Below are 114,923 nucleotides of genomic sequence, written 5' to 3' on the forward strand. Positions count from 1 at the left end.
CGGACATCCTGCTGATGGACGAGCCGTTCGCCGCGCTCGACGAGATCACGCGCTTTCGATTGAACAACGATCTGCTGGCGCTGTGGCGCAGCCTCAACATGACCGTGCTGTTCGTGACGCATTCGGTGTTCGAGTCCGTCTACCTGTCGCAGCGCGTGCTGGTGATGACGGCCCGGCCCGGCCGGCTGAACGCCGAGATACCGATCGAGACTGATGCGCGCGATGACGCGTTCCGCGCTTCGGCCGACTATGCAGCGTATTGCCGCCGCGTCTCGGACGCTCTGGCGCCGGCCTACACCGGAGTGCATGCGTTGTGAGCGAGGTGCGGGAGCGCAACGCGTTCGTCTCCAGCGCGCGACTGGTCAGCTTGGCGTTTCCGGCCGTGGTCTTCATCGCCGCGATGACGGCGTGGGAGCTGGTGGTGCGCATCAACGGCATCCAGCCTTACGTGCTGCCGGGCCCGCTGCTGGTGCTGAAGACGCTGATCGCCGATTGGGACATTCTGGCGCAGTCGCTGCTGACGACGCTGATCACGACGCTCGAAGGCTTCATCGCGGCCGCGCTGGGCGGCATCGCGCTGGCGCTGTTGTTCAACCAGTCGCGCTGGCTGGAATGGGCGCTGTTTCCCTATGCCGTGGTGCTGCAGGTGACGCCCGTCATCGCGGTCGCGCCGCTGCTGCTGATCTACCTGCCGCAGCAGACCGCGGTGGTGACCTGCGCCTGGATCGTCGGCTTCTTCCCGGTGCTGTCGAACACCGCGCTCGGCCTCAACTCGGTCGATCGCAATCTTGCCGGCCTGTTCCAGCTCTATGGCGCCTCGCGCTGGCAGACGCTGCGTTATCTGAAGCTGCCGGCGGCGCTGCCCTACATTCTCGGCGGCCTGCGCATCGCCGGCGGCCTGTCGCTGATCGGCGCCGTCGTCGCCGAGATCGCGGCCGGCAGCGCCGGTGCGGGATCGGGGCTTGCTTATCGCATCGCGGAATCCGGCTATCGACTCAACATACCTCGCATGTTCGCAGCACTGGTGCTGCTGTCGGTCGCCGGGATTGTCATCTATGGCTTGCTGGCGCTAGTTTCGCACCTCGTTTTGCGGCGCTGGCACGAAAGTGCTCTTGGAAAGGATAACTGATGGCGGCCACTTCGTCTGAGAAGATCGATGTTCTGATCTATGGGCCGCTGCGGCCGATCCTGGAGAAGGGGTTCCCGGACAGCTTCAACGTGCACCATGCGACGACGCAGGCCGATCTCGAAGCGCTGCCGGCGGACGTGAGGGGCCGGATCCGCGGCGTCGCCGTGACCTTCCACACCGTGAAGACCGACGCCGCCGTCATGGCGATGCTGCCGAAGCTGGAGATGATCGCGAGCTTCGGCGTCGGCTATGATCACGTCGCAGCCGCGCATGCCGGCCAGCACGGTATCGTCGTCACCAATACGCCGGACGTGCTCACCGAGGAGGTGGCCGACGTTGCGCTCGGCCTGCTGATCGCGACCTGCCGCGAGTTCATCAAGGCCGACCGCTTCGTGCGCTCGGGCGAGTGGAGCGAGAAGCCGTATCCGCTCAGCGTCGGCTCGCTGCGCGACCGCACCGTCGGCATGGTCGGCATGGGCCGCATCGGCCAGGCGATCGCGCGCCGCCTCGAAGCCTCGCTGGTGCCGGTCGTCTACCACTCGCGCAATCCGGCCGCGGGTGTCGCCAACAAGCACTACCCCGACCTGCTGCAGATGGCGAAGGATGTCGACACGCTGGTCGTGATCGTGCCCGGCGGCGCCTCGACCAACAAAATCGTGAATGCCGAGGTGCTGAAGGCGCTCGGGCCGCGCGGCGTCGTCGTCAATGTCGCCCGCGGCTCGGTGATCGACGAGGCGGCGCTGGTCGACGCGCTGAAGTCCGGCACGATTCTCGCGGCCGGCCTCGACGTGTTCGAGAAGGAGCCGGCGGTGCCGGACGCGCTCAAGGCGATGGACAATGTCGTGCTGCTGCCACACATCGGCTCGGCTGCCATCGTAACCCGCAACGCGATGGATCAGCTGGTGGTCGACAACCTCAAGGTCTGGTTTGCCGGCAAGCCGCCGCTGACGCCCGTTCCGGAAACGCCGGTGAAAGGCCGCTGATGAAACGCTCGCTCCCCTTGCTGATCGCGCTGCTGTCCTCGGTCGCAAGCGTCGCTGCCGTTGCGCAGGACGCCGCCGACCTGAAGAAGTCGATGATCGGGCAGTGGGAGCTTGCGACCACCGAGCGCAGCAAGACCTGCGTCATGACGTTCAAGCCCGACGCGGCCTCGCGCGGAATGAAGCTCGAGATGGAGCCTGCCTGCGCCACCGCGCTGCCCTTCACCAAGGACATTAGCGGCTGGACCGTGAAGGGGCTCGGCGACATCGTCAGCCTGCAGTCGGCCAATGGCGAGGCGGTGATCGACTTCACCGAGGTCGAGGCCGGCATCTTCGAGGGGCTGCGCCAGGGCGAGGGCGTCTACATCCTGCAGAACCTGGCCGCGGCGCGCTCGCTCGCCAAGTCGATGGACCAGATGATCGGCGACTGGGCCATGGTGCGCGGCAATGGCGCCGTGGTCTGCAGCCTGGTGCTGACCAACACCGAGGCCGGCAACGACAATTTCCAGGTGTTCGTGAAGCCGAAATGCGATCCCGCCGTCGCAGCCTTCGCCCCGACGCAGTGGCGGCTCGAGCACGGCCAGATGATGCTGATGTCGGCCCGCGGCGAGACCTGGCGGTTCGAGGCCGATGACAACGCGCAATGGCGCCTCGTGCCCGACAGCGCCAATCCGCTGATCATGCTGCGGCAGTAAGGCTTCTGCAGCATCCAATTGGTTAATGATTGGTTGCGCGTCGGTTCCAAACACTGGAACTTGTTGTTTACGCATCTTGCGTCTGATGGTTGTACTCCAACGAGGGAGCGGGCCATGCGGGAGCTGGTGCGTAGGTTCGACAGGTCGCTGCCGTCGTTCAGCCTGAACGACAAGATTTCTGCAGCCTCGGCGGCATTCGCCGTCCTCGTGCTGCTGTCGACCCTGGGCGCGCTCTCCGCGATTCGGGAGCACCGGCTGTTCTACGAGCGGCTCGAACAGCTCGCTTCCGTCTCCCGCAATGTCGACCGCACCAATGCGCTGATCTACGCCGTCGTGATGGAGTCCCGCGGCATCTACATGTCGCTCGATCGCAACGTGGCGCGCCGCTACGCCGATTCGCAGCTCGTGAAGCTCACGCAGCTCGCCAAGGTGGTCGAGGAATGGCAGGCGCAGGTCACCGACGAGGACGCCGCGCTGTTCGCCCCGTTCCGCAAGCGGATCGACCAGTTCGTGGCGTTCCGCACCGAGATGGCGCGCCGCACGATCTCGGTCGGGTCGTCCGCGGCCCGCGAGCTCGGCGACAACGACGAAAACCGCGCCGTCCGCACCGCGCTGAATGAAGATCTCGAGAAGCTGTCGCTCCTGTACGACGGCCGCATGCGTGAGCTCGGCGAGACAGTGGAGACGCGCAGCCTGGTCATGTTCTATCTCGGTGCGCTCGGCGCGCTCATCGTGCTGCTGATTGCCGCTGCCGCGCTGTCCTTGCGCTGGGGCGTGCTGATGCCGCTGCTCGACATCGCCCGCGTCACCGACCGCATCGCCGCCGGCCGCATCAAGCTGAAGATCCCGCATGCGCGGCGTCCCGACGAGATCGGCCGCGTCGCGCAGGCCGTCGCGACCTATCAGGATGGCGCGTTCCGCCTGCAGGAGCTCGAGCAGCACGAGGTCGAGATCGAGCGGCAATACACCGACATCCTGCGCGAGCACGAGCGGCTCGAGCAGGGCGCGATCAGCAGCCAGCAGCGGCTCGACGCGGCGGTCGCCAGCATGGCGCAGGGCATGATCATGATGGACAGCTTCGGCTACGTGCTGATGGTCAATGATCAGTTCCGCAGGCTGTACAACATTCCGGCTTCGATCGCCAAACCGGGGACGCATGTGCGCGATATCCTCGCGCATCGCGCCAAGATCGGCCTGCTCAAGGAGAAGCCGTCGGAATTTCTTGCGGCGCTCCGCGAGCGCATGAAGGAGCGCCGGCCCGAGATCTTCGAGGTCGAGCTCGGGGACGGCCGCATCATCCGCATCTCGGAGCGCCCGGTGGATGGGGGCGGCTGGATCGCCACGCATGAGGACTTCACCGCCCAGCGCCGTGCCGAGCGCAAGCTCGCGCGCGCCGAATACTTCCTCGTCGCGCTGCTCGAGAACATCCCGCAGGCGGTGGTTGCGACGGAGGCGCAGTCGATACGCTACGTGTTCGTCAACCAGGCCGCAGAGAAGCTGTTCGGTGTTGCGCGTGGCGAGATCATCGGCCGTACGCCGCGCGAGCTGTTTTCCGAGCCGAGCGGCTCGCTGTTGGAGGAGGCTGCACGCGACCAGCTGGCGGGACGGGCCGATGACAAGCCGCGCGCTCACAGCATCGAGACGCCGGGCAACGGTCCGCGCGATGTCGTCGTGCGCCGGCTTCCGATCGCGATCGGAACCGGCGAGCCGAAATATCTTCTCAGCATCATCGAGGACCGCACGCAGGCGCAGCGCGCCGCCGCGTGAGGCCGGCGCCGGGATGCCGCCTAGCTTGGCCGTCCGACCGAAAGGCGAGTTTTTTCCAAGTTAATTGCGCTTCTTCTGGGATCGGGATCGATCCCATTCTCCATTTAGAGATTGCTGCTGCGATGAGCTCCCGAAATCGAGGAGCGAGCCATGATCAAGCCATGGCATGATCTGCAGGCGCGGTTCACCACGTTCAGTGTCAAGGATCGCATCTCCGGCGGTGCAGCCGTCTTCGCGGTGCTCATCGCGCTGCTGATGTCGGGGGCTCTGTATTCGTTTCACGAGCAGCGCCAGCTGACGCAGCTGTTGGGAAATGCCAACAGCGCCAACCGGCAGATCGAGCGCGCCAATGCACTGATCTACGCCGTCGTGATGGAGTCGCGCGGCATCTACATGTCGCCCGAGCGCAACGTTTCACGTCGCTACGCCGAATCCCTGCTGCAGAAATGCGACGAGCTGGTCAAGGCGGTGGATGAGTGGCAGGAGCTGGTCCGCGCCGAGGATGCCGAGCTGTTCGCGCAGTTCAAGCGCCGGATCGATCAGTTCGTCGTCTTCCGCCGGGAGATGGCGCGGCGCACGCTGGCGATCGGATCCACGGCGGCCCGCGAGCTCGGCGACAACGATGAGAACCGGGCAGTCCGTACCGCGCTCAACGAGGATCTCGAGCGGCTGGGGCGCATCTATGAGGGCCGGTCCCGTACCATTGCGGCGAAGGCGGATCAGAGCCGATGGGTCTCGCTGACCCTGTTCGCCTTCGGTGCGCTGCTGATGGTCTGCACCGGCATCGCCGCCTATCTGCTGCATGACACGATCGTCAATCCCCTGTTGGAGATCGCGCAAGCCACCGGCCGGATCGCCGGCGGACGGATCAAGCTCGTCATCCCGCATGCCAAACGGGACGACGAGATCGGGCAGGTGGCCAGGGCGGTCGAAGCCTATCAGGACGCCGCTTCGCGTGTGAGCGAACTCGAGCTGCAGGGCCAGGAGGTCGAGCGCGAGCATGCGGAGTTCACCAAAGAGCGCGAGCAGCTCGAGGAGCGCGCGCTGACCGGCAAGTGGCGCCTGGAAGCCGCGCTGAAGAACATGGCGCAGGGCCTGATCATGCTCGACAAGACCGGGACGGTGCTGGTCGTCAACGAGCAATATCGCAACATCTACGGCGTGCCGGCGTCCATCGCGAAGCCGGGCGCGACGATGCGCGACATTCTCAGCCACCGGGTCAAGAGCGGCGTGTTCACCGGCGACGTCGAGCAGTATCTCGCCGACCTGATGGCGCGGATGAAGGCGCGCAGGCCCTGCATCACCGAGACCGAGCTGGCCGACGACCACGTCATCCGCATCTCGGAGCGGCCGATGGATGGCGGCGGCTGGGTTGCCACCCATGAGGACTTCACCGTGCATCGTCGCAACGAGCGCATGCTGATGCGCGCCGAATACTTCCTCGCCGTGCTGCTGGAGAACATTCCCCAGGCCGTGCTCGCCACGGATGCGCGCAGCTTGCGCTACGTGTTCGTCAATCGCGCCACCGAGCAGCTGCTGGGCGTGAGGCGCGCGGCCATCCTGGGCCGCACGGCGAGCGAAGTGTTTCCGGAGCCGACGGGCGCGCAGCTCGAGAGCCTCGATCGCGAGATGCTGGCCGAGGCGGCCGATCCGGCGCCGCAGGCCCGGAGCATCGCGACGCCGGGCAACGGCATGCGTCAGATCGTCATGCGCCGGCTGCCGGTGGTGATCGGCGGTGATGAGCCGAAATTCCTGCTGAGCATTATCGAGGATCGCACGCTCGATCAGCGCGCCGCAGCGTGAGGCGAATCCGGAATTCTGCCGCCTTGACGTCGCCTTGATCTGCATCAAGAACGGGCAGGCCGGGCGGACTAGCGTGCCCGGAACGGAGGCCTGCTCATGACCCGACGTCTGGGGATTTCCTTTGCCACCCGCATCACGGCCGCAGCGCTGCTGACGCTTGCGACCATCGCGCCGCTGCATCAGGCTGCCGCGCAGGACGTGCTGGGTGGTGCGCTCCTCGGCGGCGCGGGCGGAGCGATCCTGGGCGGCGCGATCGGCGGCGGTCGCGGTGCTGCGATCGGCGCCGTGATCGGTGCAGGAACGGGCGCTGCGATCGCGGCTGACGGCGAACGCCGGCGTGGCGGCTACTATGCCTATCGGAACGGCTGCTATCTGCAGCGCGGCGACGGCTCCTGGGTCCGCGCGCATCCGCGCTACTGCTACTGAGCCTGTCCTGATTTCGTTGCGTTGAGCGCCGGTTGCGCCGCAGCCGAGCGCACGATCGCACGCTCGAGGGCTGCGAAGACCCGCGGGTCGTCGCAATGCGCGACGTTGAAGCGCATCATCGCATCGGCCGACTGGTTGGCACTGAAGACGTTTCCCGGGGCCATCACGACCTGGTCGGCGAGGCCGCCCTCGGCCACTGCGATCGCATTGCATCCCTCCGGCAGCCTGCACCACAAATGATAGCCGCCGCGCGGCATCAGCCAGGGCGTGATGCCGAGCCGCTGCAGGCGCGCGGCGATGCGCGGCCGCGCCCGCGCCAGACGCGCGCGCAGCTCCTCGACGTGCTTGCGGTAGCTGCCGCCGGTCAGCACCTGGGCCAAGGTCTCTGCGGCGAATTGTCCGGGACCGCCGAAGCCGGTCGCGATCTGCAGATCGATCAGCGGCTCGATCCAATCGGCGCGGGCCGCGACATAGCCGCAGCGGATCGACGCCGACAGCGTCTTGGAGAAGCTGCCGATCAGGATCACGCGCGCGAGGCCGTCGAGGGCGGCGAGACGCGGCGACGGCTCCGGCTCGAAGTCGCCGTAGATGTCGTCCTCGATGATGATCACCTCATGTGCGGCGGCGGCGTTGAGCAGCCGATGCGCCGTCTGCAGCGACAAGGTCGCGCCGGTCGGATTGTGAAGGCCGGAATTGGTGATGTAGAGCCGAGGCCGCTCGGCCGCGAGCACCGCCTCGAACCGCGCGATGTCAGGGCCGCTCGAGGTCATGGGCACGCTGACGATCCGCGCCTGATGCGCACGCAGCAGCGCCAGGAAGTTGAAGTAGCAGGGATCGTCGACCAGCACCGTGTCGCCGGGCCGCAGCAGCATTCGGCAGATCAGGTCGATCGCCTGCGTGCCCGACGACGTCAGCAGGATCTGCTCGCTGAACGCGTCGATGCCGAGGCCGGCGAGACGGCCCTGCAGCACGCGCCGCAACGCCGCCGAGCCGCGGGCGCTGCCGTAGTCGGTCAGCAGGCCGCCGTCGCTGCGCGCCACCGCGCGGACCGCCCGACGCAGCGCATCCTGCGGCATCCAGTCGGGCGGCAGCCAGCCGCAGCCTGGTATCAGCGTTGCAGGATCGGCATCGAGCGACTGGCGCGACACCCAGAACGGATCGACCGCGCGCGGGCGGCGCGGCTCGCTCTCGGTCAGCGCCAGCGGCGGCAAGGCGACATCGGCGACATAGAACCCGGATCCGCGGCGGGCGCGGATGACGCCCTGGGCCGCCAGTCGGTCATAGGCCTCGACCACGGTCGCCGGAGCGACGCCCATCAACGCGGCGAAGGCGCGGATCGACGGCAGTCTTTGACCAGGCGCGAGCGCGCGGGTCGCGAGCCGCTGCCGGATGGCTTCGACCACCGCCGTCGTTCTGAGTCCGGCCGGGCGAGGCTCTGAGGTCGAAGGGCGCAAGTGTATCACCAAAAATATCAGTACAGTTTTGCTGGATTGTATTGCTCTGAGGCTGTCCCGGCAAGCCGGGCGGAGCTAAGCAGGGGCTCGACGGAGGGTCACATGAAGGGATCGATTGACGGCTGGGGCAGCGGCGCCATCGGCATGACCATTTTCAGCGGCTCGTTGCCGGCAACGCGCGCCGCGCTCGATGGCTTCACACCGTTCTTCTTGACCGGCGCGCGGGCCACGCTCGCGGCGCTGCTTGCGGCCCTGTGCCTCGCGTCGCTGCGCCAGCCGCTTCCGGGGCGGCGCGAGCTGCCGTCGCTCTTGATCGTCGCGCTCGGCGTCGTCGTCGGCTTTCCGCTGCTGACCGCGCTCGCGCTCCAGCACGTCACTTCGGCGCATGCGATCGTCTTCATCGGGCTGCTGCCGCTCTCGACCGCGTTGTTCGGCGTACTGCGCGGAGGCGAGCGGCCACGACCGCTGTTCTGGCTGTTCGCGGGTCTCGGCGCGGCGGCGGTGTCGGGCTTCGCTTTGGCGCAGGACGGCGCGGCCTCACCCATCGGCGATCTCGCGATGATCGCGGCCATTGTCGTCTGCGGACTTGGCTATGCCGAAGGCGCCGTGCTGACCCGGAGGCTGGGCGGCTGGCAGGTGATCTCATGGGCGCTGCTGCTGTCGTCGCCGGTGATGCTGACGCTGTCATTGCTGACATGGCCTGTATCAGCGCAGCCGATCACCGCGCCGGCCTGGCTGGGCCTCGCTTATGTCTCCGTGTTCAGCATGTTCATCGGCTTCGCCTTCTGGTACCGCGGCCTGTCGCGCGGCGGCACGGCGAGCGTCGGCCAGCTGCAGCTGCTGCAGCCGTTTCTCGGCCTTGCTTTTGCGAGCCTGCTGCTGCACGAGCCGGTGTCCGCCACCATGCTCGGTGCCGCGGCGATCGTCGTGGTCAGCGTCGGGATGGCGCGACGCTGGGCGTGAGGCGCTATCTGCGGCGATAGAGGCCGGTGAAGGTAACGCCGGCGCCGCCGCAATCATTGTTGTCCTCGACCAGCAGCAAGGCGCCGACGCGCTGCAGGCGCACGCGGCATTCGTCGCCGCCGTTCGGCCGCTCGAACGGGATGCTGCCATCCTCGACGAAGGCGATGACGCCGGCCTTCGGCTGCACGGTGGCGGCGATGGAGCCGTTGTTGAGATCGCGTCCCGCCGGCACGACCTGGTCACCCTCGATTCTGAGCCGGCCGCCGCCTGCCGTCTTGATCGTGAGCTGGCCGCCGGGATGCACCCAGCTGCCGGTCCAGTCCGAAAGCTCCGGCACAGCCATCGGCGCAACAGGCGCGAGCGCCGTTCGTGGCAGCCAGCCGCGGGTCCAGGTCTGGCTCTTCGCGCCCGGCGGCTGGTAGGTGACGCAGGTGAAGTCGCCCCGGGTCCTGCCGACCAGCACCCAATCGCCGCTGACGAGATAGCTCTTCTTCCGGCAGGCATCGGTCGGCGCGGGACAGCTGGCGGCCTTGAAGTCGTCGTCATAGGGACTCTTGACGAAATTCACGCGCGGCTGCCCGATGACCTTGGCAATCGTCAGCGGCCGCGCGTCGTCCCAGCCGATGCCGGTACAATTGGCCTCGTCATAGGCGTCGTAGGCGGCCGCTGCGGTGACCGCGAGAAGGTTCAGGGCAAGTCCGAGCCAAGCCGCTCGCATGAGTGATCTCCGTGCAGGCCTCACCCGATTGGGTGACGCCCCACGGTCGATCGGTTCAAGCGGATATGGTGCAACTCACCCGCCCGCGATCCTGGCGGCCTCCGCCGCGGCGCGCTGCATGCTGTTCGACATCTCCGTCGTCACGGTGCTCTGCTCTTCGACCGCGGCAGCCGTCGAGGTGACGTATTCGCTGACATTGTGGATCGCCTGCTTGATCTCGCCGAGCGCCATCACCACGCCGCCGGAAATGCTGTTGAGGCCTTCGATCTCCTGGCCGATCTTGTCGGTGGCATGCTTGGCCTGATTGGCCAGGCTCTTCACTTCCGAGGCGACCACGGCGAAGCCGCGGCCGGCCTCGCCGGCGCGGGCCGATTCGATCGTCGCGTTCAGCGCCAGCAGGTTGATCTGCCCGGTGATGTTGTCGATGAGATCGACGATGCCGCTCATCGCTTGCGTGGCGTTGGACAGGTTCTGCGCCTGCGTATCGGCGGCGCCGACGCGCTCGACCGCGCCCATCGCGGTCTCGCGGGATTTGGTCATGGCCTCGGAGATCTCGCGCACGGAGGCGTTGAGCTCCTCGGCGCCGGCGGCGACCGACTCCATCATGCCGCGAACGCGCTCATTGCCCATGCGCACCAGCACCTGGCGCGTCACGTCGGTGGCGTATTTGACCACCTTGAAGGGCTTGCCGTTCAGATCCATGATCGGATTGTAGGAGGCCTGGATGTAGACCTCCCGGCCGCCCTTTCCGATGCGCTTATATTCGGCCGCCTGGTATTCGCCGCGATTGAGCTTGGCCCAGAACTCGCGATAGCCGGCGCCGTCGCGCTCGGAGGCGTCGACGAACATGCTGTGGTGCTTGCCGCGAATCTCGTCCATCGAATAGCCCAGCGCCTTCAGGAAATTGTCGTTCGCGGTGATGATGGTGCCGTCCATGTTGAACTCGATCACCGCCTGAGCCTTGTCGATCGAGGCGATCTGTCCGGCGAGATCGGCGTTCCGCAGCTTCTGCTTGGTGACGTCGGTCGCGAATTTGACCACCGCGATCGGCTTGCCATGGTCGTCGAGGATCGGATTGTAGGAGGCGAGAATCCAGACCTCCTTGCCGTTCTTGCCGATGCGCTTGTATTCGGCCGCCTGGTACTCGCCGCGATTGAGGCGTGCCCAGAACTCGCGATAGGCGGCGCTGTCGCGCTCGGCCGGCTCGACAAATATGCTGTGGTGCTTGCCGCGAATCTCGTCCAGCGAATAACCCATCACCTTCAGGAAGTTCTCGTTGGCGGTGACGACGGTGCCGTCCATCTTGAACTCGATGACCGCCTGCGAGCGTTCCAGGGCGGCGATCTTGCCGGCCTCCTTGAGGCTCGTCACCTTCTTCGCGGTGATGTCGGTCGCGATCTTGACGACGATGTGCGGCTTGCCGTTGCGGTCCAGAACGGGGTTGTAGGACGCTTCGATCCAGACCTCCCGGCCGTCCTTGGCGATCCGCTTGAATTCGGCCGCCTGGAATTCGCCGCGGTTCAGCTTCGCCCAGAACTCGCGATAGCCGGCGGTGTCGCGCTCCTCGGCGGGGACGAACATCGAGTGATGCTTGCCTTGTATTTCCTCGAGCCGGTAGCCCAATGCGTCGAGGAAATTCTTGTTCGCTGTCCGAATGGTGCCGTCCATGTCGAACTCGATCATCGCTGCGGAGCGGCTGATCGCGGCGAGCTTGGCGTCCGCGCCTTCAGTGGTCTTGCGTGCAAACATCAGAGGTGGTGGTCCTCGAGCTGAGCCGTGGTGATGAAGCGGTTGATGCTGGAAGCAGAGTCGCGGTGAAGACGATGCGTGTACCCCGTAAAACACCGGTGTGGTCTGACGACGCAGGTCTCGACTTGACGGCCGATCCTGGTTTGCGTCGCATATCCGCTGCGGTCTTGTGTGAGTAGAAACCAAAGATCTTAAGAATCGAGCGGGTGCTCTTAATTTATGTTATTGATGGAGGATAAGGACCAAGGGATCTTAGGGAACTAATAAGTTGCGGAAGAATATTCCGCGCGCCAGAATCACTTACGGAAAAGAGAGCAATGGCGCTCCCTGAGCAGGCTCGCAGGTGCCTGTCGTGCCCTGCTGAAGGGCTGTGCGATGCCATCATCAAGCCGCGCGAGGGTGAGGCTGATGCTGCGGCCTTGGATCAGCGGTTCTTGACGATCACAGCCGGTCAGCAGATACCGAAATACGAACGAGCGAATGCGAGGGCGCTGATCCTGTGCAGCGGATGGGCGTTTCGCTATCGCATTCTTCCCGACGGCCGTCGCTCGATCGTCCGGCTCGTTCTTCCCCGCCAATTCGTTTCGGCCGATGCGGCGTTCTCGCCGTCGGCCGCGTCGCAGGCCGATACGCCGGCGAAAGCGCTGACGGACATCCAGCTCTGCAGCTACTCGGCACAGAATCTCCGCGACAAATGTCTGGCGACGCCACCATTGATGTCGCTGGTGCTCGACCTGCTGATCGAGGAAATCCGCGACGCCTACGATCTCGCCGCCGCGCTCGGCCGGCGTTCGGCGCACGGGCGAATCGCCTTCCTCGTCGTGGCCGCGATGAAGAAGCTGGCGCCCGAAGGGCTCGTCCACGGCCGCCGCTATCCGTTCCCGCTGCGCCAGCAGCACATCGCCGATGCCGTCGGACTCACCACTGTTCATGTCAGCCGCGTGCTGGCGCAGTTGCGCGACAGCGGCCTGATGACGGTGGCGGACGGCGCGGTCACGTTCCACGATCTGCCGGGCTGCGATCGGGCCGCAGCGCGCGGCTGAGGTGGAGGCTTGGCCGTGCGGCGAAGGCTGAGCACAGCCGCAGCGTCGGCTCACATCACCCCGATGCTCTTCAGGCTGGTATGCCCGTTCTTGCCGACGATGATGTGGTCATGGACGGTGATGCCGAGCGGCTTGGCGATGTCGACGATGGTCTTGGTCATGCGGATGTCGGCCTGCGACGGCGTCGGGTCGCCGGACGGATGGTTGTGCATGAGCATCGCGATGCAGCTATCTAACTGAAGAATAACGGATTTGGCAGGCCGACCATCAATCGGGGGACGGAGAGTGGGGACGGTAGTGCACGCCAAATCGTGATGATCACGCCTGATCAGGCCCAGTCACCGGTGATCGTCCTGGCGCACGGCAGGACACCATGTTTCTCTTGTCCCAAGCATCGAGTTCACCAATCGGATATAGGACCGCTTTCCCGATTTTGACGAAGGCGGGTCCGACGCGCATCGCTCGCCAGTTGCGGAGGGTCCCCACGCTCACTGCGCCACGGTAGCGATCTGAGACCTCCTCTGGCGTCAGATATTTTCGACCGTCCATTGCTGCCGCACTCCCGATCACGCGACCATGAATGCAGTAATTTACGGTCCTGATCGGTCTCGGAAACCCGATGTATCGCAGGTCGTGGAAGAGAAAGCGAATGGCGGCGTAAAGGCGTATCGTCCAAGTCAGCCCAGCAGCAATGTTCGATGTGTTCAAGAAGTGACATCTCGTTTGACGAGTGAAATCGTCGGCCGTGGGCCAGTTTGAGACATCGAGCCGCGAGCCTCGGGCGCCAAAAGTGGCCATGATAAACCACCGTTTTCGGACCTGATCTTCGCTAGCTACTCCCAGGTGCCTGGCAAGACGGGTAGCATAGCGGCATGCCCGATTTTGAAGGCAGCTATTCAGCTTTGCAGCGGCGTGATCCATCCCTGGATGGGATCGTGTTCGCAGCCGTCAAAACGACGGGAGTTTATTGCCGTCCGGTCTGCCGAGTTCGAACACCGCTGGCGCGCAATGTTTGCTTCTACCCAAGTGCCGCTGCAGCGGAACGCGCCGGTTACCGTCCCTGCTTACGCTGCCGCCCCGAAACGGCCCCCTTCTGTCCGGCCTGGAAGGGAACGCGCACTACCGTCGAGCGTGCGTTGGCTTTGATTCAGGCAGGAGCTCTCGATATCGGCGGTGTCGACGCGTTGGCTACGCGGCTCGGCATTGGGCCGCGACATCTTGCGAGGCTCTTTGCAGAACACCTTGATGCATCACCTCTGCAAGTGGCCCAATCGCTTCGCATCCAGCGAGCAAAGCGGCTGCTTAACAGCTCGGACCTCTCCATTGCGGCAATCGCTCAACACGCAGGGTTCAAGAGCCCCCGAAGGATGGCGGCAGCTTTTGTATCCCTCTATGGAAAGCCGCCTTCAGCCATGATGAGGCCCTTCCCAAAGGAGGCCCGGCCGACACCCGATCTTACTCTAATCAATGACTTGGAGGTCAGTGGATGCAGGAACGTGGTCCGATTAAAACCTACGGGACAGTCAGTGCCGACCGGCAAATGGAGATGACCGGCCTCGAATTTGTTCGGGGACTTGCCAGCGGAACACTGCCGCTCAATTCGATTGCTCAAACGTTGGGCTATGACGTGACAGAGGCGGAGAGTGGTCGCGTGCTGGTCACCGCTATCCCGACAGCCGCCGTTCTCAATCCGGCGGGCACCGTTCATGGCGGCTTCACGGCCACACTACTCGATAGCTGTATGGGTTTAGCTATCCAATCAAACTTGGAAAAGGGATTTTGCAGCACCACGCTCGAGTTCAAAGTTTCTCTGGTGAGGCCGATCACGCCAGAGACGGGGTTGATTCGAGCGGAGGGAACGGTTCTCAACTGCGGTCGCCGTATTGGCACGGCAGAGGGACGCGTCATCGATAACAAGGGGCGCCTGCTCGCACATGGCACAACGACGTGCCTTGTCTTTAAAGGCTAGCATCCAGGAAAGGCCAACTTTCCGCGGAGGCTGCTTGCGACCGCCGCTTGGGGGCACAAGCAGCCTGCCGGCGGTCTGACGGCTTACTTCCGGTTAAACCCCGAAAGCGGACATTCCCGGTCCCAACCCGGGAGGTCCGGCATGGGCCATAAGCGGTCACGCGATATTCTGCTTTGCCCTTACAAGCTCGCGAAGTCATCAAGGGCGGCAAGATACCGACTTCGTTCGTCCGCCGTGATGAAAGCGGCCTCAAAGCCGTTTCGAACGAGGCGCACGATTTCCGCCTTGCTCAACCCAAGGGCTTTTTGACACTCAATCAAATTCTCACTTACGTATCCTCCAAAGTAAGGAGGATCGTCCGAATTTACCGTTGCCAGCAAATTGGCTCTTAACATGGTGCGAAGCGGATGCGCGTCGAGTTGCGGCACCACCTTCAGCCTTACATTCGAAAGAGGGCAGACTGTGAGGGCAATCCGACGATCAGCGATCTCTTTGGTCAATGCCGGATCGGACAGGCAAGCGTTGCCATGATCGATCCGATCGACCTGCAGAACCTCAATAGCTTCCCGCACGTACGATGCGGGCCCTTCCTCGCCTGCATGGATCGTGGTGCGAAAACCTCTGTTACGACATTCACGGAAGAAGCTCTTGAATTTCGAGGGCGGATGACCGACCTCAGGGCCGCCCATCCCAATCCCCAGAATCTGGTCGGCCCAGGGCATGATTTGATCAAGAAGTTCCATCGCGTCGGCTTCGCTTCTGTGTCGGTGGGCACTCACCATTAGTCCTGCGCTTATATCGACGTCTCGTTCAGCATCGGCGATAGCTCCAAATATGCCTTTCATAATGGAAGCCATTGGGACACCGCGCTCGGTAAAGCTTTGAGGACCCAGAAACAGTTCGGCACGAACAACGCCGTCCCGGACCGCGCGTCTGAGATAGGCCGTCGTGACGTCGTAGAAGTCGCGCTCGGAAACCAAAACGCGGCAGCCTTCGAAATATAGATCGAGAAATGACTTCAGGTCCGAAAACTCATAGGCCGCGCGAAGTGCTTCGGGGCTATCCCACTTGAGGTCAATGCCATTACGCTCCGCCAGCGCGAACATCATCTCTGGCTCGATACTGCCTTCGATGTGCATATGCAATTCGGTCTTCGGGAGGCTGCGGATGAATGGCTCCAAGTCTGGCATCAAGGATCACCTGTCTTTTCGAGGCTGCTTCGCTCAGGCCGTACCATGAACCCAAACGAAAGCTCAATGATTCACCTGGAGTCAGCTACGGGTCAAAAGCGGCCTTCCCATGCTTCGACGACTTACTGCCGGTTGAACCCTGAAGGCGGACATTCCCGAAGGCCGCCAGGAAGTCCGAGAGGGGCCAAATTCGGACCCGCACGGCGGTTCCCTTCGCCTGCCGAAGCCGGTATCCTATTGTGAGTTCGCAGTGGGAAGATGAAGATCGGCGGCTCGACCGCTTTGTCACATGCCCAAGAATACAATCGGCTGGCTCGTTCGAACGGAAACGGCGGGGCGCCATCGATATTGGAAAGCCGGAGTGGCTGACGCGGCCCAGGCTGCTGAAATGGCTCGTGACGCAGCACGCGCCGATACGGCCAAAGCAGTCACAAGATTCCCATCGCACGTTTCGCCAGCGTTCGGGCTCAGACCAGGTGTTGTGACCGAGGTCGTGTGGGAGAGCCGACCGGTGGCGCAAACGTTCGCGCCATCCGAATGTGAGGATCAGGTCGGGGCCAAGAAAAGCGCGTTAGCAGAAATTACATTCGATATCGTTGTGCCAGAAGAGGGAGTGGGGTTCGTCGAAGGGTGCTATCGGACAAACGACGAAAATTGGCAGGTTTATTTTCTCACAAATCGGGGCGACGAAGCTTCGTCGATCAGCGTCCCGATCATTAAGAGCAAGGCTATCTTTCAAAGTGGTATTCGCGGCGTCAGCGGCGTGGTTCCGGCCGGCTGGATCCTCAACAAGGAAACCGTCAAGAAGCTTCTCGCTGAGGCGGTCGGGGTTGATGGTTGGATCGAGGTGTACGGGCCGGATTCCTTGATGCTGAAGTGATCGCATCATCAGATTATGCGCCCCAGGTCCTCGTTCGACAGGCTTCGCCACGGGATCGGTCTGCGATCATATCGCGTGAGAAGAACTCCGGGGCTAAAGTCGCAAGGCAGCTCAGCCTCCGCTTCGGGTCAATCGCGTCGCCTCGGATCGGGTTGGATCGCTTCTGGCCTCCAGCGGAAAGCCGACCTGCCGTTTTGCTTTGCATTTCTGATCAGTACAGTTCCACTCACAAGAAGCCATAAGCGCGTCGAAGTCAAAGAGCCGAGCCACGCGAAGCCCGGTCAGGGCTGGTGAGCCGGCTTCGCCCGTCGCGCTTCGGCGCGAGCTCTAACTGGGGCTATGGTAGTCCGGCAGCGGTCCTCCATGCGCTCATGGCTAGGTCTGCCCAATTTTGCGAACCAGTTCGCTAGGCTGCGACTAGTGCCATTCGGGACGTTGATCTCTTAGGCCTTTCTTCTTCTAGCAACACTCTGAATGTTAGAGCAGTGCCATACTGCGATAAGTGAGCACAACAACTTACGACCGCCGATTCTACGCCGCGGAGAGGCGCTTTTATCTTGCCGTCGAACCCGCTCTACGCTCGCTCCTCTCAAATTCCAATCTGAACTGCGCCCAGACACCGCGCGGCGGCTACACGAGTAGTAAGTCTCAGCCAGCATCTTTGCTGCTGCTCCGGTCTGACCATTGGCATCCGGCCGCAGGGTCTTGGCGATCTATTGACAGAATTCAGAGCGATCGAACTGCAACGGCGATGCTATTCGTCCGCAAATCCGAGATGGAATGTCGGACGGCCCGCTAGCATTAATCCAACACGGATCGGTCCAGCATCGAGGAAAACTGGTGTTAAAGCCGCACGCAAATCGCCGATACGGATGACCAGACTTCGTGTCGAGCGGCGGCAGTTCGGCAGCAACGGCGCGCATCGTGGCCGTTAAGGGGAGGGCTGCAGCGTGCGGCGTCGCGCAATTCGGCCGTTCCGCTCTGGCTTCGGACGTGCCACCTTTGCGGGACACCTGCGCACAGGGTGGGGCTCGCGAGGCTTGATCCGCTTTCGCCAAGCGGCGGGCAGAATCTCCGCCATCCGGCACCACTACGCCCAGGCCTCTCCGTATTCTCCCCACGGGGCGAGCGGGAGAGATGACCGATCCCGGTCTGGGCAGGCGGCTCCCCGTTCCGGCCACTGAGGTCAGCGTCATCGTTTTGAATCAGCGGCCTTCGCGCGCCTCCGATCTCGCGTGGCCGAGACGCAAGGAGCAGCATCTGATCATGACCGAGTCCGTTCCGCCCCATCCATTCGATGACATGGAGGCGCTGGCCTGGCTGCGCTCACAGCCCGAGGGACGAGTGACGGTCAGTGCCGCTGAGCTCGGACGCCAATGGGGCTGGAATAGGATGCGGACCAATCGTCGCCTGAAAGCCTGGGAGCGCGCGGGCCTGATCAGTCGTAACGCTGAAGCGATCAATGTAACGGGGACAGTGACGTCGGTCGTTACAGATGGTACTGCCGTCGTTACGGACGCCGCCGGCGTCACGGGGATGCCCGGAGCGGTGGGAGCTCACGGTTCCCCGACACGCGTCAAGCTCGCCGCTTTGATTGTGGCTCTGGCGCTCGCTTGTGTATCGGCTGCCTTTTCCATCGACGGCCTGACCGCGATCTTTGCCGGCGCCTTCTGGCCTGTCATCATCATGGGAGCCGTATTGGAGGCCGGAAAGCTCGTGGCGGCGGCCTGGCTGACTGAGCATTGGACGTCTGCGCCCTCCCTCCTGAGGTTCGTCCTCGTCCTAATGATTGGCGTGTTGATGGGCCTAAACGCCGTTGGTGTATTCGGCTTTCTCACCCGCGCTCACCTCGACCATATGGCATCCATAGATCTTACGCTTGCCGACAGAACCGCAGACGTCGAGGCCCGCCTCGGGATGCAGAGCCGAGTGGTCACCGACATTGACCGGCGTATTGGCCAGATCGACGCGGCCATCGACGAGGCGACACACCTTGGCCGGCCGGTCGGAGCGATGACGATTGCTGACCAGAGGCGTCGCGAACGTGCCGATATCGCGGCCGAACGCCAGCGTGAGTCCCAGGCTCTCGCCAATCTACAGATCGAGAAAGCCAAGATTGATGCGCAACGCAGGCGTGCCGAGGCTGAGGTCGGACCGATACGATATCTCGCCGAGTTGATTGGTATACCTGCCACGGACTTTGAGCGAGCGGTCCGGCTGCTCACGCTGGCGCTCGTCGCCGTCCTTGATCCGATGGCAGTAGCGCTCCTGCTCGCTGCCGGAGTTCACGCCAGACGTGCGGCTTCATTCTGACCGTTGCCGCTTCGACTCGGATCAAGCTCATCGCGCGATACGGGTCTTGACCGAATCGGTGAGCAGCAGACCTGCTTCCGCGCAAACCTGCGGCCGAAGGCCGAGAAACGAAGTAAGGTTTTCTCACACCCTATGCACCTCCGGTGCTGACGCTTCGCGGGCCACGCGTGGCCATCTCGTTGGAGCGAAGCCAGCAATTCCGCTGAAGGCGTGTTTACATAGGACATCCTGAGTGAAACGGCAGTCTGCCGAACGCTCGAAAAGTCAATGCATGTCAACGACTTGCCGTTGTTTGGGTGTATACGACAAAATTTCTCGTTTCGCTCTCGCGAGAAGGTGAGTTTGCTTCGGTTTAGCTGCTGCCAAAGCTATCGGCTCTCGCGATCTGACGTCGCATTTGCGGACCGCCTTCGAGAGCTGCAGATTGAAGTAGCTGAGGCGGCAATAGCCGGAATGGACTGACTGTCGACTCCCGTTATTCTCTTACATCGAATTTAGCGATTCGGAGGGCAACATGATCGATTGGGCACTAGCGCTTTCCAGTGCGTCTCAAGCTTTGAAGTTTGCCAATGATTTGCGCTCGATAGACAAAGAAGTTGGTCAAGCTGATCTGAAATTGAAGATCGCTGATCTCACTGCAGCGCTTGCTGATTTGAAATCTACACTGGTTGAGGCAAAGGAGGATGCTTCTGAAAAGGAAAAAGAGATTGCACGGTTAAAGAAGCTCCATCGTCGTCTTGAAGAAGATACGATTGAGCTATTCGGTTACAGGTATCGAAAGCGCACGGACGGCAAGGAAGGAGGCGCTGGAAATCCCTTCTGTAATGTGTGTCTCTCGAAAGAAGGTCTGCTGATCGAAACGACAGACACCCAAGACTCGGGCCGACCAGTACAATGCCCAAGCTGCAAGGCCAAATACAGCAACGTCCGCACCTACCTGGACTGAGATTTCTCGGGAGCCTCAGGTAGGCACGTCATTAAATGCGAACTAAAGTTGCTTGCGCAGGAAAGCCCATGTGCTTGGGACGATCCGTAATGGTTTGAGAGGGACATTGCTGGAGTTCATTGAACTCGCGATCACCGGCCTGCCCAACAGCGCATCAAACAATGCGGACGACCTCGCCGGAGCCCGCGTCGCGATAGAGGTCCACCCTACTGCCGTCCCAATGATAGTCGAGGTGGCGTCCCTGGATCGGGCCGGATGCGAGATCGGGGTAGAACAAGCCGACGCATTCGCCACCGGAGCGAACGCTTGGATAGACGATTCCATCTGACCCTGAGCCGCGCAATTGAAAAGCCAACAGTTGGCTTTCTGCATAGCTATTCGCATCGAGCGCCGCGGCATGGGCTGGGTTCATGCCCCGCAGGTCGCGCAGCGATCCCTGCACAGTCATAACGATCTCGCGAAACTGCGATGCCCACCCCGGCGGCTCGTTGGTCCGGGACATAAAGCGGGCGTGATGGTGAGTCGTTTCCAGCAGTGCGACCTCAAATCGGTTTCCTACGTAGAGAACGCCGTAACTGCCGTCACTAAATCGGCTGGGGCGATCCGTGCTGACATGGGTGAATGGGGCCATGAGGTAGCTGGCACCCGGTCCGCCAACCCTTCGATCCGGCGGTACGAGATCAATGTTGCCGATGGTGTCCATCAGCCTTGGGTTGGTTTTCTGTTCCGCTGAAATGAGGAGCGGCCAGTCAGCTGGGTCCGCGATATCTTCGAATAGGTCGATAGGGGGGTAAACGCTGCGGATGATCCTGACAGCGCCCTGCCATTCAACCTTAGCAGTCGGGATGGTGGCGACGTCGATCACCAACCGCCACGCTCCGCATCGAGGTAGCGCCGAACTCGCATGAGGTCGGTGAGCTCACCCCCGAGCATAACGTCCAATGCCGACCTGTCTCCGAATGCGGTATTTCGAGCCTTCACCCATGCGTAAGCGCGCTGGGGTTCGCGGAAGAGGATGCGAAGCGCCTTATGAATGCCCATCAAATTGGACAGCCGGGCCTTGCCGTCGCGGTCTATCCGAGCCTGATGGCCAGCCTTCCAGCGGCCATAGGTGCGCACCGGCATGTCGAGCAAGACGGCTGCCTCATCGTCTGTAAGGCCCCATAGCCGGAACAGGTTGATGACAGCGCGAAACATCGCAGCCGCCTCGTCATCCGAGATCGGTTCGGGCTTAAAGTCGCGGGGCGTTGTATCAACTGGCAAAAACTGGGTCACGGTATCCCCCGGTGTCATATGGCAGCCTATAGCAAAACCTCTGCCATTTGGCAAGGTTCCATACCGTATTAAGATACCATAATTTAGGGGTTTCACAGCGCACCAAAGCGTGAAGGGCATCAAAGCGCCATGACTCGCAGGTGCTTTTTGCAGGCCGCCCCAAGCAACGATCCACGTCACACGATCAGGAAAGGCGGTGGCTCGTGTCCGACCGGCAGTCAACGACATAAGAGGCCAAGCTAGTACGTAGCGCGCGGTAAAGTGACGCGCCAACGATCTTTAAGGCTTTGGCTATCGCCGATGGACCCAAGCCCTCTGCCTTCAGAACCATACCCTTAACAACCGGTCCCGGCGGGATGAGGTGAACCCCGTCAACCTGCACTTGCGCACAGGACCTGCTGCCCGGAGCTATTGCACACGTTACCAACTTTTGGTCTGGTCAGGCTGCAAGGAGATGCGGATGGCCGCGAAGGAAATGGATCTGGACCTGGGTGAAACCGATGATGATGAGAGTTTCATCTTCCCACCGGCTGAACGGAAAGTAATTACCCAGCCGCTCGACCTGTCGGTCCAAACCCTCGTCGAGCAGTGGACGACCAAGCAACTCGTTTTGCCTGAAATCCAACGTGAGTATGTCTGGGACAACGCCAAGGCTAGCCGGCTGATCGAATCCCTTCTTTTGAACATACCCATACCCGTCCTGTATTTCGCGGAAACCGATGAGGCGAAGTACGAGATATTCGACGGTCATCAGCGCGTCCGGTCGATCGTGAACTATCTGGGCGGGGTGTATGCGCTGAGTGGACTCGCGGTGCTCAGGGAATACAGGGGGATGCGCTATCTCGAGCTTCCGGATCGAGAGCAACGGTTTCTGAGAATGCGCACGCTCAGGACGATCTTAATCTCGATTGAGTCCCATCCGAACATGAAGTTCGAGATTTATGAGCGTCTCAATACCGGCTCGATATCCCTCAATGCGCAAGAGCTTCGGAATTCGATCTATCGGGGTGCGTTCAACGACATGCTCCATGAGCTTGCGAAGGATACCGCATTTAGAAGTCTGATCGGAACGAAGGTGCCTCGGAAAAGGATGGTCGATGAGGAGGCGATACTCCGTTTTTTCGCCATGAGGGATCGGCTGAACGCCTATAAGACTCCTCTGAAGAAGTTTCTCAACGAGTATATGGCAAGTGTCCGAGCGGCCACTCCACAGCAGATTGAGCAATATCGCGCTACATTCACTCGAGCGGTCGGGAACGCCAGCGCGCTTCTAGGTGGCTCGGCATTCCGAGTCCTTGGTTCAAATGGCCAACCGTCAGAAGCGGCAGTTAACCGTGCCCTGCTCGAGTCGCAACTCCTTGCCTGTTCATGGATTGCAGGTGAAAACCTGCCGAGCGCATCTGACGTCAAACGCAAGATGGCATCGCTCTTCAAGGATGAAGGGTTCACTGATGCTGTTCAGCGAGCAACTGGCGACAGGTCACGTACCTTGAAACGGGCGCGGGACACCGTGGCCGTAATGCTTGATGCAGGCGCTGAGATGGAAGTGCCTCACAATCTGAACCAGTAGCCATGCCGTCACAGTCCTTGCAGGCTCTACAAATTGCGTTGGACGAAGTATCAGAATTAGGTAAAGCCTCGCATCCAACCCTTGGACCCAAAGCACCCGAATCATTGCGATTGGCGCGCGCGGTTGGGCGAGGTCAGGTTGTCCTACTATCCTCGCATTTCGAGCGCTACATCTACTCACTTAATGAAGAGCTCGTTGCGTTTATCAACGGCCAAAACCTGAGTGGAGAGAAGATTCCAGATCGGATCCGGCTGATTCACTCGATGGTCCCGATAGACGAATTAGGAAGAACCGGCTGGGAGAACCGAGGACCTAAGTTAACCCAGTTCGTTTCAAGTGAAGCGTGGATCTGGATGGAGCATCTTACCGGGGAGATCGTCCATGACCGGTTACTGACCTGGATGAAAGCTCCGCACCCAAAGGATTTAGTGCGGTTCTTTAAGCTCTGGGGCTCCGACGACATCTTCGCCGCAATAACTAGGACGGAAAGTGCGCGTAAAGCACTTTGGCTTGGAGTGCAGGGCCTTGTAGACCTTCGTAACAATATCGCCCATGGAGATTACGCTTCACAGGCGACACAGGCGGACGTTCGAGTGTACATGCGGCGCATACGTGATTTCTGCGATCGCGTGGACAGAAAAATTGCCGTTTGTGTTGCTCGGGAATTTAAGGTCCCGAGGCCCTGGTAGGATCACGATAGACAACCGAGCTTCGCGTGGCGGCCCTCCGGGCCGGCCTTGACCTCCTTGTGAGGGTCTGGAGCTGCCTCTTCGTCTCCGAGAAGCCACTAGTGAAGGCGAGGCTCCAACTCGGGACCACGCTGACCTTGCCCCTCGGGCTTAATCCAGTTTGAAGTTCGTTCTGGCCCCAACGAGGACCAGAGCATGAAGCGCAGCCGCTTTACGGAAGAGCAGATCATCGGGATTTTGAAGGAGCACGAGGCTGGCGTTCCGGTCGCCGATCTGTGCCGCAAGCATGGCGTGAGCGACGCCAGCATTTACAAGTGGAAGGCCAAGTTTGGTGGAATGGACGTCTCGGAGGCCAAGCGGCTGAGGACGCTGGAGGACGAGAACACGCGGCTGAAGCGGCTGCTGGCGGACGCCATGTTGGACAATGCGGCGCTGAAGGATCTCCTGGGAAAGAAGTGGTAACGCCCTCGGCGAAGCGGAAAGCTGTCGCGCATCTCGTGGACGTTCACGGGATGAGCGAACGGCGGGCGTGTAAAGCCATCGGCTGTTGCCGCATGACGGTCAGATATCAGATGAGCCGGACCGATGATGCCGGGCTGCGGCAGCGCATGAGGGCGATCGCCCATGAGCGCCGCCGCTTCGGCTATCGGCGCCTGCACGTCCTACTCAAGCGTGAGGGCTACCTGGTCAATCACAAGAAGCTGTTCCGGCTGTACCAGGAGGAACGGCTCACGGTGCGCCGCAGAGGTGGCCGTAAGCGGGCCCTCGGCACACGAGCGCCAATGACGGTGCCGCTGCTCCCGAATGATCGCTGGTCGCTCGACTTCGTGTCGGATCAGATGACCGATGGCCGGCGCTTCCGCATCCTGACCGTGGTCGACGACTGCACCCGCGAGTGCCTGGCGCTGGTGGCCGACACCTCACTCTCGGGCGCCCGGGTCGCTCGGGAGCTGGACCAGTTGGTCGTCGAGCGCGGCAAGCCCAAGATGGTGGTAAGCGACAACGGCAGCGAGTTCACGAGCAATGCCATCCTGACATGGACCGATCAGAGCCGTGTCGCTTGGCACTACATCGCGCCGGGCAAACCCATGCAGAACGCCTTCATCGAGAGCTTCAACGGCCGCCTGCGGGACGAACTGCTGAACGAGACGCTGTTCACCTCGCTCGCCCAGACCCGCGTCGCGCTCCGATGCTGGCGGGCCGACTACAATGATGAACGACCACACTCGCAGCTCGGGTGGAAAACGCCGTCCGAGTTCGCCGCCACCTGCAATCCGCGGCGGGATCTGGCGCTGCGCTATGTCGAAAGCTCCGCGCCAGCCCCCGCCGCTACCACCGCCCGGATGGGCACATCCAACCGCCCGAACGAACTGAGGCCTGGCTAAAACTTGGGGGCAAGGTCAACGCTCCCGCGCAGGTGGAGGATCTCAGTAAGGGACCTCAGTGACTGTGAGACGATCGCCCTCTCTTCCTCCGTCAGCTTGGGCACCGCCGGCGGCTGTCCCCTCACCGACCCCGCCACCAGTCTGTGGTGATGCATAGTGTCGGATAGGATGTGCGCGAGCAGACGCGGTCCGGCGCGTCCGCGCGAGATTGGATAGAACGGCGCAGGCGGCTGGCTGATCGCTCGCAGGCGCGGCAGGAGAACTTCTCACGACACATGCCTAAGCGCTGCTACTGCCCTGACGGCCAAATCCGACGGCTGGCCAACCTTAGGCTCGCGACAGAGTTAGGTTCCAGTTAGAGATGACCTCAGCGAGGGCTGACTATGCTCGACAGCGCAAGTTATACTAGCTGCCGGTACGGATCGCGGGGACCTGTCACGATTTGCTTCGAAAGACGCGGCCAGCGCGGGCGATACGGCTAATAAGGGGACGGGATGCTTGCAGCATTTGGCGTGAGTTCGGCTGCAGCTTCGTAGCCCGGCACAGGTGCCTCAGCAAGCCCGCAGACAGCTTCAATTAGAAGACGCATGGCTCGCGCGCCCCAATCGATCTGCTCGATAGGTTCTTCCCAATAGTGGGACATCACATAGGCCGCATGACGCGCCTTGACGCCCAATCCCTTGATTGTGCGCGCTGGGGTAGTCATAATTGCTCGCTCAATCGGGTGTAGACGAGCTAAGATAGCATCCGTCTTTTCCGTTTGTTCTTCGTGATCGGTGTAGGACTTGATTTCAACTAGAACATCGTGCCTGTCGCGCAGCTGGCCATCAGGATCAGTTGCTGTTTTGTCGCTTGCGTTCTGTGCAGCGAGCAGTTCTGCGACAAGGCTGTCGAATTGAGCCTCAAGGGCGAGGAGACCTGCATCGCCGTCCGTCGGAGGGAAAGAAGGTTCGGAGGCCGGCGAACTTAAGATATTGCCATCTTGGGAAAATTGCTCGTCCTGCATCTTGACCCTCCCAGTTCGATAACGCCTGCCAAGGACGTATCGGGATCGTGGTTCGGTCCGTTCACGTTTCGGACCATCCTTCCCGGCCATTTTTGTCTGTTTAAAGCGGTGGGTCAATAACAGACATCCATGTTGTCTGAGACATGGATTACCGCCATGTCTTCGCAACAAACCTCCGCCGCTTTCGGACTGAGAAGGGATACTCTCAGGAAGCGTTGGCGCATGAGGCGGGCGTCAACCGGACCTATATGAGCAAGTTGGAAAAGGGCGGTAGCTTCGTGGGTCTCGAACTTATGGTGAAGCTCGCCAAGGTGCTCGAAGTCGAGCCTGCGGACTTCCTACAAGTTCCTTCGCGGAGATCGCGCAGGAGTTAGTTCAGCGGAGCAAAAAATGCGCTCCGTCAGATGGACGTCGCCGGGCCCAGAAGTCGTTAAACGAATCAACAAGAGTTTTAGACGTGCCCCCGCCAGCCTAAGTGCAGGAGTGGTGGCGTAGGTGGCCTCCGTCAGCCGCGGCTCGCCCTGTTTGTCTCTCAACTTTTAGGCTGCCGGGCGGTGTGCTTTTCTCGCGAGCAGCGAACGGATGAAGCGGTCCCATTTGGCCATACCGGCACGCTTCTCCCGCATATAGTTCCAGCGGTCATAGCTCTTTGAGCTAACATCGTGAAGCGCATGATTCTGAATGCGATCGCGGATATCTTTGGGCACCCCGGCCTTGCCGGCTAGCGTCTTCCAGGTGCGCCTCAAGTCGCGATTAGTGACGATCGGGATTACCTCCCGCTCCCGCTGCCTCCACATGAACGAGTACAGTGTACCTGCGCTCACTGGCCTTGTTGGATCCATCGCGGACGGGAAAAACCACCCGTGTTCATTCGGTTTGATGCTCTCGATGAGATCAGCAGCCATCGAAGGAACGGGGATGGCGTGTGACTTTCCATTTTTCGTTCTGGACCAGTCGATGATGTGTTCCTGCGCGTCCCACTGATGGACGTGCAAGCGCGCTATCTCTTCTACGCGCTGTCCGGTAAGCATGATGATGCGGACTGCCTGCGTGTACGGCGGGTGTACTGGTGCGTCGGGACATTCGAGCCAGCGGTAGAGCCGCAAAAATTCATCTTCGTCGAGCCAGCGCGTTCCGGCGACCTTTCGCTCGGTCGGTATAGCGACGGCAGGATTTGACACGAGACTGAACCGGCGGGGCGACGAACTCCGATAGTCGTGCTCCGACTTGAGCGCCCAAGAGAACGAGGCCCGAATATAGCAGCGGACATGATCAGCCATCGATCGTTTGCCGCGCGCGTAAATCGGGCGGAGCACGGTGAGTACGTCGTCAGGCGTCACCTCGCGGGCCGGCACATGGCGCCCAATAACATCGGCCGCCTTATTGAGCTGCTGCTCCACATCGGACCACGACGGTTTGTTCTCGCTCTTGAGATACGAAACGTAGCCAGCGAAAAGATCGGCAACAGTACCGGGGCGCTTATCTCTCGCGACCTTGACGCTACGCCCATCAAGGATGAGTTGAGCATAGTCACGATCGAAGATGGCTCTTGCATCGGCGAGAGACGTCGCCGGGTACCGTCCAAGCGTCGTTTTGATCCTGCGGCCATCGCGCCACTGTTGTGCCATCCAGGTTGCTGTGACGCGGGTAGGCATTGGCTTGAGGATGAGAGCCAGGCGTCCAGTGCCGTGGCCCTCGCCATCGACTAGCAGCCGCTGCTTGCCCGTGCTCCGTACTTCCTTGAGCGCACGCCGAATGATGCTCTCGGTGATGTTCGCCATCTCGCCTCGCACGCTCCGACTGGGGACGGGAAGTGGGGACGGTTACGTTCCTGTTTTCGTCCCCAAAGGTACTTCGTCCCAGAACCCGCAATCAAGAAATATACAATGATCTTAGGTGATTAAGCGTGACCGAACATGCACGTGGAAACGTGAGTGGGATGGTTGTGCACCAGGATGATCGCCGTGGCCGACAGCTCCAATGCGCGCTTGATCACCTCGCGAGGATAGACCGGCGTGTGGTCGACGGTGCCGGTCTGCTGCACCTCGTCGGCGATCAGCTGGTTGCGCTTGTCGAGGAACAGCAGCCTGAACTGCTCCTTCTCGGCAAACGCCATGCTGGTGCGGCAATAGGTGATGACGTCCTGCCATGACGCCAGCGCGTGCTTCTGCCGGACCTCGCCCTTGGCGATGCGGTGCGCCGCGGCGCCGATCAGCTTGAGCTGCGTAATGACGGCATCGCCAACGAGGTCGATTTCACGCAGCCGCGGCTCCGGCGCATGGATCACCTCGGCGAACGATCCGAACGTCTTGATCAGCGCCTTCGCGAGCGGCTTGACGTCGCGGCGCGGCAGCGCCGGAAACAGCGCCATCTCGAGCAGCTCATAGTCGCTCAGCGCGTCCGGGCCGGCAGAGTGGAAGCGCTCGCGCAGCCGCTGGCGGTGGCCGAGATAATGCGGCGTCTCGGGCGGCGCGTCGTTCGGGGCAGGGGCTTTGTCGGGCATCGGCGACAGCATGCCGCGGCGTCGGCATTTTGCAACCTCGAAGTGTTCGATCCTTCCGCGTCTCAAGCGCGATGAGATCGGGATGATTCGTCATCGCGCTTTAGGTTGTTGTTTGCGCATGATCTTTTCGGAAAACCGCTGCGCACTTTTCCGGATCATGCTTTAGACGCTGCGGCCGGTCAGCACCAGGACGAGGCCGATGACGAGCGCGAACGCCGTCGGATAGAAGGTCAGCGCAAAGCCGAAGGCGCGGCCCGCTGCGCCCCTGGCATAGCCGAGCCAGAACAGCAGGCGGCCGCCGCCGAACAGTACGACGAGCGTGACCAGCAGCAGCCCGGGCTGCGGCAGCGCCGCCGCCAGGCCGAGATGCACGGGGATCGCGAGCACGACCTGCTCCAGCGTGTTCTGCAGGATTGCATTGCCGCGCCGGACGGCCTCGCTTGCCGTGGTGGTCGCGCTGCCGGCGATGTCCTGCGCCGAGAAGAAGCGCATCCGGGCGACGTTGCCGATCGCGGCGAGCAGCCAGACGATCACGAACAGATCGAGCCGCAGCGCTGTGGCCAGCCGCTCGGCGGCCGGCTGCGCGGCACCGCCGCCTTGCCACAGCGCCAGACCTATGGCGACGATCGCGGTCAGCGCCGCCGCGGCCATGCCGGCGGCAACCTGTCTCTGCTCACGCCGGAATGCAGCGTCCTCTGCCATGATGATCCCGTCCTCCCGCCACCGGACTACAGCGATCGCGCAGGCCCGGCTATCCCGCTCGCGCCGGCAGACCCGCGATGAAGTCCGCGATGCTGGCGAGCACCGGCTGCTGCGCGCCGGCGAACATCCAGTGATCGGCGCCGTCGAGTTCGACGAACCGTGCCTGGCGGATGTGGCTGGCGAGGTGCCGGCCGGCCCCAACCAGCACCGCGCGATCATCGCGACGATGCAGCACCAAAGTCGGCACGGCGACCCGGCCGAGCAGATGGCGGACGTCCGTGTCCCTGAAAGCTTCGAGCAGCCCCTTGATGGCGCCGGGGCTCGAGGCCGCCCGCAGCAGGCCGGCCCACCAGGCCCGCGCCTGCGGATCGCCGGCGAGGCTCGGCGCAAACGCCTCGATGCCGGCGGGGCCGCCCCAGTCGGTCACCAGCTGCCGCAGCCACATGTCGTATTGGCGGGCTTGCAATGCGTGCGGATAGTCGGGTGTCGCGCTGCCCTTGGCGAGCGAGGCGAACAGAATCAGGCCGGCGACGCGCTCCGGGTGATGGGCGGCGAACGTGATGCAGGCTGGTCCACCTTCGGAGGCGCCGAGCAGCACAATGCGGCGGCTGCCGGCGGCGTCGAGCACGGTTTCGATGTCGCTGCTGGTGGCGTCCACACTCGGGCTGAAGCCGACCCGGTCGGACAGGCCGATGCCGCGGCGGTCGAACAGGATCAGCCGGCCCATCGCGGCGAGCGCGGACAGCAGCGCCCGGCTGCGCGGCTCCTCCCAGACGCGCTCGACATGCGAGACGAAGCCCGGCAGCAAGAGAATGTCGACCGGCCCCGCGCCGTAGGTCTGATAGGCGAGATGAACGCCGCCGCCGCCGACATAGCGCGTGGCCGGCGGCTCCGCGATGCGCGTCGACGCATTCAGCAGCGCACGGGTTTCCGGCTCGGGCGCCACACCGAGCTCATCGCGAAGCTGCTGCGTCAGAGCCTCGAGCTGGCGCTCGGCGCCGGTGCGGTCGCCCGCGAGCATCAGGCTGCGGATCAGTGCCCGGCCATAGACCTCGCTGAGGGAATCGAGCGCGACGAGGCGGCGGGCATGGGCCACGGCGGTGGCGTAGTCGCCGGCGGCGCTGCTGTCCTGGACCACGCGCTCCAAGGCTTGCACGGCCCGGCCGCGCAACGCTTCGCGCCGGAAGAAGGCCCATTCGTCGAATTGCGGACATGCGCCGGGCGTGAAGCCGTCGAGGAAGTCGCCCGCGTAGAGGCGGCAGGCCAGCGTGAAGTCGCCGCGATCACAGGCCGCTTCGAACTGCTGGGCGTCGACCTCCACCGCGACCGACTCAGACCAGCGCAAGCTCGTGCGGTCGGTGGCGAGAACGCCGTCGCCGAGGGCGAGCTGGACCCGGTGCAGCAGGCGGCGCAGCCGCGTTCGCGCCACGTCGTCGGCACTGTCAGGCCAGAACATCGTCGCGGCGACGTCGCGCGCAACGGCGCCTTTGGCCTCGGCGAGGTAGACCAGCAGCGCGAGCCCCTTGCGCAGCGGCAGCGGGCACGGCTCGCCGTCCCGGCGAATCTCCGGGAAGCCTGATGTCCGTACGCTGAACCGGGCCATGGGGATCGGGACCTGCAATGATGACGTTTGCGGCGATTCCGTCATGGGCGCTTCGGGGGACGCTGAGAGGACGCTCGCCTGCTAGCAGGTGGGCATGATCCCAGCGCGCGTCTCGGGATGACCGATCCCGTCGCGCCAACGCTGCGTCCGCACAAGAGGAAAGCATCCATGTTCGCACGTCTCCTCATCCTGTTCTACGCCGCCACGAGCTATGCCGTCTTCCTTGTGTCGTTCGTGTGGGCGCTTGGTTTCGTCGGCAATTATGACCTGCTCGCATCCAAGACGATCGACATCGGAGCGCCGTCCGATCCCGTCGATGCTGTCGTCATCAACGGGCTGTTGCTCGGCCTGTTCGCGATCCAGCACAGCGTGATGGCGCGGCCCGGCTTCAAGCGTGTCTGGATGCGGATCATTCCCAAGGCCGCCGAGCGCAGCACCTATGTGCTGCTGTCCAGCCTGATCCTGCTGCTGCTGTTCTGGCAGTGGCGCCCGATCCCGGCACCCGTCTGGCATGTTCAGGGCGCTGCTGCGGTGCTGCTGACCGGCATCCAATGGCTCGGCTGGCTGATCGCGCTGGCCTCGACCTACATGATCGATCATTTCGATCTGTTCGGGCTGCGCCAGGCGCTGTCGGCGATGCGCGGCGCACAGCCGCCGGCGCAGCCGTTCAAGACGCCGCTGCTGTATCGCCTGGTCCGGCATCCGCTGATGCTCGGGTTCCTGCTGGCGTTCTGGGCGACGCCTGTGATGAGCCTCGGGCATCTGCTGTTCGCCGCGCTCAGCACCGGCTACATCCTGGTCGGGCTGTGGCTTGAGGAGCGCGATCTGGTCGCGCAGTTCGGCGAGGCCTATCAGCGCTACCGCCGCCGGGTTCCGATGCTGTTGCCGCGGCTGATCGGCGGCCGGCAGAGCTCCGAGGCGGACGGGGAAATCAGCGAGGTGCGTTAGCCGCGTTGAACCCTGCGCCTGTCCTGACAGGCGCAGGCGTGCCGGTCGGCGCGCGGCCTATGCCCGCAGCGACGCCCACGTAGACGTGAATTGGTGTGGCGGACCTTCAGCACCTATGTCAGGCATTGTCGCTGCGATGCAACATCGTAGCCCAAGCTCATATCTGCGGCCCAGGGACGTCCGTCCCGCCCCGGGAGATCTCCATTGACCACCGTCACGTCCGAGAGCGCCGACAGCCTCTCGAGCTGGATCACGCTGCTATTGGCCTTTTCCTGCGGGCTGATCGTCGCCAACATCTACTATGCGCAGCCGCTGATCGGGCCGATCAGCGCCGATCTCGGCCTGCCGCCGCAGCTTGCGGGGCTGCTCGTGACCATGAGCCAGATCGGTTATGGCGCGGGGCTTTTGCTGATCGTCCCGCTCGGCGACCTCATCGAGAACCGCAAGCTCGTCATCGTCACCATGGCCGTCGGCGCGGCCGCGCTGGCCTGCGCGGCGCTGGCGACGAGCCCCGCGACGTTCCTGTTCTCGGCGCTGCTGATCGGCGTCGGCTCGGTCGCGGTGCAGATCCTGATTCCCTATGCCGGGCACATGGCGCCGGAGGCGATCCGCGGCCGCACCGTCGGCAACGTCTCGACCGGGCTGATGCTCGGCATCATGCTGGCGCGCCCGGTGGCGAGCTTCGTCGCCGCGCATGCCTCGTGGCACGTGATCTATGCGGCGTCGGCGCTCGCCATGGTCATCCTGGCCGTGGTGCTGCGCGTCGCGCTGCCGCCGCGTGAGCCCGCGGCGCGGCTGAGCTACGGCCAATTGCTCGGCTCGATGGTCGAGCTCTATCGCGATACGCCGGCGCTGCGCCGCCGCGCGCTGTATCAGGCCGCGTTGTTCAGCTGCTTCAGCGTGTTCTGGACCACCTCGCCGCTGCTGCTGGCCGGGCCCGATTTCCGGATGTCGCAGTCAGGCATCGCCTTGTTTGCGCTGGTCGGAGTTGGCGGCGCGATCATGGCGCCGATCGCCGGCCGCATCGCCGATCGCGGCTGGACACGGCCGGCCTCGGTCGCCGCGATGCTGCTCTGCCTGATCGGCTTTGCGCTGACGCTGGTGTTTCCGCTGGGGAGCACCGGCTCGCTCACGACGCTCGTCATCGCCGCCATCGCGATCGATTGCGGCGTGCAGCTCAATCTCATTCTCGGCTATCGCGTGCTGTTCGTGCTCGGGGCCGGACATCGCAGCCGGCTCAACGGCCTCTATATGACGACGTTCTTCGTCGCCGGCGCGGCCGGCTCCGGCATCGGCGCCTACGCCTATGCCCATGGCGGCTGGATGCTCGCGGCCGCCTTGGGCATCGCGCTGCCGGTCGCGGCGCTCGCTTATTTCATGACGGAGCCGCGCTGATCAGAACGGGCTGCGTTTCAGCCCGGGCACCAGCGCGGCCAGCCGGTCCTTGATCCACGGCGCCGGCGGCAGCTTCCCGGTGGGCATCTCGACGGCGGCGGCCGGCTTGCGGCTCACGGCGAGCGTCAAGGTCGCGAGGTAACGATCGCGCTCCTCCTTGATCGCGCAATAGGCCCGGTGATCAGGATCGGCCTCGGTGGCGACGCGGTCATTGGCGTTGATGACGAGGCGCTGTTTCGGCCGGCCCGTGTAGTCCGGCACGTTGGTGTAGATGAACTCGTTCAGCGCTTCGGGAAAGAAGGTCTGGCCCGTCAGCACCGTCGCGTCGTCGACGAACACCCTGAAATGGACATGCGTCGCGCGGCCCGCATACCAGCCGGGATAGATGGTGGTGAAGCCGGCCCATCCCGCGGCATCGGCCATCTGGGTGCCGCGCAAAAACGTCTTGCCGCTCTGGTCGAGCTTGTGATTGTCGCCCTGGCCCGGATAGCCCGAATAGATGCCGCGGGCATCACAGTGCCAGACATCGACCCGCGCACCTGATATCGGCGTGCATGCGCCGGCCTCGATCACGCGCAGCCGCAAGGCGAGCGGCACGCCGGGCCGGCCCTCGGCGATATCGGCGCGCACCAGCTTGGGGTCGAGATAATAAGGCCCTGATTCCGATTGCGGCGTCAGGATGCAGGCGTCGTCGGCGAGCGTCGAGGCAGCTTGCGTCTGCGCGGCCGCGGGGCCGCGCGAGGTCAGCAGCGCTGCGCTCGCTGAAAGAAGGCCGATGACGCCGCGGCGGGTTGCGATGGTCAGAAGCGCCTCCTGCAATGAAATGCATGGGAGACGACAGTCGAGCAGCCGGGAATGGCGATAATCAGACGCGGGACGGCGTGCGGCCGCTCACACCTGCGTCAGCGGCTTCTCGCCATGACGCTCGGACAATGTGAAGATCTCGACGCCGTCATTGGTCACGCCGACCGAATGCTCGAACTGCGCCGACAGCGAGCGGTCGCGCGTGACCGCGGTCCAGCCGTCGGACAGGATCTTCACATGCGGCTTGCCGAGATTGATCATCGGCTCGATGGTGAAGAACATGCCGGGCTTGAGCAGCACGCCCTCGCCGGGACGGCCGACATGGATGATGTTCGGCTCGTCGTGGAACAGCCGGCCGAGGCCGTGTCCGCAGAAATCGCGCACCACGCTCATGCCCTGCGGCTCGACGAAACTCTGGATGGCGTGGCCGATGTCGCCGGTGGTGGCGCCGGGCTTCACCGCGGCGATGCCGCGCATCATCGATTCGTAGGTGACCTCGATCAGCCGCTCGGCTTTGCGCGAGATCGGGCCGATCGCATACATGCGGCTGGAATCGCCGTACCAGCCGTCGACGATGAAGGTGACGTCGACATTGATGATGTCGCCTTCCTTCAACGGACGGTCGTTCGGCATGCCGTGACAGACGACGTGATTGATCGACGTGCAGGTCGAGTAGCGATAGCCGCGATACATCAAGGTCGCCGGATAGGCGCCGTGGCTGAAGGCGAACTCGCGCACGACATCGTCGATTCGCGAGGTCGGCACGCCCGGCTTGACGATGTCGGTGAGCGCATCGAGGCACTTCGACACCAGCGCGCCGGCCGTGCGCATGCCGGCAAAGCCGCTCGGCCCATGCAGCTTGATCTGGCCGTTCTTGCGCGCAGCGGTGTCGGTGGCTTCGATGTAGCTCATGGGCCTGTTTCGTTTCCGAACATGTCGTGGGGTGATCGCCTAATTTAATGATCGTGGGGCCCGGTGCAAGCCGGGTTTGAGCGACCGGCGCCGATCACGCGATATGTGCTTGTTCCCGCGTGAATCTTCCGAACGTTTTGCATCGTGTCGCGACACACCTTCAGGGTGCATTTGCAAGTCCATTGTTGGTGCGTGAGGAGACTGCGCAGATGTCCATTCCTGGCAGCATCATACCAGTTTTTCGCCGGCAGCTGCGACGAACAGTGCAGCCGCTCCGACCACGTTCTTGTCACGATTGTGGGGCAAAATTCGCCCAAAGGTTGTTCAATTCCCAGCATCATTTCATCTGCAATCCACCCAGTCTCTGCCGGGGTCACATCCGGCCGGACCGCTGCAGCCATTTTGCGATTGGGAGTTTCCAATGTCGCGACGTGCCCTCGACATCGACATCCTGCCGGTTCCCTCGCTTCCGGCAGACGTGCCCGACGCGGTCATGGGCAAGATCCGCATTGTGATCGTCAGCGAAACGCGGGTGTTTCGCGAGGCCCTCGGCGCAAGGCTGGGACAGAACGACCGGCTCGAGGTGATCGATACGGTCGATCACCGCGGCGCTCTCGGCCTCGTTGCGCTGGCTCGTCCGCATCTGGTTCTGCTCGATGTCGGCGAATGGCACGGTCTGGAGCGCGCGACGGCGCTGCTGCGCGAGCAGCCGGATCTGGAGATCCTCGCCATCGGCGTCCCCGAGATCGCAGCGCCCGCCTTGTCGGCGATCGGCCGCGGCATCGCCGGCTGCGTGCCGCGCGACGGATCGATCGACGACGTCATCGCCGAGGTCGACCGGCTGACCGCCGGCGGCCGCAGCGAGCAGATCTCGATCGTGGTCGCGCCGGAGGTGCAGCCCGATCCGGTCCCGCCGCTCCCTGCGACGAAATCGCGGTTGGGCGAACTGACGCCGCGCGAGTGCGAGATCCTGCAGATGATCGAGGTGGGATTGTCGAACAAGGAGATCGCACGGAATCTTCGGATCGAGGTCGGCACGGTCAAGAACCACGTGCACAACATTCTCGAGAAGCTCAACGTGCGTCGGCGCAACCAGGCGGCCCACCGGCTGCGGGCGCATCACCAGCGGCAAGGCGGCTAAAGCGCGATGAGATCAGGATGAATCGTCATCGCGCTTTAGGTTATTGTTTGCGCATGATCTTTTCGGAAAACCGCTGCGCACTTTTCCGGATCATGCTTTAGCTGAATTCCTCACCTGGCCTAGATCCGCCGGCGTTGCCGCCGACGGATCGATCATTCACCTGCACCTGACCTTCAGATCAGCCCGGCGTTGCGCATCTGCAGGAAGCCCTGCAACAGCGCCGGGTTGATCATCTGCGGCTGCAGGAAGGCGTTCGCGAAGGGCGAGCCCTGAAACGGCACGCCGAAGCTGATATTGCCGAGGGACGGCGCCGCCGACGCGGTGGCCATGTTGCCGGTCTGCGGCGCTGCGCTGAGACCGGCGACGCGCTGCAGGTCCGGCACGCCAACGCCTTCGCGGGTGGGATCGCCGAGATAGCGCACGCCCGTGCTGGCGAGCAACTGGTACAGCTGCGACACGCGCTGCTCGTTGCGAGCCTTGGCCGCGTCGCGGAACATCGGGTGATGGGCGAGCAGCAGCGCGGCCATGCCGGTGATGTGCGGCGTGGCCATCGAGGTGCCGTCCCAGGCCGCGTAGCCGCCGCCGGGCACGGTCGAGAGAATGGCGACGCCCGGACCCGCCACCGCGACCTGCGGCCCGAAGCAGGTGAAGCGCGGCGAGAACATCGCGCCGGCCACCATGTTCGGTACGACCGTGCGGGCGTGATAGCTGTCGTCAGGAAACTCACCGAGCTTGCCGATCGCCGACACGGTGAGAACCGACGGCTGATTGCCGGGGAACTGCACCGGACCGCTGGCATTGCCGGCCGCCACGATGCAGGCGACGCCGTTCTGCCGCGCCTCGATCAGCTTGTGCGCGACGAGCTCGGACTGCTCGCTGCTGCCGAGGCTCATGTTGACGACGTCGATGCCGCGCGCGATCGCCTGGTCGAGCGCGTCAATCAGATCGCTGAAGCGGCCCCCGGGGAACACCTTCAGCGCGTGCACCTCGGCCATCGGCGCAAAGCCGCGCACCGCCTTCATCTGGCCTGAGAGGGCCGCGGTGATGATGCCGGCACAATGCGTGCCATGGGACATCGTGTCCCGGGTCCAGCTCGCGCCGTCTTTGTTGTTGGTGAAGTCCATGCCGCGGGTGACGTGGGTGAGCTGCGGATGGCTGCTGTCGCAGCCGGAGTCGATGATTCCGACCTTGACGCCCTGGCCGGTCAGTGACGGATCGAGCTGATCGAGCTTCATCAGCTGCTGCCCCCAGCCGACATAGGGCGCGCCGGGGAAGCCTTGGAAGGTCGCGGCGAACGACTGCAGCTGCAGCGTATTGATGCCGTCGGAGAGCGCCGGGCGCTCGAACATGCGATCCCAGTAATTGGCGCTCGGCTTAACGTAGATCGCCTGGATCGTCTCCAGTGGTCCGCCGAACACGGTCACCGTGACCTCGCCCTTGTCGTCAGTCACGCCCTGGCCGGGGAAGCCGAGCCCGTAGACGTAGACGGTCGCCTTGGGCAGCGGCTGTCCGTTGGCTCCGACGACGCGCAGCCGTACGTCGATGCCGATGCCGGGCTGCATCGTCATGGCGTTGTTGAAGGCCATCGACAGATCATCGGCGTGACGCAGCAGCGCGTCGTGCTCGACGATGACGTTCGGCGGCGCGCTGGCCCGCAGCGCCGCGCCGCGTGCCGGGTCCATCTCGGCCACCACGATCTCCGGCATCCCGCCGCCGCCACCGCCGGCGGACAAGGCGCCGAAGCCGCTCGGCTTCACCTGCTTGATGATCTGGACATCCGGCATGTTGTTGAGGGTCGTCGCGATCGCGTCGACCGCCATCGGCTGCACGCCGGGCAGCGGACGCGCCGCGACCAGGAAGCGCGATCGTCTCGCCTTCACCGTGGGCTCCACCGTCGGCGCCGCCGCATCGGTCTTGTTGGGGGCGGCATTGCCGCGGCCATTGGCGCCTTTTCCGGACGAATTATCGCTCGCATTGTTGTCGGCCATAGCGTCTCTCTCCTGGGATCTCTGTCGCTTGTTGGATCGGCGCATGCCGTTGACCGGTCAGAACGGACTGAGCTTCGCATTCCGCTCGATGATCAGCGCTGTGCCGAAGCGTGACTTGAGTTGCTCGGCGTCTTGCGACGGCAGATTGACGACCAGGTGCGGCTGGTCGGGACGGCCGCCTCTTGAAACGATCGAGGCGCCGGCGATGTCCTTCAGCGCGTTTTCGAACGCGGTGAGGTGGGATGTGTCGGAGGGGTTGCGTCCTGCGACGATGAACTCATCGCTGGAGCCGCCGCTGGCAAGGTTGTCGGTCATGATGGTGTCCTCACTGTCTTCGATGTGTCCCCGGGGCGACTATCGAGCCGCCCAGGGGACAGTGCAACGGGACACTCGCAACGTCCGAGTGCAGCCTACACGGCGCCCTGTACGGGCTTAGTGATAGGTCACGCCCTGGTAGGGATAGACAGAGGCGATCGGAACGGTGCCAAAGCCGGTCTGGCCCCAGCCGCCCTGCGCCAGCTGCGGGCTGGCGTCGAACGGCAGGATCCCGCCGAGGATGCCGCCGGCGGTGCTGCCGATGGTCTGGCCGAGGTTGCGGTTGCCGAGCGCCTTGCCGATGAAGCCGCCGCCGAGACCGCCGAGCGTGCTGCCGAGGAAGCCGCCCAGAAGGCCCTGCGGAGCAAGCTCGGGCGCAGCGTCGAACGGCAGGATGCCGATCGGCTGTTGCTGCACGCCTGCAAATGGCGATCCGCCGTACATGTTGCGCGATTGGAAGATATTGCTCAGTGCGCCCTGCGGCACGAATTGCGGCGCCGCCTCGAACGGCAGGAAGCGCTGGGCGAGCTGGCCTGCGACGCCGCCGATGGTATTGCCGAGGCCGCGATTGCCGAACGTACTTCCGATCGCGCCGCCGAGCGGTGCGCCGACCTGGCCGAGCAGGTTGCCGAAGAAGCCCTGCGGGGCGAATTCCGGTGCGGCCTCGAACGGCAGGAAGCGCTGGGCGAGCTGGCCTGCGACGCCGCCGATGGTGTTGCCGAGGCCGCGATTGCCGAATGCGCCGCCGATGGCGCCGCCGAGCGGTGCGCCGACCTGTCCCAGCAGGTTGCCGAAGAAGCCCTGCGGGGCGAACTCCGGTGCAGCCTCGAACGGCACGAAGCGCTGGGCAAGCTGGCCGGCGACACCGCCGATGGTGTTGCCGAGGCCGCGATTGCCGAAGGCACCACCGATGGCGCCGCCGAGCGGTGCGCCGACCTGGCCGAGCAGGTTGCCGAAGAAGCCCTGCGGGGCGAACTCCGGTGCAGCCTCGAACGGCAGGAAGCGCTGGGCAAGCTGGCCGATGCCGCCGCCGAGCGCCTGGCCGAGACCTGCGTTGCCGAAGGCGCCGCCGATCGCATTGCCGACGGGTGCGCCGATCTGACCGAGCAGGTTGCCGACGAAGCCCTGTGGCACGAACTGCGGCGCGGCGTCGAACGGCAGGAAGCGCTGGGCGATCTGGCCGATGCCGCCGCCGAGCGCCTGGCCGAGACCTGCGTTGCCGAAGGCGCCGCCGATCGCATTACCGACGGGTGCGCCGATCTGACCGAGCAGGTTGCCGACGAAGCCCTGCGGCACGAACTGCGGCGCGGCGTCGAACGGCAGGAAGCGCTGGGCGATCTGGCCGATGCCGCCGCCGAGCGCCTGGCCGAGACCGGCGTTGCCGAAGGCGCCGCCGATCGCATTACCGACGGGGGCGCCGATCTGACCGAGCAGATTGCCGACGAAGCCCTGCGGCACGAACTGCGGCGCGGCGTCGAACGGCAGGAAGCGCTGCGCGATCTGGCCGATGCCACCGCCGAGCGCCTGGCCGAGACCGGCGTTGCCGAAGGCGCCGCCGATCGCATTGCCGACGGGGGCGCCGATCTGACCGAGCAGATTGCCGACGAAGCCTTGTGGCGCCAACTGCTGCGCAGCAAGTAGTCCGTAAGGGACGCCCGCCTGGAGCGCGCCATTCACCTGTTGTCCGTCCATTGTCTTCCTCCTGGGATCGCCGATCGTTTCGATTTGCTTGCGATCGCGAACCGCCGCGCGACAACGACGGGGATCGCTGAGCACGCCGACGATAGAAAGGGCAGGACAGGCGGTGAATGGATCATTCGGTACACGCGGAGGCACAGGCACTCGCGTCGATACCGTGCACATGGAGCGAAGGCGCTGTGCACCTTCACTCTCCCGTGAACTATGAACTACTTCATATTTGGCGGGGCATGCGTCGATCCGACGCATGCCGTCCTGGATCAGGTCGGAATCTCGACCGTGGACTCGACCGGCAGCGCGCCGCCGCGCACCCGCAGCTCACGGACCGGGTAGGGCACGCGGATGCCCTCACGCTTGAACGCGTCCCACAGCGCCAGCATCACCTCGCTCTTGACGCTGTCCATGTAGCTGGGATCGGCGATCCATGTGGTCAGCGAGAACTTCATGCCGGCTTCGGTGAATTCGGTCAGCAGGCAGTTTGGCGGCTTGGATTTCAGCGTGCGCGGAATCTCGGCGGCGATATCGGTGGCGAGCTTGACGACAAGGCGCGGATCGGCGTCGTAGTTGGTGCCGAAGTTCACTTTCACCAGCGTGTTCTTGTCGGTGTAGGTCCAGTTGGTCACTTTCTGGGTGACGAGGTCCTCGTTCGGGATCAGGAACTCGCGGCCGTCGCCGGCGGCGACCGAGATGTAGCGCGTGTTCATCGCGCTGATGCGGCCCGAGCTGTCGCCGATGGTGACGAGGTCGCCGGGCTTCACCGATTTGTCGGCGAGCAGGATGATGCCGGCGACGAAATTGGCGACGATGCGCTGCAAGCCGAGACCGATACCGACACCGGCGGCGCCGGAGAAGATCGCGAGCGCCGACAGGTTGATGCCGACCGCGCTGATCGCGATCGCGACGCCGAGGATCATCAGGCCCATGCGGACCATCTTGATCAGCAGCACCTGGATCGACGGCGTCAGATCGGTGGAGCGGGTGATCCGGCTCTCGACGAAATTGCTGGCGATGTTGGTGAGCCAGAGCACAGCCAGCAGCAGCACGCCGAGCTTGATGACCAAAAGCGGCGTCAGCCTGAGGCCGCCGAGCACGACCGAGACGGAATCGAGTGCATCAACGACGTTGTCGAGCTGGCCGATGATGCTGAGCGCGGCCACCAGCCAGGCCGAGATCGACACGATCTGCACGATGAAGGTGCTGCGGATCACCGAGGTGATCAGCCGGATCACGAGCCAGGCCAGCGCCAGCTTGAGCGCGACGGCGAGCAGATAGGAGCGGCTCGGCCAGGTCCACAGCACCATGCCGGTGCGCGCGATCCGCATCAGGATCACGAACACGACCGTGGTGACGCTCTCCAGCAGCACCCGCAGCAGCTGCCGCAGCGGGCCGGGCCAGCCCATCGCCAGCGAGGTCACGTCGATCCGGGCGCGCACCGCGGCGCTGGCCGCAAAGGCGATGCCGGCGCCGCTCAGCACAAGTCCGAGCTGAAGGTAGAACCACGGCGAGGTGACCTCGGCGCCGATCGAGCGGGCCACGGTCTGCAGGAATTCGAGAACGTCTTTTAAATCGAAGTCCATCAGAAGGGTCTCGGAGAGGAACGGAGGCGCGGGCGAGCCCGGTCGGCAGGATTTAGCTTGCTTTTGTCACAAGCGGTTGCCGCGAAATATACCCGCACGCGGGCAAAGATGGAAAAATGGGCATATCGCCGCGATATGAGCAAATCCGGTTGGCGTGCAAGTGTGGCGACGATAAGGATGTAAAAGTCGGATCCATCAACGTTTTTTCATGACATCCCTCGACGCCGTCAGCATTGCCATCCTCCTTGGCGCGATCCTGGTCATGGCCGGGATCCTTTCCAGCCTGCTGGCGCTGCGCTTCGGTGCGCCGCTGCTGCTGGTGTTCCTGGTGATCGGCATGCTGGCGGGTGATTCCGGGCCTGGTCATATCGAATTTCAGGACGTCCGCACCACCTATCTGGTCGGCTCGGTCGCCTTGGCGCTGATCCTGTTCGACGGCGGCCTGCGCACGCGCTTCCAGAGCATCCGCACCGTGCTGGCGCCCTCGATGGTGCTTGCGACCGCAGGCGTGCTCCTGACCGCGTTCATCACCGCACCGGTCGCGAAATATACCCTGGACCTCGGCTGGACCGAGGCGATGCTGGTCGGCGCGGTCATCGCCTCGACCGACGCGGCGGCGGTGTTCCTGCTGGTGCATGCGCAGGGTCTGCGCCTGCGGCCGCGCGTCGGCGCGACGCTTGAGGCTGAATCCGGCAGCAACGATCCGTTCGCCGTCTTCCTCACGCTGATGCTGGTCGAGCTGATCTCGGTCGGCCATGGCAGCGTCGGGCATTTCGTGTTCGAACTGGTTCGCGAAGCCGTGCTCGGCACGCTGTTCGGCATCGTCGGTGGCAGGCTGGTGGTGATCGGCCTCAACAAGGTCGCGCTGCCGCAGGGCCTGCATGCGCCGTTCGTGACCACGGCGGCACTGGTCATCTTCGGCGCGGCGCAGATCGCGCATGGCTCCGGGTTCCTCGCGGTCTATCTCGCCGGCCTCATCGTCGGCAACCGGCCGACCCGCGCGCATAACTCCGTTGTCACCTTCCTCGATGCCGCGACCTGGCTCGCCCAGATCGTGATGTTCGTGCTGCTCGGCCTGCTGGTGTCGCCGCAGCGGCTGCTCGACAGCCTCCTGCCTGCGATCGCGGTCGCGCTGGTGCTGATGCTGGTGGCGCGCCCTGTGGCCGTGTTCCTCTGTCTGCGTCCATTCCGCTTCAATTGGCGCGAAAAGGCGTTCATCGCCTGGACCGGACTGCGCGGCGCCGTCGCGATCTTCCTCGCCTCGATCCCGATGCTGGTCGGCCTGTCCAACGCCTATCTGTATTTCGACGTCGCCTTCGTCGTCGTCATCATCTCGCTCTTGGCACAGGGCTGGACGCTCGGCGTCGCCGCGCGCAAGCTTCACGTCGCTTTGCCGCGCACCGATCGCGGCCCGCGCCGCATCGAGCTCGATCTGCCCGGCCAGCTCGAGCAGCAGCTGGTCGGCTATGCGATCCGCCCCAAGAGCCTGTATTTTCGCCGCGGGCTGATTCCATCCTGGTCGAAGCCGACGCTTGTCATCCGCAACGAGCAGATCCTGTCGCCGATCGAGGCCGAGCCGATCGCGCCGGGCGACTATCTGTATCTGCTGGCGCCGCCGGAAAAGGCCGAGTCGCTCGACCGCTTCTTCGTCGACATGCCGCCCTCGGCCGCGCCCGATCCGCATCTGCTCGGCGACTTCATGGTCTCGGCCGAGCACACGCTCGACGAGGTCGCCGGCATCTATGGCGTCAAGCTCGGCGAAGGCGAGGACAAGCTGACGCTCGCCGATTATTTCGACATCCACCTCGATAATGCACCGAAGGAAGGCTCCACCGTCGCGCTCGACACCATCGTGCTGGTGGCGCGGTCGATCTCCGGCGGCCGCGTCAACGTCGTCGGCCTGCGCCTGCCGGAGGACGAAGAGGAGCAGCCGGTGCTGACGCGCAAGCAGCAAGTCAGGCGCAAGCTCGCGGATGTCTGGTCGTCGGTGGCGGGGGTGTGAGGGCGGCTTGCTCTCCGCGAAGCCGGTGCGACCTCTCCCCGCTCTTTGCGGGGAGAGGTCGGATTGCGCAGCAATCCGGGTGAGGGGCATGGCACATTAACAAGCCCGGATCGCAGTCTGTCGGACGGGTGGGGTGGCTCCGAGCGACCAGGCAATGTTCGGCCACAATCAGCACTGCCCGTGCGGCTGCCCCTCACCTCGACCCTCTCCCCGTGAAGAACGGGGAGAGGGAGCGCCGAGACCGCCCGTATATGAACCGGCAGCCTCTCCGAGGTGCGCTCTTGCCGTCTCCACCGCTGTCATGCTCCGCGAAAGCGGAGCATCCAGTCTTCCGCGGCGGAAGATATTGAACCGAGACGCCACGTCGTGCTGCATCGGGTTCACTCCGCCGGCAGTATCGCGACCGCGATCGTTGCTTCCGGTGCGCCGCTGATTTGCAGCGTGAAGGGCTGTGCGGCCAGCTCGTATTTCACGGTCTTGCGGATGCCGTCGCAATCGGTGGCGCCGCTGAAGGCGATCGGCTTGAGGATCCTGCCGTCCTGCACGAGGTCGATCCAGGCCGCTGCCGAAAGGCTGACGGTGTAGACGCCCGCCTTGGGCGCAGCCGTCAGGCGCGTGACGCCGGCGAAGCTGCCGTCTTTCGGCGCGCGTTCCGGCGGGGTCGGCAGCTTCGCCTCTGCAAGCGGGCGCAATGTGAGCAGCACGCCGGAGGCGGGCAGCGCTGCGAGATCGCTACCCGAGTCGAGCTTTTGTCGGTCGCTCGCGGTGAGCGCCGCGCGCTCCCGCGCAATGTCCCATTTGAATTTGTCGCAGCCGCTGGGCTCGGCGGCGTACGCGGTCGAGTTGGCGGCGAGGGTGAGGAGGAGGGCAGTCGCGGCGGGACGGATCAGGATCATGACGGACTCGCAAAAGTTGGACCGCGCAGCCACGCGCGGAGTCTCAGTGCCGGAAGAGTAGGAGGGGGCGGGACCGTCATCCCATCGACGGTCGCGCTTACGGCGCGACCGGCAACGATCCTAATGCGATCGTCATTTGAGCGCGACTCCTAATCGAGCCGTTGACCGGCCTGTCAGCGCCACTCCGCGACGATCCTGTCGGCCCAAAGGGCCCTCAACGAACGGCGCTCGGGTGCCCTCCGTGCAAAGGCGCTGTTCAAAACAACCTCTTTCGTCGGCGGCGTCTGTTCACCGCAAGCTCTGCCAGGGCTTGGATGATCATCGCTCCCAAGCCTGCGGCACCCCAGCCCGCGCCCTCGAGCCATCCCATGCCGATCCCAGCCCCCACGATCGCCCCGCCCGCGACGAAAATCGGGGCCAGGATCACGAGCAGGAGAGTGTCGCCTCGCGTCCATGATGTTGGCGTCATGGATACGAGAGTAGTACGACAAGCGGCACACCATAAAGTTTGGCGAGTAACACCAGGTCAATTCTTGGCGTCCGGCGCGTGCAGCACGGCGCGGCAGCTCGGCGGCAGTTGCGCCATCGTGATCGGCTGCGGCGGCTTGGGCGGCTCCTTCGGCGGCGGCGGATGCAGCACCGCGTCTGAGAACCAGTAGTCGAGGTCGTCGCAACCGTCGCCGCCCTCCTGGTCGGTCTGGCCGTGGCAGTCGGGATTGCCGGGCGGGCAGACCATGCGGATGTGGAAGTGATAGTCGTGGCCCCACCACGGCCGCACCTTGGTCAGCCAGCTGCGGTCGCCCTTGGTCTCGCGGCAAAGCGCCTTCTTGATCGCGGCGTTGACGAAGATGCGCTGCACCGAAGGCTCCTTCGCGGCGGCGCGGATCACGGCGAGATGCCCCTTGGTGAACACGCGCGGATCGACGTCGAGGCGATCGGGGCGCACCATCATGACAGCCGACATCTCCTCGCGCTCGTTGCGCGACAGCCGGTGCTCGGGCATCGGCGTCAGCCAGATGTCGGCGTCGAGCCCGATCTGGTGACTGGCATGGCCGCTGAGCGCCGGGCCGCCGCGCGGCTGGCCGATGTCGCCGACCAGGATTCCGGGCCAGCCGGCATCCTTGCGGGCATGATCCGCGAGGCGCTTCAGCAGCGCGATCATGTTGGGGTGGCCAAAATTGCGGTTGCGCGACAGCCGCATCACCTGCCAGTCCTCGCCATTGATCGGCATCCGCTCGGCGCCCGCGATGCAGCCGCGGTTGTAGGTGCCGATCACCTTGGTCGGCTGCGCCGAGGGCAGGATCCTGCGGGCGAACAGCTCCTTGGCCGGCGTGCTCGGATCGTCCGGGTTGGCGAGCGGCGGCAAGGCCTTGGGCTCGACGCTGCCCTTGTCCTGGCCGAGAACGGGCGTGGCCACGGCCAGTGCGATCGTGGCCAGAGCGGCGGGCAGAATCAGGCGGGCGTGCATATCGTGAGTGTAGCGGCTGCCCACCGGCAGGAAAGAGCAGGGCTGGTCACATCCCATCCAGCATTTGTGATGTGGGAAACCCCCAGTGTTAATGCTTGCGTAACCCTGCTCTGGATTTGGGGAACCCATTCCAACACGGCTCAATTGCCTGAGTTCGTTCGGTAGGTGGACCAATTTGGAGCGACAAATACACGGAATACGTGTCATTTCAGCCGTGCGGCAACCAAGGTCACTAACCGGCAGTTGTGCCGCGCCTGCGCGGGATGCCGACGACAACCGGCTATTCGCGCGACACGCGAGTGTATGTCGTATTTCACGTAACCTTTAGCTGTCGCGCCTCCGCATCGAGATACCATTTTTTCAGACACTTGGCTGAAAACTGCCTCCGAGAAGGAGAGTGAGGCAGGCGATGCGGCCCCTTCGGCCAAACAAAGCAAAGAAGCTCAATCGCGTGCCCCGCGCCCGTGATTCGATCCGCCCGGTCAGACCTGCCCCGAAGCTGGGTCGGCACAACCAGGGCGCGACCGACACCGTCGCCGAGGTGGCGAGCACCCAGGTCGAGGCGGAAGCTGCGATCGCGGAGGCGAAGAAGGCGCATGACCGGCTGGTCGAGGCAATCGACCTGCTGCCGGAGGGCATCGTCTTTCTCGATTCCGACGGCCGCTACATTCTCTGGAACAAGAAATACGCCGAGATCTACCATCGCAGCTCCGACCTGTTCGCCTCCGGCGCGCGGCTGCAGGACACGATCCGCATCGGCGTGGCGCGCGGCGAGTATCCGGAAGCCGCCGGGCGTGAGGAGGAATGGATCGCCGAGCGGCTGGAGAAACTATTCCACCCGAGCGGACGCCACGAGCAGAAGCTCTCGGATGGCCGCACCATCCTGATCGAGGAGCGCCTCACCGGAGACGGCGGGATCGTCGGCCTGCGCGTCGACATCACCGAATTGAAGCAGCGCGAGGAATCGTTTCGGCTGCTGTTCGACGGCAACCCGGTGCCGATGATCGTCTGTGCCCGGGACAACGGCCGTGTGCTCGGCGTCAACGCCGCCGCGGTTCAGCATTACGGCTATAGCCGCACCGCCTTCGAACGGCTCAGCATCCGTAACCTGCAGGCCTATGAGAGCGAGACGCCCTGGGCCGGCGAGGAGCAGTCGAGCGAGGAGAAGGCGGCGCGTACCTGGAAGCATGTCCGCGCCGACGGCACGCTGATCGACCTCGCGATCTATCTGCGCCATCTCGTCCACAACGAGCAGCCGGCCGTGCTGCTGGCGCTGATGGACATCACCGAACGCAAGCGCGCCGAGGCGCGGCTCGCCTTCCTCGCGCAGCATGATGCGCTGACAGGCCTGCCGAGCCGCAATTTGCTGCGCCAGCAGATCGACGACAAGCTGATCCAGAGGCGGCGCGGCTCGGAGAAGATCGCCGTGCTGGTGCTCGGTCTCGATCATTTCAAGTCGATCAACGACACGCTCGGCCACGCCGTGGGCGACCGGCTGTTGCGTGGCGTCGGCAAGCGGCTGCGCTCGATCCTGCGCCAGGAGGACATCGTGGCGCGGCTGAACTCCGACGAGTTCGCGATCGTGCAGGGCGGCCTGGCGCGCCCCGAGGACGCCGCCCAGCTCTGTCGCCGGCTGCTGCAGGCGATCGCCGATCCCTATCTGATCGACGGCAGCTCGGTGACGATCGGCGCGACGATCGGCATTGCGATGGCGCCGAACGATGGCGACGACGCCGAAAAGCTGCTCAAGAATGCCGACATGGCGCTGTCGCGTGCCAAGACCGAGACGCGCGGCTCATTCAGCTATTTCGAATCGGGGATGGATGCGCGGGCGCAGAGCCGGCGCAAGATTGAGACTGAATTACGCGACGCGATCCAGCGCGACGTGCTGCAGCCGCACTACCAGCCGCTGATCGATCTCGTGACCGGGCGCATCACCGGCTTCGAGGCGCTGGTGCGCTGGCCGCATCCGGAGCGCGGCATGATCCCGCCGTCCGAGTTCATCCCCATCGCCGAGGAGACCGGCCTGATCTCGGGCCTCGGCCGCTCGATGCTCCGCCAGGCCTGCAGCGACGCCGCGAAATGGCCGGATGAGGTGCGTGTCGCCGTCAACATGTCGCCGCTGCAATTCCGCGTCGGCAACGTGCTGTCGCTGGTGATGGATGCGCTCAAGCAGTCCGGCCTGCCGGCGAGCCGGCTCGAGCTCGAGATCACCGAGACCCTGGTGCTGGAGAAGAGCGGCCAGGTGCTCGCGACCTTGCATGCGCTGCGCGCGCTCGGCGTGCGTATCTCGATGGATGATTTCGGCACCGGCTATTCCAGCCTGAGCTATCTGCGCAGCTTTCCGTTCGACAAGATCAAGGTCGATCAGTCCTTCATCCGCGATCTCGCCGCCAACCGCGAGGCCCAGGCGATCGTCCGCTCGATCGTCAGCCTCGGCAAGGGCCTCGGCGTGACCATCACGGCCGAAGGCGTCGAGACCGAAGCCGAGCTGCGCTGCCTGCGCTCCGAAGGTTGCCACGAGGCGCAGGGCTATCTGTTCAGCCGTCCCCGGCCGAACGCCGAGATCGTCGGCCTGCTCCAGGCCCAGCGCGATGCCGCAGACGGCGCGCCATCGGGCAAGGCGATGGTGGCCTGAACTACGAGATAGCTCATCAAACTCCGAGGCGATCAACAGGCGTCGCAGCCGCCCCCACCTCTCCCGAAGGGAGAGGTCGGATTGCATCGTCAGATGCAATCCGGGTGAGGGGATCAGGTGCGACTGGCCGTGCGGATAGACCCCCTCACCCGGCGCTTCGCGCCGACCTCTCCCCGTTGGGGAGAGGTGGCGATCGCGGCTGGCGGTCACTTCAACCGATACGCCTCAACCTTGTGCTCTGAACCGCGCGCGATAGGCGGCAGGCGACGTGCCGATGCTGCGGCGGAAGGCGACGCGGAAGGTTTCGAGTGACTGGTAGCCGCATTGCGCCGAGATGTCGGCGAGCGGCAGTGTGGCGTCTTCGAGGAGCTCGCGCGCCCGTGCCATGCGCTCCTGCTGCAGCCACGCCGCAGGGCCCGATCCCGTGGCCTCGTTGAACCGCCTGAGGAAGGTGCGCTCGCTCATCCGCGCGCGCTTGGCCATGGCGCTGATTGCGATCGGCTGCGACAGCCGCGCGCGCGCCCAGTCCATGACGTCGCCGATTGTTCGTCCCGGGCGCGCCTGGATCGGCGCGACGACATATTGCGCCTGGCCGCCGTCGCGGTGCGGCGGCATCACCAGCCGGCGCGCCACGCTGTTGGCGACCTTGCTGCCGAAGTCGCGGCGGACGAGATGCAGGCAGGCATCGATGCCCGCGGCGCTTCCGGCCGAGGTGATGACATTGCCCTCGTCGACATAGAGCGTGTCGTCCTCGATCCGGATGTTGGGATAGAGCCGCTTCAAATCGGGCATGTGCCGCCAATGCGTGGTGGCGCGCTTGCCGTCGAGCAGGCCGGCAGCTGCGAGGACGAACACGCCCGAGCAGATCGAGAGGCAGCGCGCACCGCGCGCGGAGGCCTGCGCGATCGCCCGCAGCAGCCGCTCCGGCGGGCGCTCGTTGCGGTCGCGCCAGCCCGGCACGATGATGGTGCGGGCGTCCTTCAGACGCGCGAGCGGGGCATCGGCTTCGACGACGACGCCGCCGATCGCGCGCGCCCGACGGCTCTCGGCCGAGACGACCTTGAACTGATACCAGGGGAAATCGAACTCCGGCCGCGGCAGTCCGAACACTTCGACGGCGATGCCGAACTCGAACGTGCACAGCCCGTCATAGGTGATGACGGCGACGAGGCCGGGATCCGGATCACGGCGTTTGGCGGCGGTGCGTGACATTGGCGGAAACTTACCGGACTTTGTCGGATCCGTCACTTGGGATGCCGGTCGTCGTGCGCGAGATTGGATCTGCTCACGCAACGTCGCAGGAGAGAGATCATGACGACCTATGTCACCGAAGTGCCGGCCGCTCAGTCAGCGCAGGCGCTGGCGCATTTCGAGGCGATGCTCGCCTATGAGACCGATTGCTGGGACGTGCATGAAAGCCTGCGCACCGCTGATCCGGACTTCATCCTGGTGGACGTCCGCGGCCCGGCCTCGTTCGCCAAGGGACACATCGACGGCGCCGTCAACATTCCGCACCGGACCATGACGGCCGAGCGGATGGCTGCGTATCCGGCGGGCACGGTCTTCGTGGTCTACTGCGCCGGCCCGCATTGCAACGGCGCCAACCGCGCTGCCATCCGCCTCGCCCGGCTCGGTCTGCCGGTGAAGATGATGATCGGCGGCATCACTGGTTGGCTCGACGAGGGCTTTGCGCTGACGCCCGGCGATTGATTTTTGGGAGCCCGGCTCTCGCGCCAACATTCGGTGTCGTCCCGGCGAACGCCGGGACCCATACCGCGGAAGCTATCGAGGGACGGGGCTGGCAGTTGCCTGCCTCACGCCAGCCGGTGGCTATGGGTCCCGGCTCGGAGGCCGGGACGACACCGAATTTGTGGCGGGCAGTGTTGGCTCTCACTATGCCGCCTGCCGTAGCCCCGCGAGGAACGTGTCCACACTCTTGAACAGGTCGTTGGCGCGCTTGCCGAGGTCGCGCGTGGCGACCATGACGTGATCGGCGAGTTGGCGCGACTGTTCGGCGGCGTCGCTGGCGCCAACCACGTTCTTCGACACCTCGGTGGTGCCGGACGCTGCCTGCTGGACGCTGCGCGCGATCTCGCGCGTCGCCGAGCCCTGTTGTTCGACGGCCGCGGCGATGGTCGCGGCGATGCCGCTGATTTCCTGGATCGTCGTGCTGATGCCGCCGATCGCGGTGACGCAGTCCGAGGTCGCGGCCTGGATCGAGGTGACCTGGCCGGCGATCTCCTCGGTCGCCTTGGCGGTCTGGCCGGCCAGCTCCTTGACCTCGGCGGCAACGACGGCGAAGCCGCGGCCGGCCTCGCCGGCGCGTGCCGCCTCGATCGTGGCGTTGAGCGCCAGCAGGTTGGTCTGGCTCGCGATCGCATCGATCAGGCGCAGCACGTCGCCGATCTTCTCGGCGGCCGCGGCGAGGCTGCTGACCATTTCCGTGGTCTGCCGCGCCTTGATGACGGCGCCATCGGCCACCTTGCTCGAATGCGCGACCTGGCGGCCGATCTCGGTGACGGAGGAGGCGAGCTCCTCGGAGGCGGCGGCGACCGTCGACACGCCACTCGATGCCTCCTCGGAGGCCGCCGCAGCCGCAGCCGTGCGCTGCGAGGTGCCGTTGACGCTGATCGTGATCTCCTCGACGACGCGCTCCATGTCGGCGGTCGCCTTGGCCACCGACGACACCACGCCCTTGACGTCGGCCTCGAAGCGGTCGGCCATCTGCCGCTGCAGCGCCTGCTTGTCGTGCTCGGCCTGAAGCTGGCTCGCCTCCTGCGCCTCGCGCAGGCTGCTGGTCTCGATCATGTTGCGGCGGAAGACGTCGACGGCCTGGGCCATGGTGCCGAGCTCGTCCTTGCGCTCGCCGCCGGGGATCGCGACATCGGTGTCACCGCTCGACAGCCGGTGCATCACGGCTGTGATCGCGACCAGCGGACGCGAGATGCCGCGCGCGACGAACAGCGCGACCGCGACCGCGAGCAGCAGGATCACGAGCGTGCCGAGGATCAGCTGCTGTTGTGCGCTGCTGGCGGCGGCTTGATAGGCGGTGGTGTCCTTGATCACCTCGAGCACGGCGATCGGGTCACCGGCGTAGTTCTTGATCTGGCCGACATAGACCGCGGCCGGCCGGCCGGCCAAGGTGGCGTCGCGCTGGATCGGCGCGCCCTTGAACACCGCCTGCACCTCATCGGTCGTGGCGACGACGTCGTCGCCGAACGTCGACGACAGCCGCTTCGGCTGGCCCTCGTTGATCCAGTACACCGCGAGATCGATGCCGAAGCGCTGCTTGGCGCGGTCGACGAACTCCTTGCCGAAGGCGGCACCGACATCGACGGTCGCGATCGCCTTGCCGTCGCGCATGATCGGCGTCATGCCGAAGATGCCGAGCGACAGCCGGCTCTGCTCGACGCCGGCGATCTGCTTGCCGGTCTGGTTGGCCTGCACCACCGTCAGGCGGCGCTTGGAGGTGTCGTCGCCGAACACCTTTGGCTCATGGACGCGATAGAAATTGGTGGCGGGCGGCGCCCACACGTTCACCAGCGGAATGCCCTGCGCCTTCAGCGAGGTCATGGCGCCGCCGAGCAGGGCGCCAAGCGCATCGCGATCCCCTTTGAGATAGGCGTCGGCGATCGGCGGCAGCGCCGCGAGCGTCGAGCTCACCGCGAGCGCCGCGCGGCCCTCATAGTCGATGCCGGCGGCCACGCTGTCGAATTGCAGCTTGAGCTGCTGCTCCAGCGCCAGACGGGTCAGCGCGCGCTGCTGGATCACGGAGAAGGTGCCGAGCACGGCGCAGGCGATGGCGACAGTGAGGGAGAGCGCGACGATGAGACGGGCGGAGATCGACCGGAGGCGGGACATTCGGGGCATTCCTTGCTTTGCAGCAAGGGTCCCAGAATACCATTAAGGAAGAGATACCGTAATTGTACGGAAGCGCTGGTTTTGCAGCGAAATCCGGACTTTCTTCAGCCTATCGTGCTGATGAAACCGCGAGGCGAGCCGCAGCCGCGCCTCAGCTGTCCACCTTGAGCGCGGCGATGAAGGCTTCCTGCGGGATGTCGACCTTGCCGAACTGCCGCATCTTTTTCTTGCCTTCCTTCTGCTTCTCCAGAAGCTTGCGCTTACGGGTGATGTCGCCGCCGTAGCACTTCGCGGTGACGTCCTTGCGCAGCGCGCGCACGGTCTCGCGGGCGATCACCTTGCCGCCGATCGCCGCCTGGATCGGGATCTGGAACATGTGCGGCGGGATCAAATCCTTCATCTTCTCGACCATCGCGCGTCCCCGGCCTTCGGCGCGGGTCCGGTGCACCAGCATCGACAGGGCGTCGACCGGCTCGTTGTTGACGAGGATCTGCATCTTCACGAGGTCGGCCGGCTTGTAGTCGGTCAGATGATAGTCGAACGAAGCATAGCCCTTGGAGACCGATTTCAGCCGGTCGTAGAAGTCGAACACGACCTCGTTGAGCGGCAGGTCGTATTTGACCATCGCGCGGGCGCCCACATAGGTGAGCTCCTTCTGATTGCCGCGGCGGTCCTGGCAGAGCTTGAGCACGCTGCCGAGATATTCGTCCGGCGTCAGGATGGTGGCCTCGATCCACGGCTCCTGGATCTCGGCGATCTTGACCACGTCCGGCATGTCGACCGGGTTGTGGATCTCGATCTCCTCGCCGTCGGTCAGCTTCATCTTGTAGATGACGGATGGCGCGGTCGCGATCAGGTTGAGATCGAACTCGCGGGAGAGCCGCTCCTGGATGATCTCCAGGTGCAACAGGCCGAGGAAGCCGCAGCGGAAGCCGAAGCCGAGCGCGGCTGACGTTTCCATCTCGAACGAGAAGCTGGCGTCGTTGAGCCGGAGCTTGCCCATCGCTGCGCGCAGCGTCTCGAAATCGTCGGCGTCGACCGGGAACAGGCCGCAGAACACCACCGGAATCGCCGGCTTGAAGCCCGGCAGCATCTCCGACACCGGCTTGCGGTCGTCGGTGATGGTGTCGCCGACGCGGGTGTCGGCCACTTCCTTGATCGCAGCGGTGATGAAGCCGACCTCGCCGGGGCCGAGCTCGTCGACCTGGGTCATCTTCGGCGTGAAGAAGCCGACGCGCTCGACGTCATAGGCCGCACCCGTGCCCATCATGCGGATGCGGCTACCCTTCTTCATGACGCCGTCGACGATGCGCACGAGAACGACGACGCCGAGATAGACGTCGTACCAGCTGTCGACCAGCAACGCCTTCAGGGTCGCGTCGCGGTCGCCCTTCGGCGGCGGCAGGCGGGTGACGATGGCTTCGAGCACGTCCGGAATGCCGAGGCCCGTCTTGGCCGAGATCATCACGGCGTCGGAGGCGTCGATGCCGATGACGTCCTCGATCTGCTGCTTGATCTTCTCCGGCTCGGCCGCCGGCAGGTCGATCTTGTTGAGGACCGGGACGATCTCGTGGTTGTTGTCGAGCGCCTGGTAGACGTTGGCGAGCGTCTGCGCCTCGACACCCTGGCTGGCGTCGACCACCAGCAGCGAGCCCTCGCAGGCGGCCAGCGACCGCGAGACTTCGTAAGCGAAGTCGACGTGGCCGGGCGTGTCCATCAGGTTGAAGATGTAATCCTTGCCGTCCTTGGCGCGGTATTGCAGGCGCACGGTTTGCGCCTTGATGGTGATGCCGCGCTCGCGCTCGATATCCATCGAATCGAGCACCTGCTCCTTGCCCGCCATCTCGCGGTCCGACAACCCGCCGGTCATCTGGATCAGGCGGTCGGCCAGCGTGGACTTTCCATGGTCGATATGGGCGACGATGGAGAAGTTGCGGATGTTGGGAATGGGGACGGTCGTCATGGGCCGCGCAAATAGCATCTCACGCCCCCAACCAGCAACCATATTGCTGAATTTCCAGGGCCTTTCTTCACGCCAAGCTGATTCCCCGAGCGCCCAAAACAGGCTACCGAGGGCGGATGTCGAGTACCTCTCTGCCGCATCAGGCGGTCCGCCCGCGCAATCGCTTGGGGCCGCAGCGTTTGGCCGCATGGCTGGTGGCGCGCGCCACCGCGCCCGCGACCTCTTTCTGGGTCGTGATCGGCTTCGTTCTCGTCCATGTGGTGCTGTGGACGGCGATCCTGACCAATCTGAAGGCGGCGCAGGACGTCCATATGGACGTTGCCGAGGCCTATGCCTGGGGCAGCCGCTTCCTGCTCGGCTATGGCAAGCATCCGCCCCTGTCGGGCTGGATCGCCGGTCTCTGGTTCTCGGTGTTTCCGGTCAAGGACTGGGCGACCTATGCGCTCGCGATGGCGATGGTGGGCTGCGGACTGGTCATCGTCTGGTTCGCGAGCCTGAAAGTGGTCGACCGCCGCCGGGCCTTCTTCGTCGTGGTCATGGTCGCGCTGTATCCGATCTTCAATTTCAAAGGATTCAAGTACAACGCCGATCTGGTCCAGCTCTTGACCCTGCCGCTGGTCGTGCTCGCCTATCTCAACGCCTTCGAGAAGCGCAGCGTCGTCTCCGGCATCTGGCTCGGCCTCGCCGGCGCGGCGGCGCTGATGACCAAATATTGGGTGCTGACCATGATCGGCGCCATCGGCCTCGCCGCGCTGCTGCATCCGGAGCGCATGCGCTTCCTGGCCTCGCCGGCGCCGTGGGTCGCGATCGCCACCATGCTCCTGGCGATGGTTCCGCACCTGGTGTGGCTGTGGCAGGTCCACTTCGTCCCGCTCACCTATGCCGGCGATGTCTATTCGCTGTCGGATCGCGGTCGCGCCGCCGGGCTCGTGCTCGGCTATGTCGGGCATAATCTCGCGCTGCTCGCTTTGCCGGTGGCCTTGGCCGCGCTGGTACTCGCCTGGCCGCCGCGCTTCGCCTTCCACAATTGGCGGCGTGGTCCCAATCCCGGCGTCAACCGCAGCCAGGCGCTCAATGTCTGGTGGGTGCAGGCGATCGTCGCGGTCGGGCCGCCGCTCGGCGGCCTCGCCTTCACGATCTACATGAAGACCGATTGGGGCATCTCGCTGTTCTTCCTGGTGCCGCTGGCGCTGGTGTCGATCCCGGCGCTGCGGCCGCGGCGGACCATGCTGCCGCGGCTCGCCGCGCTCTGGCTGGTGCTGTCGCTGCTGACGCTGGCCGCCTCGCCCTGGATCGCCCGGCGCGAGATGGCCGCCAACCCGAACGGCGTCACCGGCTATGGCGCGAGGTCGCAGCTGGCGCAGCAGCTGACCCAGGCCTGGCACGCCCGGTTCGGCTCGCCCTGGAAACATGCCGCCGGCTATTCCGAGATGGACACGCCGATGACGTTCTACAGCCCCGACCATCCGCGGCCGTTCACGGTGCCCTATACGGCGGAGGAGACCTGGGGCTCCGGCCTGAGCACGCTGGAGGACCTCAAGCGCGACGGCTTCATCGGCGTCTGCGACACCACCGACAACCGCATCGCGTCCTGCGAGGCCTGGATGGCCAAGGAGGCGCCCCACGCCGAGCCCCTGGTGATGACCACCCAGCGCTTCTTCCACGGCCTGGCGGGCCCTGCAATCGTGTGGAAGGTGTATATTCAAGGGCCGGGGAAGTAGCCGCGGGATACGTTTGAATAAAGGGTCGAGATGCTGCGCGGCGAACGGTGCGCTCCCTCGCCCCGTCCTTCACGGGGAGAGGGCTGGGGTGAGGGGCAGCCACGCCCACCGACCGTGCAGAGAGACCCCCTCACCCGGATTGCATCGTCCAATGCAATCCGACCTCTCAGCGCGAGCGAAGCTCGGCGCGGCCCCGCAAAGGGGGCGTGGTATAAGACACCGTCACACGCCTTCTTCGTGGAACTTGTCGTTCACGAGATCAGTGATCGCCTGCAGCGCGGCTTCGGCCTCGGGCCCCGTCGCCGACACCAGGATCTTGGTGCCCGGCGCCGCCGCCAGCATCATCAGGCCCATGATCGAGCGGCCGCCGACGGTCTCGCCGCCGCGCGTCACCCAGACCTCGGCCTGGAACTTCTCGACCATCTGCACGAATTTCGCGGAGGCCCGCGCATGCAGGCCGCGCTTGTTGGTGATCAGGAGCTCCCGCGACATCGCGTCGGCAGGCACGGCCGGCCCGGCGATATTGTCCTGCGGCGCGTCCTCGTCGCTCATTTGCCGGCAAGCACCCGGCTGGCGATGGTGACGTACTTCCGGCCCGCCTCCTGCGCCATGGCGATGGCGTCAGGCAGCGAGCGCTCCTCACGCACCTTGGCGAGCTTCACCAGCATGGGCAGGTTGATGCCGGCGAGCACTTCGACCTTGGGCCGGCTCATGCAGGAGATCGCAAGGTTCGACGGCGTGCCGCCGAACATGTCGGTGAGGATGGCGACGCCGTCGCCGGTGTCCACGCGGTTCACGGCTTCGATGATGTCGCTGCGACAGAGATCGGAATCATCGTCGGCGCCAATCGTGACCGCTTCAATTTGCTTTTGAGGACCCATGACGTGTTCGAGCGCCGCCCTGAACTCGTCGGCGAGGCGCCCATGGGTCACCAGTACCAGGCCAATCATCGGATACTCCTCGCGGGCGCCTTGGGTGCACCGCACGAACGCGCCACTTTGACCATCCGGAGCCCCCGCGCAAGAGGGCATATTCGCGATTCTCCCGGATTTAGAGGTAGGGGCGGGGGAGCTGGCGACGGTCTATCGGGTCGCGATAGTGGGGGTGATATGGTTACCAATTCGCTCCACACAATCGGCCGAAAGATTACCGTGTCATGAACTCTCGGTCGTGGTTAGCGCAGCCACAACCAGCGGCAGGGGCTCGTAACCCCTGCCGACCGGAATTCGCGGCAGCTCGATACCGTTTTCGCGCCAACGCAGCGCCTCCGGGGATGGCAGCCGCGCCGCATCCTCGGCCATCAAATCGACAATGAGACCAATCGGCGCCCCGGACACGTGGTCGCAGGAGCGGATGCCGAGGCCGCGAATCTCGATCAGGCCGGCCAGGGATGGGGCAGGACTGACCCATATTTCTCCGCCGCGTGTGGCGAGATGAACACGGTCGTCGCCGACCAGAACGGCCGGTGGGATCTGTCCCGCGCGTCCGGCGAGAATCAGATCGAAGGCGAGGCGCGATTTGCCGGAGCCCGAGGGGCCGCGGATCAGCACGGCGCGATCCCCGACCTTGACGGCGGAGGCATGGATGCTGGCCGTGGCGGCGCTCACGACGCCGGAAGCCGGACGATGAAGCGTGCACCCGCCACGGTCGGATTGCCGTCGGCGTCGACCGGGCCGGGCCGGTTCTCGGCCCAGATCCGCCCGCCATGGGCGTCGATGATCTGCTTGGAGATCGACAGGCCCAAACCGGAGTTCTGGCCAAAGCCCTGGTGCGGCCGGTCGGTGTAGAAGCGCTCGAAGATGCGCTGCAGGGCGTCCTCGCGGATGCCCGGACCGTCATCGTCGACGGTGATCTCGATTTCGGAACGAACGCGCCGGCAGGTGATGCGCACCTTGCCGCCGGCAGCCGAGAACGACTGCGCATTCGACAGCAGGTTCGAGATCACCTGGCCGAGCCGCGAATCATGGCCCGGCACCGAGAAGGTGTCGTTGACCCCGCGGCCTTCGAAGCGGACCTCGACGGCGACATCAGTGCCGTTTTTCTTGGTCTCATTGGCGACCGACGTCAGCGTGTTCAAGAGCCGGCGCAGGTCGACCAGCGTCATGTCCTGGCGCTGCAGCTCGGCATCGAGCCGGCTGGCGTCGGAAATGTCCGAGATCAGCCGGTCCAGCCGCTTCACGTCGTGCTCGATGACCGCAAGCAGGCGGGCGCGGCTGTTGTCGTTGCGCGCCAGCGGCAGCGTCTCGACCGCCGAGCGCAGCGAGGTCAGCGGGTTCTTCAACTCGTGGGCGACGTCGGCGGCGAACATCTCGATCGCCTCGATCCGGGCATAGAGCGCATCCGTCATGTCGCGCAACGCGCCGGAGAGATGGCCGATCTCGTCCCGGCGGCGGGTGAAGTCGGGGATCTCGACGCGGGTCTTGATGCGGCGGCGGACGCGCTCGGCGCTGTCGGCCAGCCGTCGCACGGGACCTGCGATGGTGCTGGCGAGCAAGAGCGAAAGCACGATCATGACCGCCGAGGCGACGCCGCCGACCTTCAGAATCGCGAGACGCTCGGCGGTGACCATCTGGTCGATGTCGTCGCCCTGTGTCGACAGCATCAAGGCGCCGTGGATGGTGCGCGAGCGCTGCACCGAGACCGCAACCGAGACGATGACCTCGCCGCGCGAGTTGACGCGGACCATGCTGCGCTTCTGGCCCTTCAGCGCGTCGGAGACTTCCTCGTAGCCGTTGCCGTTCTCCGGGCCGTATTCGCGGTACAGCGGCAGGTCGCCGCGATTGAGCCAGGTGCGCACCGAGATCAGCGCGCGCTCGACGAATCCCGGCTTCTCGCTCGACGGCGGCGGCAGGTCGAAGCGCAGCACGTTTTCGAGATTGCGGCTGTCGAGCAAGAGCCCGCCATTCGGATCATAGATCCGCGCCCGCGTCTTGGTCGGCGAGATCAGCGTGCGCAGCACCGGCGCGACGCGCTCGGGATTGATCGGGAAGTCGAGCGGTGAATATTCGTCGGGCGCGCCGTAGCTCTCGCCGGGCTTGAGATCGAGGAGGCGCTCGGGATCGATGGTGATGGTGTTGGTCTGCACGGTCGCGGAGGCCGCGATGGCGCCGGCGATGATTTCGGCCTGGACCAGCAGACTCTGCGCGCGCGCATCGATCAGGCCGGCGCGGAACTGCGAGAGATACAGAATGCTCGCAACCAGAGCGAGCAGGCCGGCGATGTTCAGCGAGACGATGCGCCGGGTCAGGCTTGAGAACGACAGCGCGAACAGGAACTGCCCGGCGCGGCGCAGCCAGCTCACCGGACGTTGCCAGCCGGAGACCTGCGGGGTCTCGTCGGCCATCTCGGCGGCAGTCAACGCCGCAGAATCGTCGGCGCTCAAGGCTTGGTCAGACTGCGTGCGATCGAGCAATGTGAGTGCTCCGATTCCGGAATTTTGCAAGCTCCGGATCTACAAGGGTCGTGCGGCGGTCTCGCGCGAGACCTCAATCTCAACTTGCCGCACCAATTCGCCGCAACAATGGCCCCGTTCCGGCATCTGCGCTTCAATATGTGCGCAGGCGTAGTCTATCCAATCCAGGCCGCGACGTCAGCGCGCAATTTCGCATGACGTCGCTTCGGGCAATGCTTCAGGTTTCCTTGAAGCGATAGCCGACGCCGTAGAGGGTCTCGATCATCTCGAACTCCTCGTCGACCATCTTGAACTTCTTGCGCAGCCGCTTGATGTGGCTGTCGATGGTGCGGTCGTCGACATAAACCTGGTCGTCATAGGCCGCGTCCATCAGCGCGTTGCGGCTCTTGACCACGCCCGGACGCTGCGCCAGCGCCTGCAGGATCAGGAATTCGGTGACCGTCAGCGTGACCGGCTCGTTCTTCCAGGTGCAGGTGTGCCGCTCCGGATCCATGCGGAGCAGGCCGCGGTCCAGCGCCTTGGCGTCGTTCTCCTTCGGCAGCGCCGTCGGATCCTTCGGCTGCGAGCGGCGCAGCACGGCCTTGACGCGCTCGACCAGCAGGCGCTGCGAGAACGGTTTGCGGATGAAGTCGTCGGCGCCCATCTTCAGGCCGAACAGCTCGTCGATCTCCTCGTCCTTGGAGGTCAGGAAGATCACCGGCAGGTCGGACTTCTGGCGCAGCCGCCGCAACGTCTCCATGCCGTCCATGCGCGGCATCTTGATGTCGAGGATGGCGAGGTCCGGCTGGCTGGTCCGGAAGCCGTCGAGGGCCGATGCGCCATCGGTGTAGGTCATGATCCGGTAACCCTCGGCCTCTAGCGCGATGGAGACGGATGTCAGAATGTTACGGTCGTCATCGACCAAGGCGATTGTGGGCATGAGCCTGCTTTCAGAGTCTGGTTACGCCGAGACTTCGAGAATCAAGATAAGGGCCGCGTATTTGGGCTTCGAACATGGTCAACGAGCAATGCAAGCTGGGCTGAAGTGTGACCGAGTTCCACAAATACCATGGCAAAGTCTTGTGCCGCGCCCAGGTTTGTGGCCCGTTTAGCCGAAAAAAGGCCTTCATTGCAACCGGATGGACGAGGGAAAGACGATGTCTGCGAGCTTTAACCCTAATCGCGTGACCCGCTCCCTGCTGCGCCGAAGCCGGCAAGGCGCTCTTGCGACGCTGATGCCGGATTCGGGCGATCCTTATTGTTCCCTCGTCAACGTCGCCACGGCCGCGGACGGCGCACCGATCATCCTGATCTCGCGATTAGCAGTGCATACGAAAAACGTTCTCGCCGATTCGCGCGTGTCGCTGATGCTCGATGAACGCGCGCCGGGCGATCCGCTCGAGGGTGCTCGGATCATGCTGTCAGGCAAGGCCGAACAGGCAACTGATGAGAACAGGGAAAGCTTGCGTCGCCGGTATCTCAATGCGCATCCCTCAGCGAGCGACTACGCCGATTTTGCCGACTTCTCGTTCTTTGTCATTCGCCTCGCGGCTACGCATCTCGTTGCAGGATTCGGTCGCATCGTCGATCTCAAGCCCGAGCAGTTTCTCACCGATGTGTCGGACGCTGCCGAGCTGCTGGCTGCGGAGCAGGGCGCCGTCGATCACATGAATGACGATCACCGCGACGCGCTCGGTCTCTATGCAACGAAGCTGTGCGGTGCCGAGCCGGCCGAGTGGCGTTGCAGCGGCTGTGATCCCGACGGGCTCGATCTGATGGCCGATGGCAAGACGTTGCGGCTCGATTTTCCCGAACGCGTCACCACGCCGGGAGGCCTGCGCAAGATGCTGGTGCGGCTGGTCGATGAGGCGCGGGCGAAGGAGTAAGTTAGTTCGAGTGAAGATCGATGGATCATTCATGAGGACAGCAGCGAACGCCGCGAACTCGCGGCAATGCTGCCAGTTAGTTACTCCGTCATGGCCGGGCTTGTCCCCGGCATCCACGTCGTTCTCGACATGCCGGTCGACGTGATGGCCGGGACAAGCCCGGCCATCACGACGCGGAAAGAGAAGAGCGCAAAACCTCGACGGTGATATGCGATGGCCCGGCCCCTCCGGAGGAGGGGTGATCGACCGCGGCGGCTGCGATGCGATCCGTTCCTAACGGACTTATGAGGTGCCGAAGCGACGAGCGTGCGCGCTCGTGTCCGGGAGGGTGGACCTTCATCTCGCAGCGCGGATCCTTCGTTTGGAGGCTGTTCGCACGGCTTAGCGAAACTGAAACGCGCTGATATATCTGCTGCGTTGCAGCATGCTCCGCGGCCGCGTTGGCTGCCATTCGGATGAGCATCGCGCGGCGAAATTTGAGCTACGTGCATCAGCTGTTAGCAATAACCAATTTGGCCGGATCGTCTTGGCAAGACCAGCGTTGATCAGTATTAGGTCGGCGACCGCGCCTCGGTACGGCGATGTAAACGGTAACGGTCACCGCATCCCGCGCCAATCTCGCGCGCAACCGATGCGGGCTCTCAGGAGGGATCTTCGTGCAAGAGACGGGTATTCGCAACGGTGCCTTCGGTGCCGACAAGTTCGGCTTAAAGAACCTCAAGCAGGTGCACTGGAATCTCGGCGCTCCCCAGCTCTATCAGTACTCGCTGGCGGCTGGCGAAGCGGTGCTGTCGGCCGACGGAGCGCTGTGCGCGGATACTGGCGAGTTCACCGGCCGCAGCCCGAAGGACAAGTTCACGGTCCGTGATGCGTCGACCGAGAAGATGTGGTGGGCCGGCAACCAGTCGATCACGGCCGAGCAGTTCGAGACGATCTATCAGGACTTCCTCAAGCACGCCGAAGGCAAGAGCCTGTTCGCGCAGGACCTGTATGGCGGCGCCGATCCGGCTTTCCGCATCAAGACGCGCGTCTTCACCGAGCTCGCCTGGCACTCGCTGTTCATCCGCACGCTGTTGATCCGCCCCGAGAAGATCGAGCTCGACACCTTCGTGCCGGAGCTCACCATCATCGACATGCCGAGCTTCCGCGCCGATCCGAAACGTCACGGCGTGCGTTCGCAGAACGTCGTGGCCATCGATTTCGCCCGCAAGATCGTCCTGATCGGCGGGTCTTATTATGCCGGCGAGATGAAGAAGAGCGTGTTCACGACGCTCAACTACTATCTGCCCGAGCGCGGCGTGATGCCGATGCACTGCTCGGCCAATGTCGGCCCGAACGGCGACACCGCGATCTTCTTCGGCCTGTCCGGCACCGGCAAGACTACGCTCTCGGCCGATCCGAACCGCACCTTGATCGGCGATGACGAGCATGGCTGGGGTCCGTCAGGCGTGTTCAATTTCGAGGGCGGCTGCTACGCCAAGTGCATCAAGCTCTCGCAGGAGGCTGAGCCGCAGATCTTCGCCGCGTCGACCCGCTTCGGCGCCGTGCTGGAGAACGTGGTGCTCGACGAGGACAGCCGCGTTCCCGATTTCGACGACGGCTCCAAGACCGAGAACACCCGCTCGGCCTATCCGCTCGACTATATCCCGAACGCCTCGCGCACCGGCCGCGCGCCGCATCCGAAGAACGTGGTGATGCTCGCCGCCGACGCCTTCGGCGTGCTGCCCCCGATCGCTAAGCTGTCGCCGGCGCAGGCGATGTATCACTTCCTGTCCGGCTACACGGCGAAGGTCGCCGGCACCGAGCGCGGCCTCGGCAACGAGCCGCAGCCGGAGTTCTCGACCTGTTTCGGCTCGCCGTTCCTGCCGCTCGATCCCTCCGTCTACGGCAACATGCTGCGCCAGCTGATCGCCGATCACAATGTCGACTGCTGGCTGGTCAATACCGGCTGGACCGGCGGCAAGTACGGCGTGGGCTCGCGCATGCCGATCAAGGTGACGCGCGCGCTGCTGACGGCGGCGCTCGACGGCTCGCTTCGCAATGTCGAATTCCGCACCGACAAATATTTCGGCTTCGCGGTCCCGACCGCATTGCCGGGCGTGCCGAGCGAGATCCTCGATCCGGTCAACACCTGGAAGGACAAGGCCGAGTTCGACAAGACCGCCCGCGCGCTGGTCGGCATGTTCCAGAAGAACTTCGCCAAGTTCGAAGCCCAGGTCGACGCCGACGTCCGCGCCGCCGCGCCGGACGTGAAGCTGGCGGCGGAGTAGGGCTCTGCAAGCTCAAGAGGTCAGCCGCTCTGCGGCTGCCCCTTTGTCTCTGCGCCAAGCGCGGATCAGCCGAGGGCGCGCCAAACTCACCGCTGTCGTCCCGGGCTTGAGCCGGGACCCATAACCACAGGACGGCGTGGTTGAAACGGGAAGGCAGCTCCAGCCTTCGCCAAACTACGGACGGTGGTTATGGGTCCCGGGTCAAGCCCGGGACGACACCGTCTTTTTAGCTGCTGTCCCGGCCTCACGCCTTGAAGTATGCGATCTGCGTCGTCGTCGCGAGCAGGCGGCCGGACGGTGACCACAGCTCGCCATGCTGGTCCTGATAGCTGCGGTTGAACACTTTGGCATCTGCCGTGGCCAGCACATGCGTGATGTCCTCGGCCGCGAGCTCCTCACGGCTGACGTGGAAATAGGTCGTCAGCGACACGGTGCCGAACGGGATCAACTCGCCACGGACATGGAAGGCGCGGCCGAAGAAGGCGTCCGACATCGACAGCAGCGACAGGCAATCCAGCTTGCGCGGCTTGCGGTCGGCGATCCACAGCCGTGAATAGGCGCTGCGCGGTTCTTCTGAACGGCTGCCGAAGTCCGGACGGCCCTCCACGAAGCGGAAATCATACTGCTTGGTCCAGGACATTGCGGCGTCGGGATAGCGCTTCACCTGATCGAACGGTGGCGCGTCCGGCTTGACCGCCGGCTGGTGCGACCAGGACGGCCGCCGCTCGGCGAACACAGCGGTGGCCAGCGTCGCCGCGTCGGCATCGCCCTGGCTCAGCTCCACGCACCAATGCTGCGAGGAGCGGTTGGCTTTCACCAGCCGCACGTCGAGATCGAACGGCCCCTCCGCAATCGGCGCACAGTAGTTCACCGTGACCGCCAGCGGATCGCCCGCAATCTGCGGGTGCTCGATCAGCGCGCGGAGCACGGTCGCTGCGGTGACGCCGCCGAACGGCCCGACGAACGCCCAGTAGTCCGGGCTGGTCCGGCCCTGCCAGCGACTGTCGCCGGCGGTGACGCGGGTGGCCTCGTCGAACAGATGCGTGGTCGGCGTTTCGGTCATGCGTTGCTCCTGACAATGATCGTATGATCATCGTCAGGTGAAAGGCAATCGCAGGCGCCGGCAATAACGTCACGCGTCAGCCCAAAGAACTCTCGCGACGAGCAACTGTTCGAGTTCGTTACTCCGTGATGCCCGGGCTCGTCCCGGGCATCCACGCGGTTCCCAGGATGCCGAGCGACGTGGATGGCCGGGACAAGCCCGGCCATGACGACGCAACGACGTTCTCCGCGCCTCACGCCCGCTGCGCATGCGCCGGCGCCACGACCGGGCCCACCGGCACGTTCCAGATGTCGTCGGCATATTCGCGGATGGTGCGGTCGGAGGAGAACCACGCCATGCGCGCGACGTTGAGGATCGAGGCGCGGGTCCAGGCCGGAGTGGTCTGCCAGCGCGCGTCGACGCCGCGCTGGGCCTCGTAGTAGGAGTCGAAATCGGCCGAGACCATGTAGTGGTCGAGATGGCGCAGCGCATGCGCGATCGGCTCGAACCGGCCCGGCTCGCCCGGCGAGAACACGCCGGAGGCGATCGCCTCGATGGCGCGCGCCAGCCGCGGCGAGCGGCGGATCACGTCGGTGGCATCCAGGCCCTGCTGGCGCCGCAGCATGACGTCGGGAGCCTCCATGCCGAAGATCGCGATGTTCTCGGCCCCGACATTGTCGCGGATCTCGATATTGGCGCCGTCGAGCGTGCCGATGGTGATCGCGCCGTTCAGCGCCAGCTTCATGTTGCCGGTGCCGGACGCCTCCATGCCGGCGGTCGAGATCTGCTCGGAGAGGTCGGCGGCCGGAATGATCGTCTCCGCCAGGCTGACATTGTAGTCGGCCATGAACACGACCTTCAGCCTGCCTGCGATCGCCGGATCACTGTTGACGACCTCCGCCACGTCGTTGATCAGCTTGATGATCAGCTTGGCATAGCGGTAGCTCGCCGCCGCCTTGCCGGCGAAGATCTTGACCCGCGGGACCCAGTTTCCTTGCGGGTCGTCCTTCATGTCGAGATACAGCGCCACAGCCTCGAGGATGTTGAGCAGCTGCCGCTTGTATTCGTGGATGCGCTTGATCTGCACGTCGAACAGCGCGCTCGGATCGAGCCGCACATTCATGCGCTCGCCGATCAGCCGCGCGAGCTGGATCTTGTTGTGGTGCTTCACGGCGCGGAACTTCTGGTGGAAGCCGGAGTCCGCGACATAGCTCTCCAGGCTCGTCAGCAAGGTCGGATCGTCGACGATGGCGTCGCCGCAAGCCTCGCACAGCAGGCTCGTCAGCTTCGGATTGGCGAGCGTCAGCCAGCGCCGGAAGGTGATGCCGTTGGTCTTGTTGGTGATGCGGCCGGAATAGAGATGGTTGAGATCGTGGAACACGGTCTCCTTCATCAGGTCCGAATGCATCGCCGAGACGCCGTTGATGCGGTGCGAGCCGACGAAGGCGAGCTGGCCCATGCGAACGCGGCGGCCGCTCTTCTCGTCGATCAGCGACACCGACGCGCGATAGTCGATATCACCGGGCGCGCGCTGCTCGGCGAGCGCGAGGTGCTGCGCGTTGATGCGGTAGATGATCTCGAGATGCCGCGGCAACAGCCGCTCGAACAGCTCGACCGGCCAGGTCTCCAGCGCCTCGGGCAGCAGCGTGTGGTTGGTGTAGGACAGGGTCGCGACCGTGATTTTCCAGGCCTCGTCCCAACGGAAATTGTGGAGGTCGACCAGGATACGCATCAGCTCGGCCACGGCGAGCGAGGGGTGCGTGTCGTTGAGCTGCACCGCCGCCTTCTGCGACAGGCTGCGCAGCTGGCCGTCGGAGCCGAGATGGCGCTTTACTAAGTCCTGCAGCGAGGCCGAGACGAAGAAATATTCCTGGCGCAGCCGCAGCTCGCGCCCCGCCGGGCTCTCGTCATTCGGGTACAGGAACTTGCAGATCGCCTCCGCGCGGGCCTCTTCGGCGGACGCGCCGAGATAGTCGCCGGAGTTGAACACGTCGAGCTTGAGCGGATCGGGCGACCGCGCCGACCACAGCCGCAGCGCATTCACGTGCTGGCCGCGCCAGCCGACGATCGGCGTGTCATAGGCGACCGCCTGCACGGTCTCGCCGGGATGCCAGATCGCGCGGTCGCGGCCCTTGTCGTCGACATGCTCGACGCCGCCGCCGAAATGGACGTGATAGACCACCTCCGGGCGCTGGAATTCCCAGGGATTGCCGAACGACAGCCAGACATCCGGATATTCGTGCTGCCAGCCGTCGACGATCACCTGGCGGAATAGGCCGAAATCATAGCGGATGCCGTAGCCGATCGCCGGGATCTGCAACGTCGACATGCTCTCCATGAAGCACGCCGCCAGCCGCCCGAGGCCGCCATTGCCGAGCGCGGCATCCGGCTCGCATTTGCGCAGGTCCATCAGGCCGACGCCGAGATCGCCGAGCGCTGTCTCGAACACCTTCATCAGGCCCATATTGTTGAGCGCATCGGTGAACAGGCGGCCGATCAGGAATTCGAGGCTGAGATAATAGACCCGCTTGCGGCCGGCGTCGTAGCTCTCTTTGTCGGCCGTCAGCCAGCGGTGCACGATGCGGTCGCGCAGGGTCAGGGCTGCTGCGTGATACCAGTCCTGCTGCGTCGCCTGGCTTGCTTCCTTGCCGATCGCGAGCCGAAGCTTCGCGAGGATGTCGCTCTTGATCTCGGCGACGGCCAATTCGTCGACGGGTTGGCCGGTGCTTACGAAGCTGCGCTGGGACGGCTGATCTGTCACCTTGAAACCTGTGATGCTACGAGGAACCGGTAAAAGCATACGATGGTTGCGCGCGGTCCGAAACCCGGGGAAAGGCTGGTCCGCACAGCAAGGTGATGGAAAAATATGCAAAAACGGGGCCGGGAGTTCCGCAGCTGGAACGCGGCTGGCCGATACATGGTGCGTGAGAGGACCGAAGAACTCTCCTCCTCGTCATCCCGGCGAAAGCCGGGATCCAGACTCACCGGCCGAAGATGAGGCCCGACAAGTCACTCCAATCGGGGCTATTTTTCTCGATCAGCTCGACCTTCCAATCGCGATGCCAGTTCTTGAGCTGCTTCTCGCGGGCGATCGCCTCGAGCGGGCTCGCGAAGCGCTCAACGTGGACGAGCCGAAAAACCTTGTATCTGCTGACGAACTTGGAGCCCCGCCCGGCCCGGTGGTCTTCGAGGCGCTTTCTGACGTCGTTGGTGACGCCGATGTACAACGTACCGTGATGGCCGCTGGAGAGGATGTAGACCGTCCATGCGGCCTCGATGCTCATCGGTCTGTGCCAACCAATCGGCTTCGGTGGGTATGGGTCCCGGCTCGGGGGCCGGGACGACGATAAATCAGTACTTCCTTTTTTCGCAAGAACAAATTAAGAACAATTTAGCAAGTGATCGTTATCCCCTTAGCGATTCGATCCGCTCACTCCGGCATCAGTGCATCACGCGAGGACACCATGTCCAACATCGCCTTCGATCCCCTGGCCCTCACCCGCATCGCCGATTTCGCGCGCACGCTGACGCGGCTGCACAAGACGGCGCGGCAGCGGGCGGTCGACGACGACCAGATCGACCGTGCGTTCAACGCCGTCTGCATGTCGGTCTGGGGCTACACCACCGACGATATTTCCGATGATCTGTTCTCCGCCACCGACCACACCTTCCTCGACGGCCTGGACGAGGCGCGGGCGCGCATCTTTGCCGCCGAGCAGGGCTACGATCTGGTCGACGACGAGGGCATGCTGAGCGATTGGTGGGGCTTCTGCTGGATGATCCTGGCCGAGAAGCGCGGCCTGCTGACGCCGGACAACCGTGCCGCTGCGCGTGCGGCGATCGAGGAGAAATATCTCGAGGCGCCGAACGTCATCGGCGTGATCGTCGGGCGCTAAGCCAGGATTGCCCTCACGGCCAGCAACCCGGCGGCGCGTTGCGGACCGGGTCGTTCGTCGCCGCGAGGGCTAAGGCTCAATCCACATCCGCCCGCTTCGCGCGGGCCGGCTTCGGCGCGATCGTCAGCGGCGGCGCCACGCTGACATTGCCAGCATTGACATTGCCGGCACTGGTCTCAGCCGGCGGCATGGCGGCGAGTGCATCGGCCGCCAGCATCTCGGCGCGCACCGGCGCCACCTTCATCTCGCTCAGCTTGGCCCGCATGTCCGAGTTCAGCCCGGGATATGAGGCGACCGGCTTGAAGTCGGCCGCCTGGCCGCCGCTGCCGCGCGGGCCCGAATAGGCGACGAGCCCGTCACTGGTGGCGACGACGTCGCCGGGACGCAGCGAGGTGTCGAGCGACAGGTCGACCGGCGCGAGCCCGGCGGGATCGCGGCCGTTGCAGGTGCAGTCGGCGCGCAGCGCCTGGCGATAGGCGAACGCGGTCTCGCTGTCGGCATAGCGCTCGCCATTGGCTGACGTCGCGTAGTCGATGTTGGAGCCGTAATAGATCTTGGTCGGGCTCGCCGGGCAGAACGCCTGGCACATCTGCGCCGGCGAGGCGAGGCCGCGGGTCAGCGGGAAATAGCGCCCGTCACAGCTGCGCACGCAGAACGCCGCGCCCGATCCGCTCGAAGCCATGCGCGGCTGCGGCTGATTTTGCGGATTGGTGCCGAACGGATCGGCGAAGAAGCTGCCTTGGGGCGCCGGCCGCTGCGGCTGCGGCTTGTTGAAACCGCCGAACAGGAAATCGAACAGGCCCTCGGCCGAGGCCATCTGCGGCGCCAGCGCGAGCGAGGCGGCCAGGCCGATCATGGTCGCGACGGCGACGCGGCGGGGCACCCGCCGAAACGACAACACGTGACGCAACGCCCACTCCATCTCTCACCGCAAAGATCTGACGCTGCGGCTGCTCCGCGCCAATGATGCGCGAACGGGCCGGCCATGCCCACAACATGGCGCCATCAGCTTTGCGGTAACCTTAATGGGCGTTGGTAAATGAGCGGTGTGCGCGGACCGCGAAAGTCGGCGCGCCGTCAACTCTCTCCATGAACACGCCTCTTGGCGTGTTCATCGCCGGTGTGCCGGACCCCCTTGGGTGCCAACGCCTCAGAGGAATTCGCGCGCCTTGTAGAGCGCCTGGAACGGCAGGCCCGCCTCCGCGAACGCCTCGGCGGCGCCTTCCTCGCGATCGACCATCGTGAACACCAGCGACACCTCGGCGCCGGCCTCGCGCAGCGCCTCGACCGCCTTCATCGCCGAGCCGCCGGTCGTGGTGACGTCCTCGACCACGACGATGCGTTTTCCCGCCAGGGTCTCGTCGCGGGTGAGGCCCTCGATCGCGAGCCTTGCGCCATGCTCCTTCGGCTTCTTGCGGACGAAGAAGGCGGCGATCGGATGGCCCTTGATCCAGGAGATCTGGGCGATTGCGCCGGCCAGCGGCACCGCGCCCATCTCCAGCCCGCCGATATAATCGAAGCCCTCGTCCTTCAGCGCCTCATAGGTCAGCTCGGCGAGCAGCGTCGCGCCTTCCGGGTCCATCATGGTCGGCTTGAGGTTGAAATAGAAATCGCTCTTGCGGCCGGACGCCAAGGTGACCTCGCCGCGCCCGAACGAGCGCCTGCGGATGATCTCGAGGAGGCGGGCGCGGGAGGCGGATTTGGACACGGCGGTTTCCCCTGGGGGTCGGTTCTTGAGTGAATTCTGGGTGGCGCAATCTATCGGGGCCGGACGGCCGAGGCCAGCGGCCAGGATGTCCCATCAACAACGCTACGTTTGGAGCCGGGCGCGGTTTCGAGCTAAGGGGAAGCGACAGCCCAAGCAAGACATTTCGGAAGACATTCCGCGAGGACGCCGCGCATGACCATCGACCTGCACACCTGGAACACGCCCAACGGCCGCAAGATCTCGGTCGCGCTGGAGGAGATGGGGCTGCCTTACCGCGTCATCCCCGTGGATATCACCAGGGGCGCCCAGATGGCCCCGGCGTTTCTCGCGATCAGCCCGAACAACAAGATCCCGGCGATCGTCGATCCCGACGGCCCCGAGGGCAAGCCGGTCAGCGTGTTCGAATCCGGCGCCATCCTGCTCTATCTGGCGGAAAAGACCGGCCAGTTCCTGCCGAAATCGCTCGCTGAGCGGATCCCGGTCTATGAATGGCTGATGTGGCAGATGGGCGGCTTCGGCCCGATGCCCGGCCAGGTCCACCATTTCATCGCGCTGGAGAACGAGCAGGACCGCGCCTACGGCCTGAAGCGCTACATGGCCGAGACGGTCCGGCTCTATGGCGTGCTCGACCGTCGCCTTGCGCAGCACGAATTCGTCGCAGGCCCACTCTCGATCGCCGACTTCGCCATCCTCGGCTGGGCCTGGCGTCACCCCCGCCACAAGGTCGACCTCGCCGACTTCCCCCACGTCAAGCGCTGGTACGACGCGCTGATTGCCCGCCCCGCCGTCAAGCGCGGCATGGAGGCGAAGCTGGATTGAGCGAAAGGCGCGGTGCGGCGTTCGCTGCCAGACCCTCTCCATGAACACGCGGCTGATGACCAACGTGCGGCGCCGATCTCGTAAGCCGACCCTCATGGTGAGGAGCGACGCGCCCATTCTGTCATTCGAGGCAAGGCCGCCGCTCGCGGCGCGTCTCGAACCATGAGGCCCCGCCAGTGGCCTCGCCCTTCGAGACGACCGCCCTTAGGGCGGTCTCCTCAGGGTGAGGGTTGAGAGGGGTCCGACAAGCCGGCGGGGTCGCTGGTTCGCTATTGAGAGCCGCTAACCACGCCGCGCCTCCAGCGCCATGCGCATCGCGAGCCCGGCGAGCACCGTGCCCATTAGATATCGCTGCAGCAGCGTCCACGCCGGCCGCGTCGCCAGGAACAGTGCGATCGATCCCGCGGCCATCGCGATGACGGCGTTGATGCTGACGCTGATCACGATCTGGATCGCGCCGAGCACGACCGACTGCGTCAGCACGCTGCCGGCTGTGGGATCGATGAATTGCGGTAGCAGCGCGAGATACAGCATCGCGATCTTCGGGTTCAGCAGGTTGGTGACCAGCCCCATCAGGAACAGCCTGCGCGGACTATCGATGGTGAGCTTCCGCACCTGGAAGGGCGAGCGTCCGCCGGGCTTCACCGCCTGCCACGCCAGATACAGGAGATAAGCAGCACCAGCGAGGCGCAGCGCGTCATAGGCGAAGGGCACCGCGAACAGCAGCGCGGTGATGCCGAACGCCGCGGCCAGCATGTAGACGACGAAGCCCAAGGCGACGCCGCCGAGCGATACGAGGCCCGCGGCATGGCCCTGCGTGATCGAGCGCGAGATCAGATAGATCATGTTCGGCCCGGGCGTCAGCACCATGCCGAGCGAGACCAGCGCGAAGGCGAGCAGGGATGATGTGTGCGGCATGACCCGGCATGACGATGAGGATTTCACATCGATGCTAGCGCAGCCGATCGCCGATCGTCATCCGATCAATTGCACCGAGAGCAATCAGCCGATCGGCGGCGTCGCATTCAGCGCAGGCGCGCTGCCGCGGGAGCGGCCGAACACGCCCCGATGCTCAGCACTAGCAGCGTCAGCAGGAGAGGGGCGGCGAGCGGCACGGAGTGCCCGATCATCGCGAGCATGCAGGCCCCGAGCGCAATGACGAGGCCGATCTCCAGCGGCGCGATCGCCTCGCCGGCGTCGCTCCGCGCCTTCCAATGCATCGCGATCCCCGCCGCGACCATCGGCATGTCGTAGATCATCGCATAGGGCGTTGCGAGGATGCTGCCGACCGCGACCAGTGCGATCGCCTGGTCCGTCATGCCGCGCCGCCAGGCGTTCCAGACCATCACGACGATCGCGCAGGACAGCACGAGCTGGATCATCACGCCGGCCGGTGGCGGCGCGCCGAGCGCGTGCAGGCCGGCGATGACCGTCGGCATCATGTGATCGAGGCTGGCCTGGTTGGCCCCGAGTTGCGCCTGATAGTCCGGAAATCTCACGATCCATTGCAGCCATATCAGCGGATCGAGCGCAGCGCTGGTCACGACGGCGACGATGGCGGTGGTGGCGATCGCCGACAGAATGGCGATCCAACGACGTGACGCCAGCAGCACGACCGGCATCAGCAGCACGAATTGCGGCTTGTAGGCGAGCAGGCCGAGCAGGCTGCCTGCGATGACGGGATGACGGGGGAGCAAGCGCAGCCCGCCGATCAGCAGCGCCGCCGAGAGAAAGCCGTTCTGCCCCGTGATGGCGTTGATCAGCGTCGTCGGCGCAGCAAGCAGCGCGAGCCCGAACGGCGAGCGCCAGTCGCGGCCGAGCGTCGCCAGTCCATAGGTCGCGAACGTCACGCCCATCCAGCAGACATACGCTGTGGGCAGCGCCATCATGCCGAGCGGAATCAGCGCCAGCAGGAAGGTCGGTGGATAGGGATAGGGAAAGCCGCCGCCGCCGAGCGCGGGATCCAGCCTCTGCTGAAACTCGGCGAGCGCGACCGGATCGTAGATGGCGGCGCCGAACTGCGCCGCGAACTTGCCGAACGACCACAGGCCGGAGAAGTCGCCGAACGCGGGCTGCGGGGACGATAGCCACCAGGTGACGAGATAGACGCCGTTGTAGAGCGCAGCCGCGATCAGCAGAGCCAGCACCGCGCGCCGGTCGCGCGTCGCAAGGGGAGGTACGGCTGAGATCGCGGTCATGGAGCTCGTCGAGGCCAGGATGTTCGGCACCATCGTCACGGTCGTTGAAGGAGCATGATCAGCGCCGCCATGCGATCGCTCGCAAGCGGGCCGGCCAACTCTGCCAGGGGACGCTGCACGCCGTGTTACCCGCGATCCGGATCACCAGGCGTGATCTCATCGTGCCTAACGATCGGTAAAGCCGCCGCGGGCCGAGCGACCTCGATGGGACGTCTGTTGTCCGCATGACGCGGCACGCCGCGGAAAAAAATGTATTGCTATTTTTCCGAAATCATGCTCTACTTCGCGCATCCCGTCCTCATGCAGAGGGACGTACGCGTCGTCACGATACGTAGAGGCGGGGAGCGGTGGCCGTAGGTTTGTCGGGTGCTGATGCGCTGGACGATGGACAGCTCGCGGACGTTCAAGCCGTGTGGTCCTGGCGCCCCGATGCTGGCGCTAAGTCGGCGTGACATGACGTGTCGCGCAGGCGACGGGGGCAAGAAAGCCGGTCCCCGGGGAGAGCACGGAGCAGACGTTAAACCCATCGCGCAGGGAGGGCCGGGTCTGTCCGGCTGAACCTGTGGTACCTGCCGCCTGCATTTTTTTCCGCAGGCGGGCCACGGGCCTCAGTCGAGGCCCGGCCTTCCCTGCGCCCTTTGCCTTGTTTGCAGGGGCGAACCGATCGCAAGCCTCGGGCACGATGTGCCGCGAGACTGCGAAGCCGTGCCTCTCATGTCCTCAGCTGTTTGAATCGTGAATGCGTCTTCTCGCTCCGCCGTCGTCCCGGACAAGCCGTGACGCGCGCCAGCGCGACGCGGCGCCGATCCGGGACCCATACTCCGCAGCGGTCGTGTCGGGCAAAAGGTCAATGACCAGCCTGCCTCAAACCGCTCCCTGGGGGTATGGGTCCCGGCTCGAGGCCGGGACGACAGGAGAGATCGGCGATGCGGCCGGGCCTCCACCAACCGTCGTTGATGCAGCAATTGATCGTGTATGTCGCTCCAACTGTTTGAGCCGTGAATGCGCCGTCTCACTCCGCCGTCGTCCCGGACAAGCCGTGACGCGCGCCAGCGCGACACGGCGCCGATCCGGGACCCATACGCCGCGGCGGTCGTGTCGGGCAAAATGCCAATGGCGAGCGTGCCTCAAACCGCTCCCTGGGGGTATGGGTCCCGGCTCGAGGCCGGGACGACGGGAGTGGTCGGAGATGCGGCCGGGCTCACACCACCAGTCAATGAGGCGGGAGGGCGCCGGGTGATCCGCTCAATGCGCCTCGTCCCAATTGTCGGCGGCGCGGGCGTCGACGTGCAGAGGGACCGACAGCAGGACGGCGGGGAAGGGCGCGTCCTGCATGACGTGCTGCACCACCGGCAAGGTCGCGGCGACCTCGTCCTCCGGGACCTCGAAGATCAGTTCGTCATGCACCTGCAGCAGCATCTGAGCCGACAGCTTCTTTTGCGCCAGCGCCTCCTCGACCCGGGTCATCGCGCGGCGGATGATGTCGGCCGCCGTCCCCTGCAATCGCGCGTTGATCGCGGCGCGTTCGTTGAAGGCGCGCACCGAGGCGTTCGACGCCTTGATCTCCGGGTAATGGCACTTGCGGCCGAACAGCGTGACGACATAGCCGTTCTTGCGGCAGAACTCGCGGGTCTCGTCCATGTAGGCGCGAATGCCCGGGAAGCGCTCGAAATAGCGCTTGATGTAGGCCGAGGCCTCCTCGCGGGCGATGCCGAGCTGGTTGGCGAGACCGAAGGCGGAGATGCCGTAGATGATGCCGAAATTGATCGCCTTCGCGCGGCGGCGGACCTCGCTCGGCATGTCCTTGATCGGCACGCCGAACATCTCCGACGCTGTCATCGCGTGAATGTCGAGGCCGTCCTTGAACGCCTGCTTCAGCACCGGGATGTCGGCGATCTCCGCCAGCAGCCGCAGTTCGATCTGCGAATAGTCCGCCGACACCAGCTTGTGGCCGGGTGTCGCGATGAACGCGCGGCGGATCTTGCGGCCGTCCTCGGTACGCACCGGGATGTTCTGCAGGTTCGGCTCGTTCGAGGACAGCCGGCCCGTCGTGGTCGCCGCCAGCGCGTAGGTGGTGTGCACGCGATGCGTCTGCGTGTTGACGTAGGTCGGCAGTGCATCGGTGTAGGTCGATTTCAGCTTGGAGACCTGGCGCCATTCCAGGATCTTGCGCGCGAAGTCGTTGCCCTGCTCGGCGAGGTCGTCGAGGATCGAGGCCGAGGTCGACCAGGCGCCGGTCTTGGTCTTGGTGCCGCCCGACAGGCCCATCTTGCCGAACAGGATGTCGCCGATCTGCTTGGGGCTGCCGACATTGATCGGCTCGCCGGCCAGCTCCTGCAACTCAGCCTCGACGCGCGCGGCGGTCTGGGCAAAGTCGCCGGAGAGGCGCGAGAGCACCTGGCGGTCGATCGAGATGCCGCGCCGCTCCATGCGGGCCAGCACCGAGACCAGCGGCCGCTCCAGCGTCTCGTACACGGCCGTCATACGCTCGGCGACGAGGCGCGGCTTCAACACCCGCCACACGCGATGGATCACATCGGCCGCTTCCGCCGCATGCGCCGTGGCGCGGTCAATCGCGACCTGCTCGAAGGTCAGCTTGTTCTTGCCGCTGCCGATCAACTCGCCTTCGCTGAGGATGGCATGGGCGAGCACGTGCTCGGCCAGCGAGTCCAGCTTGTGCGAGCCGCGCCCGGCGTCGAGCGCGTAGCTCATCAGCAGGATGTCGTCGACGTTCTCAAGCGTGATGCCATGCTGCGCCAGCAGCACCGCGATGAACTTGATGTTGTAGCCGATCTTCAAGAGCCCTGCGGATTCCAGCACCGGCTTCAGCGCCGCGAGCGCATCACTCGCCTTGATCTGGTCCGGCGCGAGCCCGGCATCGAACAGGCCGCCGCCGTCGCCGGCCTGGCGATGCGCCAGCGGGATGTAGCAGGCCTCGTTTGGCGCCAACGCCAGCGAGAGGCCGCACAGGCTTGCCTGCATCGGGTCGATCGAGCTGGCTTTGACGTCGATGGTGACCCGGCCGAAATCATGGATACGGGCGAGCCACGCGTTCAGCTCGGGCAGCGTCCGCACCGTCTGATACTTGTCCCGATCGATCCGCGCGTTCTTCGCCGCCTCCGCCCGGGTCTCGGCAAGGTTCGCGGGTGTGCCCTTGCCCATCGCGGACTTGTCTGTCCGCGGATCACCGGTGCGAGGGCTCCCTCCCCCCTTGTGGGGGAGGGTTGGGGAGGGGGGGGCTCCGGCGGGACCGTTCGTGGGGGCCCCCGTTCCCTGGTCAGCAAGGGAGGAGGGAACGGAGGAAGCAGTGCCCGCCTTACTCCTAAAATTCTCGTCCGCCGTCACATCGGCCGGATCGATCTGCGAATACTCCGCGACGCGCCGCGTCAGCGTCGAGAACTCCATCGCTTTCAGGAACGCGATCAGCTTGCGCGGATCGGGCTCGTGCACCGCGAGGTCGTCGAGCGGCACCTCGAGCGCGACCTTGTCGTCGAGCAGCACCAGCTGGCGCGAGATCCGTGCCTTCTCGGCATTCTCGATCAGCGCCTCGCGCCGCTTCGGCTGCTTGATTTCGGGCGCGCGCGTCAGCAGGCTTTCGAGATCACCATAGTCGTTGATCAGCTGCGCCGCGGTCTTGATGCCGATGCCGGGCACGCCGGGCACGTTGTCGGTGGAGTCGCCGGCCAGCGCCTGCACCTCGACGACCTTCTCCGGCGGCACGCCGAACTTCTCGATCACCTCGGCGATGCCGATGCGACGGTCCTTCATGGTGTCGTACATCGTGACGCAGTCGTTGACGAGCTGCATCAGGTCCTTGTCGGAGGACACGATGGTGGTGGTGGCGCCGCGCTCGCAGGCGAGCCGCGCATACGTCGCGATCAGGTCGTCGGCCTCGAAACCGCCCTGCTCCAGGCAGGGCAGGTCGAACGCGCGCACGGCCTCGCGGATCAGCGCGAATTGCGGGATCAGATCGTCAGGCGCCGGCGGGCGGTGCGCCTTGTACTCGGAGTAGATCTTGTTGCGGAACGTGACCTCGGACTTGTCGAACACGATCGCCAGATGCGTCGGCCGGTCGGTCTCGGGCATGTCGCGCAAGAGCTTCCACAGCATGTTGCAGAAGCCGAGCACGGCATTGACGTTCAAGCCGTCGGACTTGCGGTTGAGCGGCGGCAGCGCGTGATAGGCGCGGAAGATGTAGGACGAGCCGTCGACCAGGAACACATGGTCGCCCTTGGTCGCGGCCTTGGCCGCAGCGGGCACAGGGGTGGCGGGCGTGACGGCGGCTTTCTGGGGAGCTTTGGGCATGGCCGCAATGTAGGGAATTTGGCAGGGATTGACACCCTCGGAACGGCAGAATCCGGCGCGTTCCCCACGCAAATCGGGCGCTGTGGAGCGCTCGTCAGGCGCGTCATATTCCGCTGTCGTCCCGGGCAAGCCACGACGCCGCGAAGCGGCGGCGGGGCGCCGACCCGGGACCCATACTCCGCGGCAGTGATGAGGCGGCCGACTGGAGCCACAGCTTGCCCAAAACAGCGGACGGTGGCTATGGGTCCCGGGTCTACGCCCGGGACGACACTGTGGGTGGGGCTACTCCGCGGGCTGCACTCCGCGGCAGTGATGAGGCGGCAGACTGGAGCCACAGCTTGCCCAAAACAGCGGACGGTGGTTATGGGTCCCGGGTCTTCGCCCGGGACGACACTGTGGGTGGCGTTACTCCGCGGGCTGCAACGCAGCGCGCTGCTTCGGCGGCGCGATCCAAAAGGCGATCGGACGTTCGAACAGGAAGCGCGCGCCGGCGCGCAGCGCGAGGCGCCAGATCGCGAGCGCGCCGAGCACGCCGGCAATGGTGACGAGCAGCGAGATCGTGCCGATATCCGTGATGATCCCCGTCTTCAGCAGCACGGTGCGGGTCGCGGCCATCGGCAGGAAGAAGGCGAGGTAGATCACGATCGAATGCTCGCCGCAGAACCTGAGCGCATTGAGCACTTGCGCGCGCGCCAGCAGCGTGCCGGCGATGATGATCGCAACCGCGCCGGCATAGCCGAGTGCCAACGAGATCACCGGCCACTCGCTGACGCCGAGCGTCACGAGGCTCTGGTTGATCACCGCCCAGGCGAGCAGGCCGATGATCGCGAGCATGGGCTGGGCCCGCGCACGATCCGACACCGCGAAGATATAATTGGCGAACAAATAGCCCGAATAGATGTAGACGAAGCGGGCGCAGAATTCGTCGATCACGGTCCAGCCGGTGACGATATGCGACATCTCCAGGCCGGCCGCGATGCCCCAGATCACCGGCGCAGGGGCCTTCCGTGTCAGCTTGATGCCGACGAAGAAAATTGGCAGGAGGTAGATGAACCACAGCGTGCCGAATGGCTCGACGAAGGATTCGAGGTACAGATAGCCGGCGTGCGGCCAGCCCGAGGCCGCGGCAAAGCCGGGCGCCTTGAAGCCGAACTGGATCGTCACCCACAGCACGTAGAAATAGGCGAAGTGGACGACCTTGCGGTCGATGTAGGTGCGCCAGTCGCGGTCGATCACCAGCGGCAGGAACAGGCCGGAAATCAGGAAGAAGTCGGGCATCCGGAACGGCTTGGCGAAGGCGACGACGGCATGCATGAAGCCGGTCTCGCCGGCGGCCAGCTCGACGCCGAGCACCGAATGCATCATCACCACCATGATGATGCAGATACCCTTGGCGTAGTCGACCCAGTCGATGCGCGCCTCGGTTCCGGCCGATTTCGGCGTACCATTCGCGGTCATGCTGTCCCTCTCTGGCGCGGAGCTGCCGCATTGTGGAGCAGAGCCGTTAAAACTCCTCCTTGTCATCCAAACGTCATGCCGTTTTCTAAATTCCCCTTGAACCGCAAATGGTTTAAGACGCGAAAGTATTAACCTTGAAGGATGGGTTTCGATGCGAATTGCGATGATCGGCACGGGCTATGTGGGTCTGGTGTCCGGTGCCTGCTTCGCCGATTTCGGTCACCAGGTGACCTGCGTGGACAAGGACGAGAGCAAGATCGCCGCGCTGCATCGCGGAGAAATTCCGATCTTCGAACCCGGCCTGGACGCGCTGGTCGCCACCAATGTGAAGGCCAAGCGGCTCGACTTCACGACCGATCTCAAGCAGCCCGTGGCGGACGCCGACGCTGTCTTCATCGCCGTCGGAACGCCGTCGCGTCGCGGTGACGGGCACGCCGACCTCACTTACGTCTATGCCGCCGCGCGCGAGATCGCAGCCTCGCTCACCGGGTTTACCGTCGTCGTCACCAAGTCGACCGTGCCGGTCGGCACCGGGGACGAGGTCGAGCGCATCATCCGCGAGACCAATCCGCAGGCCGATGTCGTCGTCGCTTCGAACCCCGAATTCCTGCGCGAGGGCGCCGCGATCCGCGACTTCAAATGGCCCGACCGCATCGTCGTCGGCACCGATGATGAGCGCGGCCGCAGGGTGCTCGGCGATATTTATCGTCCGTTGTCCTTGAACCAGGCGCCGGTCATGTACACGGCGCGGCGCACGGCCGAGCTGATCAAGTACGCGGCGAATGCGTTCCTCGCCACCAAGATCACCTTCATCAACGAAGTCGCCGACCTCGCCGAGAAGGTCGGCGCCGACGTCCAGGAAGTGGCGCGCGGCATCGGCCTCGACAACCGCATCGGCGCGAAATTCCTGCATGCCGGTCCCGGCTTCGGCGGCTCGTGCTTTCCGAAGGATACGCGGGCGCTGATCAAGATCGCGCAGGACTACGACACGCAGTTGCGCATCGTCGAATCGGTGCTGGCGGTGAACGACAACCGCAAGCGCGCGATGGCGCGCAAGGTCGCGCATGCCGTCGGCGGCAATCTGCGCGGCAAGACGGTGGCGGTGCTCGGCCTCACCTTCAAGCCGGAGACCGACGACATGCGCGAGGCGCCGTCGATTCCGCTGGTAACGGGGCTGCTCGACATGGGCGCCAAGGTGCGCGCGCATGATCCTGTTGGGATCGAGCAGGCCAAGAAGGAGCTGCCGGAGATCGCCTATTACGACGATCCCTATGACTGCGCGACGGGGGCCGATGCGATCGTGCTGGTGACGGAGTGGGTGCAGTACCGTGCGATGGACCTCGACCGCCTCAAGCAGGTGATGGCCAGTCCCGTCGTCGTCGACCTGCGCAACGTCTATCGCCCCGACGAGATGGCCGCTCACGGCTTCGTCTACGAGAGCGTCGGCAGGCCGTCGGTGAAGGCCGAATGACATGGCGTTGTCATATCCGGCGCAAGCGGGGTATGCAGGACGACTGATCGCCCTGAGCCAGGCGGTCTGCACTGACTGGATCACCCGCTTTCGGCGGGTGATGATTGGTTGATTGATTGCCCCTTCGCTTCGACACACCGCTCCCCATCGACGCCGTGCTGGACGAATTGTCCGGCACGCTCGAACGCAGCAACACCGCGGTCCTGGTGGCGCCGCCGGGCGCCGGCAAGACGACGCGGGTGCCGCTGGCGTTGCGCGATGCGCCGTGGGTCGGGGACAAGAAGATCATCGTGCTGGAGCCGCGCCGGATCGCGGCCCGCGCCAGCGCCGAGCGGATGGCGAAATCGCTCGGCGAGCGCGCCGGCGACACCGTCGGCTACCGCGTCCGCTTCGGCTCGAAAGTGTCGCGGTCGACCCGCATCGAGGTCGTCACCGAGGGCATCTTCACCCGCCAGATTCTCGATGACCCCGAGCTCACCGGCGTCGCCGCGGTGCTGTTCGATGAATTCCACGAGCGCTCGCTCGACGCCGATCTCGGCCTCGCTTTGGCGCGCGATGCGCAGCAGGGCCTGCGCGAGGACCTCCGCATCCTCGTGATGTCGGCGACGCTCGACGGCGCCCGTGTCGCCAACCTGCTCGGCAATGCGCCGGTGGTGGAGAGCGAAGGCCGGGCCTATCCGGTCGAGACGCGCTATGTCGGCCGCAAGCCCGATGCACCGGTCGAGCGGCAGATGGCCGAGACCATCGCCGCCGCGTTGCGCGCCGACGCCGGCTCGGTTCTGGCCTTCCTGCCGGGGGCCGCCGAGATCCGTCGTACCCAGACCATGCTGGCCGAGCGCGTCCATGACGCAAGCATAGAGATCGTGCCGCTGTTCGGTGCGCTCGACGCCGCCGTCCAGGACCGCGCCATCTCGCCGGCGCCGAAGGGCCACCGCAAGGTGGTGCTGGCGACCTCGATCGCCGAGACCTCGCTGACCATCGAGGGCGTGCGCATCGTGGTCGATTCCGGCCTCGCCCGCGTGCCCCGCTATGAGCCGGATATCGGCCTGACCCGGCTGGAGACGGTGCGGGCCTCGCGCGCCGCTGTCGACCAGCGTCGCGGCCGCGCCGGCCGCACCGAGCCCGGCGTCTGCTACCGGCTGTGGGACGAGCCGCAGACCGCCTCGCTCGCGGCCTATACCCAGCCCGAGATCCTCAGCGCCGACCTGTCCTCGCTGGTGCTCGATCTCGCGCAATGGGGCGTCAGCGATCCCGCAAGCTTGAGCTTCCTCGATCCGCCGCCACTTCCGGCCTGGAAGGAGGCGCGTGACCTGCTGAACGAACTTGGTGCGCTCGATGCGGACAGCCGCCTCACTGACGAAGGCCGGCGGCTGCGGGCGTTGGCGCTGCCGCCGCGGCTGGCGCGGATGATCGTCGATGCCGCCGATTACGGCGCGGCCGCGCAGGCCGCCCACATCGCGGCGATCCTGACCGAGCGTGGCCTCGGCGGCGACAGCGTCGACCTCGAGGTCCGGCTCGATCAGTTCCGCCGCGATCGCTCGCAGCGGGCGCAGAGCGCGCGGGACATGGCCCGGCGCTGGGCGCAGCAGGTCAGCGCCTCCTCGTCTGCGCAAGGAGCGGCGGAGCTAACGACCGGTCTGATGCTGGCCTTCGCGTTCCCCGATCGGGTCGCCCGTAACCGCGGCAATGGTAGCTTCGTTCTCGCCAATGGCCGTGGCGCTGCCGTCGAGCAGACCTCCTCGCTGGCGCGGGTGCCCTATATCGCGGTGGGCGAGTTGACCGGCACGGCCGCGAGCGGCCGCATCCTGCTGGCGGCGCCGCTCGCGATCGAGGACGTCGAGCGCCATTTCGCCGCGCAGATCGAAGCGAAGGACGAGGTCAGCTTCGACCCGAGCGCGATGGCGCTGCGGGCGCGCCGCCGGCGCAGGCTGCATGCGATCGTGATGGCCGATGCGCCGGTGGCGCTGACGCCGTCCGAGGAGACCGCGCGCATCTTCGCCGAGGGCATCTGCACCGCCGGCCTCGACCGGCTGCCCTGGTCGAAGGCCGCCAAACAGTGGCGCGACCGGGTCACCTTCCTGCGCAAGGCGGAGGGCGACAGCTGGCCCGACCTCTCAGATGCCGGCCTGAGCGCCCGGCGTGAGGACTGGCTGGTGCCGCTGCTCGCCGACAAGACCTCGCTCAAGGAGGTCTCTCCGGGCGACGTCTCGGACGCCGTGATGGCGTTGCTGCCCTGGGATCTGCGCGCCCGGCTCGACAAGGAGGCGCCGACCCATTTCGAGGCGCCGACCGGCACGATGCTGGCGATCGACTACGAGGCCGAGCAGGGGCCGACCATCGCCGTGCGGCTGCAGGAGCTGTTCGGGCTGAACGTCCATCCCTCGATCGCACGCGGCGCGGTGCCGCTCGTCTTGGAGCTGCTGTCGCCGGCGCAGCGGCCGGTGCAGGTGACGCGCGATCTGCCGGGCTTCTGGCGCGGCTCCTATGCCGCCGTCCGCACCGACCTGCGCGGCCGGTATCCGCGGCATCCCTGGCCCGAGGATCCCGCCAGCGCCATGCCGACCCGCCGGGCCAAGCCGCGGGGGACGTGAGCGATGCAAATTATACCGTCTGCCTTGCCAGCGTTAACGCTTCGCTCATCGTTTTCGCCAAAATGGCAGCGGCAGCCGCTCCGCCTCAGTCGCCCGTCAGCGGCTTTCATGGTCAAGTCGGTTGCGGGGTAAAGTCGGGCGTTGCGTCATGCGTAACATAATGATCTTCGCGGCCGTTCTCGTCGGCCTCGGCACTTTCATGGCGCAACTGGCCGATCGCCTGACGCCGGCGCCGGCGTCCGCCACGACGTCCGTGCGCAGCGCGACCGTGGACACTTCCGCGGCCGGCCAGCGCAGCCTCAACATCCCGACCGACCGCCGCGGCCATTTCCGTGCTGACGGCCGCATCGACGGCCAGCGCATCAGCTTCATGATCGACACCGGCGCCTCGATGGTCGCGCTCAACGAAACCTCCGCCGCGCGCTTCGGCCTGCGTCCGGCGCGTGGCGACTACACTGCGACCGTGACCACGGCCAACGGGACCGTGAAGGCCGCGCGCGCCCGGCTCCCGATCGTCGAACTCGGCGAACTCACTGTCCGCGACGTGGACGCCCTGGTGCTGCCCGACGCGGCGCTGTCGGAGAACCTGCTCGGCCTGTCGTTCCTGTCGAAGCTGAAGCGCTTCGCCTATGCCAACGGCCAGATGGTGCTGGAGCAATAGGCCGCGTCACATCGGCTTGGCCGCGGCATTGGCGGCCCCCATATACCAGCAGGCTCGGTGATCGAGCGGGCAGGGCCATCCTGCCCGATTGTTGCCTGCATTCATCTGCCTTCTGCCATTGTCCGACGACGTCGTGCAGCGCACGACCGTGTTCTTCCATTGATGTGATTTCCGAGGCTCCTCCTGATGTTTCCCAAGCCGAAGCCGGTCCTGGTCCCCAACACCTACGCTTTCGAATCCGAGCCGATGGTGAAGCCGACGGGCTTCCGCGAATATGACGCGCGCTGGCTGTTCAACAAGGAGATCAACCTGATGGGCGTGCAGGCGCTCGGCATGGGGCTGGGCGCGCTGATCGCCGAGCGCGGCGTGAAACAGGAGATCGTGACGGGCCACGACTTCCGCGGCTACTCCGCCTCGATCAAATACGCGCTGATCTCTGGCCTGATGGCGGCGGGCTGCAAGGTGCACGACATCGGCCTGGCCGTGACGCCGATGGCCTATTTCGCGCAGTTCGAGCTCGACGTGCCTTGCGTCGCGATGGTCACCGCTTCGCACAACGACAATGGTTGGACCGGCGTGAAGATGGGCGCCAACCGGCCGCTGACCTTTGGGCCGGACGAGATGACCCGGCTGAAGGAGATCGTGCTCAACGCCGAGTTCAAGAATGCTGGCGGCGGCTCCTATCAGTTCCACGAAAACTTCCCGGCGCGCTACATCGCCGACCTCACCAACCGGCCCAAACTCAAGCGCAAGCTGAAGGTCGTCGCCGCCTGCGGCAATGGCACCGCCGGCGCGTTTGCGCCTCAGGTGCTCCAGGCGATCGGCTGCGAGGTCATCCCGCTCGATACTGAGCTCGATCACACCTTCCCGAAATACAATCCCAATCCCGAAGACATGGAGATGCTGCACGCCATCCGTGATGCCGTGCTCGCGCACAAGGCGGATGTCGGCCTCGGCTTCGATGGCGACGGCGATCGCTGCGGCGTGGTCGACAACACCGGCGAGGAGATCTTCGCCGACAAGGTCGGCGTGATGCTGGCGCGCGACATGTCGGCGATTCACAAGGAAGCCCAGTTCATCGTCGACGTGAAGTCGACCGGCCTGTTCATGACCGACCCGGTGTTGCAGGCGCAGGGCGCGAAGACCGAATATTGGAAGACCGGCCATTCCTACATGAAGCGTCGCACCAATGAGCTCGGTGCGCTCGCGGGCTTCGAGAAGTCCGGCCACTTCTTCTTCAACAAGCCGTTCGGCCGCGGCTATGACGACGGTCTGGTGTCGGCGATCGCGATCTGCGAGATGCTCGACCGCGCGCCGAACAAGTCGATGGCGGATCTGAAGGACGCGCTGCCCAAGACCTGGTCGTCGCCGACGATGTCGCCGCATTGTGGCGACGAGGTCAAATACGGCGTGGTCGATGCCGTCGTGAAGCACTTCCAGGCCCTGCAGCAGCAGGGCGGTCACGTGGCGGGTCAGGCGATCCGCGACCTCGTCACCGTCAACGGCGTGCGCGTCACGGTCGAGGACGGCAGCTGGGCTCTGGTGCGGGCGTCATCGAATAAGCCGGAGCTCGTGGTCGTGGTGGAAAGCCCGGTGTCGGAGCGGCGCATGCACGACATGTTCGAGGCGGTGAACATCGTGCTGCGCACGCATCCCGAAGTCGGCGCCTACAACCAGACCATCTGAAGCGGGAGCGAGCATGCCTTGCTACGAGGCATGCTCGCCGACGTCCGACGATGCGAACTAAGCGGCTCGCAACGACCTGAGGAACTGATCGACCTCGGATTTGAGCCGAGCCGATTGCGACGACAGGCCATTCGCGGATTCCAGGAGCCGGGAGGCCGCGCCGCCGGTTTCGTTGGAGGCGTTCGTCACGCTGCCCATGCTCTGGCTGACCAGCCGCGTGCCTTCCGAAGCCTGCTGCACGTTGCCGGAAATCTCGCCCGTCGCGAGGCCCTGCTGTTCGACCGCAGTGGCGATCTCCTTGGAAATTCCGTCGATCTCGGCGATCGTTCCGCCGATGAGTTGAATCGCGCTGACCGCATCACCCGTGGCGCTCTGGATGCTCTGCACCTGGCTGGAGATTTCCTCGGTCGCCTTTGCCGTCTGATTGGCCAGCGCCTTCACCTCGCTGGCGACGACCGCGAAGCCCTTGCCGTGCTCGCCGGCGCGGGCAGCCTCGATGGTGGCGTTCAGCGCCAGCAGATTGGTCTGGCTGGCGATCGTCTGGATCAGCGTCACCACCTCGCCGATCTTCTGCGTGCCCGCGGCGAGGCTCTCGACCACGCTGTTGGTGCGGCGCGCTTCCTCAGCGGCTTTGGCCGCGATCTCGGCCGAGCGTGTCACCTGCTGGGAAATGCTGCCGATGGAGGCCGTCAGCTGTTCGGTCGCCGCCGCGACCGTTTCGACATTGGTCGAGGCTCGTTGCGAAGCGTGGGCCGCGGCAGATGTCTGGCGCGAGGCTTCGGCGCTGTTCCGGCTCATCAGGGACGACAGGTTCTGCACGTCGTTGGCGGCGATCGCCACCGCCTCGACGATGCCGCCGATCTTGCGCTCGAAGCCTTCCGCGAGTTCGCGCCGGGCGAGATCGCCCTGCTGCTTGACCCGCTGCTCGGCCTCGATGCGTTCGGCGTTGGCGCGCGCCTCGGCCGCCATCGCCGCGTTGGCCTCCGCGGTCTTGCTCGCACTGGTTTCGAACAGTTGCGTGAGCTTGAGCGCGAGCGCCGCCAGGACGCCGGCCTCGATCAGGAGGATGACCGCGTGCAGCACGACGCGGCCGAAATCGGCGCCGCCCGGATAGATCGCGGCTGGGAAAACGAAGTTCAGCACCAGATGATGAAGCGCGACGGCGACCGTCCCGGCCACGATGGGGCGGTAGTCGCAATAGGCGACGAGACAGGCCAGTGCCGCGAAGAAGTACATGTGCATGTCGACCTGCCACGCATGTCCCGACATCTGGTAGACGAGCACGGACACGCCGCCCATCAGCGCAACCGCGACGGTGAGCTGGGTCGACAGGCCATCCCCGGCGCTGCGCCAGGAGAGCGTCGCCACAGCGGCCAAGGCGACCATCATGATGGTCGGCATCATCCAGTCGCCGCGCGACAGTCCGATGATGAGCGAGAGCGGAACGTGAATCCACAGCAACGCCAGCAAAAGCCTGCTGGTCGTACCGCGGAGAATTGCCAGATCATCGGTCTCGCCGGTCATTTCCACTCCCCCAATCATTATTCATTGTGCAAAGCAGGCGGAGACCGCCTGCGGGTCGATGACGAGCCAGGCTCCGGCCTGGCGCAGCCGCGCCAAGCCATCGTGGTCGCCGGGACGGACCACCAGCAGCGACGAAAAGGTCGTCGTGCGTACGAGAGCGGCGTCAGCTGATGCTGCAGCCAGCATCGTCCGTTGCGCGCTCCACCAAGGTGGGAAAGCGACAGCCACGATTTCGCGGCCGGGATGCACCTGCAGCGACAGCGCGGCCACCCCGACGAAGCTTGCGATCAGAAGCGCCATGGCATTCAGCCAGGCGCGCGACGACGAGGGTATTTTTGCACCGGACATCATCACATCTGAAGATAGATGGATGGAAATAACTTCCGGTAAACGATGATTGGGAAACGACTTAAAAAATCCGGGGAGGGGGCGCAGCGACCAGCGGCGTCACCTTGGCAGGACGGAATGCGCGGCTGACTTAGACCGGGGGCACCGGCAGCGCGGTCACCGACTTGATCTTCTCCATTGCGAAGCGCGAGGTGACGTTCTTGAGCGGCACCGCGCTGATCAGCTTCTTGTAGAACACGTCGTAGCTCTGCATGTCCGCGACCACCACGCGCAGCATGTAGTCGACGTCACCGGCCATGCGATAGAACTCCATCACCTCGGGCATGGAGCTGACGGCCTCGGCGAATTTCTTCAGCCAGGCGTCGGAATGGTCGGCGCTCTCGACCGAGACGAAGACGGAGATGCCGAGCCCGATCTTGTTCTGATCGACCAGGGCGACCCGGCGCAGGATCACGCCGTCGGCCTCCAGCCGCTGGATGCGCTTCCAGCACGGCGTCGACGACAGGCCTACCCGGTCGCCGATTTCGGCGACAGACAGGGAGGCATCCTCCTGCAGGACCATCAGGATCTTGCGGTCGATGGCGTCGAGCCGGCGGTTGGCTTCGGGGCTCTGGGCGGAGACGTCGGACATGGAGAAATTTGTTCCATATGAAGGTCGAGAAACCCTCATATAGAGAAAATCGTTCCAAGGCAAGGATCCGCCGTTCAGGCCACGCCTTGAGACCTTGGGTGGTTCTTGAATACCGCTAGCCTGCGTCGTTCAGCCAGCGCCCGACCAGATGATGGGCAATGGCAAACGGATGCGGCCCCGCCAGCCCATCCGGATGCTGCCGCTGCAGCATCAGCCGGGCTTCCTCGCGGCTGAACCAACGGACGTCCTCGAGCTCGTTGCGGTCAATGACGATGTCCTCGTTCAGTGCCCGCGCGCTGCAACCGATCATCAGCGACGACGGATAGGGCCAGGGCTGGGTCATGTAGTAGGTGACATCGGTGCAGCGGATGCCGGATTCCTCGAACACCTCGCGGCGCACGGCGTCCTCGATCGTCTCGGCCGCCTCGACGAAGCCAGCGAGGCACGAATACATGCCCGCCGGGAATTGCTTCTGCCGGCCGAGCAGGCACTTGTCGCCGGAGGCGACCAGCGAGATCACGACAGGGTCGGTGCGCGGGAAATGCTCGGTCTTGCAGCTCGGGCATTCGCGCTTCCAGCCGCCCTCGCGCATCGCGGTCTTGGTGCCGCAATTGGCGCAGAAGCCGTGGCGCTGATGCCAGGACACCATCGACTTGGCCATTGCGATGGTCGCGAGCTGGTCGACCGGGATCGCGCCCTGCATGGCCAGGCCGCGCAGCTCGGTCACGGACACGTCTTCACGACCGGCGAGCTTCTCGACCGCGGCCGGCGAGATGCCCATGCCGAACACGGCCGCGTCATCCTGCAGACCAAGGAAGATCGTCCCGGGATTGGCGCCGAACTTGAGCGCCTCGTCGATCGAGAGCACGGCGCGCAGCTGGTCGCCGTCCCGCTTCAGCACCAGCGAATCGCGATGCACGACATAAGCGCGCGTCGACGGCTTGCCTTCTAAGGCGAGCAGCTTGTCGTCATGAAAGCGCAGATGGGCGGCGCGCTCGATCGGATGGCCGACGAAGGCCGGCTTGCCCAGCGGAAACAAGTCGAATGGCGACATCTCTCACCCTAGCCAGATCTTGCGCCTGACAGCGCTGATGAAACTCTCGACCTCCTGCGCATCGTGCGGCACGGGCGGGGCGACGCCCCACACCGGACGCGGCCAGGCGACATCACTGGTGCGGCGCGCGATGATGTGGATGTGCAGCTGCGGCACCATGTTGCCGAGCGCGGCGACGTTGAGCTTGTCGCATTTGGTGATCTCCTTCACCGCGCGCGACACCCGCGTCATCTCGGTCATCAGCTGCGCCTGGGCGACCTCGTCGAGATCGATGATTTCGACGGCGCCCTCGCGGCGCGGCACCAGCAGCAGCCAGGGGTAGTTCGCGTCCTTGATCACCAGCACGCGCGACAGCGGCAGGTCGCCGATATCGATCGTGTCCTTCGCCAATTGCGGATGCAGCGACCAGGCTGATTCGGGCATGCGGCGGTGTTCCTGGCAGGACGTTCATGCGGGAAGCGCTGCGGCACCTAAAGCCTTTCCAAGCTGCGGCACAAGCCCGCGGCGCAGCGGGCGACCCCGGCGAAGCTCGCGCTTGCTTTCCGGATCGTTTGGCCCCAAATAGGCAGCGGGAGATTGGCGGTGGACGAGCCACTCGCCAACCGGGTCAGGTCCGGAAGGAAGCAGCCCTAACGAGGTCCGGATCGGGTCGCTCGTCAGTCTCCTACCTGTTTTCTCGAGCGAATCGCGCAAAGTTGGCGGGGACCCCGCGCAGGGCGGGCGCTCGACCGCACTCCGGTTGATTGCGTCGAGGCCGATGGCGTCGACGACCGCGATCGAAGCCGGCCTGGAATACTCACTTGCGGATCGCTCGATGACTGACGCTGGCGCCCCACCCATTCCGCCCGACAGCGCCGACGCTCCCGCAAAGCCCTACCGGGTGCTGGCGCGCAAATACCGCCCCTCCAGCTTCGCAGATCTGATCGGCCAGGAGGCCGTCGTGCGCACCGTCTCGAACGCGTTCGAGACCGGCCGGATTCCGCAGGCCTGGATCCTCACCGGCGTCCGCGGCGTCGGCAAGACCACCACCGCCCGCATCCTCGCCCGCGCGCTGAATTATGAGCTGCCCGACGGTTCGGTGAAGGGCCCGACCATCCACATGCCGGTGCTCGGCACCCATTGCCAGGCGATCATGGAAAGCCGGCACATGGACATCCTGGAGATGGATGCGGCGTCCCACACCGGCGTCGACGATGTCCGCCAGATCAATGACAGCGTGCGCTACGCGCCGGCCAGCGCGCGCTACAAGGTCTACATCATCGACGAAGTCCACATGCTGTCGACGGCGGCGTTCAACGCCTTCCTGAAGACCTTGGAGGAGCCGCCCGAGCACGCCAAATTCGTGTTCGCGACCACCGAGATTCGCAAGGTCCCGGTGACCGTGCTGTCGCGCTGCCAGCGCTTCGATCTACGCCGCGTCGAGGCCGACGTGCTGATGAAGCACCTCGCCGGCATAGCGACGAAAGAAGGCGTCACGATCGAGCCCGAGGCGCTCGGCATCATCGCGCGGGCCGCCGAAGGCTCGGTGCGCGATTCGCTTTCGCTGCTCGACCAGGCCATCGCCCACAGCGCCGGCGAGGTGCGCGCCGATGACGTCCGGCAGATGCTGGGCTTGGCCGATCGCACCCGCGTCATCGATTTGTTTCATCACCTCGCCAGCGGCGACATCGCGGCTGCGTTCAAGGAGTTCCGCGAGCAATACGACGTCGGCGCCGACCCCGTCGTCGTGCTGTCGGACCTCGCCGAGTTCGTGAACTTCGTCACCCGCGTGAAGGTGGTCCCGGCCACCGCGGACAACGTCGCCTTCAGCGAGACCGAGCGGCTGCGCGCGCGTGATTTCGCCACCAAGCTGTCGATGCGCGTGCTGTCGCGGATGTGGCAGATGCTGCTCAAGGGCATCGCCGAGACGCAAGGCGCGACGCGGCCCGCAGCAGCAGCCGAGATGGTGCTGGTGCGCATCGCCTATGCAGCGGATCTGCCGACGCCGGACGAAGCCATTCGGATGATCGACCAGAATGGCGGCGGATCACCTGTCGTGACGAACGGTGGCGGAGCGCGCTCTGCGCCGGCACCGAGCATGAGCGCGGGCGCGCCGCCGGTGATGAGCTCGGCGCCGATGCAGGCGCCGCGCATGCAGGGGCCGACGCTTGCGGCCGTGGGCGGCGGCATGCGCCCGCAAGCGATGACATCGCAGCCGGCACCGGCCTCCCAGGATCAGCCGGCGCTGCGCATCGGGAGCTTCCAGGAGCTGGTCGCGCTCGCCGGCAGGAATCGCGACCTGATCACCAAGAGCGCGCTCGAGATGGACGTGCGGCTGGTCCGCTTCGAAGAAGGCCGGCTGGAGATCGCGCTGGAACGGACCGCGCAGCGCTCGCTTGTCTCGGATCTCGGCCGCAAGCTGGAGGACTGGACGGGCCGGCGCTGGACCGTGATCGTCTCCAACGAGCAGGGCCAGGCGACCTTGCGCGAGCAGAACCTGCGCGCCAAGAGCGAGCGCGAGGCGGCTGCGGAGGCTGATCCGCGCGTGCAGGAGATCCTGGCGCGGTTCCCGGGTACCAAGGTGATCGAAGTGCGCCGGCTCGCCCCCGAGCCGCCTGAATCCGACGCCAGTGCTGTCGAGCCGCCGGACGAATCGGACGATGATGATTTCTAGAGCGTGATCCGGGAAAAGTGAGAACCGGTTTCCGACAGATCATGCTCTATAAAAATGACTGATGATGAGGTGCTCCGATGGCTGACTTTCTCGGCATGATGAAACAGGCAGCGCAGCTGCAATCGAAGATGCAGGAGATGCAGGCCGAGCTCGGCAACGTCGAGGTCGAGGGCATCTCCGGCGGCGGTCTCGTCGCCGTGCGCATGACCGCCAAGATGGACGTGAAGTCGATCAAGATCGATCCGTCGCTGCTCAAGCCGGAAGAGGCCGAGATCCTCGAAGATCTCCTGGTCACCGCGCATGGCGATGCGCGCCGCAAGGCGGAAGCGGCGATGCAGGAGAAGATGCAGGCGATCACCGGCAAGCTCGGCCTGCCGCCGGGCTTCGGCTTCGGTTAGTTCATGACGGGTTTCGGCTTGCTGGCGCAGCAGATGGGGGTCACCTCTCCCGAAGGGAGAGGTCGGATTGCATCGTCAGATGCAATCCGGGTGAGGGCCTTAGGTCTCTCGGTTGCGGAAAACCCCCTCACCCGCGCCTGCGGCGCGACCTCTCCCCGCCGGGGAGAGGTGGATCGAGACTGCCGTCGTTCCTTGCTCCAGATGTTGCTGACCTGATGGCCGTCGCCGGTCCTGAAATCGAGCGCCTGATCCAGCTGCTCGCGCGCCTGCCCGGCCTCGGGCCGCGCTCGGCGCGGCGTGCTGCGCTGCATCTGATCAAGAAGCGTGAGGCGCTGATGGTGCCGCTGGCGTCTGCGCTGCAGGTCGCCATCGACCGCATCCAGGTCTGCAAGACCTGCGGCAACATCGACACGCAGAGCCCGTGCACGGTGTGCACCGACCCGCGGCGCGATCCCGCGATGATCGTGGTCGTGGCGGATGTTGCCGACCTCTGGGCGCTGGAGCGGGCCAAGGCGTCCAACGGCCGCTATCACGTGCTCGGCGGCACCCTGTCGCCGCTCGACGGTGTCGGTCCGCAGGATCTCACCATCGATGCGCTGGTGCAGCGGGCGCATGCGCCGGAGGTGCAGGAGATCATCCTCGCACTGAATGCCACGGTCGATGGCCAGACCACCGCGCACTACATCACCGACCTCCTGCAGGAGGCGAACGTCAAGGTCACGCGGCTGGCACATGGCGTGCCGGTCGGCGGCGAGCTCGACTATCTCGACGAAGGCACGCTCTCGGCCGCGATGCGGCAGCGCACCTTGTTCTAAGCACAGACGGAAGTGGAATGATGACGAAACGCGGATTCGGCAAACGGCTGGCTTTGGGCGCGATTTGGATGGCGCTCTCGGCAGCGTCAGTGCTCGCCCAGCAGGGCGAAGCGCCGCAGAAGGCCGGCAAGCCGCTCAACACCGGCGACGTGCTGTCGGGCGAACTGAGCGCGCTGAAGGTCAAGGGCGCCAAGCCGGGCCAGCCGTCATCAGCCTATCAGATCACCAGCGAGCCGCGCCGCCTGCCGCCGCCGAGCGGCCTGTGCAATCTCGAAACCGGCCCGGAGACGTTCCAGCTGGTCACCGCGAGCCCCGCGCAGGCGTCGCAACTGAAGGGCCTGCTCGGCAAGCAGATCGCCGTGAAGGTCGACGAGATCACCTGCGCTCAAGATGCCGGGCAGATCAGCGAGGCGGTCGTGACGAAGTGGAGCCTGGTGAAGCGCTAACAACCGCTCGGCGCGTTCATGCGCATATAGCGCCACAATCTCCGCTGTCATCGCCCGCTTCGCAGGTGATGACAGTGTAGCTCCATGTGGCAGCTAGACTCTCACTGGCCCTAATTCATCGAAATGCCCGCGCCGCTGCAGCCAGGCGAGCAGCACGAGGCTCGGGATTGCGACCAGCACGCAGATCACGAAGAACACCGGCCAGCCGGTCGCCTTCGCAACATAGCCTGCTCCCGACGACAGATAGGTTCGCCCGACTGCGGCCAGCGCGGTGAGCAGCGCATATTGGGTCGCCGTGTGCAGCGGGTTCTTACACAGCGCCGAGAGATAGGCGACGAAGATCACGGTGCCGATCGCGCTAGTGAAGTTCTCCGCCGAGATCGCCAGCGCCAGCGCCCATTGATTGACGCCGACGATCGCGAGCCACGAGAACGACAGGTTCGCGAGCGCCTGCACCACGCCGCCGATCCAGAGGCTTGTCGCGAGCGAATAGCGCCGCGCCACGAAGCCGCCGGCAAAGCCGCCGGCGAGCGTGGCAGCGAGGCCGACGCCCTTCACGATCGCGGCGTAATCGACCTTGGTGAAGCCTAGATCGATCACGAACGGCGCGGTCATCGTGCCCGAGAACGCGTCGGTGAACTTGAACAGCACGACGAAGGCGAGCGCCGCCAGCGCGTCGCGCCGGCCAAGAAATTCGAGGAAGGCCCCGGCGGCCGCATGCGCCACGCGGGCGAGCGCGGTGTCCGCACCCATCGCCGCTTCGGCCTGCTTGGATTGCGGCGGCTCGGTCGCGGCCAGCGCCGTGATCGTGCCGATCAGCACCAGGGCCGCCATCACGACATAGCCCCACATCCAGGATGACGGTCGCGACAGCCCTGCATTCTCGAATGCACTGACGACCACGAGCGCGCCGGCCGTCGAGACCAGCATGCCGATGCGATATGCGGCGACGTAGGATGCCATGCCGGCAGCCTGCTCGCTCTCCGGCAGGCTCTCGACGCGGAAGGCGTCGACCACGATGTCCTGGGTCGACGACGTCGCCGCCACCAGCAGCGCCGCCAGCGCCACCATGAACGGCGCATCCGCCGGGTCGGTCAGCGCCAGCAGCAGAATGGCGCCGATCAGCAGCAGCTGCGCGAACAGCAGCCAGCCGCGCCGCCGCCCGAACGCGCGCGTCAGCAGCGGCACATGCAGCGCATCGACCAGCGGCGCCCACAGGAACTTCAGCGTGTAGGGCGTGCCGACCAGCGCGAACAGCCCGATGGTGCCGAGATCGACGCCGAGCTCGCGCATCCAGATCTGCAAGGTCGAGCCGGACAGCGCCAGCGGCAGGCCCGAGGAGAAGCCGAGGAACAGCACCACGAGCACGCGCGGCTGGAGATAGACGGCCATGCTTTCGCGCCAGGTGGGGGCGGGCTTGGACTCGGGCTTTGCAGTGGTCGCTGCGCGGTCGGTTGTCGCGTCGGGTGCGGTCATGAGCGGGTCGTAGCAGATTTGGACGGCTGTCGCGACGCCACCATCACTCCCCCGCCTGCATGCGGCCCGCCAGCGGAAACAGATCCGGCGTCGTCCCCCCAGCCGGTGCTATCCGCGGCGAGTCCACTGGCGCTTCCTGCTTGCTGAAATCCAGCTCCTCGATCCGCGCAGCGCGCTTCTCGATCTTGTCGGCGGAGATCAGGATCTGGCGGATGTCCTCGCCGACGTCGCCAAAGTGCTTCTGCAGCTTGAGCACGCGCTCGCGCAGGCGGCCGAGATCGTCGCCGAGATGGATCACCTCGTTGCGGATTTGGTCGGCGGCGTCGCGGATGCGGGCATCCTTCATGATCTGCTGCATGACCTGGATCGCGAGCATCAAGAGCGACGGCGACACCAGCACGACGCGCGCACGATAGGCCTTCTGAATCACGTCGTCGAAACCATCGTGGATCTCGGCATAGACCGACTCGGACGGCACGAACATCAGCGCGGTGTCCTGGGTCTCGCCGACCACTAGGTACTTCTCCGCGATGTCGTTGACGTGGCGCAGGACGTCCGTGCGAAGGCGCTGCGCTGCGGCGCGCTTCTCCTCGTCGGTGTCTGCGTCGTGCAGCGCGGTCACCGCCTCCAACGGAAACTTTGCGTCGATGCACAGCGGCCTGTTGTCGGGCAGGAACACGACGCAGTCCGGCCGCTTGCCGCTGGCGAGCGTGTACTGGAACGCGAAGCTGCCCTTCGGCAGCCCGTCCTGCACGATCGCCTCCATCCGTGCCTGGCCGAACGCGCCGCGCGACTGCTTGTTGGCGAGCACGTCGCGCAAGGTCGAGACCTGCGTCGTCAACTCGCTGAGATCGCGATGCGCGTTGTCGATGATGCCGAGCCGTTCGTGCAGCACGCGCAACGAATCCATCGTGTGCCGCGTGGTCTGCTCCATCGACTGGCCGACGCGATGGGTGACGGCATCGAGCCGCTCGTTGACGCTGCGGGCCAGGTCCACCTGCCGACCGGCGAGCAATTGGGCCATCGCATCGACCCGGCCGGAGGCCTCGCTCTGCACCCGGATCATTTCGCCGAACCGTTGTTCGATCTCCTCAGTGCGCATCGCCTGCCGGGCGGCAAGCTCCGCACTCCGCCGTCCGGAGCGGGCCACCGCCAGGCCGATCATCATGAGCAGCAGCACCACCAGCACGCCGAACCCGATCAGCGCGTCGCTGGCGCGCACGGGCAGGTCGCCGATCATGACGACGACAGGATTGAGCGCAGGATTCAACGCAGGAGTCAGCGATGGGCTGGCGGTCATCACCCCCGTCTATCCGATTCGCAAGATCTCGCGAACGAAGAGAGAACATTTATGGTTAAGGCCGGCTTAAGAAGCATGGTTAACGACTGGTTAAAATTCATGGTTAGCGAAGTCTTAACCGCACGCCCTCACATTGACCGCGCCGGCTTCGGGGCTTAAATCGCGCGCCATGTCCCTCAGAGAAATCATCATCCTGCCCGACAAGCAGTTGCGGCTGGTGTCCAAGCCTGTCGAGAAGGTCACGCCGGAGATCCGGCAGCTGGTCGACGACATGTTCCAGACCATGTACGACGCGCCCGGCATCGGGCTCGCGGCGATCCAGGTCGCGCAACCCGTGCGCGTCATCACCATGGATCTGGCGAAACCCGACGCGAACGGAGAAGGCAAGCGCGAGCCGCGCGTCTTCATCAATCCCGAGATCATCGCCAAGTCCGATGAGCTGTCGGTCTATGAGGAAGGCTGCCTGTCGATCCCCGAATATTACGAGGAGGTCGAGCGTCCGGCGCGGGTGCGCGTGCGCTTCACCGACCTCGACGGCGTGGTCCGCGAGGAGGATGCCGAAGGGCTGTACGCCACCTGCATCCAGCACGAGATCGACCATCTCAACGGCGTGCTGTTCATCGACTATCTGTCGAAGCTCAAGCGCGACCGCGTGATGAAGAAGTTCACCAAGGCCGCCAAGCGCGCGGGCGAGTAACGATCAACTCTCTCCTCCGTAATGCCCGGGCTTGACCCGGGCATCCACGCTTTGCCGACTGCGTTGGCGCTAAGACGTGGATGGCCGGGACAGGCCCGGCCATGACGAGAGGACGAAGTATTGAGGGCCGCACAACATGCCCCTTCGCCTGATCTTCATGGGCACACCGGATTTCGCGGTGCCGACCCTGCTCGAGCTCGCCGGCCATGGCCACGAGATCGCGGCCGTCTACACGCGCGCGCCGAAGCCCGGCGGCCGTCGTGGTCTGGCGCTGGTGCCGACGCCGATCGAGACGGAGGCGCGCCGGCTCGGCATTCCCGTGCTGACGCCGAAGACGCTGAAGACCGAGGAGGCCTTGGCCGAATTCCGCGCGCACGAGGCTGATGTCGCCGTCGTCGTCGCCTACGGCATGATCCTGCCGCAGGCGATCCTCGATACGCCCAGGCTCGGCTGCTACAACCTGCACGCCTCGCTGCTGCCGCGCTGGCGCGGTGCGGCGCCGATCAATCGCGCGATCATGGCGGGCGATGCCGAGAGCGGCGTGATGGTGATGAAGATGGATGTCGGGCTCGATACCGGCGACGTCGCGATGGCCGAGCGCCTTCCCATCACCGATGCGATGACGGCGTCGGATCTGCACGACAAGCTCTCCCGCATCGGCGCCGACCTGATGGTGCGCGCCATGTCCGCGCTGGAGCGCGGCGGTCTGACGCTGAGCAAGCAGGCCGAGGACGGCGTGACCTACGCCGCCAAGCTCGAGAAGGCGGAGGCGCGGATCGACTGGGCGAAGCCGGCGCACGCCGTGCTGCGTCACATCCACGGCCTGTCGCCGTTCCCTGGTGCCTGGAGTGAGATCACCTTCGATGGCGAGGCGGTCCGGCTGAAGATCCTGCGCTGCGCGCTGGCCGACGGCCGGGGCGAGCCGGGCACGGTGCTCGACGAGCAGCTCACGATCGCCTGTGCCGACGGCGCGATCCGCGTCACCGAGGTGCAGCGCGCCGGCAAGGGGCCGATGAAAGCCGGAGATTTCCTGCGCGGCACCCGCGTGGCACCCGGCCTGCGCTTCGGCTGATCACCGCAGCCCGTCATGCGCGGGCTTGACCCGCGCATCCATCTCGCGAACAACTTTCGTCCATTGATGGATGGCCGGGTCAAGCTCGGCGATGACGGCGAACTCAGTTAAGGCGATGCCCCGCTACAAGCTCACCATCGAATATGACGGCGCGCCGTTCTATGGCTGGCAGCTGCAGGAGACGCTGCCTTCGGTGCAGGGCGCGCTGGAGAAGGCGGTGCAGGCGACCTGCGGTGTGCCGACCCGCGTCCACGGCTCGGGCCGCACCGACGCCGGCGTTCATGCCACCGGCCAGGTCGCCCATTGCGATATCGAGAAAGACTTCCGCCCCGACAAATTGCGCGATGCGCTCAACGCGCATCTGCGGCCCAATCCGGTGGCGGTGCTCGATGCCGAGATCGTGCCCGACAACTTCGAAGCGCGCTTCTCGGCCCGCAAGCGGCACTACCGCTACCGCATCGTCAACCGCCGCTCCAACCTCGCCCTTGAGGCCGGTCGCGTCTGGCGCGTGCCGCAGCGGCTCGATTCCGATGCGATGCATGCCGCTGCCCAGCGCCTGATCGGCAAGCATGATTTCACGACGTTCCGTGACACAGAATGTCAGGCCAAGTCGCCGGAGAAGACGCTCGATCAGCTCGATGTCGTCAGGGACGGCGATGCGATCACCATCCTCACCTCGGCGCGGTCCTACCTGCATAGCCAGGTGCGCTCGATGGTCGGCTCGCTGGTGTGGGTCGGGCAGGGCCGCTGGAGCGCCGACGATCTCGCCGCTGCCCTGGCCGCTCGCAACCGCGCGGCCTGCGGCGTCGTTGCGCCGCCGGAGGGATTGTATCTCGTGAAGGTCGATTACTGAGGTCGGTTCCGCAGCAGGCCTTTGGTCCGTGTTGTTAACATATGAGAATTTTCGTCCTAATTAGTTCCGGTTGCGCAGCGCGGGACGGACATTCTTAACTCCAAATTGAAATCCTCGCTGGTATCGGGACCTTGAGGCTGCTGTTCAGCGAGGTCCGTCGTGCGCATTCGTCAAGTGTTCCTGCTCTCCTTGCTGCTCGGGGCCGTGATCGGTCTGCTCGCCACCGTGTTGTTCGCCTGGCAGCAGCTGACCTCGTTGCAGGCGGCGCGGACCGCGGGCAGCGATGCGCAATTGCTCGCGGCCATGCTTCGGCTGCCCGAGAAGCTCAACATCGAGCGCGCCTGGGTCAACCCGCGCCTCGCATCCGCCAACCCGGCGACGGCCGAGGAACTGGCGGCCCTCAAAAAGATCACCGGTGGATCGGACGAGGCGTTCGCCAAGGCGCGCAGCCTCGCGCAACTGCGCGACGACCTGACGGCATTGGACCCGATCGAGCAGAAGCTGAAGTCGCTGCGGGGCACGGCGCTCGACGCGGTGGCCCAGCCCAAGGCGTCTCGGCCGGATGTGATCATGCGCGATTACGTGCCGCAGATGTTCACCGTGCAGGAAGCGACCGGCAGCCATGTCGAGGTCATCGTTCGCCGCATCAATGCCGCCAATCCCGCCGTCGGCCAGGCGGCTCGGCTGGCGGTCATCGGCTGGGACCTGCGTGACTGGGCCGGCCGTGCCACGACCACGCTCATTCGCATGATCGCAACCAAGCAGCCGATGGCCGGCGAGCCGGCCGAAGCGCTGGCGGCCTTCAAGGGACGCATCGACCGCATCTGGGCGACGGCCAAGCTCGCCGCGGCCGAGATCGATCAGAAGCCGATCTTCGCCGCGATCGCCGAGGTGGAGAACGGCTATTGGGCGCGCGGCGGCGAGCTCTATACGTCGCAGGTGGCGCCGAACCGCGGCAAGGTGCTGGAGCTCGATCCCGATCAGTTCCTGCGCTCGCTGTTCCCGATCCTCGACACCATCCTGCCCCTACGTGATGCCGCGCTGACCGAGGCGCTGCGGCAGAGCGAGGCCGCGATCAGCGAAGCCCAGGCTCGCTTCGTCCTTGCGCTCGTCCTGCTGGTGGTCAACATCGCCGCTGCCGCGCTCGGCACGATCTGGTTCAACGGCCGCGTCATCAAGCCGCTCTCGACCTTGACCGAACTGATCGGGCGCATCGCCGGCGGCGAGCGGGATGTGGCGATCGCCTATCGCGACCGCACCGACGAGGTCGGCACCCTTGCCAATGCCATCGGTGTGCTGCAGGAGAAGTCTGCGGAGGCCGACCGGCTGTCGCTGCAGGGCGCCGATGCCGAGGCGCGGCGCGATGCGCGCCGGCAGAAGATCGAGGCGCTCACCCGCCGCTTCGGCGAGGTCATCGACACGCTGTGCGGCCGGTTGAGCGATGCCGCCAGCGGGCTGAAGCAGTCGGCCGAAACGCTCGACGGCTCAGCCAGCACCACGGCGTCTCGTGCCACCGCTGTCGCGGATGCTGCGGCGCAGGCGACCTCCGGCGTCAATACGGTTGCGGCTGCATCCGAAGAGCTCGATGCGTCGATGAAGGAGATCACCCGGCAGATCGCGGAAGCCGCGTCGGAATCGTCGAATGCGACCAGCCAGGCGCTCGACACCACCGACAAGGTGCGCACGCTCGCCGGCAGTGCCACGCGGATTGGCGACGTCGTGCAGCTGATCCGCGCGATCGCGTCGCAGACCAATCTGCTTGCGCTCAACGCCACCATCGAATCGGCGCGTGCGGGCGAGGCCGGCAAGGGCTTTGCCGTGGTCGCCTCCGAGGTGAAGAGCCTGGCGTCGCAGACCAGCAAGGCGACCGAGGAGATCGAGAGCCAGATCGCGGCGATCCAGAACGAGACCGGCAGCACGGTCGCTGCGATCGAGAAGATTGCGGCCGTCGTCAACACCATCAGCGGTGTCACGGGCGCTGTCGCAAGCGCAGTGGCCGAGCAGAGCGCGACGACGCGGGAGATCGCCCGCAGCGTGCAGCAGACCGCGAGCGGCACCAATGATGTCTCCTCGTCGATTGCGCTCGTGAGTGCCGCGGCCGCCGACACCAGGGGATCCGCACGTTCGCTGCTGGATTCTGCGGCGAGTCTCGCCGGCCAGGCCACCGACCTGCGCCGCGAGGTCGATCAGTTCCTGGCGGAGGTGAAGGCCGCCTGATCGGAATCAGGCGCGCCGCTCACGCGAAATAGCGATCGAGAATGCCGCGATAGATCTTCGTCAGGGTCGCGATATCGGCGACCGAGGCGCGCTCGTCGATCTGATGCATGGTCTGGCCGACCAGGCCGAACTCGATCACTGGGCAGTAGCTCGAGATGAAGCGGGCGTCCGAGGTGCCGCCGGTCGTCGACAGCTCCGGCTTGCGGCCCGTCACCTCTTCGATGGCGGCGACCGCGAGATCGGTGAACGGACCCGGCTTGGTCAGGAACACGTTGGAGTTCGACGGCAGCCAGTCGATATGGGCGCGGATGCGGTTGCCACAGGCTTTCGCCAGCCGCGCCTCGACCAGCGCTCGCAGCGACTCCTGCGTATGGCAGTCGTTGTAGCGAATGTTGAACTTTGCCCGCGCCAAGCCCGCGATGACGTTGGTCGCAGTGTTTCCCACATCGACCGTGGTGAATTCGAGATTCGACGGCTGGAATTGCGCGCTGCCATTGTCCAGCGGCTCGTCCGACAGCGCCACGATCAGGCGCGAGATGTCGGGCACCGGGTTGGAGGCGCGGTGCGGATAGGCGACGTGGCCCTGCTTGCCTTCGACGACCAGGGTGCCGGACTGCGAGCCGCGGCGGCCGATCTTGATGCAGTCGCCCATGACCTCCTGGTTGGACGGCTCGCCGAGCACGCAATGGTCGAAGCGCTCGCCGCGTTCGGCGGCCCATTGCAGCAGCTTGATGGTGCCGTTGATCGAGACGTCCTCCTCGTCGCCCGTGATGAGGAACGAGATCGACCCCTTCGGCTGCCCGCCATTGTCGCTGAGATAGGCGAGCGCCGCCGCGACGCTGCAGGCGATGCCGCCCTTCATGTCGACGGCGCCGCGGCCATAGATGTAGCCGTCCTTCACCTCGCCCGAGAATGCGCCAAGGCTCCATGCCGCCTCGTCACCCGGCGGCACCACGTCGGTATGGCCGGCGAAGGTGATGTGCGGCCCTTCGCTGCCGATCCGGGCGTAGAGATTGTCGATGTCGGCGGTGCCCGCCTCCGAGAACGTCACCCGATGGGTGGTGAAACCGGCGTCCCTCAGCAGGGCTTCGAGCACGCCGAGCGCCCCGGCGTCGGCCGGGGTGACGGAGGGGCAGCGGATCAGGTCGCGGGTGATGGTGAGGGCATCGGTCATGCCCTCCGCTTATCATGGCCGTTCGGGCGGCGGCTAGTGCGGCCGCCCGGGGCCGGACGATCAGTCGCGCAGCAGCTCGTTGATCGAGGTCTTCGAGCGGGTGCGCTCGTCGACGCGCTTGACGATCACGGCGCAGGCGGTCGAGGGGCCGATCTGGCCGTTCTTCATGGGCTTGCCCGGCAGCGCGCCCGGCACCACCACCGCATACTCCGGCACCTCGCCGACGAAGGTCTCGCCGGTCTCGCGATCGACGATCTTGGTCGAGGCGCCCAGGAACACACCCATCGCCAGCACCGCGCCCTTGCGCACGATGACGCCCTCGGCGACCTCCGAGCGCGCGCCGATGAAGCAGTCATCCTCGATGATGACGGGACCTGCCTGCAACGGCTCCAGCACGCCGCCGATGCCGACGCCGCCGGAGATGTGCACGCGCTTGCCGATCTGGGCGCAGGAGCCGACCGTCGACCAGGTGTCGACCATGGTGGCCTCATCGACATAGGCGCCGAGATTGACGAAGGACGGCATCAGCACGACGTTCTTGGCGATGAAGGCCGAGCGGCGCACGATCGCGCCCGGCACCGCGCGGAAGCCGGCATCGCGGAAACGGTTCTCGCCCCAGCCCTCGAACTTCGACGGCACCTTGTCCCACCACGACGCCTGGCCGGGACCGCCTGGAATGACGCTCATGTCGTTGAGGCGGAACGACAGCAACACGGCCTTCTTCAGCCACTGGTTGACGCTCCACTTGCCGTCAGCAGCACGCTCAGCGACGCGAGCCTCGCCCTTGTCGAGCAGCTCCAGCGCGCTCTCCACGGCGTCGCGCACCTCGCCCTTGGTCGAGGTCGAGACGCCATCACGGGCATCGAAGGCGCTGTTGATGGTGGATTCCAGGGCGGACAGTGACATCGGTCGATCCTCGCTTGGTCCCGGGCCGACCGGGATAGACGTTTAGAAGCTGGGGGCAGGGCGGCTTTTTCCGGGTTTGGGGCAGGGGAGTCAAGGCATCCACCGCCGTCGTCCCGGACAAGCGGAGCGCCACGCTGGTGATGAGGCGAGACGGCGGTCCGCCAAATTCGGTGTCGTCCCGGGCTTGACCCGGGACCCATAGCCACAGGGAGATGTGTTGGGCACGCAGGTGGCTCAGGATGTGCCCAGCACATCTTCCTGTGGCTATGGGTCCCGGATCGGCGCTCGCGCGAGCGAGCCTTCGCATGAACGGACAGCGTGGCGCTCCGCTTGTCCGGGACGACGCAAAGCAGGCTACGCGGAGACCAGCCGCTGCAAGAACCCCGTCAGATCATCCGTCACATGATCCACATGCGGATCATCTCGCCCTGACAGCTCCCAGTCCTCGCGCACCACTTCCTTGCTGCCGTCGGGCACCACCAGCACGGTGGTCATGCCGAGGTCGTGCGGCACCACGAGATTGCGGGCGAGGTCCTCGAACATCGCCGCCCGCGTCGGATCGACGCCGTGCAGCCCGAGGAATTTATCGTAGGTCTCGCGCGCGGGCTTCGGCGTCAGCTCGGCGGCCTTGATGTCGAACACGCCGTGGAAGTGATCGCGAATGCCGAGCCGCGCCAGCACGGCGTCGACATGGTCGACCGAGCCGTTGGTCAGGATCAGCTTGCGTCCGGGCAGCTGCTCGATCGCAGCCCCCATCGCCGGATTGGGCTCCAGCGGCGAGTGGTCGATCTTGTGCACGTAGGCGAGGAAGTCGTCGGCATGCACGCCGTGCTCGGTCATCATGCCGCGCATCGTCGTGCCGTAGCGCTTGTAGTAGTCCTTCTGAATCCGCCGCGCCTCGTCGGCATCGACCTTCAGCCAATTGGACACGAACTCGCCGATCCGCGCATCGACCTGCTGCCACAGATTGACGTGATGCGGATACAGCGTGTTGTCGAGATCGAACACCCAGGTGTGGACGTGATCGAAGGCGCGGGGTGATTTTGTCATTGTTGCCTCGATCCATTCTGCCTGAGGTCATGCCCGGCTGGGGCATCAACCTCCGCTGTCGTCCCGGCGAACGCCGGGACCCCTACCGCGTGATGTCGCTTGTGGCAGGATGGCTGACGCCGGTGGCCTTCACCACGGACGGTGGTTATGGATCCCGGCGTTCGCCGGGATGACGGCTGAGTTCTTGGCGTCGTTCCGGGCAACATCAACAGGCCCATCACGGCAACGCAAAGCGCAGCGTCTTGCCGCCGCGGGTGATGTCGACGGCGGTGAAGCCGGTCGCGGTGAAGCCGCGGCTCGGGCAATCGCCCTGTTCGGTGGTCTCGAACTTGTTCTCGCGGGTGCAGAGCTGCACCAGGCCGCCCCAGTTCAGCGGCTTGTTCTTCAGCTTGATGGCGCGGTTCTCGTCGTCGACCGCTTCCGCAAAGCTGTAGACCTTCTTCGGCTGTCCGGTGATGTCGGGATGCAGGCACTTGCCGGCGTCGATGCGATACCAGCCGCGGCTGACCACGGTGCGGCCGTCATCGGTGCCGACCGCCGCCATCACCTTGTGTGGCGTGTCGTTGCACCAGGTCAGCCCGACCGGGGAGGGAGTCTGCACGGCGTCGACCATCGTGGCGAAGAAGCTCGGTTGCGAGACGACATCGGATGCCAGCCCCCGGCTCTTCAGGAACGCGGCGAGCGCGGCCTGCGTCTTCGGCCCGTCGACGCCGTCGATCGGCGAGGCGTCGTAGCCTGCGATGCCAAGCAGCCGCTGGATGCCGGCGAGCCGCGCCTGCTCGTCATCATACTCGGCACTCTCGGCGAGATAGGCGATCAACGTGCCGTCGTCGGTCTTGGTCGGCGTCACCTGCGTGAACGCCGCCGGCGTCTGCCCGGTACGGCACTGCCGCGCGGCGGCGATGACGAAATTGTCGGATGCGGCCACGCACAGTTGGTCATTGCCGTTCTCGGCGATTGGCGAAGCGCCATACAGGCTGAGCGCACGCGCATGCAGCAGGATGCGATCGGCCGTCATCGTGCCCTGCAGAACCACGCGGCAGGTTGCGGGATCGAGCCTGAACCAGCCGCGCGTCGCGGTCGCCGCCTTCTCGTCGATGCCGATCGCGGCCTCGACGACGTAGCTCATGCGGTTGCAGAGCTTGAGATCGGCGCGGGCAGGGGTGGCGGCGGCGAGAAGCGGAAGAAGAAGCGCAGCCAGGATGACAGCGAAACGCGTCCGGAGAGATTTTGGGCGCCCAACTCTCTCTCCGTCGTCATGGCCGGGCTTGACCCGGCCATCCACGCCTTCGCCACGGGAGAGAGCTTCGTGGATGCCCGGGTCAAGCCCGGGCATGACGAGAGCTGGCTGTGTGGCGACCGTGTCCATCACTTGTGGATCAGCGTGCCCGTGCCCTGGTTGGTGAACAGCTCGAGCAGCACGGCGTGCGGCACCTTGCCGTCGAGGATCACGACGCCCTGCACGCCCTGCTCGAGCGCGTAGATGCAGGTCTCGACCTTCGGGATCATGCCGCCGGAGATGGTGCCGTCGGCGATCAGCTTGCGCGCATCCTTGATCGAGATTTCCGGGATCAGCTTCTTCGACTTGTCGAGCACGCCCGGCACGTCGGTCAGCAGCAGCAGCCGCTTGGCCTTCAGCGCACCCGCGACGGCGCCGGCGAAGGTATCGGCGTTGACGTTGAAGGTCTGGCCCTCCTTCGAGGTCGCCAGCGGCGCGAGGATCGGGATCAGCTCATAGCCGATCAGCTGATTGAGCAGCGTGAGATCGACCTTGTCGGGTTCGCCGACGAAGCCGAGATCGACCACCTTCTCGATATGGCTGTCCGGATCGACCATGGTGCGGGTCGCCTTGACGGCGCGCACCATGTTGCCGTCCTTGCCGCACAGGCCGACGGCCTTGCCGCCGGCCTCGTTGATGTAGCCGACCAGCTGCTTGTTGATCGAGCCGGCCAGCACCATCTCGACGATCTCGATGGTCGCTGCATCGGTGATGCGCAGGCCGGCGGCGAATTCGGAGACGATGCCCAGGCGCTTGAGCATGGTCGCGATCTGCGGCCCACCGCCATGCACGACCACCGGATTGATCGCGGTCTGCTCGAGCAGGACAATGTCGCGCGCGAAGGCCTTTGCGGTCTCTTCGTCGCCCATGGCGTGGCCGCCATATTTGATGACGATGGTTTCATCGTCATACTCCTGCATGTGCGGCAGCGCTTCGGACAGGATTCTGGCCTGATCGAGCGGGCTGATGGTGGTCGCGTCGGTCATGTCTGGGGGATCTCGGCTGTCGGAACGTCGGGCGCGGTTCTATCCGATTGCCGGGCGCGCGCAAAGCGCCGGATCAGGCCCGGCGCGGCCAGAGCGCGGCGAGGGCGAGCACCAGCCAGCTGCCGATCAGGGACATGCCGCCGGTCGGCGCGGCGAACGGAAACAGCCGCTCGCCCGCGAATTGTCGCATCATGAGATCGCCGCAGAAGAGAGCCGCACCGAGCACCAGGCCGATCGCAGCGATCAGGCCGATGCGCCTGGCAACGATGCCGCGCTCGGCCAGCGCGACGGTGCCGAGCAGGGCGCAGGCATGGAACAAAAGCATCGTCGAGGCGGTCGCGAGCCGCGCTGCATCGGCATCATGCGCGGCCTTGGCGGCCAGCGCCACGCCGGCAGCGCCCATCAGCCCGGCCAGCGCAATGAGGATGCGCCACAGCGCACTCATGCGCCGCGCTCCTCGAGCAGGCGCACCATGGCCGCGCGCAGCTCCGGCATGCCCGTGCCGGAGCGCGACGAGGTTGCGAGCACCTGCGGGAATGCCGCCGGATGCTTGGCGAGCGCGGCCTCGGTTTCGGTGATGCGGCCAGCCAGCTCGGCGGGCTTGATCTGATCGGCCTTGGTCAGGACCAGCTGGTAGCTGACGGCCGACTTGTCGAGCGTCTTGAGGATCTCCTGATCGACCTCCTTCAGCCCATGACGGGCGTCGATCAGCACATAGACGCGCGCGAGCGAGGTGCGTCCGAGCAGGAATTGGTGGATCAGCTCGGTCCAGGACGCGACCTTGGTCTTCGCCGCGGCGGCATAGCCGTAGCCGGGCATGTCGACCAGGCGCAGCGACGCATTCGCCGGTCCCTCGAAGAAGATCAGCTCCTGGGTGCGGCCGGGCGTGTGCGAGGTGCGTGCCAGCGCATTCTGGCCGGTCAGCGCATTGATCAGGCTGGACTTGCCGACATTGGAGCGGCCGGCAAAGGCGATCTCGATCTGCCCGGACATCGGCGGCAGGCTCGCGATCGACGGCGAAGCATGGGTGAATCGCCACGCCTGCGCGAACAGCTTGCGGCCCTTCTCGATCAGGCGCTCATCCGCATCGGCGCTGGTGGTCATGAGTGCTCTCGCCTCGTCATTGCGAGCGAAGCGAAGCAATCCAGGGCTGAGCAAGGACTCTGGATTGCTTCGTCGCTGCGCTCCTCGCAATGACGGTCGCCAATGGCGCCGCCGACTTTCTCAAGCGGCCTTACTCGTCGTCACGCCGGCTTCTTCTTGAACGTGCCTTTGATGTTGTCGAACAGCTCCACCTTCACGCCGTTGCGGCGCATGATGAAGCCCTGCTGCAGCACCGACAGCGTGTTGTTCCAGGCCCAGTAGATCACGAGGCCGGCCGGGAAGCCCGCGAGCATGAAGGTGAAGATCAGCGGCATCCAGTTGAAGATCATCGCCTGGGTCGGATCCGGCGGCGTCGGATTCAGCTTCATCTGGAACCACATCGTGATGCCCATGATGATCGGCCAGATGCCGAGCGCGAGGTAATGGCCGAACAGCGGCAGCTGCGTCGGATCGAACGGGATCAGGCCGAACAGCGTGAACAGGTTGGTCGGATCCGGCGCCGAGAGGTCCTTGATCCAGCCGATGAACGGCGCGTGCCGCATCTCGATGGTGACGAAGAGAACCTTGTAGAGCGAGAAGAACACCGGGATCTGCAGCACGACCGGCAGACAGCCGGCGACCGGGTTGATCTTTTCCTTCTTGTAGATCTCCATCATCTCCTGCTGCTGCTTCATCCGGTCGTCCGGATAGCGCTCCTTCAGCGCCTGCAGCTGCGGCTGGATCGCCTTCATCTTGGCCATCGAGGCGTAGGACTTGTTGGCGAGCGGGAAGAACAGCAGCTTCACCAGCACCGTCACCAGCAGGATCGAGACGCCGAAATTGCCGAAGAAGCGGAAGAAGAAGTCGAGCGCCAGGAACATCGGCTTGGTCAGGAAGTAGAACCAGCCCCAGTCGATCAGCAGATCGAAATGGTTGAGCCCGAGCTTCTGGTTGTAGCCGCCGAGACCGCCGATCGGGAAATTGATGCCGACGACGCCGGCTTCCTTGGCGCCGGCGAACAGCCGGGTTGAGACCGAGGCCGAGCCGCCGGCGGGGACCGTCTGCGGGGTCTCGACATAGTCGGTCTGGTAGCGATGCTGGTTGTCCACCAGCTTCGACGAATAGTTCGCCGTCAGGCGGGCATCCGTCATCGGCAACAGTGCCGTTGCCCAATATTTGTCGGTGATGCCGAGCCAGCCATTGGTGACGTCGAACTTCGCCGCCTTCTCGTCATCCATCTTCTTGTAGGTGAACTCCTGCAGGCCCTTCTCGCCGAGATAGCCGATCAGGCCTTCATGCAGGATGTAATAGCCCGACACGTGCGGGGTGCCGTGGCGCGAGATCAGGCCGTAGGGATACAGCGTCACCGGCGCATTGCCGGCGTTGGTGACGTCATCCTTGATGGTGAAGAGATAATGATCGTCGACGCTGATGGTGCGCTGAAAGGTCAGGCCATCGCCATTCGTATAGGTCAGCTTGACCGGGGTCGACGGTGTCAGCGCATTCGAGCCGTCCTGCTGCCAGACCGTGTTCTGGTCGGGCACCTGCATCTTGGCGCCGGCGGCGTTGACCCAGCCGAACTCGGCGTAATAGGGCTCGGCCGTGTTCGACGGCGAGAACAGCACGATCGCCGGCGACTTCGGGTCGACCGTCTCGCGGTACTGGACGAAGGCGAGATCGTCGATGCGCGCACCCTTCAGCGAGATGCTGCCACTCAGCCGCGGCGTATCGATCTTGACGCGCGGGTTGGCCGCGATGGCGGTGTCGCGCGGCATCACGCCGGCGTTGGTCACGGCGCCGCCCGGAGCGCTCGGGCTGCCGGAGGCTGAGGCATTCGGCTGCGGCGTGGCCGACGGCGCGGTGCTGTCGGGCTGCGCGGCCGGCGCCTGCTTCTTGGCGAGCTCAGCCTGCATCTGCGCCTGCGCGCGCTGCTTCTCCATCTGCGGGCCGTTGTAGAAGACCTGCCACAGGATCAGCACGAGGCCGGACAAAATGACGGCGAGAATGGTGTTGCGATTGTCGGTCATCGTTTTCTTATCGTCTCGTCGTTCAATCCGGTTTCACGGGAATGCGCGTCCGGCGCGGGAGCGTTTCGCCTGCTCGCATCCGAGGTCTTGCGCAACTGCGGCTTAACATGCGGCTGCGGCTTGACCTGCTGCTTGGCCTGCGGCCGGTCGAGGCGGCGGAGCGTCGCCTGGAGGTCGGCGAGCATGATATCGAAGTCGCGTGACAGCGCGTCCCGCCGGCCGACCAGCACATAGTCGGTGTGCGGGCGCATCGACAGGGGATCGATCCGTTTCACAAGCTCGCGCAACCGCCGACGGATGCGATTACGCTCCGTGGCGGTGCCATTCTTCTTGGTGACGGTAAAGCCGATCCGGATCGGGCCCTGGTCCGCGCGCTCACGGCGCTGGACCACGAAGGCAGGGCTGTTCGCCCGCACGCCATCGGCAACGGCGAGAAAGTCCGCCCGCTGCCGCAGCCGATCCATGATGGAAATCTCCGGGACGGACGCCCTGGCTTCAGGCGCTGAGACGCTTGCGGCCCCGGGCGCGACGCGCGGCAAGGACCTTGCGGCCGCCGGTGGTGGCGAGGCGGGCGCGGAAGCCGTGACGGCGCTTGCGCACCAGTTTGCTGGGTTGATAAGTCCGCTTCACGGTCGTTCTCCGCTCACGGGCAATTTGCCAGTTGACAACTTGCCGGCTTGAATTGTCGATTGATGTCCGGTGATGCTTTCGGGCCCAAAGTGGACCGCTGCCGGCCCAGAAATCGAGCCGCTCCCGGGCGAGCCGGGTCATCGCGGACGGTTGGCGCGGCTTATAAGGGAGCGTCCGGCCTTCGTCAATCGCGGCAAGACGTCCGACCGGCGCGCGAACGACGCATGAAACAGACGGCTGAAACAGGCGGCGTAAACGCCTTGGTCATGGATGCTGGTCAGCGTCCGGTCATCTGACCGGATCAATAGCGTACAAGGCCGCGACGCCGGAGGAGCGCCAGACGAATGACTGGGTGAGGCCAAGCACGATCAGATCGCGCAATTCTGGGTTCCATTATTAACGATTTGGAAACCTCAACATGAGCGATCCGTAATTTGACCGGACTCCGGTGCAGTCCCATCTTGCGGAGCCGTAAGGGTGGGGGTGTCTCTTACAAGGGCGATACGTGACAGAGAGCGACAACCAGCCGATCCTGGAGCGCCTGCGACCGAAGCGGTCGCGCCGCCTCGGTCTGTCCGGAAAACTGCTGCTGCTGACGATTCCGCTGGTGATGATCGCGGCCGTCCTCGTTTACGTGCCCGCGATCGCGAACTTCTGGACCAACCGGCTTAACGACCGCCTGGCCGCCGCCAATACCGCCGCGCTGGTGCTCGACGCTGCGCCCTCCGGCATGGTGCCGGATTCCCTGGCGCGCCAGATCCTGACCTCGATCAACGCGCGCGGCGTCGCCATCAAGATGGGCCAGCAGCGCCGTCTGCTCGCCAGCGCCGATCTGCCGGCTTCGATCGATCATGACTACGACATGCGCGACATGACCGTGTGGTCGTCGATCGTGAACTCGCTGAAGATGATGACGGAGACCGGCGATCACACCATGCGCGTGATCGGACCGTCGCCGGGCCGCGCGCAATTCATCGAGGTCGTGACCGACGAGAAGCCGCTGCGCAGGGCGATGTATCGCTTCTCGCGCAACCTGCTCGGCGTCTCCTTGCTGCTCGCGATGCTGACGGCGGCGCTGGTCTATCTGGCCCTGCATTATCTGTTCGTGCGGCCGATGCGGCGGCTGACCGCGAGCCTCGTCGGCTTCCACGAAAATCCCGAGAGCGCGGCGCGAATCATCGTGCCGAGCCAGCGCTCCGACGAGATCGGGGTTGCCGAGCGCGAGCTCGCCGACATGCAGCGCGACCTCGTCTCGATGCTGCATCAGAAGAGCCGGCTCGCCGCGCTCGGCCTCGCCGTGTCGAAGATCAACCACGATTTGCGCAACCTGCTGGCCTCGTCACAGCTGTTGTCGGACCAGCTTGCCAGCGTGCCGGATCCGCGGGTGCAGCGCTTCGCGCCGAAGCTGATGCGTTCGCTGGAGCGCGCCATCGCGTTCTGCCAATCGACGCTGTCCTACGGCAAGGTGCAGGAGCCGGCGCCGGACCGCCGCATGGTCGCCGTGGAATCGGTGGTGGCCGAGGTGCGCGAGACCGCGGGATTGTCGCCGGATGCCTCGATCACCTGGATCGCCGCGATCGAGCGCGGGCTGAAGATCGACGCCGATCCGGACCAGCTGTTCCGCGTGCTGCTCAACCTGGTGCGCAATGCCGCACAGGCCTTGGACAGCCTCGCAGCCGACGAGGGCGTGCGCCAGATCCGCATTACCGGCCGCCGCGAGGGCGCGGTGACCATTCTCGAGGTGTCCGATACCGGCCCCGGCGTGCCGGCCAAGGTGCGGGAGCACCTGTTCGAGGCGTTTCGCGGCGCCGGTCGTCCGGGCGGCTCGGGGCTGGGCCTTGCAATCGCGGCCGAGCTCGTGCGCGCCCATGACGGCGACATCCAGCTGGTCGAAGGCACCCTGGGCGCGACCTTCCGGATCACGATTCCCGACCGCCCGGTCGAACTCCAGACGTTCTGGAACGAGCGCGCCAGCGCCTGATCGAAGCCTTACGGTTCTCAAACCCAAGCGTTCTCAATCCCCGAGCATCCTCAATCGCAATCCGGCCCCCTGGGCGGTCGCCGGAGCCACCCCCAAAAAAGGGTCACAAAATGTCCCGCTGCAGCCTTGCCAAGCGGCCTCCGAGCCGTTAGTCAGAGGCCCTTCGCGAGGCCTGCCGGCATTTGCCGCTCCGGCCTTCCGGGATCCGGCCGTTCTGGCCTGGAGCCTGCCAAAAGCGAAAAACGCGCCCGTAGCTCAGCTGGATAGAGCATCAGACTACGAATCTGAGGGTCGGACGTTCGAATCGTTCCGGGCGCGCCATTTAAATCAAGCACTTAGCCAAAATCACCGTTTGAGTTTTTGAAACTAAAACGGTTTTTCAAACGGTTTTACGCTCGGCGTAAACTTTGGCGCTTAGCCGATAGAGAGGCTTCCTGGTGTCTCTCGCCGGAGGCGCTCGCGTTCGGGACTGCCGTTTTTGCGGCACCGCTAGCGCTGTCCCAAACGCGGGTGCCTTGTTAACCGGTCTCGCGACTGCACTCGGTCCCGGGTCCCACCGCTGACGCGGCGGCCGCTATGCTGACCCTCCTGCGGGTGCCTCTTTCTTTTCGGTCGTTAAATTCCCATGACGCTTGTCGCGAAGATGGACCGCGCCGACGTCGCCTTTACCCTGGTGGTCGATGGTCGTGTCCCCGGGCGTGGTGTAGCTCGGTAGAGCAAAGCCGTCCGCCCGCGCGCTCCCCCATAGCGCTGTAGTGGGTGGACGGCTTTGCGGTGGTCACCGGCGATTGCCCGGTAGGGTCGGGTTGCTGACACCAACCTGATTCGAGGAACCACCGATGACCGACGAGATGATGAACCTTCGCGCACTCGTGGAGAAGGCCCCGGACGCGGATCTTCTGCGCGAGATGATCGGCTTTGCAGCGCAGCGGTTGATGGAGATGGAAGTCGCCGGGCTGACCGGGGCGGCCTATGGCGAGAAGAGCTCCGAGCGTCTGGCGCAGCGCAACGGCTACCGTGACCGGACCTGGGAGACGCGGGCCGGTTCGGTCGAGCTGCGCGTTCCCAAGCTGCGCAAGGGAAGCTACTTCCCGGGCTTCCTGGAGCCGCGCCGGATGGCCGAGAAGGCGCTGACCGCCGTGATCCAGGAAGCCTACGTCCAGGGCGTCTCGACCCGTTCGGTCGACGACCTCGTGCAGGCGATGGGGATGAGCGGCATCTCCAAGAGCCAGGTGAGCCGGCTCTGTGGCGAGATCGACGACAAGGTAAAGGCCTTTCTCGCCCGTCCGATCGAAGGCGACTGGCCGTATCTGTGGATCGACGCCACCTACGTGAAGGTGCGCCAGAATGGGCGCATCGTCTCGGTCGCGGTGATCGTCGCGATCGGCGTCAACAGCGACGGAAGGCGCGAGGTGCTGGGCATGGACGTCGGCCCGTCCGAGGCCGAGACGTTCTGGACCGCGTTCCTGCGCAAGCTCACACGCCGTGGACTGCGTGGCGTGAAGCTCGTGATCTCGGATGCTCACGAGGGCATCAAGGCCACCGTCGCCAAGGTGCTCAATGCCACCTGGCAGCGTTGTCGCGTTCACTTCATGCGCAACGCTCTCGCTCATGCCGGTAAGAGCGGGCGCCGCGTGGTCTCCGCCTTCATCGCCACGGCCTTCCCAGGACGACGCCGAGGCAGCCAAGGCGCAATGGCGCAAGGTCGCCGACCAGATCCGTCCCAACGTGCCCAAGCTCGCCGCCCTCATGGATGAGGCCGAGCCTGACGTGCTCGCCTATATGAGCTTCCCGGCACAGCACCGCGCCAAGCTGCACTCGACCAATCCAATCGAGAGGGTCAATGGCGAGATCAAGCGCCGCACCGAGGTCGTCGGCATCTTCCCAAACGAGGAAGCAATCGTCCGTCTCGTCGGTGCGATCCTGCTCGAGCAGAACGACGAGTGGGCCGTCCAGCGCGCCCGCTACATGACGCTGGAAACCATCGCGCCTTTGAGCGATGATCCCATTGCCGGCCTGCCCGCCGTGGCAGGCTGACGAGCTCGGCCCGCACCGGAATCGCCCGGTGATCCACCATGCCAGCTACACCACTCTATGGGACACGATCCTGGTCGATGCCGAGGCCGGGTGTCGCTTTAGTTGGGGGGGGGCTTGGCAGGGGACGGCAGAACGGAGGCAGGTTGCAGGCGCGATAGCTTTGGCGATGGAGCACTGGTAGACGCCGGCAAGCATTTCGACGAAGGCATGGATCTTAGAAGCTCAGGCGCAAAAAGCCGCGGGACAATAGTGGTTGTCATTCGTGCCGCCCTGAAAGGGTCCGCCGGTCTCAAGCGCGAGCGCGTTTCATCAACAGTTCGGGACCAAGTTTCGACCGATAATGCGCAGGCGGAAATTAAGCTCTGCGCGTCTGTGTGGACTTCCCGAGACCCGAGTATTCAGTCTCTAGCGGCTATTCAAATCTCATCGCGGGCCGGGCTTCTGGCGGAGGTGAAATGCATCTAGTGTCCCGAGTCACAAGTTCGCAATCATAGATTCGCAGTAGATTCGCGTCGCTGTGCCAAGAATTGAGGCAAACAGCGACGGAGGCTACAATGGCTGTCCAGCACCTTTCCCCCCTGATATTGAGCGATGACGAGCGCGCCGAACTGACGTCGCTGACGAAGCGGCGGAAGACGGCGCAGGCGCTGGCTTTGAGAGCCCGGATCGTGCTGACCTGCGCGGAAGGCGGTCAGAACACGGACGTGGCGGCGAAGCTAGGCCTGGAGCGGGGCACAGTAGGCAAGTGGCGACGGCGTTTTGTAGAGCAGCGCGTGGCCGGGCTGCATGATGAACCGCGCTCCGGCGCGCCTCGCACGA

At 65.0% G+C, this 114,923-nt stretch carries 97 protein-coding genes, 1 tRNA gene, 1 other RNA gene and 2 pseudogenes (2 of these 101 only partly in view); 46 read left to right on the forward strand and 55 right to left on the reverse strand.

What is annotated here, in order from left to right; translation table 11 throughout:
* The 7 genes from BRAD285_RS00770 to BRAD285_RS00800 all read left to right on the forward strand — a co-directional run.
* A protein-coding gene (locus tag BRAD285_RS00770; RefSeq protein ID WP_006610880.1) for an ABC transporter ATP-binding protein crosses the window boundary here: on the forward strand, positions 1-317 show its 3' end. 484 nt of this gene lie to the left of the window's left edge; 317 of the gene's 801 nt are visible here — the last part of the coding sequence; the start codon falls outside the window, past its left edge; its stop codon occupies positions 315-317.
* Complete coding sequence (locus BRAD285_RS00775; protein WP_035645563.1) at positions 314-1,129, forward strand: ABC transporter permease; 816 nt, start codon at positions 314-316, stop codon at positions 1,127-1,129. Before BRAD285_RS00770 ends, BRAD285_RS00775 begins: the two co-directional genes overlap by 4 nt.
* Positions 1,129-2,112: a 2-hydroxyacid dehydrogenase gene (locus BRAD285_RS00780; protein WP_006610882.1), complete on the forward strand. Its 984-nt coding sequence runs from the start codon at positions 1,129-1,131 to the stop codon at positions 2,110-2,112. The genes BRAD285_RS00775 and BRAD285_RS00780 overlap by 1 nt, the downstream gene beginning before the upstream one ends.
* Before the next feature lie 92 nt (positions 2,113-2,204).
* Complete coding sequence (locus tag BRAD285_RS00785) at positions 2,205-2,804, forward strand: AprI/Inh family metalloprotease inhibitor (RefSeq protein WP_006610883.1); 600 nt, start codon at positions 2,205-2,207, stop codon at positions 2,802-2,804.
* Between the two features lie 114 nt (positions 2,805-2,918).
* Complete coding sequence (locus BRAD285_RS00790) at positions 2,919-4,571, forward strand: PAS-domain containing protein (protein ID WP_035645566.1); 1,653 nt, start codon at positions 2,919-2,921, stop codon at positions 4,569-4,571.
* Between the two features lie 150 nt (positions 4,572-4,721).
* On the forward strand, positions 4,722-6,374 hold the full coding sequence (locus tag BRAD285_RS00795; RefSeq protein ID WP_006610885.1) for a PAS-domain containing protein: 1,653 nt from the start codon (positions 4,722-4,724) through the stop codon (positions 6,372-6,374).
* Between the two features lie 96 nt (positions 6,375-6,470).
* The gene (locus BRAD285_RS00800; RefSeq protein ID WP_006610886.1) at positions 6,471-6,800 is read left to right on the forward strand and encodes a glycine zipper domain-containing protein; all 330 of its coding nucleotides are present in this window, start codon (positions 6,471-6,473) and stop codon (positions 6,798-6,800) included.
* Here BRAD285_RS00800 and BRAD285_RS00805 read toward each other — a convergent pair.
* Positions 6,794-8,254 carry a PLP-dependent aminotransferase family protein gene (locus tag BRAD285_RS00805; RefSeq protein ID WP_050886803.1) on the reverse strand — a complete coding sequence of 487 codons (1,461 nt, stop codon included), beginning with the start codon at positions 8,252-8,254 and terminating at the stop codon, positions 6,794-6,796. The two genes, BRAD285_RS00800 and BRAD285_RS00805, sit on opposite strands and share 7 nt — an antisense overlap.
* Before the next feature lie 102 nt (positions 8,255-8,356).
* On the opposite strand from BRAD285_RS00805, the gene BRAD285_RS00810 reads away from it, so the two are divergent.
* Positions 8,357-9,217 (forward strand): DMT family transporter, encoded by an 861-nt coding sequence (locus BRAD285_RS00810; RefSeq protein WP_006610888.1) that lies wholly within the window; start codon positions 8,357-8,359, stop codon positions 9,215-9,217.
* A 4-nt stretch (positions 9,218-9,221) separates the two neighbouring features.
* Here BRAD285_RS00810 and BRAD285_RS00815 read toward each other — a convergent pair whose 3' ends face one another.
* Both BRAD285_RS00815 and BRAD285_RS00820 read right to left on the reverse strand, forming a co-directional pair.
* Complete coding sequence (locus tag BRAD285_RS00815; protein WP_035645569.1) at positions 9,222-9,935, reverse strand: hypothetical protein; 714 nt, start codon at positions 9,933-9,935, stop codon at positions 9,222-9,224.
* Positions 9,936-10,010: 75 nt separating this feature from the next.
* Positions 10,011-11,684 (reverse strand): PAS domain-containing methyl-accepting chemotaxis protein, encoded by a 1,674-nt coding sequence (locus tag BRAD285_RS00820; RefSeq protein ID WP_006610890.1) that lies wholly within the window; start codon positions 11,682-11,684, stop codon positions 10,011-10,013.
* A 434-nt stretch (positions 11,685-12,118) separates the two neighbouring features.
* Between BRAD285_RS00820 and BRAD285_RS00825 the strand changes: the two genes are divergently transcribed.
* Positions 12,119-12,727 (forward strand): Crp/Fnr family transcriptional regulator, encoded by a 609-nt coding sequence (locus tag BRAD285_RS00825; RefSeq protein WP_244422133.1) that lies wholly within the window; start codon positions 12,119-12,121, stop codon positions 12,725-12,727.
* Positions 12,728-12,777: 50 nt separating this feature from the next.
* On the opposite strand, the pseudogene BRAD285_RS00830 reads toward BRAD285_RS00825, so the two are convergent.
* Together BRAD285_RS00830 and BRAD285_RS36030 are read right to left on the reverse strand one after the other, a co-directional pair.
* A pseudogene (locus BRAD285_RS00830) lies at positions 12,778-12,942 on the reverse strand (JAB domain-containing protein); the annotation flags it as partial.
* Between the two features lie 103 nt (positions 12,943-13,045).
* Positions 13,046-13,276 (reverse strand): helix-turn-helix domain-containing protein, encoded by a 231-nt coding sequence (locus BRAD285_RS36030; RefSeq protein ID WP_006610893.1) that lies wholly within the window; start codon positions 13,274-13,276, stop codon positions 13,046-13,048.
* A gap of 323 nt (positions 13,277-13,599) precedes the next feature.
* Between BRAD285_RS36030 and BRAD285_RS00840 the strand changes: the two genes are divergently transcribed.
* The gene (locus tag BRAD285_RS00840) at positions 13,600-14,277 is read left to right on the forward strand and encodes a bifunctional transcriptional activator/DNA repair enzyme AdaA (RefSeq protein ID WP_006610894.1); all 678 of its coding nucleotides are present in this window, start codon (positions 13,600-13,602) and stop codon (positions 14,275-14,277) included.
* Positions 14,214-14,696: a PaaI family thioesterase gene (locus tag BRAD285_RS00845; RefSeq protein WP_006610895.1), complete on the forward strand. Its 483-nt coding sequence runs from the start codon at positions 14,214-14,216 to the stop codon at positions 14,694-14,696. The genes BRAD285_RS00840 and BRAD285_RS00845 overlap by 64 nt, the downstream gene beginning before the upstream one ends.
* A 179-nt stretch (positions 14,697-14,875) precedes the next feature.
* Here the strand turns inward: BRAD285_RS00845 and BRAD285_RS00850 are convergent, their stop codons facing one another.
* On the reverse strand, positions 14,876-15,886 hold the full coding sequence (locus tag BRAD285_RS00850) for an adenosine deaminase (RefSeq protein ID WP_035645573.1): 1,011 nt from the start codon (positions 15,884-15,886) through the stop codon (positions 14,876-14,878).
* A 361-nt stretch (positions 15,887-16,247) separates the two neighbouring features.
* Here BRAD285_RS00850 and BRAD285_RS00855 point away from each other — a divergent pair, with 361 nt between their 5' ends.
* From BRAD285_RS00855 to BRAD285_RS35095, 3 genes are all read left to right on the forward strand, one after another.
* Positions 16,248-16,766, forward strand: coding sequence for a hypothetical protein (locus BRAD285_RS00855; protein ID WP_139020599.1), 519 nt, complete (start codon positions 16,248-16,250; stop codon positions 16,764-16,766).
* 1,137 nt (positions 16,767-17,903) lie between these two features.
* Positions 17,904-19,079 carry a hypothetical protein gene (locus tag BRAD285_RS00860; protein WP_006610899.1) on the forward strand — a complete coding sequence of 392 codons (1,176 nt, stop codon included), beginning with the start codon at positions 17,904-17,906 and terminating at the stop codon, positions 19,077-19,079.
* Positions 19,080-19,593: 514 nt separating this feature from the next.
* Positions 19,594-20,025, forward strand: coding sequence for a hypothetical protein (locus BRAD285_RS35095; RefSeq protein ID WP_006610900.1), 432 nt, complete (start codon positions 19,594-19,596; stop codon positions 20,023-20,025).
* A gap of 154 nt (positions 20,026-20,179) precedes the next feature.
* Here the strand turns inward: BRAD285_RS35095 and BRAD285_RS00865 are convergent, their stop codons facing one another.
* Together BRAD285_RS00865 and BRAD285_RS00870 are read right to left on the reverse strand one after the other, a co-directional pair.
* On the reverse strand, positions 20,180-20,893 hold the full coding sequence (locus BRAD285_RS00865) for an RES family NAD+ phosphorylase (protein WP_006610901.1): 714 nt from the start codon (positions 20,891-20,893) through the stop codon (positions 20,180-20,182).
* Complete coding sequence (locus tag BRAD285_RS00870) at positions 20,887-21,300, reverse strand: MbcA/ParS/Xre antitoxin family protein (protein ID WP_349509732.1); 414 nt, start codon at positions 21,298-21,300, stop codon at positions 20,887-20,889. Before BRAD285_RS00870 ends, BRAD285_RS00865 begins: the two co-directional genes overlap by 7 nt.
* A gap of 460 nt (positions 21,301-21,760) precedes the next feature.
* Here BRAD285_RS00870 and BRAD285_RS00875 point away from each other — a divergent pair, with 460 nt between their 5' ends.
* The 3 genes from BRAD285_RS00875 to BRAD285_RS00885 all read left to right on the forward strand — a co-directional run bounded on the left by BRAD285_RS00875 (position 21,761) and on the right by BRAD285_RS00885 (position 24,944).
* Positions 21,761-22,870, forward strand: a complete 1,110-nt coding sequence (locus tag BRAD285_RS00875) for a DUF262 domain-containing protein (protein WP_006610903.1) — start codon at positions 21,761-21,763, stop codon at positions 22,868-22,870.
* A gap of 2 nt (positions 22,871-22,872) precedes the next feature.
* Positions 22,873-23,559: a HEPN domain-containing protein gene (locus tag BRAD285_RS00880; RefSeq protein WP_006610904.1), complete on the forward strand. Its 687-nt coding sequence runs from the start codon at positions 22,873-22,875 to the stop codon at positions 23,557-23,559.
* Between the two features lie 195 nt (positions 23,560-23,754).
* Positions 23,755-24,944 (forward strand): IS3 family transposase gene (locus BRAD285_RS00885; protein WP_087877560.1). Its coding sequence is split into 2 segments (ribosomal slippage): positions 23,755-24,004 and positions 24,004-24,944, totalling 1,191 coding nucleotides; the frame shifts between segments, so codons are not numbered across the junction.
* A 478-nt stretch (positions 24,945-25,422) separates the two neighbouring features.
* On the opposite strand, the gene BRAD285_RS35975 is transcribed toward BRAD285_RS00885, so the two are convergent.
* A complete protein-coding gene (locus tag BRAD285_RS35975; RefSeq protein WP_050886923.1) occupies positions 25,423-25,950 on the reverse strand; it encodes a hypothetical protein in 528 nt (175 codons plus the stop codon).
* A gap of 143 nt (positions 25,951-26,093) precedes the next feature.
* Between BRAD285_RS35975 and BRAD285_RS00895 the strand changes: the two genes are divergently transcribed.
* A complete protein-coding gene (locus BRAD285_RS00895; RefSeq protein WP_006613587.1) occupies positions 26,094-26,324 on the forward strand; it encodes a helix-turn-helix domain-containing protein in 231 nt (76 codons plus the stop codon).
* A 165-nt stretch (positions 26,325-26,489) separates the two neighbouring features.
* On the opposite strand, the gene BRAD285_RS00900 is transcribed toward BRAD285_RS00895, so the two are convergent.
* The 4 genes from BRAD285_RS00900 to BRAD285_RS00915 all read right to left on the reverse strand — a co-directional run bounded on the left by BRAD285_RS00900 (position 26,490) and on the right by BRAD285_RS00915 (position 30,758).
* The gene (locus tag BRAD285_RS00900; RefSeq protein ID WP_006613588.1) at positions 26,490-27,731 is read right to left on the reverse strand and encodes a site-specific integrase; all 1,242 of its coding nucleotides are present in this window, start codon (positions 27,729-27,731) and stop codon (positions 26,490-26,492) included.
* A gap of 119 nt (positions 27,732-27,850) precedes the next feature.
* Positions 27,851-28,453: a RadC family protein gene (locus tag BRAD285_RS00905; RefSeq protein ID WP_006613589.1), complete on the reverse strand. Its 603-nt coding sequence runs from the start codon at positions 28,451-28,453 to the stop codon at positions 27,851-27,853.
* Positions 28,454-28,615: 162 nt separating this feature from the next.
* Positions 28,616-29,155 carry an MAPEG family protein gene (locus BRAD285_RS00910; RefSeq protein WP_006613590.1) on the reverse strand — a complete coding sequence of 180 codons (540 nt, stop codon included), beginning with the start codon at positions 29,153-29,155 and terminating at the stop codon, positions 28,616-28,618.
* Between the two features lie 49 nt (positions 29,156-29,204).
* Positions 29,205-30,758: an alpha/beta hydrolase gene (locus tag BRAD285_RS00915; protein ID WP_006613591.1), complete on the reverse strand. Its 1,554-nt coding sequence runs from the start codon at positions 30,756-30,758 to the stop codon at positions 29,205-29,207.
* Between the two features lie 168 nt (positions 30,759-30,926).
* On the opposite strand from BRAD285_RS00915, the gene mddA reads away from it, so the two are divergent.
* A complete protein-coding gene (gene mddA / locus BRAD285_RS00920) occupies positions 30,927-31,706 on the forward strand; it encodes a methanethiol S-methyltransferase (protein WP_006613592.1) in 780 nt (259 codons plus the stop codon).
* A gap of 204 nt (positions 31,707-31,910) precedes the next feature.
* Positions 31,911-33,101 (forward strand): MFS transporter, encoded by a 1,191-nt coding sequence (locus tag BRAD285_RS00925; protein WP_006613593.1) that lies wholly within the window; start codon positions 31,911-31,913, stop codon positions 33,099-33,101.
* Here the strand turns inward: BRAD285_RS00925 and BRAD285_RS00930 are convergent, their stop codons facing one another.
* Both BRAD285_RS00930 and map read right to left on the reverse strand, forming a co-directional pair.
* Positions 33,102-33,905, reverse strand: a complete 804-nt coding sequence (locus BRAD285_RS00930) for an intradiol ring-cleavage dioxygenase (RefSeq protein ID WP_035647682.1) — start codon at positions 33,903-33,905, stop codon at positions 33,102-33,104. It abuts the gene before it with no gap.
* An 87-nt stretch (positions 33,906-33,992) separates the two neighbouring features.
* On the reverse strand, positions 33,993-34,817 hold the full coding sequence (gene map, locus BRAD285_RS00935; protein WP_006613595.1) for a type I methionyl aminopeptidase: 825 nt from the start codon (positions 34,815-34,817) through the stop codon (positions 33,993-33,995).
* Positions 34,818-35,238: 421 nt separating this feature from the next.
* Between map and BRAD285_RS00940 the strand changes: the two genes are divergently transcribed.
* On the forward strand, positions 35,239-35,958 hold the full coding sequence (locus BRAD285_RS00940; protein ID WP_035647670.1) for a response regulator transcription factor: 720 nt from the start codon (positions 35,239-35,241) through the stop codon (positions 35,956-35,958).
* 173 nt (positions 35,959-36,131) lie between these two features.
* Here the strand turns inward: BRAD285_RS00940 and BRAD285_RS00945 are convergent, their stop codons facing one another.
* From BRAD285_RS00945 to BRAD285_RS00960, 4 genes are all read right to left on the reverse strand, one after another.
* The gene (locus BRAD285_RS00945; RefSeq protein ID WP_035647673.1) at positions 36,132-37,946 is read right to left on the reverse strand and encodes a S8 family serine peptidase; all 1,815 of its coding nucleotides are present in this window, start codon (positions 37,944-37,946) and stop codon (positions 36,132-36,134) included.
* A gap of 57 nt (positions 37,947-38,003) precedes the next feature.
* Positions 38,004-38,261: a hypothetical protein gene (locus BRAD285_RS00950; protein WP_006613598.1), complete on the reverse strand. Its 258-nt coding sequence runs from the start codon at positions 38,259-38,261 to the stop codon at positions 38,004-38,006.
* A 117-nt stretch (positions 38,262-38,378) separates the two neighbouring features.
* Positions 38,379-39,953 carry a hypothetical protein gene (locus BRAD285_RS36035; protein ID WP_244563575.1) on the reverse strand — a complete coding sequence of 525 codons (1,575 nt, stop codon included), beginning with the start codon at positions 39,951-39,953 and terminating at the stop codon, positions 38,379-38,381.
* Positions 39,954-40,219: 266 nt separating this feature from the next.
* Entirely contained in the window at positions 40,220-41,536 is a 1,317-nt protein-coding gene (locus BRAD285_RS00960; protein ID WP_006612985.1) for a mechanosensitive ion channel family protein, read from the reverse strand.
* Positions 41,537-41,744: 208 nt separating this feature from the next.
* On the opposite strand from BRAD285_RS00960, the gene BRAD285_RS00965 reads away from it, so the two are divergent.
* Complete coding sequence (locus BRAD285_RS00965) at positions 41,745-43,538, forward strand: potassium/proton antiporter (RefSeq protein WP_006612984.1); 1,794 nt, start codon at positions 41,745-41,747, stop codon at positions 43,536-43,538.
* Positions 43,539-43,918: 380 nt separating this feature from the next.
* On the opposite strand, the gene BRAD285_RS00970 is transcribed toward BRAD285_RS00965, so the two are convergent.
* Positions 43,919-44,434 (reverse strand): hypothetical protein, encoded by a 516-nt coding sequence (locus BRAD285_RS00970; RefSeq protein ID WP_035647121.1) that lies wholly within the window; start codon positions 44,432-44,434, stop codon positions 43,919-43,921.
* A gap of 526 nt (positions 44,435-44,960) precedes the next feature.
* The gene (gene mepA / locus BRAD285_RS00980) at positions 44,961-45,902 is read right to left on the reverse strand and encodes a penicillin-insensitive murein endopeptidase (RefSeq protein ID WP_006612980.1); all 942 of its coding nucleotides are present in this window, start codon (positions 45,900-45,902) and stop codon (positions 44,961-44,963) included.
* A gap of 409 nt (positions 45,903-46,311) precedes the next feature.
* Between mepA and BRAD285_RS00985 the strand changes: the two genes are divergently transcribed.
* The gene (locus tag BRAD285_RS00985) at positions 46,312-48,540 is read left to right on the forward strand and encodes a bifunctional diguanylate cyclase/phosphodiesterase (RefSeq protein WP_006612979.1); all 2,229 of its coding nucleotides are present in this window, start codon (positions 46,312-46,314) and stop codon (positions 48,538-48,540) included.
* Positions 48,541-48,765: 225 nt separating this feature from the next.
* On the opposite strand, the gene ftrA is transcribed toward BRAD285_RS00985, so the two are convergent.
* Complete coding sequence (gene ftrA, locus BRAD285_RS00990) at positions 48,766-49,752, reverse strand: transcriptional regulator FtrA (RefSeq protein ID WP_006612978.1); 987 nt, start codon at positions 49,750-49,752, stop codon at positions 48,766-48,768.
* 99 nt (positions 49,753-49,851) lie between these two features.
* Here ftrA and BRAD285_RS00995 point away from each other — a divergent pair, with 99 nt between their 5' ends.
* Positions 49,852-50,250, forward strand: a complete 399-nt coding sequence (locus BRAD285_RS00995) for a rhodanese-like domain-containing protein (protein ID WP_035647119.1) — start codon at positions 49,852-49,854, stop codon at positions 50,248-50,250.
* Between the two features lie 183 nt (positions 50,251-50,433).
* Here BRAD285_RS00995 and BRAD285_RS01000 read toward each other — a convergent pair whose 3' ends face one another.
* Together BRAD285_RS01000 and lepA are read right to left on the reverse strand one after the other, a co-directional pair.
* On the reverse strand, positions 50,434-52,401 hold the full coding sequence (locus tag BRAD285_RS01000) for a methyl-accepting chemotaxis protein (RefSeq protein WP_035647117.1): 1,968 nt from the start codon (positions 52,399-52,401) through the stop codon (positions 50,434-50,436).
* A gap of 151 nt (positions 52,402-52,552) precedes the next feature.
* Positions 52,553-54,364: a translation elongation factor 4 gene (gene lepA / locus BRAD285_RS01005; protein WP_035647114.1), complete on the reverse strand. Its 1,812-nt coding sequence runs from the start codon at positions 54,362-54,364 to the stop codon at positions 52,553-52,555.
* Positions 54,365-54,480: 116 nt separating this feature from the next.
* Between lepA and BRAD285_RS01010 the strand changes: the two genes are divergently transcribed.
* Positions 54,481-56,085, forward strand: coding sequence for a glycosyltransferase family 39 protein (locus tag BRAD285_RS01010; protein WP_006612974.1), 1,605 nt, complete (start codon positions 54,481-54,483; stop codon positions 56,083-56,085).
* A 222-nt stretch (positions 56,086-56,307) separates the two neighbouring features.
* Here the strand turns inward: BRAD285_RS01010 and BRAD285_RS01015 are convergent, their stop codons facing one another.
* From BRAD285_RS01015 to BRAD285_RS01035, 5 genes are all read right to left on the reverse strand, one after another.
* A complete protein-coding gene (locus BRAD285_RS01015; protein ID WP_006611445.1) occupies positions 56,308-56,637 on the reverse strand; it encodes an HPr family phosphocarrier protein in 330 nt (109 codons plus the stop codon).
* Positions 56,634-57,035, reverse strand: coding sequence for a PTS sugar transporter subunit IIA (locus BRAD285_RS01020; RefSeq protein WP_006611446.1), 402 nt, complete (start codon positions 57,033-57,035; stop codon positions 56,634-56,636). The genes BRAD285_RS01015 and BRAD285_RS01020 overlap by 4 nt, the downstream gene beginning before the upstream one ends.
* Positions 57,036-57,239: 204 nt before the next feature.
* Entirely contained in the window at positions 57,240-57,692 is a 453-nt protein-coding gene (locus BRAD285_RS01025) for an HPr kinase/phosphorylase (protein WP_006611447.1), read from the reverse strand.
* A complete protein-coding gene (locus BRAD285_RS01030; protein WP_006611448.1) occupies positions 57,689-59,497 on the reverse strand; it encodes a sensor histidine kinase in 1,809 nt (602 codons plus the stop codon). Before BRAD285_RS01030 ends, BRAD285_RS01025 begins: the two co-directional genes overlap by 4 nt.
* 217 nt (positions 59,498-59,714) lie before the next feature.
* Positions 59,715-60,416, reverse strand: a complete 702-nt coding sequence (locus tag BRAD285_RS01035) for a response regulator transcription factor (RefSeq protein ID WP_006611449.1) — start codon at positions 60,414-60,416, stop codon at positions 59,715-59,717.
* A 217-nt stretch (positions 60,417-60,633) separates the two neighbouring features.
* Here BRAD285_RS01035 and BRAD285_RS01040 point away from each other — a divergent pair, with 217 nt between their 5' ends.
* On the forward strand, positions 60,634-61,362 hold the full coding sequence (locus tag BRAD285_RS01040) for a HugZ family protein (protein WP_006611450.1): 729 nt from the start codon (positions 60,634-60,636) through the stop codon (positions 61,360-61,362).
* A 656-nt stretch (positions 61,363-62,018) separates the two neighbouring features.
* Positions 62,019-63,632, forward strand: coding sequence for a phosphoenolpyruvate carboxykinase (locus BRAD285_RS01045; protein WP_006611451.1), 1,614 nt, complete (start codon positions 62,019-62,021; stop codon positions 63,630-63,632).
* A 244-nt stretch (positions 63,633-63,876) separates the two neighbouring features.
* On the opposite strand, the gene BRAD285_RS01050 is transcribed toward BRAD285_RS01045, so the two are convergent.
* From BRAD285_RS01050 to BRAD285_RS01060, 3 genes are all read right to left on the reverse strand, one after another.
* Positions 63,877-64,695 carry an acyl-CoA thioesterase II gene (locus tag BRAD285_RS01050; protein WP_006611452.1) on the reverse strand — a complete coding sequence of 273 codons (819 nt, stop codon included), beginning with the start codon at positions 64,693-64,695 and terminating at the stop codon, positions 63,877-63,879.
* Between the two features lie 232 nt (positions 64,696-64,927).
* The gene (locus BRAD285_RS01055; protein WP_006611453.1) at positions 64,928-67,435 is read right to left on the reverse strand and encodes a glycogen/starch/alpha-glucan phosphorylase; all 2,508 of its coding nucleotides are present in this window, start codon (positions 67,433-67,435) and stop codon (positions 64,928-64,930) included.
* A 220-nt stretch (positions 67,436-67,655) separates the two neighbouring features.
* Complete coding sequence (locus tag BRAD285_RS01060) at positions 67,656-67,958, reverse strand: GIY-YIG nuclease family protein (protein ID WP_006611454.1); 303 nt, start codon at positions 67,956-67,958, stop codon at positions 67,656-67,658.
* 180 nt (positions 67,959-68,138) lie between these two features.
* Here BRAD285_RS01060 and BRAD285_RS01065 point away from each other — a divergent pair, with 180 nt between their 5' ends.
* A complete protein-coding gene (locus tag BRAD285_RS01065; RefSeq protein ID WP_006611455.1) occupies positions 68,139-68,570 on the forward strand; it encodes a hypothetical protein in 432 nt (143 codons plus the stop codon).
* A gap of 76 nt (positions 68,571-68,646) precedes the next feature.
* Here the strand turns inward: BRAD285_RS01065 and BRAD285_RS01070 are convergent, their stop codons facing one another.
* On the reverse strand, positions 68,647-69,480 hold the full coding sequence (locus BRAD285_RS01070; RefSeq protein WP_006611456.1) for a DUF2865 domain-containing protein: 834 nt from the start codon (positions 69,478-69,480) through the stop codon (positions 68,647-68,649).
* A 240-nt stretch (positions 69,481-69,720) separates the two neighbouring features.
* The gene (pyrE, locus tag BRAD285_RS01075; protein ID WP_006611457.1) at positions 69,721-70,278 is read right to left on the reverse strand and encodes an orotate phosphoribosyltransferase; all 558 of its coding nucleotides are present in this window, start codon (positions 70,276-70,278) and stop codon (positions 69,721-69,723) included.
* A 192-nt stretch (positions 70,279-70,470) separates the two neighbouring features.
* Here pyrE and BRAD285_RS01080 point away from each other — a divergent pair, with 192 nt between their 5' ends.
* Entirely contained in the window at positions 70,471-71,097 is a 627-nt protein-coding gene (locus BRAD285_RS01080; protein WP_006611458.1) for a glutathione S-transferase family protein, read from the forward strand.
* A gap of 282 nt (positions 71,098-71,379) precedes the next feature.
* Here the strand turns inward: BRAD285_RS01080 and BRAD285_RS01085 are convergent, their stop codons facing one another.
* From BRAD285_RS01085 to BRAD285_RS01105, 4 genes are all read right to left on the reverse strand, one after another.
* The gene (locus BRAD285_RS01085; protein ID WP_006611459.1) at positions 71,380-72,015 is read right to left on the reverse strand and encodes a LysE family translocator; all 636 of its coding nucleotides are present in this window, start codon (positions 72,013-72,015) and stop codon (positions 71,380-71,382) included.
* A gap of 107 nt (positions 72,016-72,122) precedes the next feature.
* Complete coding sequence (locus tag BRAD285_RS01090) at positions 72,123-73,295, reverse strand: glycosyltransferase family 87 protein (RefSeq protein ID WP_006611460.1); 1,173 nt, start codon at positions 73,293-73,295, stop codon at positions 72,123-72,125.
* A gap of 1,245 nt (positions 73,296-74,540) precedes the next feature.
* Entirely contained in the window at positions 74,541-77,600 is a 3,060-nt protein-coding gene (gene polA, locus BRAD285_RS01100) for a DNA polymerase I (protein ID WP_035645987.1), read from the reverse strand.
* Positions 77,601-78,005: 405 nt separating this feature from the next.
* A complete protein-coding gene (locus BRAD285_RS01105; protein ID WP_006611463.1) occupies positions 78,006-79,058 on the reverse strand; it encodes an acyltransferase family protein in 1,053 nt (350 codons plus the stop codon).
* Between the two features lie 151 nt (positions 79,059-79,209).
* On the opposite strand from BRAD285_RS01105, the gene BRAD285_RS01110 reads away from it, so the two are divergent.
* The 4 genes from BRAD285_RS01110 to BRAD285_RS01125 all read left to right on the forward strand — a co-directional run bounded on the left by BRAD285_RS01110 (position 79,210) and on the right by BRAD285_RS01125 (position 85,467).
* Complete coding sequence (locus BRAD285_RS01110) at positions 79,210-80,529, forward strand: UDP-glucose/GDP-mannose dehydrogenase family protein (protein WP_006611464.1); 1,320 nt, start codon at positions 79,210-79,212, stop codon at positions 80,527-80,529.
* A gap of 116 nt (positions 80,530-80,645) precedes the next feature.
* Positions 80,646-83,120, forward strand: a complete 2,475-nt coding sequence (hrpB, locus tag BRAD285_RS01115) for an ATP-dependent helicase HrpB (RefSeq protein ID WP_006611465.1) — start codon at positions 80,646-80,648, stop codon at positions 83,118-83,120.
* A gap of 160 nt (positions 83,121-83,280) precedes the next feature.
* Complete coding sequence (locus tag BRAD285_RS01120) at positions 83,281-83,781, forward strand: TIGR02281 family clan AA aspartic protease (RefSeq protein ID WP_006611466.1); 501 nt, start codon at positions 83,281-83,283, stop codon at positions 83,779-83,781.
* 186 nt (positions 83,782-83,967) lie between these two features.
* Positions 83,968-85,467: a phosphomannomutase/phosphoglucomutase gene (locus BRAD285_RS01125; RefSeq protein WP_006611467.1), complete on the forward strand. Its 1,500-nt coding sequence runs from the start codon at positions 83,968-83,970 to the stop codon at positions 85,465-85,467.
* A 57-nt stretch (positions 85,468-85,524) separates the two neighbouring features.
* Here BRAD285_RS01125 and BRAD285_RS01130 read toward each other — a convergent pair whose 3' ends face one another.
* From BRAD285_RS01130 to BRAD285_RS01150, 5 genes are all read right to left on the reverse strand, one after another.
* A complete protein-coding gene (locus BRAD285_RS01130; RefSeq protein ID WP_035645990.1) occupies positions 85,525-86,991 on the reverse strand; it encodes a methyl-accepting chemotaxis protein in 1,467 nt (488 codons plus the stop codon).
* Between the two features lie 21 nt (positions 86,992-87,012).
* On the reverse strand, positions 87,013-87,291 hold the full coding sequence (locus BRAD285_RS01135; protein ID WP_006611469.1) for a hypothetical protein: 279 nt from the start codon (positions 87,289-87,291) through the stop codon (positions 87,013-87,015).
* A 178-nt stretch (positions 87,292-87,469) separates the two neighbouring features.
* On the reverse strand, positions 87,470-87,970 hold the full coding sequence (locus tag BRAD285_RS01140) for an Lrp/AsnC family transcriptional regulator (RefSeq protein ID WP_006611470.1): 501 nt from the start codon (positions 87,968-87,970) through the stop codon (positions 87,470-87,472).
* Between the two features lie 115 nt (positions 87,971-88,085).
* Positions 88,086-89,024 (reverse strand): NAD(+) diphosphatase, encoded by a 939-nt coding sequence (nudC, locus tag BRAD285_RS01145; protein WP_006611471.1) that lies wholly within the window; start codon positions 89,022-89,024, stop codon positions 88,086-88,088.
* A gap of 3 nt (positions 89,025-89,027) precedes the next feature.
* Positions 89,028-89,447 carry an HIT domain-containing protein gene (locus BRAD285_RS01150; protein ID WP_006611472.1) on the reverse strand — a complete coding sequence of 140 codons (420 nt, stop codon included), beginning with the start codon at positions 89,445-89,447 and terminating at the stop codon, positions 89,028-89,030.
* Positions 89,448-89,595: 148 nt separating this feature from the next.
* On the opposite strand from BRAD285_RS01150, the gene ffs reads away from it, so the two are divergent.
* From ffs to BRAD285_RS01175, 5 genes are all read left to right on the forward strand, one after another.
* Positions 89,596-89,692: signal recognition particle sRNA small type (gene ffs / locus BRAD285_RS01155), an RNA gene on the forward strand.
* A gap of 146 nt (positions 89,693-89,838) precedes the next feature.
* On the forward strand, positions 89,839-91,677 hold the full coding sequence (locus BRAD285_RS01160; RefSeq protein WP_006611473.1) for a DNA polymerase III subunit gamma/tau: 1,839 nt from the start codon (positions 89,839-89,841) through the stop codon (positions 91,675-91,677).
* A gap of 77 nt (positions 91,678-91,754) precedes the next feature.
* Complete coding sequence (locus BRAD285_RS01165; RefSeq protein WP_006611474.1) at positions 91,755-92,075, forward strand: YbaB/EbfC family nucleoid-associated protein; 321 nt, start codon at positions 91,755-91,757, stop codon at positions 92,073-92,075.
* Between the two features lie 215 nt (positions 92,076-92,290).
* Entirely contained in the window at positions 92,291-92,890 is a 600-nt protein-coding gene (gene recR, locus BRAD285_RS01170; RefSeq protein WP_006609565.1) for a recombination mediator RecR, read from the forward strand.
* A gap of 20 nt (positions 92,891-92,910) precedes the next feature.
* Positions 92,911-93,336: a hypothetical protein gene (locus BRAD285_RS01175; RefSeq protein ID WP_006609566.1), complete on the forward strand. Its 426-nt coding sequence runs from the start codon at positions 92,911-92,913 to the stop codon at positions 93,334-93,336.
* Positions 93,337-93,429: 93 nt separating this feature from the next.
* Here the strand turns inward: BRAD285_RS01175 and BRAD285_RS01180 are convergent, their stop codons facing one another.
* Positions 93,430-94,812 (reverse strand): AmpG family muropeptide MFS transporter, encoded by a 1,383-nt coding sequence (locus BRAD285_RS01180; protein WP_006609567.1) that lies wholly within the window; start codon positions 94,810-94,812, stop codon positions 93,430-93,432.
* A gap of 43 nt (positions 94,813-94,855) precedes the next feature.
* Positions 94,856-96,112 (reverse strand): DNA recombination protein RmuC, encoded by a 1,257-nt coding sequence (locus tag BRAD285_RS01185; protein ID WP_006609568.1) that lies wholly within the window; start codon positions 96,110-96,112, stop codon positions 94,856-94,858.
* A 169-nt stretch (positions 96,113-96,281) separates the two neighbouring features.
* On the opposite strand from BRAD285_RS01185, the gene def reads away from it, so the two are divergent.
* From def to BRAD285_RS01205, 4 genes are all read left to right on the forward strand, one after another.
* Positions 96,282-96,809, forward strand: coding sequence for a peptide deformylase (gene def, locus BRAD285_RS01190; RefSeq protein ID WP_006609569.1), 528 nt, complete (start codon positions 96,282-96,284; stop codon positions 96,807-96,809).
* 136 nt (positions 96,810-96,945) lie between these two features.
* Positions 96,946-97,881: a methionyl-tRNA formyltransferase gene (gene fmt, locus BRAD285_RS01195; RefSeq protein WP_006609570.1), complete on the forward strand. Its 936-nt coding sequence runs from the start codon at positions 96,946-96,948 to the stop codon at positions 97,879-97,881.
* Between the two features lie 115 nt (positions 97,882-97,996).
* Positions 97,997-98,734 (forward strand): tRNA pseudouridine(38-40) synthase TruA, encoded by a 738-nt coding sequence (truA, locus tag BRAD285_RS01200; RefSeq protein WP_006609571.1) that lies wholly within the window; start codon positions 97,997-97,999, stop codon positions 98,732-98,734.
* A 159-nt stretch (positions 98,735-98,893) separates the two neighbouring features.
* Complete coding sequence (locus tag BRAD285_RS01205; RefSeq protein WP_006609572.1) at positions 98,894-100,951, forward strand: methyl-accepting chemotaxis protein; 2,058 nt, start codon at positions 98,894-98,896, stop codon at positions 100,949-100,951.
* A 19-nt stretch (positions 100,952-100,970) separates the two neighbouring features.
* Here BRAD285_RS01205 and dapE read toward each other — a convergent pair whose 3' ends face one another.
* The 10 genes from dapE to rpmH form a co-directional block, all read right to left on the reverse strand.
* Complete coding sequence (dapE, locus tag BRAD285_RS01210) at positions 100,971-102,125, reverse strand: succinyl-diaminopimelate desuccinylase (RefSeq protein WP_006609573.1); 1,155 nt, start codon at positions 102,123-102,125, stop codon at positions 100,971-100,973.
* Between the two features lie 60 nt (positions 102,126-102,185).
* The gene (dapD, locus tag BRAD285_RS01215; RefSeq protein WP_006609574.1) at positions 102,186-103,031 is read right to left on the reverse strand and encodes a 2,3,4,5-tetrahydropyridine-2,6-dicarboxylate N-succinyltransferase; all 846 of its coding nucleotides are present in this window, start codon (positions 103,029-103,031) and stop codon (positions 102,186-102,188) included.
* A 354-nt stretch (positions 103,032-103,385) separates the two neighbouring features.
* Positions 103,386-104,081, reverse strand: coding sequence for a pyrimidine 5'-nucleotidase (locus BRAD285_RS01220; protein ID WP_006609575.1), 696 nt, complete (start codon positions 104,079-104,081; stop codon positions 103,386-103,388).
* Between the two features lie 217 nt (positions 104,082-104,298).
* Positions 104,299-105,366 carry a DUF1036 domain-containing protein gene (locus BRAD285_RS01225; protein ID WP_006609576.1) on the reverse strand — a complete coding sequence of 356 codons (1,068 nt, stop codon included), beginning with the start codon at positions 105,364-105,366 and terminating at the stop codon, positions 104,299-104,301.
* Between the two features lie 83 nt (positions 105,367-105,449).
* Positions 105,450-106,346, reverse strand: a complete 897-nt coding sequence (gene argB / locus BRAD285_RS01230; protein WP_006609577.1) for an acetylglutamate kinase — start codon at positions 106,344-106,346, stop codon at positions 105,450-105,452.
* 73 nt (positions 106,347-106,419) lie between these two features.
* Complete coding sequence (locus BRAD285_RS01235) at positions 106,420-106,791, reverse strand: DUF423 domain-containing protein (protein ID WP_006609578.1); 372 nt, start codon at positions 106,789-106,791, stop codon at positions 106,420-106,422.
* Positions 106,788-107,450 (reverse strand): ribosome biogenesis GTP-binding protein YihA/YsxC, encoded by a 663-nt coding sequence (gene yihA, locus BRAD285_RS01240; RefSeq protein WP_006609579.1) that lies wholly within the window; start codon positions 107,448-107,450, stop codon positions 106,788-106,790. Before yihA ends, BRAD285_RS01235 begins: the two co-directional genes overlap by 4 nt.
* Before the next feature lie 140 nt (positions 107,451-107,590).
* Positions 107,591-109,456: a membrane protein insertase YidC gene (gene yidC / locus BRAD285_RS01245; protein WP_006609580.1), complete on the reverse strand. Its 1,866-nt coding sequence runs from the start codon at positions 109,454-109,456 to the stop codon at positions 107,591-107,593.
* Positions 109,453-109,920, reverse strand: a complete 468-nt coding sequence (gene rnpA / locus BRAD285_RS01250) for a ribonuclease P protein component (RefSeq protein WP_006609581.1) — start codon at positions 109,918-109,920, stop codon at positions 109,453-109,455. Before rnpA ends, yidC begins: the two co-directional genes overlap by 4 nt.
* Positions 109,921-109,951: 31 nt before the next feature.
* On the reverse strand, positions 109,952-110,086 hold the full coding sequence (gene rpmH / locus BRAD285_RS01255; protein WP_006609582.1) for a 50S ribosomal protein L34: 135 nt from the start codon (positions 110,084-110,086) through the stop codon (positions 109,952-109,954).
* Positions 110,087-110,591: 505 nt separating this feature from the next.
* Here rpmH and BRAD285_RS01260 point away from each other — a divergent pair.
* The 4 genes and pseudogenes from BRAD285_RS01260 to BRAD285_RS01280 all read left to right on the forward strand — a co-directional run.
* The gene (locus BRAD285_RS01260) at positions 110,592-112,067 is read left to right on the forward strand and encodes a sensor histidine kinase (RefSeq protein ID WP_006609583.1); all 1,476 of its coding nucleotides are present in this window, start codon (positions 110,592-110,594) and stop codon (positions 112,065-112,067) included.
* A 244-nt stretch (positions 112,068-112,311) separates the two neighbouring features.
* Positions 112,312-112,388, forward strand: a tRNA-Arg gene (locus BRAD285_RS01265).
* A 518-nt stretch (positions 112,389-112,906) separates the two neighbouring features.
* Positions 112,907-114,104: pseudogene (locus BRAD285_RS01270) on the forward strand (IS256 family transposase).
* 554 nt (positions 114,105-114,658) lie between these two features.
* Positions 114,659-114,923, forward strand: partial view of an IS630 family transposase gene (locus BRAD285_RS01280; RefSeq protein ID WP_035646847.1) — the beginning only. The gene runs 854 nt beyond the window's last position; the window shows 265 of its 1,119 coding nt (coding positions 1-265); the start codon lies at positions 114,659-114,661; its stop codon lies off the right edge, out of view.

Source organism: Bradyrhizobium sp. ORS 285, from assembly GCF_900176205.1.
Taxonomy (GTDB): Bacteria; Pseudomonadota; Alphaproteobacteria; order Rhizobiales; family Xanthobacteraceae; genus Bradyrhizobium.

Excerpts from the sequence above, each read along its gene's own strand:
- BRAD285_RS01185 (WP_006609568.1), bottom strand. The coding sequence starts at position 96,112 with ATGACCGCCAGCCCATCGCTGACTCCTGCGTTGAATCCTGCGCTCAAT.
- BRAD285_RS00995 (WP_035647119.1), top strand. The coding sequence starts at position 49,852 with ATGACGACCTATGTCACCGAAGTGCCGGCCGCTCAGTCAGCGCAGGCG.
- BRAD285_RS01000 (WP_035647117.1), bottom strand. The coding sequence starts at position 52,401 with ATGTCCCGCCTCCGGTCGATCTCCGCCCGTCTCATCGTCGCGCTCTCC.
- BRAD285_RS01105 (WP_006611463.1), bottom strand. The coding sequence starts at position 79,058 with ATGACCGCGAATGGTACGCCGAAATCGGCCGGAACCGAGGCGCGCATC.
- BRAD285_RS00810 (WP_006610888.1), top strand. The coding sequence starts at position 8,357 with ATGAAGGGATCGATTGACGGCTGGGGCAGCGGCGCCATCGGCATGACC.
- lepA (WP_035647114.1), bottom strand. The coding sequence starts at position 54,364 with ATGACGACCGTCCCCATTCCCAACATCCGCAACTTCTCCATCGTCGCC.
- BRAD285_RS00900 (WP_006613588.1), bottom strand. The coding sequence starts at position 27,731 with ATGGCGAACATCACCGAGAGCATCATTCGGCGTGCGCTCAAGGAAGTA.
- polA (WP_035645987.1), bottom strand. The coding sequence starts at position 77,600 with ATGCCCAAAGCTCCCCAGAAAGCCGCCGTCACGCCCGCCACCCCTGTG.
- yihA (WP_006609579.1), bottom strand. The coding sequence starts at position 107,450 with ATGACCACCAGCGCCGATGCGGATGAGCGCCTGATCGAGAAGGGCCGC.
- argB (WP_006609577.1), bottom strand. The coding sequence starts at position 106,346 with ATGACCGACGCGACCACCATCAGCCCGCTCGATCAGGCCAGAATCCTG.
- BRAD285_RS00800 (WP_006610886.1), top strand. The coding sequence starts at position 6,471 with ATGACCCGACGTCTGGGGATTTCCTTTGCCACCCGCATCACGGCCGCA.
- nudC (WP_006611471.1), bottom strand. The coding sequence starts at position 89,024 with ATGTCGCCATTCGACTTGTTTCCGCTGGGCAAGCCGGCCTTCGTCGGC.
- BRAD285_RS01085 (WP_006611459.1), bottom strand. The coding sequence starts at position 72,015 with ATGCCGCACACATCATCCCTGCTCGCCTTCGCGCTGGTCTCGCTCGGC.
- BRAD285_RS00985 (WP_006612979.1), top strand. The coding sequence starts at position 46,312 with ATGCGGCCCCTTCGGCCAAACAAAGCAAAGAAGCTCAATCGCGTGCCC.
- BRAD285_RS36035 (WP_244563575.1), bottom strand. The coding sequence starts at position 39,953 with ATGGACGGACAACAGGTGAATGGCGCGCTCCAGGCGGGCGTCCCTTAC.
- BRAD285_RS00905 (WP_006613589.1), bottom strand. The coding sequence starts at position 28,453 with ATGCCCGACAAAGCCCCTGCCCCGAACGACGCGCCGCCCGAGACGCCG.
- fmt (WP_006609570.1), top strand. The coding sequence starts at position 96,946 with ATGCCCCTTCGCCTGATCTTCATGGGCACACCGGATTTCGCGGTGCCG.
- BRAD285_RS01020 (WP_006611446.1), bottom strand. The coding sequence starts at position 57,035 with ATGATTGGCCTGGTACTGGTGACCCATGGGCGCCTCGCCGACGAGTTC.
- rnpA (WP_006609581.1), bottom strand. The coding sequence starts at position 109,920 with ATGGATCGGCTGCGGCAGCGGGCGGACTTTCTCGCCGTTGCCGATGGC.
- BRAD285_RS00965 (WP_006612984.1), top strand. The coding sequence starts at position 41,745 with ATGACATCCCTCGACGCCGTCAGCATTGCCATCCTCCTTGGCGCGATC.
- BRAD285_RS01220 (WP_006609575.1), bottom strand. The coding sequence starts at position 104,081 with ATGACAAAATCACCCCGCGCCTTCGATCACGTCCACACCTGGGTGTTC.
- BRAD285_RS00960 (WP_006612985.1), bottom strand. The coding sequence starts at position 41,536 with ATGGACTTCGATTTAAAAGACGTTCTCGAATTCCTGCAGACCGTGGCC.
- BRAD285_RS00860 (WP_006610899.1), top strand. The coding sequence starts at position 17,904 with ATGACCGATCCCGGTCTGGGCAGGCGGCTCCCCGTTCCGGCCACTGAG.
- BRAD285_RS35095 (WP_006610900.1), top strand. The coding sequence starts at position 19,594 with ATGATCGATTGGGCACTAGCGCTTTCCAGTGCGTCTCAAGCTTTGAAG.
- BRAD285_RS00970 (WP_035647121.1), bottom strand. The coding sequence starts at position 44,434 with ATGATCCTGATCCGTCCCGCCGCGACTGCCCTCCTCCTCACCCTCGCC.
- BRAD285_RS01235 (WP_006609578.1), bottom strand. The coding sequence starts at position 106,791 with ATGAGTGCGCTGTGGCGCATCCTCATTGCGCTGGCCGGGCTGATGGGC.
- recR (WP_006609565.1), top strand. The coding sequence starts at position 92,291 with ATGGCCGTCGCCGGTCCTGAAATCGAGCGCCTGATCCAGCTGCTCGCG.
- BRAD285_RS01040 (WP_006611450.1), top strand. The coding sequence starts at position 60,634 with ATGTCTGCGAGCTTTAACCCTAATCGCGTGACCCGCTCCCTGCTGCGC.
- yidC (WP_006609580.1), bottom strand. The coding sequence starts at position 109,456 with ATGACCGACAATCGCAACACCATTCTCGCCGTCATTTTGTCCGGCCTC.
- BRAD285_RS01090 (WP_006611460.1), bottom strand. The coding sequence starts at position 73,295 with ATGACCGCGATCTCAGCCGTACCTCCCCTTGCGACGCGCGACCGGCGC.
- BRAD285_RS01180 (WP_006609567.1), bottom strand. The coding sequence starts at position 94,812 with ATGACCGCACCCGACGCGACAACCGACCGCGCAGCGACCACTGCAAAG.
- BRAD285_RS01135 (WP_006611469.1), bottom strand. The coding sequence starts at position 87,291 with ATGGCGCTTCTGATCGCAAGCTTCGTCGGGGTGGCCGCGCTGTCGCTG.
- BRAD285_RS00785 (WP_006610883.1), top strand. The coding sequence starts at position 2,205 with ATGATCGGGCAGTGGGAGCTTGCGACCACCGAGCGCAGCAAGACCTGC.
- ftrA (WP_006612978.1), bottom strand. The coding sequence starts at position 49,752 with ATGTCACGCACCGCCGCCAAACGCCGTGATCCGGATCCCGGCCTCGTC.
- BRAD285_RS00790 (WP_035645566.1), top strand. The coding sequence starts at position 2,919 with ATGCGGGAGCTGGTGCGTAGGTTCGACAGGTCGCTGCCGTCGTTCAGC.
- truA (WP_006609571.1), top strand. The coding sequence starts at position 97,997 with ATGCCCCGCTACAAGCTCACCATCGAATATGACGGCGCGCCGTTCTAT.
- BRAD285_RS35975 (WP_050886923.1), bottom strand. The coding sequence starts at position 25,950 with ATGCAGGACGAGCAATTTTCCCAAGATGGCAATATCTTAAGTTCGCCG.
- BRAD285_RS01160 (WP_006611473.1), top strand. The coding sequence starts at position 89,839 with ATGACTGACGCTGGCGCCCCACCCATTCCGCCCGACAGCGCCGACGCT.
- BRAD285_RS01120 (WP_006611466.1), top strand. The coding sequence starts at position 83,281 with ATGATCTTCGCGGCCGTTCTCGTCGGCCTCGGCACTTTCATGGCGCAA.
- BRAD285_RS01110 (WP_006611464.1), top strand. The coding sequence starts at position 79,210 with ATGCGAATTGCGATGATCGGCACGGGCTATGTGGGTCTGGTGTCCGGT.
- BRAD285_RS00880 (WP_006610904.1), top strand. The coding sequence starts at position 22,873 with ATGCCGTCACAGTCCTTGCAGGCTCTACAAATTGCGTTGGACGAAGTA.
- BRAD285_RS01060 (WP_006611454.1), bottom strand. The coding sequence starts at position 67,958 with ATGAGCATCGAGGCCGCATGGACGGTCTACATCCTCTCCAGCGGCCAT.
- BRAD285_RS00850 (WP_035645573.1), bottom strand. The coding sequence starts at position 15,886 with ATGCCAGACTTGGAGCCATTCATCCGCAGCCTCCCGAAGACCGAATTG.
- BRAD285_RS00945 (WP_035647673.1), bottom strand. The coding sequence starts at position 37,946 with ATGGCCGACAACAATGCGAGCGATAATTCGTCCGGAAAAGGCGCCAAT.
- mepA (WP_006612980.1), bottom strand. The coding sequence starts at position 45,902 with ATGCACGCCCGCCTGATTCTGCCCGCCGCTCTGGCCACGATCGCACTG.
- BRAD285_RS36030 (WP_006610893.1), bottom strand. The coding sequence starts at position 13,276 with ATGGACGGTCGAAAATATCTGACGCCAGAGGAGGTCTCAGATCGCTAC.
- BRAD285_RS00815 (WP_035645569.1), bottom strand. The coding sequence starts at position 9,935 with ATGCGAGCGGCTTGGCTCGGACTTGCCCTGAACCTTCTCGCGGTCACC.
- BRAD285_RS01080 (WP_006611458.1), top strand. The coding sequence starts at position 70,471 with ATGACCATCGACCTGCACACCTGGAACACGCCCAACGGCCGCAAGATC.
- BRAD285_RS00820 (WP_006610890.1), bottom strand. The coding sequence starts at position 11,684 with ATGTTTGCACGCAAGACCACTGAAGGCGCGGACGCCAAGCTCGCCGCG.
- BRAD285_RS00780 (WP_006610882.1), top strand. The coding sequence starts at position 1,129 with ATGGCGGCCACTTCGTCTGAGAAGATCGATGTTCTGATCTATGGGCCG.
- BRAD285_RS01140 (WP_006611470.1), bottom strand. The coding sequence starts at position 87,970 with ATGTCCGACGTCTCCGCCCAGAGCCCCGAAGCCAACCGCCGGCTCGAC.
- BRAD285_RS00940 (WP_035647670.1), top strand. The coding sequence starts at position 35,239 with ATGTCGCGACGTGCCCTCGACATCGACATCCTGCCGGTTCCCTCGCTT.
- def (WP_006609569.1), top strand. The coding sequence starts at position 96,282 with ATGTCCCTCAGAGAAATCATCATCCTGCCCGACAAGCAGTTGCGGCTG.
- BRAD285_RS00845 (WP_006610895.1), top strand. The coding sequence starts at position 14,214 with ATGCAGGAACGTGGTCCGATTAAAACCTACGGGACAGTCAGTGCCGAC.
- BRAD285_RS01130 (WP_035645990.1), bottom strand. The coding sequence starts at position 86,991 with ATGACCGGCGAGACCGATGATCTGGCAATTCTCCGCGGTACGACCAGC.
- BRAD285_RS01015 (WP_006611445.1), bottom strand. The coding sequence starts at position 56,637 with ATGAGCGACGAGGACGCGCCGCAGGACAATATCGCCGGGCCGGCCGTG.
- map (WP_006613595.1), bottom strand. The coding sequence starts at position 34,817 with ATGAGCTACATCGAAGCCACCGACACCGCTGCGCGCAAGAACGGCCAG.
- BRAD285_RS01065 (WP_006611455.1), top strand. The coding sequence starts at position 68,139 with ATGTCCAACATCGCCTTCGATCCCCTGGCCCTCACCCGCATCGCCGAT.
- BRAD285_RS00895 (WP_006613587.1), top strand. The coding sequence starts at position 26,094 with ATGGATTACCGCCATGTCTTCGCAACAAACCTCCGCCGCTTTCGGACT.
- BRAD285_RS00875 (WP_006610903.1), top strand. The coding sequence starts at position 21,761 with ATGGCCGCGAAGGAAATGGATCTGGACCTGGGTGAAACCGATGATGAT.
- dapD (WP_006609574.1), bottom strand. The coding sequence starts at position 103,031 with ATGTCACTGTCCGCCCTGGAATCCACCATCAACAGCGCCTTCGATGCC.
- BRAD285_RS00950 (WP_006613598.1), bottom strand. The coding sequence starts at position 38,261 with ATGACCGACAACCTTGCCAGCGGCGGCTCCAGCGATGAGTTCATCGTC.
- mddA (WP_006613592.1), top strand. The coding sequence starts at position 30,927 with ATGTTCGCACGTCTCCTCATCCTGTTCTACGCCGCCACGAGCTATGCC.
- BRAD285_RS01150 (WP_006611472.1), bottom strand. The coding sequence starts at position 89,447 with ATGCCCGAATCAGCCTGGTCGCTGCATCCGCAATTGGCGAAGGACACG.
- BRAD285_RS00795 (WP_006610885.1), top strand. The coding sequence starts at position 4,722 with ATGATCAAGCCATGGCATGATCTGCAGGCGCGGTTCACCACGTTCAGT.
- BRAD285_RS01125 (WP_006611467.1), top strand. The coding sequence starts at position 83,968 with ATGTTTCCCAAGCCGAAGCCGGTCCTGGTCCCCAACACCTACGCTTTC.
- BRAD285_RS01175 (WP_006609566.1), top strand. The coding sequence starts at position 92,911 with ATGACGAAACGCGGATTCGGCAAACGGCTGGCTTTGGGCGCGATTTGG.
- BRAD285_RS00915 (WP_006613591.1), bottom strand. The coding sequence starts at position 30,758 with ATGGCCCGGTTCAGCGTACGGACATCAGGCTTCCCGGAGATTCGCCGG.
- BRAD285_RS00840 (WP_006610894.1), top strand. The coding sequence starts at position 13,600 with ATGCCCGATTTTGAAGGCAGCTATTCAGCTTTGCAGCGGCGTGATCCA.
- dapE (WP_006609573.1), bottom strand. The coding sequence starts at position 102,125 with ATGACCGATGCCCTCACCATCACCCGCGACCTGATCCGCTGCCCCTCC.
- BRAD285_RS00910 (WP_006613590.1), bottom strand. The coding sequence starts at position 29,155 with ATGGCAGAGGACGCTGCATTCCGGCGTGAGCAGAGACAGGTTGCCGCC.
- BRAD285_RS01050 (WP_006611452.1), bottom strand. The coding sequence starts at position 64,695 with ATGACCGAAACGCCGACCACGCATCTGTTCGACGAGGCCACCCGCGTC.
- BRAD285_RS01165 (WP_006611474.1), top strand. The coding sequence starts at position 91,755 with ATGGCTGACTTTCTCGGCATGATGAAACAGGCAGCGCAGCTGCAATCG.
- BRAD285_RS01035 (WP_006611449.1), bottom strand. The coding sequence starts at position 60,416 with ATGCCCACAATCGCCTTGGTCGATGACGACCGTAACATTCTGACATCC.
- BRAD285_RS01010 (WP_006612974.1), top strand. The coding sequence starts at position 54,481 with ATGTCGAGTACCTCTCTGCCGCATCAGGCGGTCCGCCCGCGCAATCGC.